This window comes from Azotobacter vinelandii CA (assembly GCF_000380335.1).
Classification (GTDB): Bacteria; Pseudomonadota; Gammaproteobacteria; order Pseudomonadales; family Pseudomonadaceae; genus Azotobacter; species Azotobacter vinelandii.
This window is the reverse complement of the sequence record NC_021149.1, coordinates 4,572,974-4,687,239: the sequence shown is the minus strand read 5'-3', so window position 1 is coordinate 4,687,239 and position 114,266 is coordinate 4,572,974. Positions and strand designations below refer to the sequence as shown.

General features: G+C 65.2%; 94 protein-coding genes, 2 tRNA genes, 3 rRNA genes and 2 pseudogenes (2 of these 101 running past the window's edge). 47 read left to right on the top strand and 54 right to left on the bottom strand.

The window, feature by feature from the left end; genetic code table 11:
• Positions 1 to 660 (bottom strand): IS630 family transposase gene (locus AVCA_RS21030; protein ID WP_085930839.1). Its coding sequence is split into 2 segments (ribosomal slippage): positions 1 to 315 and positions 315 to 660, totalling 948 coding nucleotides (it extends 287 nt beyond the left edge of the window); the frame shifts between segments, so codons are not numbered across the junction.
• 229 nt (positions 661 to 889) lie between these two features.
• Here AVCA_RS21030 and AVCA_RS21020 point away from each other — a divergent pair.
• A complete protein-coding gene (locus AVCA_RS21020; protein WP_012703081.1) occupies positions 890 to 1,312 on the top strand; it encodes an OsmC family protein in 423 nt (140 codons plus the stop codon).
• Between the two features lie 204 nt (positions 1,313 to 1,516).
• Complete coding sequence (gene speD, locus AVCA_RS21015; protein WP_012703080.1) at positions 1,517 to 2,311, top strand: adenosylmethionine decarboxylase; 795 nt, start codon at positions 1,517 to 1,519, stop codon at positions 2,309 to 2,311.
• Between the two features lie 72 nt (positions 2,312 to 2,383).
• Here speD and coq7 read toward each other — a convergent pair whose 3' ends face one another.
• The 3 genes from coq7 to hemJ all read right to left on the bottom strand — a co-directional run bounded on the left by coq7 (position 2,384) and on the right by hemJ (position 4,010).
• Positions 2,384 to 3,031, bottom strand: coding sequence for a 2-polyprenyl-3-methyl-6-methoxy-1,4-benzoquinone monooxygenase (coq7, locus tag AVCA_RS21010; RefSeq protein ID WP_012703079.1), 648 nt, complete (start codon positions 3,029 to 3,031; stop codon positions 2,384 to 2,386).
• A gap of 82 nt (positions 3,032 to 3,113) precedes the next feature.
• On the bottom strand, positions 3,114 to 3,452 hold the full coding sequence (locus tag AVCA_RS21005; protein WP_012703078.1) for a histidine triad nucleotide-binding protein: 339 nt from the start codon (positions 3,450 to 3,452) through the stop codon (positions 3,114 to 3,116).
• Positions 3,453 to 3,581: 129 nt separating this feature from the next.
• Positions 3,582 to 4,010 carry a protoporphyrinogen oxidase HemJ gene (hemJ, locus tag AVCA_RS21000; RefSeq protein ID WP_012703077.1) on the bottom strand — a complete coding sequence of 143 codons (429 nt, stop codon included), beginning with the start codon at positions 4,008 to 4,010 and terminating at the stop codon, positions 3,582 to 3,584.
• 133 nt (positions 4,011 to 4,143) lie between these two features.
• On the opposite strand from hemJ, the gene argC reads away from it, so the two are divergent.
• From argC to ltrA (AVCA_RS20985), 3 genes are all read left to right on the top strand, one after another.
• Positions 4,144 to 5,178 (top strand): N-acetyl-gamma-glutamyl-phosphate reductase, encoded by a 1,035-nt coding sequence (gene argC / locus AVCA_RS20995; protein WP_012703076.1) that lies wholly within the window; start codon positions 4,144 to 4,146, stop codon positions 5,176 to 5,178.
• A gap of 133 nt (positions 5,179 to 5,311) precedes the next feature.
• On the top strand, positions 5,312 to 5,662 hold the full coding sequence (erpA, locus tag AVCA_RS20990) for an iron-sulfur cluster insertion protein ErpA (protein ID WP_012703075.1): 351 nt from the start codon (positions 5,312 to 5,314) through the stop codon (positions 5,660 to 5,662).
• A gap of 450 nt (positions 5,663 to 6,112) precedes the next feature.
• On the top strand, positions 6,113 to 7,480 hold the full coding sequence (gene ltrA / locus AVCA_RS20985; RefSeq protein WP_012703057.1) for a group II intron reverse transcriptase/maturase: 1,368 nt from the start codon (positions 6,113 to 6,115) through the stop codon (positions 7,478 to 7,480).
• A 105-nt stretch (positions 7,481 to 7,585) separates the two neighbouring features.
• On the opposite strand, the gene AVCA_RS20980 is transcribed toward ltrA (AVCA_RS20985), so the two are convergent.
• On the bottom strand, positions 7,586 to 8,680 hold the full coding sequence (locus AVCA_RS20980) for an anhydro-N-acetylmuramic acid kinase (RefSeq protein ID WP_012703074.1): 1,095 nt from the start codon (positions 8,678 to 8,680) through the stop codon (positions 7,586 to 7,588).
• 27 nt (positions 8,681 to 8,707) lie between these two features.
• Positions 8,708 to 10,150 (bottom strand): peptidoglycan DD-metalloendopeptidase family protein, encoded by a 1,443-nt coding sequence (locus AVCA_RS20975; RefSeq protein WP_012703073.1) that lies wholly within the window; start codon positions 10,148 to 10,150, stop codon positions 8,708 to 8,710.
• A gap of 396 nt (positions 10,151 to 10,546) precedes the next feature.
• Between AVCA_RS20975 and tyrS the strand changes: the two genes are divergently transcribed.
• The 6 genes from tyrS (at position 10,547) to rrf (ending at position 17,571) form a co-directional block, all read left to right on the top strand.
• The gene (gene tyrS / locus AVCA_RS20970) at positions 10,547 to 11,746 is read left to right on the top strand and encodes a tyrosine--tRNA ligase (RefSeq protein WP_012703072.1); all 1,200 of its coding nucleotides are present in this window, start codon (positions 10,547 to 10,549) and stop codon (positions 11,744 to 11,746) included.
• Between the two features lie 587 nt (positions 11,747 to 12,333).
• Positions 12,334 to 13,869, top strand: a 16S ribosomal RNA gene (locus AVCA_RS20965).
• 91 nt (positions 13,870 to 13,960) lie between these two features.
• Positions 13,961 to 14,037: transfer RNA gene (locus AVCA_RS20960), tRNA-Ile, on the top strand.
• A 44-nt stretch (positions 14,038 to 14,081) separates the two neighbouring features.
• Positions 14,082 to 14,157, top strand: a tRNA-Ala gene (locus AVCA_RS20955).
• A gap of 245 nt (positions 14,158 to 14,402) precedes the next feature.
• Positions 14,403 to 17,294: ribosomal RNA gene (locus AVCA_RS20950) — 23S ribosomal RNA — on the top strand.
• 161 nt (positions 17,295 to 17,455) lie between these two features.
• Positions 17,456 to 17,571, top strand: a 5S ribosomal RNA gene (gene rrf, locus AVCA_RS20945).
• Together the 16S, 23S and 5S rRNA genes with 2 tRNA genes alongside form the textbook arrangement of a ribosomal RNA operon.
• Before the next feature lie 176 nt (positions 17,572 to 17,747).
• On the opposite strand, the gene AVCA_RS20940 is transcribed toward rrf, so the two are convergent.
• The gene (locus tag AVCA_RS20940; RefSeq protein ID WP_012703070.1) at positions 17,748 to 18,941 is read right to left on the bottom strand and encodes an IS4-like element ISAzvi5 family transposase; all 1,194 of its coding nucleotides are present in this window, start codon (positions 18,939 to 18,941) and stop codon (positions 17,748 to 17,750) included.
• Positions 18,942 to 19,322: 381 nt separating this feature from the next.
• Here AVCA_RS20940 and AVCA_RS20935 point away from each other — a divergent pair, with 381 nt between their 5' ends.
• On the top strand, positions 19,323 to 19,847 hold the full coding sequence (locus tag AVCA_RS20935) for a flavodoxin (protein ID WP_012703069.1): 525 nt from the start codon (positions 19,323 to 19,325) through the stop codon (positions 19,845 to 19,847).
• A 107-nt stretch (positions 19,848 to 19,954) separates the two neighbouring features.
• Here AVCA_RS20935 and AVCA_RS20930 read toward each other — a convergent pair whose 3' ends face one another.
• A complete protein-coding gene (locus AVCA_RS20930; protein ID WP_012703068.1) occupies positions 19,955 to 20,776 on the bottom strand; it encodes a nitroreductase family protein in 822 nt (273 codons plus the stop codon).
• 159 nt (positions 20,777 to 20,935) lie between these two features.
• Here AVCA_RS20930 and bioD point away from each other — a divergent pair, with 159 nt between their 5' ends.
• Positions 20,936 to 21,631, top strand: coding sequence for a dethiobiotin synthase (gene bioD, locus AVCA_RS20925; RefSeq protein ID WP_012703067.1), 696 nt, complete (start codon positions 20,936 to 20,938; stop codon positions 21,629 to 21,631).
• A gap of 221 nt (positions 21,632 to 21,852) precedes the next feature.
• The gene (locus AVCA_RS20920; protein ID WP_012703066.1) at positions 21,853 to 23,658 is read left to right on the top strand and encodes an acyl-CoA dehydrogenase C-terminal domain-containing protein; all 1,806 of its coding nucleotides are present in this window, start codon (positions 21,853 to 21,855) and stop codon (positions 23,656 to 23,658) included.
• Positions 23,659 to 23,787: 129 nt separating this feature from the next.
• On the opposite strand, the gene ahpC is transcribed toward AVCA_RS20920, so the two are convergent.
• The 6 genes from ahpC to glnA form a co-directional block, all read right to left on the bottom strand.
• Complete coding sequence (gene ahpC / locus AVCA_RS20915) at positions 23,788 to 24,351, bottom strand: alkyl hydroperoxide reductase subunit C (RefSeq protein ID WP_012703065.1); 564 nt, start codon at positions 24,349 to 24,351, stop codon at positions 23,788 to 23,790.
• Between the two features lie 278 nt (positions 24,352 to 24,629).
• A complete protein-coding gene (gene ntrC, locus AVCA_RS20910; RefSeq protein ID WP_012703064.1) occupies positions 24,630 to 26,066 on the bottom strand; it encodes a nitrogen regulation protein NR(I) in 1,437 nt (478 codons plus the stop codon).
• Positions 26,063 to 27,148 (bottom strand): nitrogen regulation protein NR(II), encoded by a 1,086-nt coding sequence (glnL, locus tag AVCA_RS20905; protein WP_012703063.1) that lies wholly within the window; start codon positions 27,146 to 27,148, stop codon positions 26,063 to 26,065. Before glnL ends, ntrC begins: the two co-directional genes overlap by 4 nt.
• Before the next feature lie 183 nt (positions 27,149 to 27,331).
• Positions 27,332 to 27,943, bottom strand: a complete 612-nt coding sequence (locus AVCA_RS20900) for a DUF4124 domain-containing protein (RefSeq protein WP_012703062.1) — start codon at positions 27,941 to 27,943, stop codon at positions 27,332 to 27,334.
• 8 nt (positions 27,944 to 27,951) lie between these two features.
• On the bottom strand, positions 27,952 to 28,461 hold the full coding sequence (locus tag AVCA_RS20895) for a DUF4124 domain-containing protein (protein WP_012703061.1): 510 nt from the start codon (positions 28,459 to 28,461) through the stop codon (positions 27,952 to 27,954).
• A 143-nt stretch (positions 28,462 to 28,604) separates the two neighbouring features.
• Positions 28,605 to 30,008, bottom strand: coding sequence for a glutamate--ammonia ligase (gene glnA, locus AVCA_RS20890; protein ID WP_012703060.1), 1,404 nt, complete (start codon positions 30,006 to 30,008; stop codon positions 28,605 to 28,607).
• A 324-nt stretch (positions 30,009 to 30,332) separates the two neighbouring features.
• Here glnA and thiI point away from each other — a divergent pair, with 324 nt between their 5' ends.
• The 3 genes from thiI (at position 30,333) to ltrA (AVCA_RS20875) (ending at position 35,580) form a co-directional block, all read left to right on the top strand.
• On the top strand, positions 30,333 to 31,787 hold the full coding sequence (thiI, locus tag AVCA_RS20885; protein ID WP_012703059.1) for a tRNA uracil 4-sulfurtransferase ThiI: 1,455 nt from the start codon (positions 30,333 to 30,335) through the stop codon (positions 31,785 to 31,787).
• A 142-nt stretch (positions 31,788 to 31,929) separates the two neighbouring features.
• On the top strand, positions 31,930 to 33,750 hold the full coding sequence (gene typA / locus AVCA_RS20880; RefSeq protein WP_012703058.1) for a translational GTPase TypA: 1,821 nt from the start codon (positions 31,930 to 31,932) through the stop codon (positions 33,748 to 33,750).
• A 462-nt stretch (positions 33,751 to 34,212) separates the two neighbouring features.
• Entirely contained in the window at positions 34,213 to 35,580 is a 1,368-nt protein-coding gene (ltrA, locus tag AVCA_RS20875) for a group II intron reverse transcriptase/maturase (RefSeq protein WP_012703057.1), read from the top strand.
• 260 nt (positions 35,581 to 35,840) lie between these two features.
• Here ltrA (AVCA_RS20875) and AVCA_RS20870 read toward each other — a convergent pair whose 3' ends face one another.
• The 3 genes and pseudogenes from AVCA_RS20870 to AVCA_RS20865 all read right to left on the bottom strand — a co-directional run bounded on the left by AVCA_RS20870 (position 35,841) and on the right by AVCA_RS20865 (position 37,785).
• Positions 35,841 to 36,278 carry a cache domain-containing protein gene (locus AVCA_RS20870; protein WP_012703056.1) on the bottom strand — a complete coding sequence of 146 codons (438 nt, stop codon included), beginning with the start codon at positions 36,276 to 36,278 and terminating at the stop codon, positions 35,841 to 35,843.
• 214 nt (positions 36,279 to 36,492) lie between these two features.
• Positions 36,493 to 36,873: pseudogene (locus AVCA_RS25560) on the bottom strand (carbohydrate porin); the annotation flags it as partial.
• A gap of 16 nt (positions 36,874 to 36,889) precedes the next feature.
• Positions 36,890 to 37,785 (bottom strand): IS630 family transposase gene (locus tag AVCA_RS20865; protein WP_236616293.1). Its coding sequence is split into 2 segments (ribosomal slippage): positions 36,890 to 37,491 and positions 37,491 to 37,785, totalling 897 coding nucleotides; the frame shifts between segments, so codons are not numbered across the junction.
• A 115-nt stretch (positions 37,786 to 37,900) separates the two neighbouring features.
• On the opposite strand from AVCA_RS20865, the gene AVCA_RS20860 reads away from it, so the two are divergent.
• The gene (locus tag AVCA_RS20860) at positions 37,901 to 38,917 is read left to right on the top strand and encodes an IS110-like element ISAzvi2 family transposase (protein WP_012700000.1); all 1,017 of its coding nucleotides are present in this window, start codon (positions 37,901 to 37,903) and stop codon (positions 38,915 to 38,917) included.
• Positions 38,918 to 39,568: 651 nt separating this feature from the next.
• Here the strand turns inward: AVCA_RS20860 and AVCA_RS20855 are convergent.
• The 10 genes and pseudogenes from AVCA_RS20855 to AVCA_RS20815 all read right to left on the bottom strand — a co-directional run.
• Positions 39,569 to 40,783 (bottom strand): annotated as a pseudogene (locus AVCA_RS20855) (aldehyde dehydrogenase family protein); the annotation flags it as partial.
• A gap of 82 nt (positions 40,784 to 40,865) precedes the next feature.
• Complete coding sequence (gene tpiA / locus AVCA_RS20850; protein WP_012703054.1) at positions 40,866 to 41,621, bottom strand: triose-phosphate isomerase; 756 nt, start codon at positions 41,619 to 41,621, stop codon at positions 40,866 to 40,868.
• Between the two features lie 2 nt (positions 41,622 to 41,623).
• A complete protein-coding gene (gene eno / locus AVCA_RS20845) occupies positions 41,624 to 42,943 on the bottom strand; it encodes a phosphopyruvate hydratase (protein WP_012703053.1) in 1,320 nt (439 codons plus the stop codon).
• Complete coding sequence (locus AVCA_RS27090) at positions 42,936 to 43,067, bottom strand: hypothetical protein (RefSeq protein ID WP_012700810.1); 132 nt, start codon at positions 43,065 to 43,067, stop codon at positions 42,936 to 42,938. Before AVCA_RS27090 ends, eno begins: the two co-directional genes overlap by 8 nt.
• Positions 43,068 to 43,082: 15 nt before the next feature.
• Positions 43,083 to 43,580 carry a pyruvate kinase gene (locus AVCA_RS20840; protein ID WP_041807424.1) on the bottom strand — a complete coding sequence of 166 codons (498 nt, stop codon included), beginning with the start codon at positions 43,578 to 43,580 and terminating at the stop codon, positions 43,083 to 43,085.
• A gap of 45 nt (positions 43,581 to 43,625) precedes the next feature.
• Positions 43,626 to 45,158: a glycerol-3-phosphate dehydrogenase gene (glpD, locus tag AVCA_RS20835; RefSeq protein ID WP_012703052.1), complete on the bottom strand. Its 1,533-nt coding sequence runs from the start codon at positions 45,156 to 45,158 to the stop codon at positions 43,626 to 43,628.
• Between the two features lie 302 nt (positions 45,159 to 45,460).
• Complete coding sequence (locus AVCA_RS20830) at positions 45,461 to 46,216, bottom strand: DeoR/GlpR family DNA-binding transcription regulator (RefSeq protein WP_012703051.1); 756 nt, start codon at positions 46,214 to 46,216, stop codon at positions 45,461 to 45,463.
• A 93-nt stretch (positions 46,217 to 46,309) separates the two neighbouring features.
• A complete protein-coding gene (gene glpK / locus AVCA_RS20825; protein ID WP_012703050.1) occupies positions 46,310 to 47,827 on the bottom strand; it encodes a glycerol kinase GlpK in 1,518 nt (505 codons plus the stop codon).
• 26 nt (positions 47,828 to 47,853) lie between these two features.
• On the bottom strand, positions 47,854 to 48,693 hold the full coding sequence (locus AVCA_RS20820; RefSeq protein ID WP_012703049.1) for an MIP/aquaporin family protein: 840 nt from the start codon (positions 48,691 to 48,693) through the stop codon (positions 47,854 to 47,856).
• Between the two features lie 565 nt (positions 48,694 to 49,258).
• Positions 49,259 to 49,576, bottom strand: coding sequence for a hypothetical protein (locus tag AVCA_RS20815; protein ID WP_012703048.1), 318 nt, complete (start codon positions 49,574 to 49,576; stop codon positions 49,259 to 49,261).
• A gap of 349 nt (positions 49,577 to 49,925) precedes the next feature.
• Between AVCA_RS20815 and AVCA_RS20810 the strand changes: the two genes are divergently transcribed.
• Together AVCA_RS20810 and AVCA_RS20805 are read left to right on the top strand one after the other, a co-directional pair.
• A complete protein-coding gene (locus tag AVCA_RS20810; protein WP_012703047.1) occupies positions 49,926 to 51,527 on the top strand; it encodes a choice-of-anchor I family protein in 1,602 nt (533 codons plus the stop codon).
• A 161-nt stretch (positions 51,528 to 51,688) separates the two neighbouring features.
• Positions 51,689 to 52,000: a hypothetical protein gene (locus AVCA_RS20805; RefSeq protein ID WP_012703046.1), complete on the top strand. Its 312-nt coding sequence runs from the start codon at positions 51,689 to 51,691 to the stop codon at positions 51,998 to 52,000.
• Between the two features lie 2 nt (positions 52,001 to 52,002).
• Here the strand turns inward: AVCA_RS20805 and AVCA_RS20800 are convergent, their stop codons facing one another.
• Entirely contained in the window at positions 52,003 to 52,407 is a 405-nt protein-coding gene (locus AVCA_RS20800; RefSeq protein ID WP_012703045.1) for a YkgJ family cysteine cluster protein, read from the bottom strand.
• A 172-nt stretch (positions 52,408 to 52,579) separates the two neighbouring features.
• Between AVCA_RS20800 and AVCA_RS20795 the strand changes: the two genes are divergently transcribed.
• The 5 genes from AVCA_RS20795 to AVCA_RS20775 all read left to right on the top strand — a co-directional run bounded on the left by AVCA_RS20795 (position 52,580) and on the right by AVCA_RS20775 (position 57,458).
• Positions 52,580 to 55,027 (top strand): glycogen/starch/alpha-glucan phosphorylase, encoded by a 2,448-nt coding sequence (locus tag AVCA_RS20795; protein ID WP_012703044.1) that lies wholly within the window; start codon positions 52,580 to 52,582, stop codon positions 55,025 to 55,027.
• Between the two features lie 125 nt (positions 55,028 to 55,152).
• Positions 55,153 to 56,166 (top strand): class 1 fructose-bisphosphatase, encoded by a 1,014-nt coding sequence (locus AVCA_RS20790; RefSeq protein WP_012703043.1) that lies wholly within the window; start codon positions 55,153 to 55,155, stop codon positions 56,164 to 56,166.
• A gap of 106 nt (positions 56,167 to 56,272) precedes the next feature.
• On the top strand, positions 56,273 to 56,527 hold the full coding sequence (locus tag AVCA_RS20785; RefSeq protein ID WP_012703042.1) for a hypothetical protein: 255 nt from the start codon (positions 56,273 to 56,275) through the stop codon (positions 56,525 to 56,527).
• A complete protein-coding gene (locus AVCA_RS20780; protein WP_012703041.1) occupies positions 56,524 to 57,078 on the top strand; it encodes a lipocalin family protein in 555 nt (184 codons plus the stop codon). The genes AVCA_RS20785 and AVCA_RS20780 overlap by 4 nt, the downstream gene beginning before the upstream one ends.
• A 35-nt stretch (positions 57,079 to 57,113) precedes the next feature.
• Positions 57,114 to 57,458 carry a cupin domain-containing protein gene (locus AVCA_RS20775; protein WP_012703040.1) on the top strand — a complete coding sequence of 115 codons (345 nt, stop codon included), beginning with the start codon at positions 57,114 to 57,116 and terminating at the stop codon, positions 57,456 to 57,458.
• On the opposite strand, the gene AVCA_RS20770 is transcribed toward AVCA_RS20775, so the two are convergent.
• The 3 genes from AVCA_RS20770 to AVCA_RS20760 all read right to left on the bottom strand — a co-directional run bounded on the left by AVCA_RS20770 (position 57,442) and on the right by AVCA_RS20760 (position 59,604).
• Complete coding sequence (locus AVCA_RS20770) at positions 57,442 to 57,891, bottom strand: thioesterase family protein (protein WP_041807421.1); 450 nt, start codon at positions 57,889 to 57,891, stop codon at positions 57,442 to 57,444. The genes AVCA_RS20775 and AVCA_RS20770 overlap by 17 nt on opposite strands.
• A complete protein-coding gene (locus AVCA_RS20765; protein WP_012703038.1) occupies positions 57,834 to 58,913 on the bottom strand; it encodes a ketopantoate reductase family protein in 1,080 nt (359 codons plus the stop codon). Before AVCA_RS20765 ends, AVCA_RS20770 begins: the two co-directional genes overlap by 58 nt.
• Positions 58,914 to 59,001: 88 nt before the next feature.
• Positions 59,002 to 59,604, bottom strand: a complete 603-nt coding sequence (locus AVCA_RS20760) for a DUF2238 domain-containing protein (protein ID WP_012703037.1) — start codon at positions 59,602 to 59,604, stop codon at positions 59,002 to 59,004.
• A 264-nt stretch (positions 59,605 to 59,868) separates the two neighbouring features.
• Between AVCA_RS20760 and pip the strand changes: the two genes are divergently transcribed.
• The gene (gene pip, locus AVCA_RS20755) at positions 59,869 to 60,834 is read left to right on the top strand and encodes a prolyl aminopeptidase (protein WP_015589521.1); all 966 of its coding nucleotides are present in this window, start codon (positions 59,869 to 59,871) and stop codon (positions 60,832 to 60,834) included.
• Positions 60,834 to 61,271, top strand: coding sequence for a D-aminoacyl-tRNA deacylase (gene dtd, locus AVCA_RS20750; protein ID WP_012703036.1), 438 nt, complete (start codon positions 60,834 to 60,836; stop codon positions 61,269 to 61,271). The genes pip and dtd overlap by 1 nt, the downstream gene beginning before the upstream one ends.
• Here the strand turns inward: dtd and AVCA_RS20745 are convergent.
• The gene (locus AVCA_RS20745; RefSeq protein WP_012703035.1) at positions 61,234 to 61,686 is read right to left on the bottom strand and encodes a UPF0158 family protein; all 453 of its coding nucleotides are present in this window, start codon (positions 61,684 to 61,686) and stop codon (positions 61,234 to 61,236) included. The two genes, dtd and AVCA_RS20745, sit on opposite strands and share 38 nt — an antisense overlap.
• A gap of 500 nt (positions 61,687 to 62,186) precedes the next feature.
• Here AVCA_RS20745 and AVCA_RS20740 point away from each other — a divergent pair, with 500 nt between their 5' ends.
• From AVCA_RS20740 to mdoH (AVCA_RS20725), 4 genes are all read left to right on the top strand, one after another.
• Entirely contained in the window at positions 62,187 to 63,761 is a 1,575-nt protein-coding gene (locus AVCA_RS20740; protein WP_050764405.1) for a glucan biosynthesis protein G, read from the top strand.
• Positions 63,754 to 66,309: a glucans biosynthesis glucosyltransferase MdoH gene (mdoH, locus tag AVCA_RS20735; RefSeq protein ID WP_012703033.1), complete on the top strand. Its 2,556-nt coding sequence runs from the start codon at positions 63,754 to 63,756 to the stop codon at positions 66,307 to 66,309. The genes AVCA_RS20740 and mdoH (AVCA_RS20735) overlap by 8 nt, the downstream gene beginning before the upstream one ends.
• A gap of 423 nt (positions 66,310 to 66,732) precedes the next feature.
• Positions 66,733 to 68,286 carry a glucan biosynthesis protein G gene (locus AVCA_RS20730; RefSeq protein WP_012703032.1) on the top strand — a complete coding sequence of 518 codons (1,554 nt, stop codon included), beginning with the start codon at positions 66,733 to 66,735 and terminating at the stop codon, positions 68,284 to 68,286.
• Positions 68,273 to 70,873, top strand: a complete 2,601-nt coding sequence (gene mdoH / locus AVCA_RS20725) for a glucans biosynthesis glucosyltransferase MdoH (RefSeq protein WP_012703031.1) — start codon at positions 68,273 to 68,275, stop codon at positions 70,871 to 70,873. Before AVCA_RS20730 ends, mdoH (AVCA_RS20725) begins: the two co-directional genes overlap by 14 nt.
• 110 nt (positions 70,874 to 70,983) lie before the next feature.
• On the opposite strand, the gene AVCA_RS20720 is transcribed toward mdoH (AVCA_RS20725), so the two are convergent.
• From AVCA_RS20720 to AVCA_RS20650, 15 genes are all read right to left on the bottom strand, one after another.
• Positions 70,984 to 71,691 (bottom strand): 16S rRNA (uracil(1498)-N(3))-methyltransferase, encoded by a 708-nt coding sequence (locus AVCA_RS20720; protein ID WP_012703030.1) that lies wholly within the window; start codon positions 71,689 to 71,691, stop codon positions 70,984 to 70,986.
• Entirely contained in the window at positions 71,688 to 72,485 is a 798-nt protein-coding gene (tatC, locus tag AVCA_RS20715) for a twin-arginine translocase subunit TatC (RefSeq protein WP_012703029.1), read from the bottom strand. Before tatC ends, AVCA_RS20720 begins: the two co-directional genes overlap by 4 nt.
• Positions 72,482 to 72,841: a Sec-independent protein translocase protein TatB gene (gene tatB / locus AVCA_RS20710; protein WP_012703028.1), complete on the bottom strand. Its 360-nt coding sequence runs from the start codon at positions 72,839 to 72,841 to the stop codon at positions 72,482 to 72,484. Before tatB ends, tatC begins: the two co-directional genes overlap by 4 nt.
• Positions 72,842 to 72,850: 9 nt before the next feature.
• Complete coding sequence (locus tag AVCA_RS20705) at positions 72,851 to 73,108, bottom strand: twin-arginine translocase TatA/TatE family subunit (RefSeq protein WP_012703027.1); 258 nt, start codon at positions 73,106 to 73,108, stop codon at positions 72,851 to 72,853.
• Between the two features lie 24 nt (positions 73,109 to 73,132).
• Positions 73,133 to 73,468, bottom strand: a complete 336-nt coding sequence (locus AVCA_RS20700) for a phosphoribosyl-ATP diphosphatase (protein WP_012703026.1) — start codon at positions 73,466 to 73,468, stop codon at positions 73,133 to 73,135.
• A complete protein-coding gene (gene hisI / locus AVCA_RS20695) occupies positions 73,461 to 73,862 on the bottom strand; it encodes a phosphoribosyl-AMP cyclohydrolase (RefSeq protein WP_012703025.1) in 402 nt (133 codons plus the stop codon). Before hisI ends, AVCA_RS20700 begins: the two co-directional genes overlap by 8 nt.
• A 40-nt stretch (positions 73,863 to 73,902) precedes the next feature.
• The gene (gene ubiB, locus AVCA_RS20690; protein ID WP_012703024.1) at positions 73,903 to 75,516 is read right to left on the bottom strand and encodes a ubiquinone biosynthesis regulatory protein kinase UbiB; all 1,614 of its coding nucleotides are present in this window, start codon (positions 75,514 to 75,516) and stop codon (positions 73,903 to 73,905) included.
• A complete protein-coding gene (locus AVCA_RS20685) occupies positions 75,513 to 76,136 on the bottom strand; it encodes a ubiquinone biosynthesis accessory factor UbiJ (protein ID WP_012703023.1) in 624 nt (207 codons plus the stop codon). Before AVCA_RS20685 ends, ubiB begins: the two co-directional genes overlap by 4 nt.
• Positions 76,136 to 76,897, bottom strand: a complete 762-nt coding sequence (gene ubiE, locus AVCA_RS20680; protein WP_012703022.1) for a bifunctional demethylmenaquinone methyltransferase/2-methoxy-6-polyprenyl-1,4-benzoquinol methylase UbiE — start codon at positions 76,895 to 76,897, stop codon at positions 76,136 to 76,138. The genes AVCA_RS20685 and ubiE overlap by 1 nt, the downstream gene beginning before the upstream one ends.
• 72 nt (positions 76,898 to 76,969) lie before the next feature.
• The gene (locus AVCA_RS20675; RefSeq protein ID WP_012703021.1) at positions 76,970 to 77,344 is read right to left on the bottom strand and encodes a gamma-butyrobetaine hydroxylase family protein; all 375 of its coding nucleotides are present in this window, start codon (positions 77,342 to 77,344) and stop codon (positions 76,970 to 76,972) included.
• 141 nt (positions 77,345 to 77,485) lie between these two features.
• A complete protein-coding gene (hslU, locus tag AVCA_RS20670) occupies positions 77,486 to 78,826 on the bottom strand; it encodes an ATP-dependent protease ATPase subunit HslU (protein WP_012703020.1) in 1,341 nt (446 codons plus the stop codon).
• Positions 78,827 to 78,927: 101 nt separating this feature from the next.
• Positions 78,928 to 79,455, bottom strand: a complete 528-nt coding sequence (hslV, locus tag AVCA_RS20665) for an ATP-dependent protease subunit HslV (protein WP_041807419.1) — start codon at positions 79,453 to 79,455, stop codon at positions 78,928 to 78,930.
• Positions 79,456 to 79,570: 115 nt separating this feature from the next.
• A complete protein-coding gene (locus AVCA_RS20660; protein WP_012703018.1) occupies positions 79,571 to 80,365 on the bottom strand; it encodes an SPOR domain-containing protein in 795 nt (264 codons plus the stop codon).
• A gap of 21 nt (positions 80,366 to 80,386) precedes the next feature.
• On the bottom strand, positions 80,387 to 82,126 hold the full coding sequence (gene argS / locus AVCA_RS20655; protein ID WP_012703017.1) for an arginine--tRNA ligase: 1,740 nt from the start codon (positions 82,124 to 82,126) through the stop codon (positions 80,387 to 80,389).
• A 131-nt stretch (positions 82,127 to 82,257) separates the two neighbouring features.
• Positions 82,258 to 84,477 (bottom strand): primosomal protein N', encoded by a 2,220-nt coding sequence (locus tag AVCA_RS20650; protein WP_012703016.1) that lies wholly within the window; start codon positions 84,475 to 84,477, stop codon positions 82,258 to 82,260.
• Between the two features lie 174 nt (positions 84,478 to 84,651).
• Between AVCA_RS20650 and rpmE the strand changes: the two genes are divergently transcribed.
• Together rpmE and AVCA_RS20640 are read left to right on the top strand one after the other, a co-directional pair.
• Entirely contained in the window at positions 84,652 to 84,864 is a 213-nt protein-coding gene (rpmE, locus tag AVCA_RS20645) for a 50S ribosomal protein L31 (protein WP_012703015.1), read from the top strand.
• A gap of 566 nt (positions 84,865 to 85,430) precedes the next feature.
• Positions 85,431 to 86,699, top strand: a complete 1,269-nt coding sequence (locus AVCA_RS20640) for a malic enzyme-like NAD(P)-binding protein (protein WP_012703014.1) — start codon at positions 85,431 to 85,433, stop codon at positions 86,697 to 86,699.
• A gap of 47 nt (positions 86,700 to 86,746) precedes the next feature.
• Here AVCA_RS20640 and AVCA_RS20635 read toward each other — a convergent pair whose 3' ends face one another.
• The gene (locus AVCA_RS20635; RefSeq protein ID WP_081434910.1) at positions 86,747 to 88,072 is read right to left on the bottom strand and encodes an IS4-like element ISAzvi6 family transposase; all 1,326 of its coding nucleotides are present in this window, start codon (positions 88,070 to 88,072) and stop codon (positions 86,747 to 86,749) included.
• 116 nt (positions 88,073 to 88,188) lie between these two features.
• The gene (locus AVCA_RS20630; RefSeq protein WP_012703012.1) at positions 88,189 to 90,648 is read right to left on the bottom strand and encodes a penicillin-binding protein 1A; all 2,460 of its coding nucleotides are present in this window, start codon (positions 90,646 to 90,648) and stop codon (positions 88,189 to 88,191) included.
• 181 nt (positions 90,649 to 90,829) lie between these two features.
• On the opposite strand from AVCA_RS20630, the gene AVCA_RS20625 reads away from it, so the two are divergent.
• From AVCA_RS20625 to hemE, 11 genes are all read left to right on the top strand, one after another.
• Complete coding sequence (locus tag AVCA_RS20625) at positions 90,830 to 91,894, top strand: pilus assembly protein PilM (protein WP_041807416.1); 1,065 nt, start codon at positions 90,830 to 90,832, stop codon at positions 91,892 to 91,894.
• Positions 91,895 to 92,554 (top strand): PilN domain-containing protein, encoded by a 660-nt coding sequence (locus AVCA_RS20620; RefSeq protein ID WP_012703010.1) that lies wholly within the window; start codon positions 91,895 to 91,897, stop codon positions 92,552 to 92,554. It abuts the gene before it with no gap.
• Positions 92,551 to 93,171 (top strand): type 4a pilus biogenesis protein PilO, encoded by a 621-nt coding sequence (gene pilO, locus AVCA_RS20615; protein WP_012703009.1) that lies wholly within the window; start codon positions 92,551 to 92,553, stop codon positions 93,169 to 93,171. Before AVCA_RS20620 ends, pilO begins: the two co-directional genes overlap by 4 nt.
• Positions 93,168 to 93,692 (top strand): pilus assembly protein PilP, encoded by a 525-nt coding sequence (locus tag AVCA_RS20610; protein ID WP_012703008.1) that lies wholly within the window; start codon positions 93,168 to 93,170, stop codon positions 93,690 to 93,692. Before pilO ends, AVCA_RS20610 begins: the two co-directional genes overlap by 4 nt.
• Before the next feature lie 53 nt (positions 93,693 to 93,745).
• Positions 93,746 to 95,845, top strand: a complete 2,100-nt coding sequence (pilQ, locus tag AVCA_RS20605) for a type IV pilus secretin PilQ (RefSeq protein WP_175555950.1) — start codon at positions 93,746 to 93,748, stop codon at positions 95,843 to 95,845.
• A 4-nt stretch (positions 95,846 to 95,849) separates the two neighbouring features.
• On the top strand, positions 95,850 to 96,368 hold the full coding sequence (aroK, locus tag AVCA_RS20600; RefSeq protein ID WP_012703006.1) for a shikimate kinase AroK: 519 nt from the start codon (positions 95,850 to 95,852) through the stop codon (positions 96,366 to 96,368).
• Positions 96,369 to 96,419: 51 nt separating this feature from the next.
• Complete coding sequence (gene aroB, locus AVCA_RS20595; protein WP_012703005.1) at positions 96,420 to 97,523, top strand: 3-dehydroquinate synthase; 1,104 nt, start codon at positions 96,420 to 96,422, stop codon at positions 97,521 to 97,523.
• A gap of 7 nt (positions 97,524 to 97,530) precedes the next feature.
• On the top strand, positions 97,531 to 99,183 hold the full coding sequence (locus AVCA_RS20590; RefSeq protein WP_012703004.1) for an AAA family ATPase: 1,653 nt from the start codon (positions 97,531 to 97,533) through the stop codon (positions 99,181 to 99,183).
• A 199-nt stretch (positions 99,184 to 99,382) separates the two neighbouring features.
• Positions 99,383 to 103,825, top strand: a complete 4,443-nt coding sequence (gltB, locus tag AVCA_RS20585) for a glutamate synthase large subunit (protein WP_012703003.1) — start codon at positions 99,383 to 99,385, stop codon at positions 103,823 to 103,825.
• A 107-nt stretch (positions 103,826 to 103,932) separates the two neighbouring features.
• The gene (locus AVCA_RS20580; protein ID WP_012703002.1) at positions 103,933 to 105,354 is read left to right on the top strand and encodes an FAD-dependent oxidoreductase; all 1,422 of its coding nucleotides are present in this window, start codon (positions 103,933 to 103,935) and stop codon (positions 105,352 to 105,354) included.
• A 101-nt stretch (positions 105,355 to 105,455) separates the two neighbouring features.
• Positions 105,456 to 106,523, top strand: a complete 1,068-nt coding sequence (gene hemE, locus AVCA_RS20575) for a uroporphyrinogen decarboxylase (RefSeq protein WP_012703001.1) — start codon at positions 105,456 to 105,458, stop codon at positions 106,521 to 106,523.
• A gap of 50 nt (positions 106,524 to 106,573) precedes the next feature.
• Here hemE and AVCA_RS20570 read toward each other — a convergent pair whose 3' ends face one another.
• A complete protein-coding gene (locus AVCA_RS20570; protein WP_236616291.1) occupies positions 106,574 to 107,815 on the bottom strand; it encodes an MFS transporter in 1,242 nt (413 codons plus the stop codon).
• 130 nt (positions 107,816 to 107,945) lie between these two features.
• Here AVCA_RS20570 and AVCA_RS20565 point away from each other — a divergent pair, with 130 nt between their 5' ends.
• Entirely contained in the window at positions 107,946 to 108,872 is a 927-nt protein-coding gene (locus AVCA_RS20565; RefSeq protein WP_012702999.1) for a LysR family transcriptional regulator, read from the top strand.
• A gap of 73 nt (positions 108,873 to 108,945) precedes the next feature.
• Positions 108,946 to 109,716: a ParA family protein gene (locus AVCA_RS20560; RefSeq protein ID WP_012702998.1), complete on the top strand. Its 771-nt coding sequence runs from the start codon at positions 108,946 to 108,948 to the stop codon at positions 109,714 to 109,716.
• A 171-nt stretch (positions 109,717 to 109,887) separates the two neighbouring features.
• Here the strand turns inward: AVCA_RS20560 and AVCA_RS20555 are convergent, their stop codons facing one another.
• From AVCA_RS20555 to AVCA_RS20545, 3 genes are all read right to left on the bottom strand, one after another.
• Positions 109,888 to 110,703 (bottom strand): universal stress protein, encoded by an 816-nt coding sequence (locus AVCA_RS20555; protein ID WP_012702997.1) that lies wholly within the window; start codon positions 110,701 to 110,703, stop codon positions 109,888 to 109,890.
• Positions 110,704 to 110,807: 104 nt separating this feature from the next.
• Complete coding sequence (gene trxC / locus AVCA_RS20550; RefSeq protein ID WP_012702996.1) at positions 110,808 to 111,242, bottom strand: thioredoxin TrxC; 435 nt, start codon at positions 111,240 to 111,242, stop codon at positions 110,808 to 110,810.
• Positions 111,243 to 111,368: 126 nt separating this feature from the next.
• On the bottom strand, positions 111,369 to 112,346 hold the full coding sequence (locus AVCA_RS20545) for a sulfite exporter TauE/SafE family protein (RefSeq protein ID WP_012702995.1): 978 nt from the start codon (positions 112,344 to 112,346) through the stop codon (positions 111,369 to 111,371).
• A gap of 191 nt (positions 112,347 to 112,537) precedes the next feature.
• Here AVCA_RS20545 and AVCA_RS20540 point away from each other — a divergent pair, with 191 nt between their 5' ends.
• Complete coding sequence (locus tag AVCA_RS20540) at positions 112,538 to 112,864, top strand: DnaJ family domain-containing protein (protein ID WP_012702994.1); 327 nt, start codon at positions 112,538 to 112,540, stop codon at positions 112,862 to 112,864.
• A gap of 46 nt (positions 112,865 to 112,910) precedes the next feature.
• On the opposite strand, the gene selO is transcribed toward AVCA_RS20540, so the two are convergent.
• Positions 112,911 to 114,266 carry the 3' portion of a protein adenylyltransferase SelO gene (gene selO / locus AVCA_RS20535; RefSeq protein WP_012702993.1) on the bottom strand. The gene runs 108 nt beyond the window's last position, so the window shows 1,356 of its 1,464 coding nt (coding positions 109-1,464); the start codon falls outside the window, past its right edge; it ends in the stop codon at positions 112,911 to 112,913.

Sequence of the window (114,266 nt, the reverse complement as noted above, 5' to 3'; positions counted from 1 at the left end):
CGGGTACCAGAACCTGCCCGACATAGGCCAGGAAGACCGGGCCGTTCATGGCGCCATCGAGCACCAGCGGCGCGCTCAGGCCATCCACCCGCAGGCCGGCGGTAAAGGTCGTGGTTTTCCAGTGGCCGTGGGGGATCGCGGCCCGGCAGCGCTCGCCGCGAGGGGCCCAGCCCCGCAGGCGGGCCAGGTTCGTCGAAGCGGCGGTTTCGTCGACGAAGATCAGCTTGCGCCAATCGAAACCGGACTGCTCCTCGATCCATCCCTGTCGGGCTGCCTGGACGTCCGGCCGTTGCTGCTCGGCTGCATGCGCGGTCTTTTTTTGAACGTCATGGCGTGCCGGTCGAGAAACGTCCACACCGTCGCCAGGCTGACACGGACGCCACGCTCCCGTTCGAGGGTCGCGGCGAGTTCGGCCAGCGTCAGGTCGGGGGTCTGCTCGAGCAGGCCGAGCAGGTAGTCCGCATGGGGATCGAGCCGCAAGCCCCGGGGCTTGCCCTGTCGGCGGGCGACGAGTTCCCCGCCTTCCCGGAAGCGCCGCACCCAGACGATCGCTGTTGCCGTCCCGACGTCGAATCGCTCGGCGGCCTGCCGAGCCGATAGCCCACCCATGGCCGCGTCGACGACGCGCCGGCGAAGGTCCGCACTGTATGCCCGAGCCATTCTGGTCTCCTTGTCCGAGCGGGAGAGGAGAACCGAAATGACCAGGAAGAGCAACCCCTGCTTGTCGAATTCGTGTTTTCAAAAAATGCTCTAGCAACTTAACAGCGGTAGAGGGCGTGTCGGTTCGGATTTGTGATGGAGCGATCATCTCCCCCGTGTTTTCGGCGGCGGACGGCGAGCCAAGGGCGCTGTGCTAGAATCCGCGGCATTTTCAACAAGGAGTCTGGCGATGAAAGCGCGCATTCAATGGGCCGGTGAAGCCATGTTCATCGGCGAGTCCGGCAGCGGTCATGCGGTCGTCATGGATGGCCCGCCGGAGAATGGCGGGCGCAATCTCGGCATTCGCCCGATGGAAATGGTGTTGATCGGCCTGGGTGGTTGTTCCAGCTTCGATGTGGTGAGCATCCTGAAAAAGTCGCGACAAGCGGTGGAAAGCTGCGAAGCCTTCCTGGAGGCCGAGCGGGCCGGCGAGGATCCCAAGGTATTCACCAGGATCCATCTGCATTTCGTGATCAAGGGCCGGGGCCTGAAGGAAGCGCAGGTCAAGCGGGCGGTGGAACTGTCGGCGGAGAAATACTGCTCCGCTTCCATCATGCTGGGACGGGCCGGCGTGGAGATCAGCCACGACTACGAGATCGTCGATTTGGGTTGAGTCGTCAGGTGTCGCGACGGTGCGCGGCCACTGGCGTCGCGTCGCGCGGCTCTGCATAATTCGCCCCCATTTTCAGGGGCCGTGGGTCCCGATAACACAACCATAATCGCCAACGCGAAGAGGTGTTAACCGCCCTACGCAGATGACTCTGACGGGCATACCCAATCACGCGGCGGGGCCGCATCGACTGAGAGTTTCCAAACGGTGAAAAGCAAACTCAAGCTCCACGGGTTCAACAACCTGACCAAGACCTTGAGCTTCAACATCTACGACATCTGCTACGCGGAAACGCCGGAAGACCAGCAGGCCTACGTCCGGTACATCGACGAAGAATACGATGCCCAGCGGCTGACGCAGATTCTCACCGATGTTGTCGATATCATCGGCGCCAATGTGCTGAATATCGCCCGCCAGGACTATGATCCGCAGGGTGCCAGCGTGACCATCCTGATCTCCGAGCAACCGGTCGAGCCGACCGAGAGCCAGATCGAGGAGTCGCCCGGGCCGCTGCCGGAAACCATTCTGGCGCATCTGGACAAGAGCCACATCACCGTGCATACCTATCCGGAAATTCATCCGGTCGATGGCCTGGCCACCTTCCGGGTGGATATCGATGTGTCCACCTGCGGGGTGATCTCGCCGCTGAAGGCGCTCAACTACCTGATCCATCAGTTCGATTCGGACATCGTCACCGTGGATTACCGGGTACGTGGTTTCACGCGTGACGTGGAAGGGCGCAAGCACTTCATCGATCATGAGATCAACTCGATCCAGAAGTATCTCTCCGCGGATACCCGCGCGGCCTACCAGATGACCGACGTGAACGTATATCAGGAGAACATGTTTCACACCAAGATGCTGCTCAAGGACTTCGACCTGGACAATTACCTGTTCGGCGATGCCACCCTCAACCTGTCCGTCGAGCAGCGCAAGCAGGTGGAGAAACGCCTGCGCCACGAGATGCTGGAGATCTTCTACGCGCGAAACATGCCGCATTGAGTCGCGCCGGCGGCGATCCGTAAGCACGAAGGGCGCCACGGCGCCCTTCTTCTTGTCCGATACACCGTGGTCTCAGATCCGGTAGGTGCTCTTGGTCATGACCTTGGACAGCAGGGTCATGCCGAACTTGACCGGCGCCGGAAAACGCAGGCCGCCGGCCTCGAGGGCGGTTGTGGCGTGCTGCTGTTCGTCGATGCGCATCTGCTCGAGAATGGCGCGGGATTTCCGGTCCTCCTCCGGCAACTGTTTCAAGTGATCGTCCAAGTGCTTGCAGACCTGGTCCTCGGTCGCGGCGACGAAGCCCAGGCTGATCCTGTCGCTGATCAGGCCGGCCGTTGCGCCGATGCCGAAGGACAGGCCGTAGAAGAGGGGGTTGAGCAGGCTGGGCCGGCTGTTCAACTCGCGGATGCGCTGTTCGCACCAGGCCAAGTGATCGATTTCTTCGTTGGCGGCCTGTTCCATGGCGCCGCGTACCCGCGGAAGCCTAGCCGTCAGTGCCTGGCCTTGGTAGAGCGCCTGGGCACAGACTTCGCCGGTGTGGTTGATGCGCATCAGGCCGGCGACATGGCGGGCCTTGCCGGCATCGAGCTGGGTTTCCGGTTCGCCCTGTGCCGGAGAGGGGCGATAGGGTTTGCCGCTGAAGGGCAGCAGGGTGCGCAGCGCTGCATCGGCCTGCAGCAATAGGCGATCGGTGGCCGAGTAGTGGCGTTCGTTGGCCATGGTTCCTCCGGAGGATTCATGCCGGGCAGCCTGCCCAGGCGGAGCGTGTGGCGAGGGCGCCGCGATGGCGATGCCGGGCCGTTCAGCCCGGGGGCCAGTGCATCTGGCGCTGGCCGAGCACGTGCATGTGGATGTGGTAGACGGTTTGTCCACCTTGCTCGTTGCAGTTCATCACCGCGCGGAAGCCTTTCTCGCAGCCCTGTTCCCTGGCCAGGCGCTGGGCGGTGAGAAGGATGTGTCCGGCCAGAAGCCTGTCTTCCTCGCTCAGGTCGTTGAGGGTGGGGATGTGTCGCTTCGGGATGACCAGAAAATGTACCGGCGCCTGGGGGCTGATGTCCTGGAAGGCGACGACCAGGTCGTCTTCGTAGAGCTTGTGCGCAGGGATTTCCCCGGCCGCGATTTTGCAAAATAGACAGTCCACGGACAGTCTCCCTGCCTGTTGTGAGGTCCTTCGAGTTTAACGGGGCCGCTCCACCGCGACCAGAACGGTGTGGCTGGGGCGGAGCGCTCCGGGCGGCGAGGTGGCCGTCTGGCTATGACTCATGCTCCGTCAGAACGGGCGCACCACGACTAGGATCACGATGGCCAGCAGGAAGAGCACGGGAATTTCGTTGAACCAGCGGAAGAATGCATGGCCATGCGGGGTTTCACCGCTGGCGAAGCGTTTGAGCTGAGCACCGCAGACATGATGGTAGCCGATCAGCAGGAGGACGGCTGTGAGTTTCGCGTGCATCCAGCCTTGACTGAAGTAATAGCTCGGGTTCAGGGCGATGAGCCCTGTGCCGAGCAGCAGGGTGGCGATCAGCGAGGGATTCATGATGCCCCGGTAGAGCTTGCGCTCCATGACGCAGAAGCGCTCGCGGCTGGTCTGGTCTTCGCTCATGGCGTGGTAGACGAATAGCCGTGGTAGATAGAAGAGTCCGGCGAACCAGCAGACGACGGCGATGATATGCAGGGCTTTCAGCCAGAGGTAGAGCATGGGGCACTCCCGATAGCGATAAAGCTGGAATACTAGTGGCTGGTGGTAAGGCACGTCATCCGGGCGGTTGGCCGGGCGCTGGCCGGGGCTTTATCATCGGCACCCTTTCAGTGGCTTGATGCGAGGGCGGGTTATGCTCAAGGTCGGTATCGTTGGCGGTACGGGCTACACCGGGGTCGAACTGCTGCGTTTGCTGGCGCAGCATCCGCAGGTGGAGGTGGCGGTGATCACCTCGCGCTCGGAGGCGGGGGTGAAGGTTGCCGATATGTACCCGAATCTGCGCGGCCATTACGACGGGCTGGCCTTCAGTGTGCCGGACAGCGCCGTCCTGGGGAGCTGCGATGTGGTGTTCTTCGCCACGCCGCATGGCGTCGCCCATGCCCTGGCCGGCGAGTTGCTGGCCGCCGGCACCCGGGTGATCGATCTGTCCGCCGACTTCCGCCTGCAGGATGCCGAGGAGTGGGCTCGCTGGTACGGCCAGCCGCACGGCGCTCCGGAGTTGTTGCCGGAGGCGGTCTATGGTCTGCCGGAAGTAAACCGCGAACGGATTCGCAGCGCGCGTCTGATCGCCGTTCCCGGTTGCTATCCGACAGCGACCCAACTGGGTTTCCTGCCGCTGCTGGAGAGCGGCCTGGCCGATAACGCGCGGCTGATTGCCGACTGCAAGTCCGGGGTCAGCGGCGCCGGGCGCGGAGCCAAGGTCGGTTCGCTGTTCTGCGAGGCCAGCGAAAGCATGATGGCCTACGCGGTGAAGGGGCACCGTCACCTGCCGGAGATCAGCCAGGGCCTGCGCCGCGCGGCCGGGGGAGAGGTCGGGCTGACCTTCGTGCCGCATCTGACGCCAATGATCCGTGGCATTCATGCCACCCTGTACGCGAGCGTCGCCGACCGTTCCGTGGATCTGCAGGCGCTCTACGAGAAACGCTATGCCAGCGAGCCCTTCGTCGATGTCATGCCGGCCGGCAGCCACCCGGAAACCCGCAGCGTGCGGGGTGCCAACGTTTGCCGCATCGCCGTGCACCGACCGCAAGGCGGCGATCTGGTGGTGGTGCTGTCGGTAATCGACAATCTGGTCAAGGGAGCTTCCGGTCAGGCCGTACAGAATATGAACATCCTCTTCGGTCTGGATGAGCGGCTCGGCCTGGCCCACGCAGCTCTGCTGCCCTAATCGCCTTTCGGGGCCGGTCGAGTAATTTGGCGAGATCCGCCGGCGGCCCGCAGTCTGTTGACCGGGTTTTTCGGCCAGGGGGATAATCCATTCCAACGTTAGTCAGGGCGCATGGCGCCGGGGAGTCACCAGCATGACCGTCGAAACCTTCACCCCGACTCCGCTGCTCTTTACGCAGGGGGCCGCAAACAAGGTGAAGACTCTGATCAGCGAGGAAGGCAATCCGCGTCTGAAGCTCCGTGTTTTTGTCACGGGCGGGGGATGCTCGGGTTTCCAGTATGGATTCACCTTCGATGAAGATGTCGCCGAAGACGACACCATCGTCGAGCGTGAAGGTGTCAGCTTGGTCGTCGACCCCATGAGTTTCCAGTACCTGGCCGGGGCCGAGGTCGATTATCAGGAAGGGCTGGAAGGTTCACGCTTCGTGATCAAGAACCCGAATGCCGCAACCACTTGTGGCTGCGGCCAGTCTTTCTCGGTCTGAAGTCGGCCAAGTCGAAACGCCACCCTTGAGGTGGCGTTTTGGTCTGGTGCGCCCAGCATGGGCGCACTCCTGCGGGTGCAAGTCCCGCCATGAGCTGGTCACAGCGAATGAAGCGAAGCGCAACTGCGTGAGGGCGACCGAGCGTGGGGAGGAAGCGCGGAGCGTAAATCGTGAGCCGATGAACAAGAACCGCATAGAAGGCGCTGCCGAGCAGGGCAAGCGGGCCAGTAACCGCGAAGCTCTTGTGACCAAGGCGAGGCGGCGTAGATGCGGCGGTTGTGCGGTGAAGGAGTGCGTTCTTACCTGGGGAGATCTCGCCTCATGCCTGAAAGGGCGACGGTGTCGAGCCGGAGCGAGAAGTCAGCAGAGGTCGTAGTAGCCGCAGTAGCGGGGCCGCAGAGGCCAGATGCGAACCGGTGAAGGACCGAACGAGAGGAAGTGTTGGAAACGATGTCGATGTCGGAGGCCATGCACCAGAAGCCCGCGTGCGCGGGGCGGCATGCCGCAGGCCAGGGTGAAGCCCCGGCCAAGGTATCCCGTGGTGAAGCCGAAGGCCCGCGACATGAGATGGAAGGCACAGGGTCGGCGCTGCTGGAAGCGGCGCTGACGCGAGAGAACCTGCGGCAAGCGTTCAAGCGGGTGCGAGCCAACCGGGGATCGGCGGGCGTGGACGGTCTGGACATCGACCAGACGGCGCGCAAGCTGGTGACCGAGTGGCCTGCGATCCGGGAGCAATTGCTGCGGGGGACGTACCGGCCCAGTCCGGTACGGCGGGTGATGATTCCGAAGCCGGATGGGAGCCAACGAGAATTGGGTATTCCGACGGTGACGGATAGACTGATCCAGCAGGCGTTGTTGCAAGTGCTGCAACTGCTGCTTGATCCGAGCTTCAGTGAGCACAGCTACGGGTTCAGGCCCGGAAGACGGGCGCATGACGCGGTGTTGGCCGCGCAATCGTTCGTGCAGTCGGGCCGGCGGATAGTGGTGGACGTGGACCTGGAGAAATTCTTCGACCGGGTCAACCACGACATTCTGATCGACCGCCTACGCAAACGCATCGACGACGCGGGAGTCATCCGGCTGATTCGTGCGTACCTGAGCGCGGGGATCATGGATGGCGGGGTGGTCATCGAGCGGGACCAGGGGACGCCGCAAGGCGGGCCGCTGTCGCCGCTGTTGGCCAACGTCCTGCTCGACGAGGTGGACCGGGCGCTGGAGCGGCGGGGCCATTGCTTCGTGCGCTACGCCGATGACTGCAACGTGTACGTACGCAGTCGGCGGGCGGGCGAGCGGGTGATGAATCTGCTGCGCAAGCTGTACGGCCGGCTCAAGCTGAGGGTCAACGAAGCCAAGAGCGCGGTGGCCAGTGCGTTCGGCCGCAAGTTCCTGGGGTATGCCTTCTGGGCAGCGCCGAAGGGACAGGTCAAGCGCAAAGTGGCGGCCAAGCCGTTGGCGACGTTCAAGCAGCGGATCAGGCAACTGACGCGGCGCAGCGGTGGGCGCAGCATGGCGCAAGTCGTGCAGGAGCTGCGTCCGTATGTGCTGGGCTGGAAGGCTTACTTCGGACTGTCGCAGACACCGAGAGTCTGGCGTTCGCTGGGCGAATGGCTGCGGCATCGGTTGCGTGCCGTCCAGCTCAAACAGTGGAAACGCGGCAAGACCCTGTTTCGGGAACTGCGCGCCCTGGGGGCCAGCCACGAGGTGGCGCAACGGATCGCGGCCAACAGCCGCCGATGGTGGCGCAACAGCGGCAAGCTCCTGAACAGCGTGCTCAACCTGGCGTGGTTCGACCGGCTTGGCCTACCCCGACTCGCCTGACCTCAACCTCTCGAACCGCCCGGTGCGGACCCGCATGCCGGGTGGTGTGGCAGGGGCGCTGCCTTGACGGCAGCCCCCTATGCCGTTCTGCATGGCGCTTGAAATTCAGGCCGGATAGATCGCCCCGAGAATCCTGGGACCCCGCGCACCGGTCACGCTCGGTCGGTTGGCAGGAATACTTTCCAGGCAACAATGTGCCAACCAGGCGAAGGCCATGGCCTCGATCCAGTCCGGGGGGATTCCGTAGGCTTCGGTGCTGGCTACCCTGGTAGCAGGCAATAGCGCGGCCAGTCGTCCCATGAGTGCCAGGTTATGGGCGCCGCCGCCGCAGACGAGCAACTCGTCAGTCTTGTCCTGGATTGCCTGCAAGGCGTTTACGGTGCTGGCGGCGGTGAGCTCAAGCAGCGTGGCCTGTATGTCCACCGGTGCCATGGCTGGCAGTTTGGCCAGTTGCCGGCTCAGCCAGTCCATGTTGAACAGTTCGCGACCCGTGCTTTTCGGGCCATGGGTCAGGAAGAAGGGGTCGCCAAGCAATGTCTGCAGTAATGCCGGCTGCACCTTGCCACTGGCCGCCCAGGCTCCGTCGCGATCGAACTCGGCACCCTGCTGATGTTGTATCCAGGCATCCAGAAGAACGTTGCCGGGGCCGCAGTCGAAACCGTAGACCGGTTTTCCCGGCTCGATCAGGGTCAGGTTGCTGAAACCACCGATATTGAGAATGGCGCGGCGACTGTTGTCGTCTGCGAAGAGCGTCTGATGGAAGGCTGGTACCAGTGGCGCACCTTGGCCGCCAGCGGCCAGGTCGCGTCGCCGGAAATCGCTGACGACGCTGATGCCGGTGCATTCGGCCAGCAGGGCCGGATTGCCGATCTGGATGGTAACGCCTTGAGCGGGGTGGTGGCGGACGGTTTGTCCATGGCTGCCAATGGCGCGAATCCGGGTAGGCTCGATGCCTTGCCGTTCGAGCAGACTGCCGATACCTTGGGCGGCCAGACGCACCCACTGCTGTTCAGCGAGAGCTGCTCGTACCAGTTCATCGGGACCGGGAGAGCATAGGGACAGCAGATCGATGCGAAGACCCGCCGGCATGGGCAAATAGTGGGTGCCGAGTAGCCTGGTGTGGGTACCCTCCTGCGCGACGAGGGCAATGTCTATTCCGTCCAGGCTGGTGCCTGACATTACTCCCAGATAAAGCGTCATGTTAGCACTCCCAGATAAAGCGTCATGTCAGCGCTTGTCCATGGCCAGCATCGTGGCCTTTTCCTTGTTCATTCGGGCCATCAACGGCTGGGTCTGCTGCAGGAAGCGCTGCTTTTCGCCCCGGCTGATCGGGTTGGCCATCGTCAGCTTCTGCGACAAGGGATCGACGTGGGTACCATTGATCTGGAATTCATAGTGCAGATGGGGGCCGGTCGATAGTCCCGTGGTTCCGATGTAGCCAATGATCTGTCCCTGTTTCACGCTGCTGCCCGTGCGAATCCCTTTGGCAAAGCCTTGCATGTGCGCGTACAGGGTCTGCTGGTTGTTGCCGTGCTCGATGATCACGGTATTGCCATAGCCTCCCTTGCGGCCGGCGAGGGTCACCTTTCCATCGCCGGTTGCGCGGATCGGTGTGCCGCGTGGTGCGGCGTAATCCACGCCTTTGTGGGCGCGGATCTTGTTGAGAATCGGGTGGCGGCGGCCATTGGAAAAACGCGAGCTGATGCGGGCAAAGTCCACGGGAGTTCGGATGAAGGCCTTGCGCATGCTGTTGCCGTCAACGGTGTAGTAGTGGGTTGCGCCCTGCTTGTTGGTATAGCGTACGGCCGTGTAGGTTTTGCCTCGATTGGTGAAGCGTGCGGCGAGAATCTTGCCCTGATGCAGGCGCTTGCTGCCGAGACGCTTCTCTTCATAGATCACTTCAAACTCATCGCCACGACGAATGTCCTGAGCGAAATCTATGTCATAGGCGAAGATCTTCGACAGCGACACGGTCTGACCGTGGCTCAGACCGGCCTTCTTGGCCGCCAGGGAAAAGGAGCTGCCGATCACGCCACGGGCGTAGACAGTCCGCATCTCGGGTTTGGCGATCTCGTGCTTGACGGAAAACCCTTGGACAGACTTGCTGATTTCGACGCTTTCCAGTTTGTCCAGATTCGCGCTCAGGGTCTGCAGCTCGCCATCGGCGGAGAAGGTGAATTCGAATTTTTGGCCGGTTTTGATGCGGCCCAAGTATTTGGCCGCCTCCTTGTCATGAAGGATTTCCTGCAGGATGGATGCAGGAACCCCTGCCTTGGCAAAAACTGTGGAAAGGGTATCGCCCTTGCCAGAGGTCACCACTGTGGGCGTTGCAGGCAGGGATGGCGTCGCGGCCACTGCGGCGGGGGCTTCTGCTTCTGCCTGCTGGGCCGGTTGCTCCGCAGGGGGCGGCTGGCTGTCCGTGGAGCTTTCGAGCACGACAAAAGGCGGTTCTGCTTCCTCGTCGATAGGCAGCAGTTCTGGCTTTTGGTCGTCTGTTTCTTCGATCTGAGTTGAGGCATTTTCCATCTTCGGATGGATGAAGGGCTTCTTTGCCTCGACCTCGCGTGACGGAAACACCAGCAGGGCCAGGCTTAACAGCGCTGCTACACCGCCTGCAGCCAGAATATGGCTTTTGGGGTAGAGCAGGGCTTTGGTGTCTTTTGGAGTCATGGCGAAGGGTGTTTAAGTTACAGTAACTGCCTAAAATATAATCAAATCGCCTATGAGGCAACCCTGAGGCGGATGTGCGCCTGTCAGGGGGAAAGGTTGGCACGTTTCTTTGGTTCTTGCTCCGGCGGGAGAGTGCTCGTCGTCGGGATGGTTCGAGTCAGAGGACTCTCTTCAACGGCTTCAACGGGCTTTTCCTCAAGGCGAGAGCAGCTCTCAAAAAATAGGTTACAGGTTATGGCTTGTCCTGCGGGAGCGCATTTTGCGCCATATCCTTGGCTCCGAGCTGCTTGCAAGGGGGACTGCTGCGATGGTGGGACCTGGGCAGGTTGAGCCTTGTAATTCGCAGGCAATCTTGTAATGTTGATACCTTTTCCATTCTTTGTCTGATGGGGTCTCATGAGGTCGATTGAAGAGCAGTTGGCGCTGATCAAGCGTGGTGCGGAGGAAGTCTTGGTCGAGGCTGATCTGGTCGAGAAGCTGAAAAGTGGCCAGCCTCTGCGAGTCAAGGCCGGTTTTGATCCCACTGCTCCAGATCTTCATCTCGGACATACCGTACTCATCAACAAGCTGCGCCAATTTCAGGACTTGGGACACCAAGTGATTTTCCTTGTGGGCGATTTCACCGGCATGATTGGTGATCCCACTGGCAAAAGCGCAACCCGACCTCCTTTAACTCGTGATCAAGTGCTGGAAAACGCTGAAACCTACAAGGCTCAGGTTTTCAAGATCCTCGATCCGGCCAAGACGGAGGTGGTTTTCAACTCTGCTTGGATCGAGCAATTGACACCGGCCGACTTCGTCCGGCTCACCTCCCATTGCACGGTTGCTCGCATGCTCGAGCGCGACGATTTCAGCAAGCGCTATGCTGCTAATCAGTCGATAGCCCTCCATGAGTTTCTCTACCCATTGATGCAAGGATACGACTCGGTTGCCTTGCGGGCCGATGTCGAGCTGGGGGGGACGGACCAGAAGTTCAATCTGTTGATGGGGCGCGAGCTGCAGCGTGTTTATGGCCAGAAATCCCAGTGCATAGTCACCATGCCTCTGCTTGAAGGCTTGGATGGCGTGAAGAAAATGTCCAAGTCACTGGGTAATTATGTTGGCATCCAGGAGCCGCCGGGAGTCATGTACGGCAAGCTGGTGTCCATCCCTGATTCGCTGATGTGGCGATACTTCGAACTCCTGAGCTTCCGTTCGATGGAGGAGATCGATGCTTTCCGGTCCGAGGTCGATCGAGGGGCCAATCCTCGCGACATCAAGATCAAGCTGGCCGAGGAGATCGTGACGCGCTTCCATGGAGAAGTAGCGGCCGCCAATGCGCACCGTTCGGCCGGGAATCGCATGAAGGATGGCGAGTTGCCGGAGAGTTTGCCCGAAATCCAGCTGCTTTCCACAGAAGATATGCCCATCGCTGCCGTTTTGAATAAGGCAGGCTTGGTCAAGAACGCTGCTGCAGCGCGTGATTTGCTCTCCTCTGGAGGGGTTCGAGTGGATGGTGCGGTGGTTGATCGTGGCTTCCTGTTTCAACTTGGTTCAACCCATGTCTGTCAGGCAGGCAAGAAGTCTTTTGCCAAAATTATCTTGAAGGCGGAATAACGGTTATCGGGTTTTTCCATCAACGCGATTCGGCTCGCCTGGGTTTGCCTTTCTCTGGTGGTGGCCTGCTTTATGTGGGCGGGCGCCATCGGTAGATAGGGTGATGCGCTTGTCAGGGAGGGCTTTCCTCGGCATCGGAAGCGAAGATCATTCGATTCAAGATGTCGTTCAGTCCTTGCTATGGATTGATTGCCCGCTCGTGGCTGCCGGCCTGATTTAAAAGAGTTTGAATTAAGTGTTGACGTTCCGTTTTCAGGTCCTATAATGCGCCCCACTTTCCGCCCAGCAGGGCAAGCCCTTGAAAATCAAAGGGTTGGCCGTGAGGCAGGGCAGGAAAGGGTCAGCGAAGCGGATGCGAAACACGTATCGAAACGCTTGACAGGTTCACGGGCTGCGGTAGAATGCGCGGCCTCGGACGGGGAAGCCCGGTCGAAACGCTCTTTAACAAAGTGGAATCAAGCAATTCGTGTGGGCGCTTGTGGCAAGCCTGGCATCGCAAGACAGTCAGCAAGTCCAAGCGACTCGTGAATTCATGAGTTATGGCGATTGCTGAGCCAAGTTTGGGATCTTAGGATCCGAACGAATTGAAACTGAAGAGTTTGATCATGGCTCAGATTGAACGCTGGCGGCAGGCCTAACACATGCAAGTCGAGCGGCAGCGGGACCTTCGGGTTGCCGGCGAGCGGCGGACGGGTGAGTAATGCCTAGGAATCTGCCTGTTAGTGGGGGATAACGCGGGGAAACTCGCGCTAATACCGCATACGTCCTACGGGAGAAAGTGGGGGACCCTCGGGCCTCACGCTAACAGATGAGCCTAGGTCGGATTAGCTAGTTGGTGGGGTAAAGGCCCACCAAGGCGACGATCCGTAACTGGTCTGAGAGGATGATCAGTCACACTGGAACTGAGACACGGTCCAGACTCCTACGGGAGGCAGCAGTGGGGAATATTGGACAATGGGCGAAAGCCTGATCCAGCCATGCCGCGTGTGTGAAGAAGGTCTTCGGATTGTAAAGCACTTTAAGTTGGGAGGAAGGGCGCTCGGTGAATACCCAAGCGTCTTGACGTTACCGACAGAATAAGCACCGGCTAACTTCGTGCCAGCAGCCGCGGTAATACGAAGGGTGCAAGCGTTAATCGGAATTACTGGGCGTAAAGCGCGCGTAGGTGGTTCGGCAAGTTGGATGTGAAAGCCCCGGGCTCAACCTGGGAACCGCATCCAAAACTACTGGGCTAGAGTACGGTAGAGGGTGGTGGAATTTCCTGTGTAGCGGTGAAATGCGTAGATATAGGAAGGAACACCAGTGGCGAAGGCGACCACCTGGACCGATACTGACACTGAGGTGCGAAAGCGTGGGGAGCAAACAGGATTAGATACCCTGGTAGTCCACGCCGTAAACGATGTCGACTAGCCGTTGGGCTCCTTGAGAGCTTAGTGGCGCAGCTAACGCATTAAGTCGACCGCCTGGGGAGTACGGCCGCAAGGTTAAAACTCAAATGAATTGACGGGGGCCCGCACAAGCGGTGGAGCATGTGGTTTAATTCGAAGCAACGCGAAGAACCTTACCTGGCCTTGACATCCTGCGAACTTTCAAGAGATTGATGGGTGCCTTCGGGAGCGCAGAGACAGGTGCTGCATGGCTGTCGTCAGCTCGTGTCGTGAGATGTTGGGTTAAGTCCCGTAACGAGCGCAACCCTTGTCCTTAGTTACCAGCGATTCGGTCGGGCACTCTAAGGAGACTGCCGGTGACAAACCGGAGGAAGGTGGGGATGACGTCAAGTCATCATGGCCCTTACGGCCAGGGCTACACACGTGCTACAATGGTCGGTACAAAGGGTTGCCAAGTCGCGAGGCGGAGCTAATCCCAGAAAACCGATCGTAGTCCGGATCGCAGTCTGCAACTCGACTGCGTGAAGTCGGAATCGCTAGTAATCGCGAATCAGAATGTCGCGGTGAATACGTTCCCGGGCCTTGTACACACCGCCCGTCACACCATGGGAGTGGGTTGCTCCAGAAGTAGCTAGTCTAACCCTCGGGAGGACGGTTACCACGGAGTGATTCATGACTGGGGTGAAGTCGTAACAAGGTAGCCGTAGGGGAACCTGCGGCTGGATCACCTCCTTAATCGAAGATCCGGCTTATCATAAGCACCCACACGAATTGCTTGATTCCCTGGCAAACAGCGATTGGGTCTAGACCCGAGAGTGAGACGATTGGGTCTGTAGCTCAGTTGGTTAGAGCGCACCCCTGATAAGGGTGAGGTCGGCAGTTCGAATCTGCCCAGACCCACCAATTGTCAAGGGTCGTGGCCGGTGTCGACCTCGCGCAAGGCAAGAGGGGCCATAGCTCAGCTGGGAGAGCGCCTGCTTTGCACGCAGGAGGTCAGGAGTTCGATCCTCCTTGGCTCCACCACCCACCACCATCGCTGAAAGCTTAGAAATGAGCATTTCCCATAGGGCGAATGCTGATTTCTGGTCTTTGCGCCAGAACCGTTCTTTAACAATTCGGGTATGTGATAGAAGTACGACGCGTCGATTGTTTCACTGCGATCGGCGTGGTCAAGGCAAATGTGCGAGTTCAAGCGCAAATGTTCGGCAAATGTCGTCTTCACACCAGCCAGGCACGGCCGCGAGGCCACAGATTGCTTGGGGTTATATGGTCAAGTGAAGAAGCGCATACGGTGGATGCCTTGGCAGTCAGAGGCGATGAAAGACGTGGTAGCCTGCGATAAGCGTCGGGGAGGCGGCAAACGGCCCGTGATCCGGCGATCTCTGAATGGGGAAACCCACCCGGCACAAGCCGGGTATCTTGTCCTGAATCCATAGGGGCAAGAGGCGAACCAGGGGAACTGAAACATCTAAGTACCCTGAGGAACAGAAATCAACCGAGATTCCCTTAGTAGTGGCGAGCGAACGGGGAGCAGCCCTTAAGTTGGCTTGGGATTAGTGGAAGGCTCTGGAAAGTGCCGCCGTAGCGGGTGATAGCCCCGTACACGAAAGTCCCTGGTCAATGAAATCGAGTAGGACGGCGCACGTGAAACGTTGTCTGAACATGGGGGGACCATCCTCCAAGGCTAAATACTCCTGACTGACCGATAGTGAACCAGTACCGTGAGGGAAAGGCGAAAAGAACCCCGGAGAGGGGAGTGAAATAGAACCTGAAACCGTATGCGTACAAGCAGTGGGAGCCCACTTCGTTGGGTGACTGCGTACCTTTTGTATAATGGGTCAGCGACTTATATTCAGTGGCAAGCTTAACCGTATAGGGGAGGCGTAGCGAAAGCGAGTCTTAATAGGGCGCCAAGTCGCTGGGTATAGACCCGAAACCGGGCGATCTATCCATGAGCAGGTTGAAGGTTAGGTAACACTGACTGGAGGACCGAACCGACTCCCGTTGAAAAGGTAGCGGATGACTTGTGGATCGGAGTGAAAGGCTAATCAAGCTCGGAGATAGCTGGTTCTCCTCGAAAGCTATTTAGGTAGCGCCTCGTGTATCACTGCCGGGGGTAGAGCACTGTTTCGGCTAGGGGGTCATCCCGACTTACCAAACCGATGCAAACTCCGAATACCGGCAAGTGCCAGCACGGGAGACACACGGCGGGTGCTAACGTCCGTCGTGAAAAGGGAAACAACCCAGACCGTCAGCTAAGGTCCCAAAGTCCTGGTTAAGTGGGAAACGATGTGGGAAGGCTTAGACAGCTAGGAGGTTGGCTTAGAAGCAGCCACCCTTTAAAGAAAGCGTAATAGCTCACTAGTCGAGTCGGCCTGCGCGGAAGATGTAACGGGGCTCAAACCAGGCACCGAAGCTACGGGTGCATCGCAAGATGCGCGGTAGAGGAGCGTTCTGTACGCCTGTGAAGGTGAGTCGAGAGGCTTGCTGGAGGTATCAGAAGTGCGAATGCTGACATGAGTAACGACAATGGGTGTGAAAAACATCCACGCCGAAAGACCAAGGGTTCCTGCGCAACGTTAATCGACGCAGGGTGAGTCGGCCCCTAAGGCGAGGCTGAAAAGCGTAGTCGATGGGAAACGGGTTAATATTCCCGTACTTCTGGTTGCTGCGATGGGGGGACGGAGAAGGCTAGGCCAGCTTGGCGTTGGTTGTCCAAGTTTAAGGCGGTAGGCCGATCACTCAGGCAAATCCGGGTGGTCAAGGTCGAGAACCGATGACGAGCCTTCCTTTACGAAGGCGAAGTGGTTGATGCCCTGCTTCCAAGAAAAGCCTCTAAGCTTCAGGTAACCAGGAACCGTACCCCAAACCGACACAGGTGGTCGGGTAGAGAATACCAAGGCGCTTGAGAGAACTCGGGTGAAGGAACTAGGCAAAATGGCACCGTAACTTCGGGAGAAGGTGCGCCGGTGAGGGTCAAGGATTTACTCCGTAAGCCCATGCCGGTCGAAGATACCAGGCCGCTGCGACTGTTTATTAAAAACACAGCACTCTGCAAACACGAAAGTGGACGTATAGGGTGTGACGCCTGCCCGGTGCCGGAAGGTTAATTGATGGGGTTAGCGCAAGCGAAGCTCTTGATCGAAGCCCCGGTAAACGGCGGCCGTAACTATAACGGTCCTAAGGTAGCGAAATTCCTTGTCGGGTAAGTTCCGACCTGCACGAATGGCGTAACGATGGCGGCGCTGTCTCCACCCGAGACTCAGTGAAATTGAAATCGCTGTGAAGATGCAGTGTATCCGCGGCTAGACGGAAAGACCCCGTGAACCTTTACTGTAGCTTTGCACTGGACTTTGAGCCTGCTTGTGTAGGATAGGTGGGAGGCTTTGAAGTGGGGACGCCAGTTCCCATGGAGCCATCCTTGAAATACCACCCTGGCATGCTTGAGGTTCTAACTCCGGTCCGTCATCCGGATCGAGGACAGTGTATGGTGGGCAGTTTGACTGGGGCGGTCTCCTCCCAAAGCGTAACGGAGGAGTACGAAGGTGCGCTCAGCGTGGTCGGAAATCACGCGCAGAGTATAAAGGCAAAAGCGCGCTTGACTGCGAGACAGACACGTCGAGCAGGTACGAAAGTAGGTCTTAGTGATCCGGTGGTTCTGTATGGAAGGGCCATCGCTCAACGGATAAAAGGTACTCCGGGGATAACAGGCTGATACCGCCCAAGAGTTCATATCGACGGCGGTGTTTGGCACCTCGATGTCGGCTCATCACATCCTGGGGCTGAAGCCGGTCCCAAGGGTATGGCTGTTCGCCATTTAAAGTGGTACGCGAGCTGGGTTTAGAACGTCGTGAGACAGTTCGGTCCCTATCTGCCGTGGACGTTTGAGATTTGAGAGGGGCTGACCTTAGTACGAGAGGACCGGGTTGGACGAACCTCTGGTGTTCCGGTTGTCACGCCAGTGGCACTGCCGGGTAGCTACGTTCGGAAGAGATAACCGCTGAAAGCATCTAAGCGGGAAACTCGCCTCGAGATGAGATCTCACTGGAGCCTCGAGCTCCCTGAAGGGCCGTCGCAGACTACGACGTTGATAGGTGGGGTGTGTAAGCGTTGTGAGGCGTTGAGCTAACCCATACTAATGGCCCGTGAGGCTTGACCATATAACGCCCAAACAATCTGTTGCCAGCCCCAGCGGGGCGGCACGGAGAGGGCGCAGCCGACAGGCCGAAGATTTGGCTGGACCGCACGCTGCCGGAAACAGGCTACCGCTATCACCTACCCGATTGGCTGTCGTGTCATCGACACGGCGGCAACCGAATTGCTTGACGATCATAGAGCGTTGGAACCACCTGATCCCATCCCGAACTCAGCAGTGAAACGACGCATCGCCGATGGTAGTGTGGGGTTTCCCCATGTGAGAGTAGGTCATCGTCAAGCGCCTTTTGCGAACCCCCGGACCGAGTCATCGGTCCGGGGGTTTTTGCTTGGCCCTGGCTCGTAGGTCCGCCCCGGCAAGGGCTCGTCTCTCTCCGCAGGCCCGTCGGGTGGCGCCCCGGCCGTTTTCCTCCGGGCGCGCCGCTGTTCCGTTCGGTCCCTGAGTGATCCCCACAAAATCACCCCAGCTCCAGCGCTTGCCGGTGGACCTCCCGCCGCAGGGCCAGCTCCAGATTCCGTAGCTTCTCCCGGGAAAGGTCTCCCGCGTAACGGCGTGCATACTCCAGCCCCAGCCGCCACAGCGACAACACGTGCCGGTCCTTGAGGCTGTTGCTCTGGAAATGCCGTTCGTGCCCCGCCTCCCGCGCCTGCAGGCCCAGTAGGCACAGCGCGTAGTTGGCCAGCACGGCGATCAGCAGCAGGATCTCGATGCGCCGCGGGCAGCGGCTGCGACGCAGCCCCAGACCGATCCCCAGCCGATGGCTCTTCAGGTCGCGGAAGCCTTCCTCGACCTGCCTGCGCCGCCTGTAGATCGCCACGATCTGCGCGGCACTCCACTGCGCCTCGGGCAGGTTGCTGGCCAGCAGCCAGGGCTCGCTTTCGCGCCGGGCGTTCTGCCGGCTGCGTTTGTCCCGGGCCACGCGTCCGGTGACGCGCCGGTGCTTGCGCCCCCGCGATGGATGCTTCACCGCGCAGAGCTGGGTGGACCAGGGCGCCGAGCGCGTCGTCTCGAGACGACCGAGCCGTTTCGGCGACGCCGAGGCCAGGGCATACAGGCTTTTCACCGGCTGCCACGACTGCTCGCCGAGCCGGCACAGGTCGCGGTTGCGCACGCGGCCGACGTAATGCCAGCCCTGCGCCTCGACGGCCTGGAACCAGGGCCGCCGGAAGCCCGCATCGGTGACCAGGATGGGCGTGCAGTCGGCCGGCAGCATCGCCGCCAGGGCCTCGAGCAGGCGCCGCTGGCAACGCGGGCAGCCTTCGCGCGGGGGGACGACTTCGCAGACCGGCAACGAGCGCCCGGCCAGCGGCATCGACGCTCGCAGCAGGAACAGGTTGCCGGTGGCATCGATCGGCGACCAGTCCACCAGGATCAACGGATGCCTGAGCGAGCCCAGCAGGGCGCGGAGCATGACCCAATAGAACAAGCCACGTTCGGCTTGAAGCTGCCGGTTGCCGAGCAGGCGGTCGATCCGCTTGATCGCCTGCCTGGGCCAGGCAGAGCCGGGCAGAGAGCGCCCCAGTGCGGTCAGGGTCAGGCGGCGGCCCTGCAGCAGGGCGGCTACCGCCGCCATCAAGGCTTCGAGACGGCGGGCATGGATCGTGGGGAGTGCCTCGGCGAAGGCGGCGTGCAAGAATTGGACGGTCTGCATGGGGCGGGGGACGCTGTTTTTGTTTGGCGACAACCAACGTCGCCCACCCATGCAGGCCTGTTCAAGCCCTACCTAACTGATTTTTCTGGGAAATTTCAGGGGATCACTCAGGGTCGGTACCCTTCTCGTGCGACACCTACCCTTGGGACTTGACGAAGCGTGACCGGAAATTTGACAATAATTCTTATTTTTTGCCGCCCGTAGCGGCTCGGTATTTCACTGGCTTGCTTCTCCTTGTCGTCCTACCAGATACATCGTTGGCTGTCTCGTGTAAGAGCCGAGCCCAGCGTTGTATCGTTTGAATAGGATGAGAGTACCGAACTCCTGCTCGATTTTGGTAATACACAAATTCAATCGTTTCATTCAAAAAGGAAACACGGTATGTCACGTATCGGCATCTTCTATGGCAGCTCCTCCGGCGTTACCGGGAAAGTGGCTGAAAAGCTTGCTGAGCTCTTGGGCGAGGAACGCTGCGATCTGTACAACATGGAAGAGGACTTCGTCGATTTCGACGATATGCTGAAATATGACCACCTGCTGTTCGGTTGCTCCACTTGGGGATCTGGCGAGGTGCAGAACGACTGGCGTGATCCGCTGCTCGAACTGGACAACGAGAAGCCCGACTTTTCCGGCAAGACGATCGCCCTGTTCGGTGCCGGCGACTATGTTTCTCACGGTGAGCAGTTCGTCAGTGCATTGGGCGTGCTGTACGATAAATTCAAGGCACGCGGTGCTGCCTTGGTCGGTAGCTTCCCGACTGATGGTTATACCTATGAGTATTCCTTTGCCGTGCGTGACGGCAAGTTTGTAGGCTTGCCGTTCGACAAAATCAACGAGGTGGATAAGACCGACGAGCGTCTTGAGCGCTGGATCGCCGTGCTACAGGAAGAGTTCCTGCCGGCTTGATCGAGTACCCAGGGCCTGCTTTTGATCGCCCAGCCCCCGGAGCTGGGGCATTTTCCCGAATGCCGCAAAACTGCTGCGCTGGTTTTGCGGCATTCGGCTAATGGCTTTCACAGCAGTTCGAACTGCTGCTTTCTTAGGCGTTGGCCGATCTGTTCCCGGCCATTCAGGGTTTCCACTTTCTTCAGCCGCTCTATCGCCTGGCTGCTCCAGTTGGCGCTAGGGAGGCCCTGTTGCCTGTAGAAATCCGCGAGGATGCGGTCGTAGCCCTCGACCGAGCCGGCTTCCGTGGGCGATACCCTGTAGGTTTCCCGGTGCAACACCAGTTCCTGTGGCAAGCGCGGCTTGATGGCCGCCGGGTGGACGGGGTCGGGGTAGCCAACGCAGAGGCCGAAGACCGGATACACCAGAGGTGGTAGGCGCAGTTCTTCAATGACCTCGGAAAGTCGGTTGCGCAAGGCTCCGATATAAACGGTTCCCAGACCCAAGGATTCGGCGGCGACCGCGGCGTTCTGTGCGGCCAGGGCAGCGTCGAGACTGGCGACCAGGAAACTGTCCAGGTAATCCACCGCTTCCAGCTCCGCGCCTTGTAGGTCCGCTTGGCGACGGATGCGGGAGAAGTCCGCCAGCCAGACCAGCAGCAGCGGCGCTTGGAGGATATGCGCTTGATTACCGGCGAGAGCGGCCAGGCGGGCCTTGCGTTCGGGATCGGCGACGGCCAGCAGGCTCCACGCCTGCAGATTGGAGGAGGTCGCGGCCGATTGGGCTGCAGCCAGCAGGGTCTCCAGTGTTCCTGCCGGCAATGGCCGGTCGAGGTAGGCACGGACGCTGCGGTGGGCGAGCAGGGCAGTGATGATAGGATTATCGATCACGGCGGGACTGGCTTCTGAGCCATAGCGTTGTTGCAGGAGGTCGGTGGGGGCTTCGGACATTGATGGATCCTCATCCTGAGTCGATGCAAGGTCTTGTACAAAAGGCTTCTCACCATAAAGCCAGGTGGCAATGCGGTGAAATAGCGGCTCGCTCTATGCTGATAACCTGTGCTTGTCGATGGGCGGATCTGCCTGATTTTCAATCAATTGGAGAATGTCGTGAGTCACGCCTTTTTTGTTGCCGGCACCGACACCGACATCGGCAAGACCACTGTCGCCTGTGGCCTTTTGCATGCTGCCCGGCAGGCAGGTCTGTCTACTGTGGCTGCCAAGCCCGTCGCCTCCGGCTGTGAGGGCACGCCCGCAGGGTTGCGCAATGGCGATGCCTTGGCGCTGCTCGGCGAATGTTCGCTGACGCTGGATTATGCCGAGGTCAACCCGTTCGCCTTCGCTCCTGCCATAGCTCCGCACTTGGCAGCATGCGAGGCCGGTGTCGAACTGACGGTGGCGGCTCTGCTTCCATCGGTGCGACTGATGTTGGCGCGTGGAGCCGACTTTGCCCTGGTCGAGGGTGCCGGTGGCTGGCGGGTACCCTTGTCCGGGCGTGAAAACTTGTCCGACCTGGCTGTGGCCCTCGGTCTACCGGTGATCTTGGTGGTCGGTGTGCGCCTGGGCTGCATCAACCATGCAATGTTGAGCGCCGAGGCGATCGCCCGCGACGGGCTGATGCTGGCTGGCTGGGTGGCCAACATCGTCGATTCGCATGCTTCGCGCCTGGACGAGAATCTCGCGACTCTTGCCGAGCGTCTGCCGGCACCCTGTCTGGGACGGATCCCCCGGTTGCGGGAAGCCACGCCGGCAGCCGTGGCCCGGTATCTCGACCTAGCCCCGCTCGGCCTGAGTTCCAAGGTATGAACAAGAATTGCCCGGCGCCGAATGCATTCCCAGGATTGCCCCGTTTCGTACGGAGCCGGCCGCTTCTTCGCCAAGATGACTGCTGCCTGACAGGCACGGGCTAAAATAGGTATCGGAAACAATACGTGCAATGATGGGGCGAGGCTCTGTGGGGATAGGGGGTTGTCTTCCGTGATCGCAGAGCTGTCCATACCTTTGATCCGAGTCGCCGAGGTATCGCCATGCCCGACTACAAGGCCCCCTTGCGGGATATCCGTTTCGTTCGCGATGAATTGCTCGACTACCCGGCTCACTACCGGAGCTTGCCTGGTGGGGCGGATGCCTCGCCCGATGTGGTGGACGCTATCCTCGAGGAGGGCGCGCGCTTCTGCGAGGAGGTGATCGCGCCGCTCAACCGGGTGGGGGATCTCGAGGGCTGTAGTTGGAGTGAGGCCGGAGTGAAGACCCCGACTGGCTTCAAGGAGGCCTACCGGCGTTTCGTCGAGGGCGGCTGGCCGAGTCTGGCGCATGCCGTCGAGCATGGTGGCCAGGGTTTGCCAGAGTCCCTCGGCGTCGCCATGACCGAAATGATCGGCGAAGCCAACTGGGCCTGGGGCATGTACCCGGGGCTGGCCCAGGGGGCGATGAATACATTGTCGGCCCATGGTACCGGGGAGCAGAAGGCGACCTATCTGGCCAGACTGGTGTCCGGCGAGTGGACCGGTACCATGTGCCTGACCGAGCCGCATTGCGGCACCGACCTGGGGCTTTTGCGCACCCGTGCCGAGCCGCAGGCCGACGGCAGCTATCGGGTCAGCGGCACCAAGATCTTCATTTCCGCCGGCGAACATGACCTGGCGGAGAACATCGTGCATATCGTGCTGGCCCGCCTGCCCGACGCCCCTCCCGGAACCAAGGGCATTTCGTTGTTCATCGTGCCGAAGTTCCTGCCGGCCGACGATGGTGGGCTGGGTGCGCGCAACCAGGTCTCCTGCGGCTCCATCGAGCACAAGATGGGCATCCATGGCAACGCCACCTGCGTGATGAACTTCGACGGCGCTACCGGTTTTCTGATCGGCCCGCCGAACAAGGGCCTCAACTGCATGTTCACCTTCATGAACACCGCCCGCCTGGGAACCGCATTGCAGGGCCTGGCGCATGCCGAGGTGGCTTTCCAGGGGGCGATCCGCTACGCCCGTGAGCGCCTGCAGATGCGTGCCCTGAGCGGTCCGAAGGCACCGGAACTGCCCGCCGACCCGATCATCGTGCACCCCGACGTGCGGCGCATGCTGCTCACCATCAAGGCCTTCGCCGAGGGCAATCGGGCACTGCTGTATTTTTCCGCCAGGCAGGTGGACATTGCCCGTTGCAGCCAGGACGCCGCGGAGCGTGCAGCGGCCGACCTTTTGCTGGGCTTCCTCACGCCGATTGCAAAGGCCTTCATGACCGAGACCGGCTTCGAGGCCTCCAGCCTCGGCCTGCAGGTCTATGGCGGGCACGGTTATATTCGCGAATGGGGCATGGAGCAGAACCTGCGCGACAGCCGCATCGCCATGCTCTACGAAGGGACCACCGGCGTGCAGGCGCTGGATCTGCTCGGGCGCAAGGTGCTTATGACCCAGGGCGAGTCGCTCAAGGTCTTCACCAAGATCGTGCACAAGTTCTGCAAGGCCCACGCCGAAGACGAGGGACTCAGGGTCTTCGTCGAGCCGCTGGCCCGGCTGAACAAGGAGTGGGGCGACATCACCCTGAAGATCGGTATGCAGGCGATGCAGGACCGCGAAGAGGTAGGGGCTGCCGCAGTCGATTACCTGATGTATTCCGGTTATGTCTGTCTGGCCTATTTCTGGGCAGACATGGCACGTGTGGCCCAGCAGAAACTGGCTGCCGGCAGCGGCGAGGCGGCTTTCTATAATGCCAAGCTGCAGACTGCACGCTTCTACTTCGCCCGCATTTTGCCGCGCACCCGTGCGCACGTGGAGGCCATGCTCAGCGGTGCCGGCCCGCTGATGGAAATGGCGGCGGAGGATTTCGATTTGGGCTATTGAGGACCGGCGTCCTGCCCAAGGTTTCAGGACAGGCGGCAATGAAAAACGCCCGGTCGCATCGCGGCCGGGCGTTTTTCATATGCAAAGGGGACTGGTTTTCGGTCCCGCGGTGCGTGGGTCCGTGACGGCTCAGATCTTGCCGACCAGATCCAGGGACGGCTTCAGGGTGCCTTCGCCTTCCTTCCACTTGGCCGGGCAGACTTCGCCCGGGTGGGAGGCGACGTACTGGGCAGCCTTGATCTTGCGCAGCAGTTCATTGGCATCGCGACCGATGTTGCCGGCGTTCAGCTCGATGATCTGGATCTTGCCCTGCGGGTCGACGACGAAGGTGCCACGTTCGGCCAGACCGGCTTCCTCGATCAGCACTTCGAAATTGCGGGAGATGGCCAGAGTCGGGTCACCGACCATCGGGAACTGCAGTTTCTTGATGGTCTCGGAGCTGTCGTGCCAGGCCTTGTGGGTGAAGTGGGTGTCGGTGGACACGGCATAGATTTCCACGCCCAGCTTCTGGAATTCGGCGTAGTTGTCGGCCAGGTCGCCCAGCTCGGTCGGGCAGACGAAAGTGAAGTCGGCCGGGTAGAAGAAGAATACGGACCACTTTCCTTGCAGGTCGGCTTCGGTGACGTCGATGAACTTGCCGTTGTGGTAGGCGGTGGCTTTGAACGGCTTGACTTCAGTGTTGATCAGAGACATCTGCGAACTCCTTTTTGTGGATGGAAAAACAGGGGCGATGTTACGCGATCCAGGGAAAAACCTTCATTGATTGACCGTATGGGGTTCATTGTTCCAATCAATCGAAGGTTTCGGCGATGGCATATGCCGAATGGCCGATATGGGGCTGGCCGCTTCACGATACAAGCCCTGCATGTCGAAAAGATTGTCTCCATGGCCCGTGCTGCGACATGTGCGTCGTGGCCAGTGTGAAAACGGCCCGCGCAGGACGACGGGCCGGATCGATGAGGGGAGAGGGCTCAGCCCTCGTCGCCGTCTTCCTCGTCGCTGCCGCCTACGTTCATGCCGAGTTCCTTGATCTTGCGCGTCAGGGTGTTGCGTCCCCAGCCGAGCAGCAGGGCCGCATCGCGACGGCGTCCGGCGGTGTGCTTGAGTACGCTCTCGATCATCACCCGCTCGAAGGCCGGCACGACGATGTCCAGCAGGTTCGACTGACCGCGGGCCAGGGCCTGATCGGTCCACTGACGCAGGGCCTGTTCCCAGTTGCTGGCCGGCGCGTTCTCCTGGGCATGGCTGAGCAGTTCCGGCGGCAGGTCGTCGATGTGCACCTCGCGGCCCGAGGCCATCACGGTGATCCAGCGGCAGGTGTTCTCCAGTTGGCGCACGTTGCCGGGCCAGGGCAGATTGCTCAGGTACTCCTCGGTTTCCGGCTTGAGCGTCTTGGGCTCGACCGCCAGTTCCACGGCGGCGCGGTTGAGGAAATGCCGGGTCAGTGCGGGGATGTCGGCGCGACGGTCGGAGAGGCGCGGGATGTGGATGCGGATGACGTTCAGGCGATGGAACAGATCCTCGCGAAACTTGCCAGCCTGCACCAGGTTTTCCAGGTTCTGATGGGTGGCGGCGATGATTCGTACGTCGACCTTGACCGGCGTGTGACCGCCGACCCGATAGAACTCGCCGTCGGCCAGCACGCGCAACAGGCGTGTCTGGGTGTCGGCCGGCATGTCGCCGATCTCGTCGAGGAACAGGGTGCCGCCGTCGGCCTGCTCGAAGCGTCCGCGGCGCAGGCTGGCGGCGCCGGTGAAGGCACCCTTCTCATGGCCGAACAGCTCGGACTCCATCAGTTCCTTCGGGATCGCCGCCATGTTCAGCGCGATGAAGGGGGCCTTGGCACGCGGGCTGTGACGGTGCAGGGCATGGGCGACCAGTTCCTTGCCGGTACCGGACTCGCCGTTGATCAGCACGGTGATGTTGGAGTGGGAGAGGCGGCCGATGGCACGGAATACCTCCTGCATCGCCGGCGCCTCGCCGATGATTTCCGGAGTGTTGGCCTGGATGGTTGGCACCTCCAGCCCCTGCTGCTCTTGGGCGTGCAGGTTGGCACGCTTGATCAGCGACACCGCCTCGTCGACGTCGAACGGCTTGGGCAGGTATTCGAAGGCACCGCCCTGGTAGGAGGCCACCGCGCTGTCCAGGTCGGAGTGCGCGGTCATGATGATCACCGGCAGGCGCGGGTAATGCTCGCGGATCTGCGCCAGCAGCTCGAGGCCGCTGGCACCGGGCATGCGGATGTCGGAGATGATCACGTCGGGCCGCTGGCGGGACAGGCGGCTGAGCACGCCGTCCGCGCTGTCGAAGCTCTGGGTGGTCATGCCTTCCTGTTGCAGGGCCTTTTCCAGGACCCAACGGATGGAGCGGTCGTCGTCGACGATCCACACGGTTTCGCTTCGGCTCATGAGGATGAGGCTCCTGGGTCCAGCGGCAGGTAGATCGAGAAGCGGGTATGGCCGGAATGGCTTTCGCATTCGATCAGGCCCTGGTGCTGGCTGATGATGTTCTGGGTGATGGCCAGGCCCAGCCCGGTACCGTCCGGGCGACCGCTGACCATGGGATAGAACATGGTTTCCTGTAGTTCGGCGGGAATGCCGGGGCCGTTGTCGATGATTTCCACCCGGCAGACCAGGCGGTGGCGGACGTGGCCGATGGTGAACTGGCGCAGGGTCCGGGTGCGCAGATGGATTCGACCGAGGCGCAGGTCGCTCTGGCCGGTCAACGCCTGCATGGCGTTGCGTACGATATTGAGCACCGCCTGGATCATCTGTTCGCGGTCGATCATCAATTCCGGGATGCTCGGGTCGTAGTCGCGCACCAGTACGATGCGCCCCTCGCTTTCCGCCATCACCAGGCTGCAGACCCGCTCCAGCACCTCGTGGACGTTGGTCCATACCAGGGACGGCAACTTGTTCGAGCCGAGCATGCGATCCACCAGATTGCGCAGGCGATCGGCCTCTTCGATGATGACGTTGGTGTAGTCCTTCAGGGCCTCGTCCGGCAGTTCGCGGGCCAGCAACTGGGCCGCGCCGCGGATGCCGCCGAGCGGGTTCTTGATCTCGTGGGCCAGGCCGCGTACCAGCAGCTTGGTGGTTTCCTGCTTGGACAACTGGGCCTCTTCCTTGGTGATCCGCAGCAGGCGGTCGCGTGGGTAGACCTCCAGCAACAGCAGGGTCTGGCCACGGCAGATGACCGGTGTCACCGCGTAGTCCACCGTCTGGGTCTTGCCGGTCAGCGACGTCAGCTGGGCTTCGCGCTTGGTGAACGGATGCGCCTCGGCCACGGCCTGGCGCAGGGAAACCAGGGCTTCGGGGGATTCGGTGAAAAGCTCGCTGATGAATTGTCCGTGGCTGCGCTGGCCGCTGATGGCCAGCAGCATTTCCGCGGCGGGATTCATGTATTCCAGACGCAGCTCGCCGTCGAGCAGGATGGTGGCAGTGGTCAGGTTATCCAGCAACAGTCGGTGCAGGTTGTCGTTATCAGGCATTGGCTGGCTCTACCAGGGCTCCGGCATCGGGTCGGCAAATGCAAAAAACGCACCGGAATTTTCGAGGCGATGGAAGAGCGTGCTCCATGCCGGCTTTTGGCGCGCCTTGCGCACGACGGATGGTCCAATATGGAAACATTATAGTAAGGACAGGACGTGAGCCGCCCCAAAACAGGGCGAAACCTACAGGAAAGGGATGTAGGGGATGTCTCGTTTCTGGGCTGGCTTGTCCTTTTGCGGACACTCCGGGCGTACACCGTAATCGGCGAATTGGCAGGGCCTGGCCAGGCGTTTCTGGATCAGCGAGGGGCGCTTCACGTGCACGGCCTGTTCGGGGCTGCTTTCCAGAAGGCGGCCTTCGGCGTCGAGGATGTCCACGGCCAGCGAATGGGTACCGCGTTCCAGGTTGTCCAGGGAAAAGACCGGTCCCGATCCGCCCGGGCCGACTGGCGTGTCGTCGAGCCGCAGCCGGTAGCGATGGCCGGGATGAAGGCCGGGCTCGCTGACGGCGGTCACTGTCAGCGCACCGGCATCGCGCACGGTGGCGTCGGGTTCCGGAGCGAGAATGCGCAGCCAGCGGTAGCCGGGCTTCTTCGTCCGGTCGCTGGGTTTTCCCGGTGCCGGCTCTGCCGTGGCCGGGGCGGGCATGCTGTTGGTCGGACTCAGGTGGATCGCCGATGCGCCGTCCAGTGGCCGGTTGGTGAAGACCCGGTTGCCCTGTTCGTCGAGCTGGCTGTAGATCCCGGCCGTTGCCGGGAAGGCGAGCAGGGCGAGGGAGAAGGGGAGGATTCGCACGAAGACCTCTATCTGCGCCGATGGACCCGCTGGACGGTGAAGCGCAGCGCAGAGCTCCGCTGCAGGGCGTCTTCGCCCGCGAGCACTTCCACCGCCAGGCTGTGTTCGCCACGCTCGACATTGACCAACTCCAGGCGTGTGGCGCGACCGGGCTGGCCGTAGGGCTGGCCATCCAGCAGCAGGCGCAGGCTGTGTCCAGGGCGCAGCCCGGGCTCGATGGCCACCTCGACGGCAAAGCTGCCGTCGTTGGCACGCAGGGACTCGCCGTCCGCAATACCGGTCAGTTCGAGGCGGCTATAGCCGATCTTCTCGGATTGCTCTTCGCGCAGAACCGCTTCCGGTGGACGAGGCGGCGGGATGACGATGCTGGGGGTCGGCAGCTCGACCTTTTCCGCCGCCACTCCCTCGGGCGGTTGGCTGCTGAAGACCGGATTGCCGTTGGCGTCGAGGTATTTGTATATCTGTGCGCCGGCCGGAAGAGCCAGCAGCAGGAGCAGGCTGGGCAATGCACTGCGCATGGGCTGATTTCCGCGAAAGACGTCGGACGAAACCTTGCGCCGCGACTGCAGGGCTGGCAAGTCCGGTCTTCTCGAAGCGTTATGGCGATCACTCAAAAAAGAAAGGCCTCCCGAGGAGGCCTTCCAGAGTATCGCCGGCTGGATCAGACGCTGTAGTACAGGTCGTATTCCAGCGGGTGCACGAAGGTGCGCACCTTGATTTCCTCTTCGCTCTTCAGCTCGAGGTAGGCATCGATGAAGTCGTCGGAGAAGACGCCGCCCTTGGTCAGGAAGGCGCGGCCCTTGTCCAGTTCTTCCAGGGCCTCCTTCAGGCTGCCGCACACCTGCGGGATTTCCTTGGCTTCTTCCGGCGGCAAGTCGTACAGGTTCTTGTCGGCGGCATCGCCGGGATGGATCTTGTTCTGGATGCCGTCCAGGCCGGCCATCAGCAGCGCGGCGAAGGCCAGGTAGGGGTTGGCCGACGGGTCCGGGAAGCGCGCTTCGATGCGGCGGGCTTTCGGGCTGTTGACGTAGGGGATGCGGATGGAGGCGGAACGGTTGCGGGCCGAGTAGGCCAGCATGACCGGAGCTTCGAAACCGGGGACCAGACGCTTGTAGGAGTTGGTCGACGGGTTGGTGAAGCCGTTCAGCGCCTTGCCGTGCTTGATGATGCCGCCGATGAAGTACAGGGCGGTGTCGGACAGGCCGGCATAGCCTTCGCCGGCGAAGGTGTTCTTGCCGTCTTTGGCGATGGACATGTGCACGTGCATGCCCGAGCCGTTGTCGCCGTACAGCGGCTTCGGCATGAAGGTCACGGTCTTGCCGTAGGCGTCGGCGACGTTGTGCACGCAGTACTTCAGGGTCTGCACTTCGTCGGCCTTGGCCACCAGGGTGTTGAAGCTGACGCCGATCTCGTTCTGGCCGGCGGTGGCCACTTCGTGGTGGTGAACCTCGACCTTCAGGCCCATCTCTTCCAGGGCGTTGCACATGGCGGTGCGGATTTCGTGGTCGTGGTCGACCGGCGGAACCGGGAAGTAGCCGCCCTTGACGCCCGGACGATGGCCCTTGTTGCCGCCTTCGAAGTCGGCGTCGGTGTTCCAGGCAGCCTGTTCGGAGAAGATCTTGAACATGGAGCCGGAGATGTCGGACTTGTACTTCACTTCGTCGAAGATGAAGAACTCGGGCTCCGGACCGAAGAAGGCGGTGTCGCCGATGCCGGTGGACTTCAGGTATTCCTCGGCGCGGCGGGCGATGGCGCGCGGGTCGCGATCGTAGCCCTGCATGGTCGAGGGCTCGATGATGTCGCAGACGATGATCAGGGTCGGCTCTTCGGTGAACGGATCCAGCACGGCGGTGCTGTCGTCCGGCATCAGGATCATGTCGGAGGCTTCGATGCCCTTCCAGCCGGCGATGGAGGAGCCGTCGAACATCTTGCCGTATTCGAAGAAGTCGTCGTCCACGTCACGCGCCGGCATGGTTACGTGTTGCTGCTTGCCTTTGGTGTCGGTGAAGCGGAGATCAATCCACTTCACGTCATGTTCTTTGATCAGTTGAAGCGACTTCGACATATTGTCCTCCAGGTGGAGAGAGCCTCGAAAAGACCCTCGGGAATTCGGGTAAAACCGGGCGGCGATCATCCGCCAAGGCAAGCCGCGCCACAAGGGAGCAAGTTTCATGCCACTACCTTGGCGGAGTAGGGGAATTCTTCGCCGGTCGGGCCTGCCCGGTACCGGCTATTCTGGCGAAAATTTCTGCTCTGTTTATGTGCCTGGGTCAGAAGATTTGTTTCATTTTGGTGCGCTGTGGGCGCCTTGCCGATAGTTGGTCAAGTCTTGAACAAGATCCGCTATAATCCCGCCCCCTCTTTTGCCTGACCGGCCCGTGCAGCCTCCATGAAACTCATCGTCAAGGTCTTCCCGGAAATCACCATCAAGAGCCCGCCGGTGCGCAAGCGCTTCATTCGCCAACTGGCGAAGAACATCCGCACCGTGCTGCGCGACCTGGATCCGGAGCTGGCGGTGACGGGCGTGTGGGACAACCTCGAGGTGGAGACCGCGGTCGAGAAGCCGCGCCTGTTGCGCGAGATGATCGAGCGGCTGTGCTGCACGCCCGGTATCGCCCACTTCCTCGAGGTGCACGAGTATCCCCTGGGCGACCTCGACGACATCCTGGAGAAGTGCAAGCGCCACTACGCCGGGCAACTGCCCGGCAAGATCTTCGCCGTGCGCTGCAAGCGCGCCGGCAGGCATCCCTTCACCTCGATGGAGGTGGAGCGCTACGTCGGCGGCTGCCTGCGCCAGCAGTGCGGTGCCGCGGGCGTCTCGCTGAGCGCTCCGGAAGTGGAAGTGCGCATGGAGATCCGCGACCAGCGCCTGTTCGTCGTCCACCGTCAGCACGACAGCATCGGCGGTTACCCGCTGGGCGCCCTGGAGCAGACCCTGGTGCTGATGTCCGGCGGCTTCGACTCCACCGTGGCGGCTTTCCAGACGATGCGCCGCGGGCTGATGACCCATTTCTGCTTCTTCAACCTGGGCGGGCGCGCCCACGAGCTGGGGGTGATGGAAGTCGCCCACTACCTCTGGCAGAAGTACGGCAGCTCGCAGCGCGTGCTGTTCGTCAGCGTGCCCTTCGAGGAGGTGGTCGGCGAGATCCTCGGCAAGGTCGACAACAGCCAGATGGGCGTGATCCTGAAGCGCATGATGCTGCGCGCCGCCACGCGCGTCGCCGAGCGCCTGAAGATCGACGCGCTGGTCACCGGCGAAGCCATCTCCCAGGTGTCCAGCCAGACCCTGCCGAACCTCTCGGTGATCGATTCGGCCACCGACATGCTGGTGCTGCGCCCACTGATCGCCAGCCACAAGCAGGACATCATCGACACCGCGACGCGCATCGGCACCGCCGAGTTCGCCCGGCACATGCCCGAATACTGCGGGGTGATCTCGGTGAATCCGACCACCCGCGCCAGGCGTGACCGCATCGATTACGAGGAGCGCCAGTTCGACATGGCGATCCTCGAGCGCGCGCTGGAGCGCGCCCACCTGGTGCCGATCGACCGGGTGATCGACGAACTGGGCGAGGAGATTTGCGTGGAGGAGGTCCGCGAGGCTCTGGCCGGACAGATCGTCCTCGACATCCGCCATCCGGAGGCGGTCGAGGACGGGCCGCTGGAGTTGCCCGGCATCGAGGTGCGGGCGCTGCCTTTCTATGCGCTGAACAACCGCTTCAAGGAACTGGACAGCAACCGCCAATACCTTCTTTATTGCGACAAGGGTGTCATGAGCCGCCTGCATGCTCATCACCTGCTGAGCGAGGGACATGCCAATGTGCGCGTTTATCGTCCGGCATAGGTTGCCGGGTCTGCTCGGTGGCAGTATTCGCCACCGCCCTCCCGACCGCTGAGCGTCCGAACCGTCGCTGCCGGGGACGCCGGCCAGCCTTCCTTTTTTCAGCGTCCAGCCCTTAGCTGGAGGCTTTCATCGAGATAGAAACGTGATCGAAAAACTGCGCAACATCGCCATCATCGCCCACGTCGACCATGGCAAGACCACCCTCGTCGACAAGCTGCTCAAGCTCTCCGGCACCCTGGATCGCAAGGAGGCCGAGAACGAGCGCGTGATGGACTCCAACGACCAGGAAAAGGAGCGTGGCATCACCATCCTGGCCAAGAACACCGCCATCCAGTGGAACGGCTACCGCATCAACATCGTCGACACCCCCGGCCACGCCGACTTCGGCGGCGAGGTGGAGCGCGTGATGAGCATGGTGGACTCCGTGCTGCTGGTGGTCGACGCCCAGGACGGCCCCATGCCGCAGACCCGTTTCGTGACCCAGAAGGCGTTCAAGGCCGGCCTGCGTCCGATCGTGGTGGTGAACAAGGTCGACCGCCCCGGCGCGCGTCCCGACTGGGTGATCGACCAGATCTTCGACCTGTTCGACAACCTCGGCGCCACCGACGAGCAGCTCGACTTCCCGATCGTCTACGCCAGCGCCCTGAACGGCATCGCCGGGCTCGACCACGAGAAGATGGACGACAACATGGATGCGCTGTTCCAGGCCATCATCGACCACGTGCCGGCCCCGGTGGTGGACGTCGAGGGCCCGTTCCAGATGCAGATCTCCCAACTGGACTACAACAGCTTCCTCGGCGTGATCGGCATCGGCCGCATCGCCCGCGGCACCGTCAAGGCCAACAGTCCGGTAGCCGCCGTCGGCGCCGACGGCAAGAAGCGCAACGGCCGCATCCTGAAGATCATGGGCCACCACGGGCTGCAGCGCGTCGAGGTGCCGGAAGCCACCGCCGGCGATATCGTCTGCGTCAGCGGCATGGAGGAGCTGTACATCTCCGATACCCTGTGCGACCCGCAGAACGTCGAGGCCCTGCCGCCTTTGACCGTCGACCAGCCGACCGTGAGCATGACCTTCCAGGTCAACGACTCGCCGTTCGCCGGCAAGGAAGGCAAGTTCGTCACCAGCCGCAACATCAAGGACCGCCTGGACAAGGAACTGCTGCACAACGTGGCGCTGCGCGTCGAGCAGGGCGACAGCCCGGAGAAGTTCAAGGTCTCCGGCCGTGGCGAGCTGCATCTGTCCGTACTGATCGAGACCATGCGCCGCGAAGGCTTCGAACTGGCCGTGGGCCGCCCGGAAGTGGTGATCATCGAGAACGAGGCCGGCGAGAAGCAGGAGCCCTACGAGAGCGTCACCATCGACATCGAGGAGCAGCACCAGGGCCCGGTGATGGAGCAGATGGGGCTGCGCAAGGGCGACCTGACCAACATGATCCCGGACGGCAAGGGCCGCATCCGTCTCGAGTACACCATCCCGGCGCGAGGCCTGATCGGCTTCCGCAACGCCTTCCTGACCATGACCTCGGGTACCGGCATCCTCACCAGCACCTTCAGCCACTACGGCCCGATCAAGGCCGGCGAAGTGGCCCACCGCCAGAACGGCGTGCTGGTGTCCATGGCCACCGGCACCGCGCTGACCTACTCGCTGGAAACCCTGCAGGACCGCGGCAAGCTGTTCCTGTCGCCCGGCGAGGAGGTCTACGAAGGCCAGTTGGCCGGCATCCACAGCCGCGATAACGACCTGGTGATCAACCCGACCAAGGCCAAGAAGCTCGACAACATGCGCGCTTCCGGCAAGGACGAGACCATCCAGTTGACCCCGGCGCTGAAGTTCACCCTGGAGCAGGCGCTGGAGTTCATCGACGAGGATGAACTGGTGGAGGTGACGCCGAAGTCGATCCGCCTGCGCAAGAAGCTGCTCAACGAGAACGACCGTAAACGCTACGAGCGCAGCAAGGTCTGAGCCGAAACGCTTCGTGCTGAAAAAGCCCTGCCGGCGCCGCCGGCAGGGCTTTTTGCTGGTGCGCCCAGCATGGGCGCACTCCTGCGGGTGCAAGTCCCGCCATGAGCTGGTCACAGCGAATGAAGCGAAGCGCAACTGCGTGAGGGCGACCGAGCGTGGGGAGGAAGCGCGGAGCGTAAATCGTGAGCCGATGAACAAGAACCGCATAGAAGGCGCTGCCGAGCAGGGCAAGCGGGCCAGTAACCGCGAAGCTCTTGTGACCAAGGCGAGGCGGCGTAGATGCGGCGGTTGTGCGGTGAAGGAGTGCGTTCTTACCTGGGGAGATCTCGCCTCATGCCTGAAAGGGCGACGGTGTCGAGCCGGAGCGAGAAGTCAGCAGAGGTCGTAGTAGCCGCAGTAGCGGGGCCGCAGAGGCCAGATGCGAACCGGTGAAGGACCGAACGAGAGGAAGTGTTGGAAACGATGTCGATGTCGGAGGCCATGCACCAGAAGCCCGCGTGCGCGGGGCGGCATGCCGCAGGCCAGGGTGAAGCCCCGGCCAAGGTATCCCGTGGTGAAGCCGAAGGCCCGCGACATGAGATGGAAGGCACAGGGTCGGCGCTGCTGGAAGCGGCGCTGACGCGAGAGAACCTGCGGCAAGCGTTCAAGCGGGTGCGAGCCAACCGGGGATCGGCGGGCGTGGACGGTCTGGACATCGACCAGACGGCGCGCAAGCTGGTGACCGAGTGGCCTGCGATCCGGGAGCAATTGCTGCGGGGGACGTACCGGCCCAGTCCGGTACGGCGGGTGATGATTCCGAAGCCGGATGGGAGCCAACGAGAATTGGGTATTCCGACGGTGACGGATAGACTGATCCAGCAGGCGTTGTTGCAAGTGCTGCAACTGCTGCTTGATCCGAGCTTCAGTGAGCACAGCTACGGGTTCAGGCCCGGAAGACGGGCGCATGACGCGGTGTTGGCCGCGCAATCGTTCGTGCAGTCGGGCCGGCGGATAGTGGTGGACGTGGACCTGGAGAAATTCTTCGACCGGGTCAACCACGACATTCTGATCGACCGCCTACGCAAACGCATCGACGACGCGGGAGTCATCCGGCTGATTCGTGCGTACCTGAGCGCGGGGATCATGGATGGCGGGGTGGTCATCGAGCGGGACCAGGGGACGCCGCAAGGCGGGCCGCTGTCGCCGCTGTTGGCCAACGTCCTGCTCGACGAGGTGGACCGGGCGCTGGAGCGGCGGGGCCATTGCTTCGTGCGCTACGCCGATGACTGCAACGTGTACGTACGCAGTCGGCGGGCGGGCGAGCGGGTGATGAATCTGCTGCGCAAGCTGTACGGCCGGCTCAAGCTGAGGGTCAACGAAGCCAAGAGCGCGGTGGCCAGTGCGTTCGGCCGCAAGTTCCTGGGGTATGCCTTCTGGGCAGCGCCGAAGGGACAGGTCAAGCGCAAAGTGGCGGCCAAGCCGTTGGCGACGTTCAAGCAGCGGATCAGGCAACTGACGCGGCGCAGCGGTGGGCGCAGCATGGCGCAAGTCGTGCAGGAGCTGCGTCCGTATGTGCTGGGCTGGAAGGCTTACTTCGGACTGTCGCAGACACCGAGAGTCTGGCGTTCGCTGGGCGAATGGCTGCGGCATCGGTTGCGTGCCGTCCAGCTCAAACAGTGGAAACGCGGCAAGACCCTGTTTCGGGAACTGCGCGCCCTGGGGGCCAGCCACGAGGTGGCGCAACGGATCGCGGCCAACAGCCGCCGATGGTGGCGCAACAGCGGCAAGCTCCTGAACAGCGTGCTCAACCTGGCGTGGTTCGACCGGCTGGGCCTACCCCGACTCGCCTGACCTCAACCTCTCGAACCGCCCGGTGCGGACCCGCATGCCGGGTGGTGTGGCAGGGGCGCTGCCTTGACGGCAGCCCCCTATGCCGATCCTGGCGTTCGCAATGCCCAGCCTGCGTCCGTTCGGATGCGAGAGGTTCGGCCGGAGCGGTTTTCGGAGGGAAAGGCGGAGGGACTCGGGTTGCCGTGCGCCGAAGTGGGCTGGCGCACGGCAATTGTCGCTTCAGCTACGCGCCTGCGAAGGCCGGGGCTGGGCGAGGGGCCTTACTTGTAATAGCCGACCACGCACACCTGGTCGGCGGCCTTGGTCACGAAGGTGACCTTCTCGACCGGCGTATCGCTGCCCGGACGCGGCCACATGTAGGACACTTCGCTGATCGTGCCGGGCTGGGCCTTGGCGTAGATTTCCTCGCCCAGGGCCTTGCCTTCCTTGTCCTTCAATTCCTTCAGGCTCTTGCCGACCAGCGTGGGATGCGCGGTGAAGGCGCCGTCCGGGCCACCGCAGTAGGGATAGAGGTCGCGATCCTTGAAGCCGTCCTCGCCCTTGGTGAACTTCTCCAGGGCGGAGGCCTTGTCGGCTTCGACCGCCGTCACGGCCTTTTCGAGCATGGCCTTGGCTTCCTCGGCGGTGCCGAACTCGCCGGCTTGAGCGGTCAGGTGGATACCCGCAGTGCACAGCATTACCAGCAGGGTCTTGCGCATGAATGTCTTACGCCTCTTGTTCTTGTTCTTGTTATTTCATGGTCTTCGGGCCGCCGATCGGCGGTCCCGGCTCGATCCTAAGCCAGCCGGATGAGGCCGATAAACTGCGACCATGGTCGTGCTTAACCTGACGGCGGGGTTCTGGCATGGCACCTGATCGACTGAACCGGGGGGAGCAGGTTTTCCAGGACCGTTCTATAACGCTATTTCCACAGTGTTCGATCTGCACGCCGAAGTTGGCGCCGTTGCGATCGGAGCCGAAGGGACCGCTGGCGGACAGCGCGGAGTCGGGAGCCATAGCGGTCGCCGCGCGCTGGGCCGCCTCGTTCCAGGCCGCGTAGGTGTAGTAGAAGCGGATCTCCGGGCGCGTCCAGAAGCCCGGCCCCGACGGCGACCAGGTGGGGGCGATGGTGAACTTGGTCAGCTTGCGGGTACCGCCGGGGGCCTTGATCTGGTCGCGGCCCAGCTCGGCGATCAGCTTGAACTGCTCGCTGAAGGCGTAGACCGGCCGTACGCCGATGGACAGCCAGCGCTGGTCGTCGCCGTCCGGGCGGATGTCCTTCTGGTAGACGATGCCGAACTGGCCGCCGAACCGCTAGAGCATTTTTACCTTATCCCGATTCATATCCGGCTGCCTCGAAGTAGTGCCTGCAGTCCTGCGCCGAGAACTGCGCAATCGCCTCGCCAATGCTCTGCCACAGCTGCGGCACGGTCCGCGCCGCCGCCTTTCTCAGCAGTGCCTTGAGCTTGGAGAAGGCCATCTCGATCAGGTTCAGGTCGGGGCTATAGGGTGGCAAGTAGCGCAGTGTGGCTCCTGCGCCTTCGATGGCCTGGCGTACCCCCGCCACCTTGTGGGCCGGCAGGTTGTCCATCACCACGATATCGCCGGGCGTCAGCTCGGGTACCAGAACCTGCCCGACATAGGCCAGGAAGACCGGGCCGTTCATGGCGCCGTCGAGCACCAGCGGCGCGCTCAGGCCATCCAGCCGCAGGCCGGCGGTAAAGGTCGTGGTTTTCCAGTGGCCGTGGGGGATCGCGGCCCGGCAGCGCTCGCCGCGAGGGGCCCAGCCTCGCAGGCGGGCCAGGTTCGTCGAAGCGGCGGTTTCGTCGACGAAGATCAGCTTGCGCCAATCGAAACCGGACTGCTCCTCGATCCATCCCTGTCGGGCTGCCTGGACGTCCGGCCGTTGCTGCTCGGCTGCATGCGCGGTCTTTTTTTGAACGTCATGGCGTGCCGGTCGAGAAACGTCCACACCGTCGCCAGGCTGACACGGACGCCACGCTCCCGTTCGAGGGTCGCGGCGAGTTCGGCCAGCGTCAGGTCGGGGGTCTGCTCGAGCAGGCCGAGCAGGTAGTCCGCATGGGGATCGAGCCGCAAGCCCCGGGGCTTACCCTGTCGGCGGGCGACGAGTTCCCCGCCTTCCCGGAAGCGCCGTACCCAGACGATCGCTGTTGCCGTCCCGACGTCGAATCGCTCGGCGGCCTGCCGAGCCGATAGCCCACCCATGGCCGCGTCGACGACGCGCCGGCGAAGGTCAATGAAATGGACTCCCCCCTCCTACGGCGTCAATGCACCAGACTGAAGTTGCTGGAAACAGCAGTCACCAGAGGAGAGCGTCCCCATGAAACTCAAGCGGATAGGCGTCGATTTGGCAAAGCAGGTGTTCCAGATTCATGGCGTCGACAGCCACGAGCAGGCGGTCTGTCGCAAACAGCTCAAACGCTCGCAAATGCTGGACTTCTTTCGTCAACTCGAACCCTGCACGGTGGCGATGGAGGCCTGCGGCAGCTCCCATTACTGGGCGCGCGAGCTGAGAGTCCAGGGACATGAGGTGCGACTGATCGCACCGCAGTTCGTCAAACCCTACGTCAAGAGCGGCAAGAACGACGCCAATGACGCCGAAGCGATCTGCGAGGCGGCCAGTCGACCGAACATGCGTTACGTCGAGGTGAAGAGCGCCGAGCAGCAGGCCGGCCAGGCCCTGCACCGGATCAGGAGCCGCCTGATCCGGGCGCGGACGGCGCTGGTCAACGAGATTCGCGGGTTGCTGGGCGAGTTTGGCCTGGTCGAGAGCCGGCACGGCGTGGCGGCTACCCGCCGACTGGCACAGGCGGCCTTGGCGGATGCCGAGAACGGCCTGCCGGGCCAGATGCGCGGGTTACTGGTGGAGTTGCAAGGCGAATTGGTCGAGCATGAAGCGCGCTTGTCTCGTCTCGACGAAACGATCCAGCGCCAGGCTCGCGAGGACGAGCGGGTGGAACGCCTGATGCTGGTCGAGGGCATCGGTCCGATCACGGCCACCGCCCTGGTGTCGGCCGTGGGCGATGCTCGCCAGTTCCGCAGCGCCCGGCAGTTCGCTGCCTGGCTGGGGTTGGTTCCTCGCCAACACTCCAGCGGCGGCAAGGAGCAGCTGGGCCCGATCAACAAGCGAGGCGATACTTACTTGCGCACGCTGCTGGTTCACGGAGCCCGAGCGGTGCTCAGGCACTGCCAGGACAAGGCGGATCGACGCAGCCAGTGGCTCCAGCGCTTGCTGTGTCGACGCAACCCGAACATCGCCACGGTCGCTTTGGCGAACAAGAATGCCCGGATCGTCTGGGCGATCCTCAGTCGGGGAGATTGCTATCAACCTGGCTGAAAATAAAATCGCAGGCTGCACAGCCTGCAAAATGTTGAGCAGTAACCAGTAGATCCACCCCGATTGCACAGTGACATGCAGCGATGACGAACCGGTCGAACCGGCATGTGTAAAGCCTGCACAGTGCGTCGGCCCCCTGCAAGCAAGGCCGCTAGATCAATCAGGCACACATGAGCGGATTTTCATCATGGCTCGGGGCAGCCAATGCCTCATCGGAAGCCGGATATACGCAAGCAGTCGTACCTACGTTCGTCGGCAGGGCAAATCACTGGCAAACCGGGGGGAGTCCATATATGCACTGTATGCCCGAGCCATTCTGGTCTCCTTGTCCGAGCGGGAGAGGAGAACCGAAATGACCAGGAAGAGCAACCCCTGTATGTCGAATTCGTATTTTCTAAAAATGCTCTAGGGCCTGTTAACACTACTCCGCGCGGCCGCGACGGAGCCTGTTTTTGCGCGGGGTTAGGCGCGAGGAGAGAAGTTTGGTCATTCCAAACGAACGACGAGTAACGACGCTCCGCGCAAAAACGGGCCCGTCCCTGCGGGTTGCGCGGCAAATGGCGCCATGCGTCGTTGCGGGACTTGGCAAGGGAATGCCATTCCCTGCGTCCCGCGCCTCGCCTGGCGCCATTTGCCGCAGCAACGCGGCTCGCGGAGAGTAGTGTTAACAGGCCCTAGGTGGTCGCGCACCTCGCCACCGCCGGGGTTGACCACCTTCGCGCCCTTGGCCCGGGCGTCGGCCACCAGGGTGGCGAGGAAGTTGGTCTTGCCCGGCTCCGGCAGCGGGGTCAGCGCCACCCCCGGCTCCCAGGGCATGCCCGGCTTGAGCGCGGCGAGCTTCTGGTTGAATTTCTCGAGGAAGGCGTCGACTACCTGTTCGTGGACGAAGAGGATCTTCAGTGCCGTGCAGCGCTGGCCGTTGAACGACAGCGCGCCGGTGATCGCCTCGCCGACCGCGTTGTCCAGGTCCACCTCGGGCAGCACGATGCCGGGGTTCTTGGCGTCCAGGCCGAGCGCGGCGCGCAGGCGGTGCGGACGCGGGTGCAGCTTCTTCAGGTCGCTGGCGCCCTTGTTGGTGCCGATGAAGGCGAACACGTCCACCTTGCCGCTTTCCATCAGCGCGCTGACGGTCTCGCGGCCGCGCCCGTAGATGACGTTGATCACCCCGGCCGGGAAGCTGTCGCGGAAGGCTTCCAGCAGCGGGCGGATCAACAGCACGCCGAACTTGGCCGGCTTGAACACCACGGTGTTGCCCATGATCAGCGCCGGGATCAGGGTGGTGAAGGTCTCGTTCAGCGGGTAGTTGTAGGGGCCCATGCACAGCGCCACGCCCAGCGGCACGCGGCGGATCTGGCCGAGGGTGCCCTGCTCCAGCTCGAAGCGGCTGGAGCGGCGGTCGAGTTCCTTGAGTTCGTGGATGGTGTCGACGATGTAGTCGCAGGTGCGGTCGAATTCCTTCTCGGCGTCCTTGAGGTTCTTGCCGATCTCCCACATCAGCAGTTTGACCACCGCCTCGCGCTGCTCGCGCATACGCGCCAGGAAGGTCTCGACGTGCTGGATGCGCCCGGCCACCGGCAGGCTCGGCCACAGGCCCTGGCCGTTGTCGTAGGCCCTGACCGCGGCGTCCAGCGCGCTTAGCGCGGCGCCGGCGTCGAGCAGCGGGGTGCTGCCGAGGACGACCTGCTCGTCGCCCTTGGCGGTCTTCAGGTGGATGGGACTGCGCACGGCGGCCAGCGGGCCGTCCCAGCGGCGCAGTTCACCGTCGACCAGGTAGTCGCGCTGTTCGAGGGGCGCGCCCGGGCGGTATTGCTCGGGGATATCGGCGGCGGCGGGGAAAAGGGTGTGCAGACGGCTCTCGGTGCTCATGGTTCCTGTCTCTCTTGTTGGATGGCGGCTCGACGGCCCACGCGGATCGCTCCCCTCTCCCCCGCGGGGGAGAGGGAGGTGGCTAGCGTGCGGCGGCCTGGCAGATCGCGGCGAACGCGGCCGCCTCCAGCGAGGCGCCGCCGATCAGCCCGCCGTCGATGTCCGGCTGGGCGAACAGCGCGGCGGCGTTGTCGGCCTTGACGCTGCCGCCGTAGAGGATCGGCGTGGCCACGCCCCGCGCGGGGTCGTGCTGGGCCAGCAGGTCGCGGATATGCCGGTGCACCGCCTGGGCCTGCTCGGGGCTGGCGGTCTCGCCGTTGCCGATGGCCCACACCGGCTCGTAGGCGATCACCCCGGCGGCGAGGCCCTCGATGCCCGAGCGGCGCAGGACCGCCTGCAACTGCGCGGACACCAGCGCCTCGGTACGCCCCTGGCGGCGCTGCGCCAGGGTCTCGCCGACGCACAGCACCGGCACCAGGCCGGCCCTGAGCGCCACGGCGAACTTCTCCGCCACCGTCTCGTCGCACTCGCCGTACAGGCTGCGCCGCTCGGAATGGCCGACCAGCACGTAGCGGCAGCCCAGCTCCCCGAGCATGCCGGCGCTGACTTCGCCGGTGAAGGCGCCCTTCGCCGCCACGTTGAGGTTCTGCGCGCCCAGCGCCACGCCGGAGCCCTCCAGCAGGGCGGCGACCTGCGCCAGGTAGGGGAAGGGCGGACAGACCGCCAGTTCGACGCCGTCGAGCGCCGCCAGCGACGGCAGCAGTTCGTCCAGCAGGCGCCGGTTGGCGGCCAGGTCGCCGTTCATCTTCCAGTTGCCGATGACCTGTTTGCGCTTCATGTTCATGCCTTCCCTCCGCAGCAGCGCCGCTTCAGCAGCGCCGAGGCGTCATAGGGCGCCTTGCCCTTCAAGGCCTCCTCGATGCGCAGCAACTGGTTGTACTTGCCCACCCGGTCCGAGCGGCACAGCGAGCCGGTCTTGATCTGCCCGGCGCGGGTCGCCACCGCCAGGTCGGCGATGGTGGTGTCCTCGGTCTCCCCCGAACGGTGCGAGATCACCGCCGTGTAGCCGGCCTGCTGCGCCAGGCGGATCGCCTCCAGGGTCTCGCTCAGGCTGCCGATCTGGTTGAACTTGATCAGGATCGAGTTGCCGATGCCCTGCTCGATGCCTTCCCGGAGGATCTTCGGGTTGGTCACGAACAGGTCGTCGCCGACCAGTTGCACCTTCTGCCCGAGTTTTTCGGTCAGGTAGGCCCAGCCCGCCCAGTCGCTCTCGTCCAGGCCGTCCTCGATCGAGACGATCGGGTAGCGCTCGCACAGGCCCGCCAGGTAGTCGGCGAAGCCCCGGGAGTCGAAGGTCTTGCCCTCGCCCGCCAGCCGGTACTGCCCGTCGTGGTAGAACTCCGAGGCCGCGCAGTCCAGCGCCAGGGTGATGTCCTGGCCCAGCACGTAGCCGGCGCGCTCGACCGCCGCCTGGATCACCACCAGCGCTTCCTCGTTGGAGGACAGGGACGGCGCGAAGCCGCCCTCGTCGCCCACCGCGGTGCTCAGCCCACGCTCGGCAAGCACCTGCTTGAGGGTGTGGAACACCTCGGCGCCGATGCGCAGCGCTTCCTTGAAGCTGGCCGCGCCGACCGGCTGGATCATGAACTCCTGGAGGTCGACGTTGTTGTCGGCATGCTCGCCGCCGTTGAGGATGTTCATCATCGGCACCGGCAGGCTGTACTCGCCGGGGCTGCCGTACAGCTCGGCCAGGTGCGCGTAGAGCGGCAGGCCGCGGGCCGCGGCGGCGGCCCTGGCGGTAGCCAGGGACACGGCGAGGATGGCGTTGGCGCCGAGGATCGCCTTGTTGTCGGTGCCGTCCAGTTCGAGCATGGCCTGGTCGACCGCGCGCTGGTCGAGCGCGTCGAGGCCGACCACCCGCTCGCGGATCGCGCCGTTGACGTTGTCCACCGCCTTCATCACGCCCTTGCCTTTATAGCGCAGCGCGCCGTCGCGCAATTCGAGGGCCTCGCGGCTGCCGGTGGAGGCCCCGGAGGGCACGCTGGCCACCCCCGTGGCGCCGCCGGCCAGGGTGACCACCGCCTCGACGGTGGGGTTGCCGCGCGAATCGAGGATCTCGCGGGCGGCGACGTGCTGGATCGAAGTACTCGGCTTACTCATCGTGTGTCGGGTCCTGTGCAGGGGTCGGAACGGCCTCGCCCGCGGCGAGCAGCTCCTGTTGTTCGGCATGCGAGGCGCGGATGTCGAAGTCGCGCGGCCAGTCCTGAGGTTCGCTCGGTTGCATCGAAGCCCCCTCCGCTCAATGGATGACGTCGCCCACGCGCACGATGCGCAGGGTGTCGGTGCCGCCCTGGGCATGGCCGGCGCCCTTGGTGATCAGCACCCGGTCGCCCTCGGCCACCAGGCGGCGCTGCAGCAGCTCCTTGACCGCCCGGGCGTTCAGCTCGGCCTCGGCGATCCGATCGGCCTCGAAGGGGATCGGGTGCACCCCGCGGAACAGCGCCACCCGGCTCTGCGTGCGCGGATGCCGGGAGAAGGCGTAGATCGGCAGGTGCGAGCGGATCCGCGACATCAGCCGCGGGGTGTCGCCGCTCTCGGTCAGGCAGACGATCGCCTTGACCCCTTCCTTGGCGGCCATTTCGCGGACCAGGGTGGCGCGGGCCTGGTGTTCCTCGGCCTTGCCGTGGGAGAAGTTCAGGCGCACCACATCGACCCCGGCCTTGACCAGGCCTTCGATGGCTTCGGGGGTTTCGGTGGCCGAGCCGAGGGTGGCGACGATCTTGGTTCTGCGCTGCATTGGTCTGCATCCTCTTTGGGATTGTCGGTGTTCCCCGTAAAAGCCTCAGGAGGCCAGGACATGGGCTTCGAGATGTCGGGTTGTGGCATCCAAATAGGCGCGCAGCCGCTCCTGCTCTTCCAGGCTCAGGAACAGGCCGAGCTTGCTGCGCCGCCAGAGGATGTCCTCGGCTTCCCGCGCCCACTCCTGCGCGCACAGGTAGTCCACCTCGTGGGCATGCAGGGTGGCGCCGAAGTGTTCGCCGAGATCGGCGGGGCCGTTGACGTTTTCCAGCAGGCGCCAGGCTCGGCTGCCGTAGGTGGTGGCCCAGCGCCGGGCGAGTTCCGGAGCGAGCCAGGCATGACGTTGGCGCAACTGGTCGGCCAGGGTTCGGCTGTCGCTCATTTGCTCGCCGCCCGGCAGCGGCTTTTCGGCGGTCCAGCGCGCTTTCATCTGCGGGAAGAAAGGCGCCAGTTGCTCCAGGGCCGCCTCGGCCAGTTTGCGATAGGTGGTGAGCTTGCCGCCGAACACCGACAGTAGCGGCGGCTCGCCCGGGATGCCCGACAGCGCCAGGGTGTAATCGCGGGTCACCGCCGAAGGGTCGGCCGATTCGTCGTTGCACAGCGGACGCACCCCTGAATAGCTGTGCAGGATGCTGTCCCGGCTCAGTTGGTACTTGAAGTGTCGGTTGACCACCGCGAGCAGGTAGTCGGTTTCCTCCTCGCTGATCCGTACCTGCGCCGGGTCGTCCCGGTACTCGCGGTCGGTCGTGCCGATCAGGGTGAAGCGCTCCAGATAGGGGATGGCGAAGACGATGCGGCGGTCCTCGTTCTGCAGAATGTACGCATGCTCGCCCTCGTACAGCCGCGGCACGATCAGGTGGCTGCCCTGGATCAGGCGGATACCGTAGGGGGCCTTCTGCTGCAGGCCGGTTTCGATGAAGCGCGCCACCCAGGGGCCGGCCGCGTTCACCAGTGCTTTGGCGCGGATCGAGAAGGCGCTGCCGTCGGCGCGCTCCAGTTGCAGGTGCCAGTGATCCCGTTGGCGGCTGGCGGAGAGGCAGCGGGTACGGGTATGCACCTGGGCGCCATGCTCGCGGGCGGCCATGGCGTTGAGTACGACCAGGCGGGCGTCGTCGACCCAGCAGTCGGAGTATTCGAAGCCGCGGCGGATCTCCGCCTTGAGCGGGCTACGGGCGCCGAAGCGCAACCCACGCGAGCCCGGCAGCTTCTTGCGCTTGCCCAGGTGATCGTAGAGGAACAGGCCGGCACGGATCATCCAGGCCGGGCGCAGGTGTGGCCGGTGCGGCAGGACGAAGCGCAGCGGCTTGACGATGTGCGGGGCCTTGGCCAGCAGGACTTCGCGTTCGGCCAGTGCCTCGCGGACCAGGCGGAATTCGTAATGTTCGAGGTAGCGCAGGCCGCCATGGATCAGCTTGCTGCTGGCGGAGGAAGTGTGTCGGGCGAGATCGTCCTGCTCGCAGAGAAACACCGAAAGACCGCGACCGGCAGCATCGGCGGCGATGCCTGCGCCGTTGATACCACCGCCGATCACGGCGATATCGTAGAGTTCGGCATTGGAGGAATTGGAAGGGCTCATGCGAATTACCTTTGCTGAAGCGAAAAATGAATTTTCGTTTTCGAAAATACTATGGCAATAAATCGAACATTGCTACTCCTGTGTGTGAATGTTTTCGAACTTTATTGTGGCAGCCGAATGACGAGGCGACCGGGTAGGAAGGGGGAGCCTGGACGTGCTGAGACGAGAGAGGCAGCAGGCGGGGCCGGCAGGGCGACGGCCTACGGAAGGTAGTGCGTCAGGTGCGATGGTTCAGCGCCTGCGCGCCGGCGAGAAGAGAGGGGCGAAGGAGGTGCCCGTTGCCCGGGCGGAGGCTGGTGCGTTCAGACGACTTCCAGCCTGACCTTGTGCTCGGCCAGCAGTTGGACCAGCCGCGAAGCCGGCTGGGCGTCGGTGAAAACGCGGTCGACCTGGGTGATGGCGCCGAGGCGGACCATCGCGTTGCGCCCGAACTTGCTCGAGTCGGCGGCAAGGAACACCTGGCGCGCGTTGTCGAGGATGGCCCGGGAGACGCGCACTTCGCGGAAGTCGAAATCCAGCAGGCTGCCGTCCTCGTCGATGCCGCTGATGCCGACCAGGGCGTAGTCGACCTTGAATTGCTGGATGAAATCCACCGTGGCCTGGCCGACGATGCCGCCATCGTTGCGCACCTTGCCGCCGGCGACCAGGACCTCGAAGCTCTCCTTGGTGCTGAGAATGCCGGCCACGTGCAGGTCGTTGGTGATCACCTTCAGCGCCTGATGGCCGAGCAGGGCGCGGGCGATCGCCTGGGTGGTGGTGCCGATGTTGATGAACAGCGAGGCGTGATCCGGCACGACCGCGGCGATGGCTTCGGCGATGCGCCGTTTCTCGTCGTGCATCTGGCCGGCACGCATGGCGTAGGCGGTGTTCTCCACGCTGGAGTCGTAGGCGGCCCCGCCGTGATAGCGGCGCAGCAGCCCCTGTTCGGCGAGCTGGTTGATGTCTCGGCGGATGGTCTGCGGCGTGACAGTGAAGGAGTGGGCCAGTTCTTCGATGCTGACGTAGCCGCGTTCGCGGACTAGGTCGAGGATGTTCTGTTGGCGGGGCGCTAGGCTCATGCGGCATTCCTTGTTTGCGCCCGCAGTATACCCTAGCGGGTGCCCGGGCCAACCGCCGCAGCCCGGACGCCCCCCGTCCGCTACGGCGGTGAGCTAGTCGTCCTCGGCCCAGCGCTGGCTGCGCAGCACCGCCTTCTTCCAGCCGGCACTCAGCGAGCGGCGTTTCTCTTCGGAGCAGGCCGGCTCGAACACCCGCTCGATCCGCGCCTTGTCGCGCAGTTCGTCGAGGCCGCTCCAGAATCCGGTGGCCAGGCCTGCCAGGTAAGCGGCGCCGAGCGCGGTGACTTCCTTCACCGCCGGACGCTCGACTGGCGTGCCGAGCAGATCGGCCTGGAACTGCATGAGGAAGTTGTTGCTCACCGCGCCGCCATCCACGCGCAACGCCTTGAGGCGCTCGCCGGCGTCCCGCTGCATGGCGTCGAGCACGTCGCAGGTCTGGTAGGCGATGGATTCGAGCGCGGCGCGGATCAGGTGGTCGGCCTTCACGCCGCGGGTCAGGCCGAACACCGCGCCGCGCGCGTAGGGGTCCCAGTAGGGTGCGCCCAGGCCGGTGAAGGCCGGTACCAGGTAGACGCCGTTGCTGTCCTGGACCTTGGTGGCGAAATATTCGGAATCGAACGAATCGTCGATCAGCTTGAGCTCGTCGCGCAGCCACTGCACCGTGGAGCCGGCATTGAAGATCGCCCCTTCCAGCGCGTAGGCGACCTCCCCGCGCGGCCCGCAGGCGATGGTGGTGAGCAGCCCGTGGCCCGAGCGCACGGCCTTGGCGCCAGTGTTCATCAGCAGGAAGCAGCCGGTGCCGTAGGTGTTCTTGCCCTGGCCGGGCTCCACGCACATGTGGCCGAAGAGCGCGGCCTGCTGGTCCCCGGCGATGCCGGCGATCGGGATGCCGTCGTCCTCGTCGCCGCCGGCGATGCAGGCATGGCCGTAGACCTCGGAGGACGACCTCACCTGCGGCAGCATCTCGCGCGGGATGTCGAGGGCCTCGAGCAGGCGCGCATCCCAGTCCAGCGCGTGGATGTCGAAGAGCATGGTGCGCGCGGCGTTGGTGAAGTCGGTGACGTGCACCCGGCCCTGGGTCATCTTCCAGATCAGCCAGGAGTCGACGGTGCCGAACAGCAATTCGCCGCGCCGCGCACGCTCGCGGCTGCCCTCGACGTGGTCGAGGACCCATTTGATTTTGGTTGCGGAGAAATAGGGATCGATGACCAGGCCGGTACGTTCCCTGACATGTTCCTCCAGGCTGTCGCGTTTGAGTTCCTCGCAGATCGCGGCACTGCGTCGGCATTGCCAGACGATGGCGTTGTGGATCGGCCGGCCGCTCTGTTTGTCCCAGATCACCGTGGTTTCGCGCTGGTTGGTGATGCCGATGGCGGCCACCTGCCGGTGGTCGATGCCGGCCTGGGCCAGGGCCTCCACCAGGGTGGCGCTCTGCGTGGCCCAGATCTCCATGGGATCGTGCTCGACCCAGCCCGATTGCGGATAGATCTGGGTGAACTCGTGCTGAGCCACGCTGACGACGTTGGCGTCGCGGTCGAGCACGATGGCCCGGGAACTGGTGGTGCCTTGGTCCAGGGCGACGATGTAGTGCTTGTTGTTGGTCTGGGTCATGACGGTGGCCTTCTGGAGTGGAGGGATCAGACTCGGGCCTTGCAGGCCGGCGAGGCGGTGTCTTCCGGTCCGGCGCGGCCGGGCAGGTGGCGGGCGATCAGCCCGCGGTAACCCGCCGCGCCCAGGCAGGCGCCGAGCAGTGGCGCGCTCAGGGGGACGAGGAAATAGGGTACTTCGCGTCCGCCGGTCAGGGCGATATCGCCCCATCCGGCCAGGAAAGCCATCAACCTGGGGCCGAGATCGCGGGCCGGATTCATGGCGAAGCCGGTCAGGGGGCCCATCGAGCCGCCGATGACCGCCACCAGCAGGCCGATCAGCAGAGGGGCCAGGGGACCGCGCGGCAGGCCGTTGCCGTCGTCGGCCAGGGCCATGATCACGGCCATCAGGATGGCGGTGATGACCGTTTCCACGGCAAAGGCCTGGCCGACCGAAAGCAGGGGATTGGGGTAAGTGGAGAACACCGAGGCCAGCGCGAGACTGTCCGGGCTGCCGCGTACGATTTGATGGCTTTGTTCGTAATCGAAAAACAGGTTCGAATACAGCCCGTAGACCAGTGCCGCGGCACAGAAGGCGCCCGCGACCTGGGCCAGGATATAGGCGGGCAACTTGCGGCGATCGAAACCGGCGAACAGGCACAGGGCGATACTCACCGCCGGATTGAGATGGGCACCGGAAACGCCGGCGCTGACGTAGATCGCCAGGCTGACGGCCAGACCCCAGATCAGGCTGATCTCCCACAGCCCGAGGCTCGCGCCACCGACCACCAGGGCGGCGACGCAGCCGGTACCGAAGAAGATGAGCAGGGCGGTTCCGATGAATTCGGCCAGGCATTGGCCGAGGAGCGAGGGGGAGCGCATGTCGTGCATGGGGACTTCCTTCGTTTTTGTAGTTGTTATCAGATTTTGCGGTCTTTGTTTTCGATTTCGAAAATCTATATGCGCAAATGAACGGTGTCAACTTGGAAAGCACTTGGGATTAAGACTGGATAAAGGTGGGAGGAGTGACCGAAGGTCAGAGCCTGTGGAGCGAGGTTTCCGGAATAGGCGCAGGAGATCCGCGCTCATGCCTTCAGCCGTGGTAGCGGCATGATCCGCTGACCGCTATCCCACCGCCGCGGCGGCGCTCCGATGGGCATTCGAATCGAGAGCCAGGGGAAGCAGAGCGTGAACGTTTCCGGCAAAGGTCAAGACCCGCGATCGGATGTCTTTCGAGGCGCCTCACGGAATGGCGGATGCGGTCGCCCACCGATTGCGCGGTACTGCATCCGGATGTGGATGGCGTATTGCTGCTCGATACGGACGTTCCGCTGCATTGGCGCGAGCCTCGCCTTCTCCCCGAGGCGGCACCGCTGAGTCCGCGGCCGAGATCAGTGGTTCCCTCGTCCGTTGCGTAGGGGACGCGAATCGTTGCTGGGAAAGGGCGAGGTTCCCGTCACCGAAAATAGCGCTCGAAAAAGCGCGCGCTGCCGATCTTCAGCCTTGCCTGGTAGGCCTCGTCGATCAGATCGCTCGCGAGGTCGCAGTCCGTGATGCCGGAGGTGCGGATTCGCTCGATCTGCTCGGCCAGCCACGGCAGGAGTTCCTCCCGGGTCAGGAGTGTCGGACCGAAGGTTTCCTCCAGCCGATCGACCAGATTGGTGAGCCGGTAGAGTTGATAAACCTCCGCCGCCAGTTCCGCCGTCGCGCCTCGCCTGGTCCGGGGGGCTTGGTGGTCGGTCAGCAGGGCAGCCAGGTCGTTCTTGTCGTCCATTTTCTTGCTCCAGCCTCGCGCGAGGTCATGGCTCCCGGCAGGTCGGGCGGTTTTCGGGTGGGGACTCCACCGTCCCGGCTGCCGGAATAGCCGTATGGCAAGGCACTACCGTGCAGTATGGATGAAAAGGTCTTCATTTTTTCACGAAATTTTCACGAAATATTATGGCCTACTTTTAAGGCATCGCTACCGTTGTCGTCGAAGATTCACACGCGGTATGACGAGCGGAGGCTGTGGGAAGTTGGCCGGATGCGGCCCCCGGGGCGTCCTGGCCGCCGCCCGTCGCCTGTCATGCGCCGGCAACTTCCCCGCCCCATGCTGCGGCTTCCGTCCATACAGGGAGCAGTACATGAAGTCGAAAACGCTTGCCGCCGCGCTGCTGGCGGTCGGGCTGGTCGGACCGGCGCTCGCCGGGGGCCAGCCGCCGTTCAGCCTCAAGTTGTTGCCGCTGGGCAGTTTCCACAGCGGGCTGTTCGATCAGGCGGCGGCCGAGATCGTCGCTCACGATCCGTCCAGCCAGCGCCTGTTCGTGGTCAATGCCGCCAGCGGTCGGGTGGACGTGCTGGACATCCACGACCCGGCGACGCCGGCGCTGCTGTTCAGCATCGATTTGTCGGCCTACGGTTCGGCGGTGAACAGCGTGGCGGTGCATGGCGATCTGATCGCGGCGGCGGTGGAGGCGCGCACCAAGACCGACCCGGGCAAGGCGGTGTTCGTCGATCGCGACGGTCAGGTACTGGCCGCGGTCGAGGTGGGCGCGCTGCCGGACATGCTGACCTTCACCCCGGACGGCCGTCACGTGCTGGTGGCCAACGAGGGCGAGCCGAGCGACGACTACGGGATCGACCCCGAGGGTTCGGTGAGCATCATCGATCTGCCGCGCAAGATCGACCAACTGACCCAGGATCAGGTGCGTACCGCTGATTTCCGGCGTTTCAACGACGCCGAACTGGATTCCTCGATCCGCATCTTCGGGCCCCATGCCGACGTGGCCCAGGACCTGGAGCCGGAGTACATCGCCGTGTCGCAGGATTCGCGGACGGCCTGGGTGAGCCTGCAGGAAGGCAATGCCGTCGCCGTGCTGGATATCCGCCGCGGCACCTTCGGCGCGCTGCACGGCCTGGGCTTCAAGGATCACGGCAAGCCGGGCAACGAGCTGGACGCCAGCGACCGCGACGACAAGATCGACATCCGCAACTGGCCGGTGCTGGGCATGTACCAGCCGGACGCCATCGCCCGTTATGAACATCGCGGGCGCACCTACCTGGTGACCGCCAACGAGGGCGATTCCCGCGACTACGGCGGCTACAGCGAGGTGGTGCGGCTCGGCAGTTCTTCCTATCCGCTGGACCCGGAACGCTTTCCCGACGCCGAAAGCCTCAAGCAGAACGCCAACCTGGGCCGTCTGAACGTGTCCAAGGCCAGCGGCCTGAATCCGCAGACCGGGCGCTACGAGCGCATCCATGTCTTCGGCGGGCGCTCCTTCTCGATCTGGACGCAGGATCTGCAGCAGGTGTGGGACAGCGGCGCCGATTTCGAGCGGATCAGCGCCGAGGCCAATCCCGCGTTCTTCAACTCGAACCACAACGAGAACAGCTTCGACACCCGCAGCGACGACAAGGGACCCGAGCCAGAGGGGCTGACCCTGGCCCGCCTGTGGGGGCAGACCTATGCCTTCGTCGGCCTGGAGCGGGTCAGCGGGGTGATGGTCTACGACATCAGCGATCCGCACGCGCCGTCCTTCGTACAGTACCTCAACCACCGCGACTTCCAGGCCGCGCCGGGCACGCCCGCGGCCGGGGATCTGGGACCGGAGGGGCTGACGGTGATCGAGGCCGCCGACAGCCCGATTCCCGGCGTGCCGCTGCTGGCGGTGGGCAACGAGGTCAGCGGCACCACCACGCTGTTCCGCATCGACCGCGAGCCGCGCCGGGCCGTGGCCGGGCACTGAAGCGGGGCCCGGACGGCATCCGGCCGTCCGGGATACGCGATATCAGGATGGTTTCATTGGCAAAATGCCATTATTTGCGGTAAACGTCCGGTATCTTGTTGTCATTGTACGGTCATCTCGTCTGCGCATGCTGCCGTCCGAATTCATGCAGAGAGCCGTTCATGAAACCGTTCACGCTTGTCGTCGTGCTGGCGTCCGTCCTGGCCATTCGGGCCGTCGCCGGGGATCGGCTGTCTCCGGGCTGCGAAGCGCCGCCCGAGGGAGCGCCTGCGCAAGCTTCGTATGGGACAGGCGGCGAGCCGCGTTGGGCGGATAGCACGGCCGACGAGCCATCGGACCCGCTGTTCAAGGCCATCCACAGCGTCGGCGGGCGGGACTTTCCGGCCTGGAGCCAGGATCATCGGCTGCTCGACGGCAGCCATGCCGGTCCCGTGGAGGGCATCGTCGCGGGCAGGTCGGCCTTCTTCTTCTGAAATCAGCCCGGCTGCTTCGGCCGCCAGGCGCAATGGCCCGGCCTGGGGCCGATGGTCGGGTGGTTGCGGCAGGTGTCCGGCCGCTGCGCGTAGCAGGTGCACAGGCGGCTGCGCTGGTCCAGATAGAGGCAGTCGCCGTTGCTGCGGCGGGCGAGGGTGAAGACTTCCCGCTTATGGTTAAAGCGCTCGACGCTGCCGGCCTTCATCAGCCGGCGGGCGACCTGCTTGGCCGGTTCGTACTGCTCGAAGGCGTCGGCCAGGCCCAGGCGGATCAGGTCGGAGAGACGTACTTCCACCGGCAGGCTGCAGCAGGTGGCCCGACAATCCTGGCACAGGCTTTGGCGATACTTGACCCAGGTTTCCAGGCGCTCGGGGTCGGCGGCGGCGAGGATCGGCGGCTTCTTCATCGGTGGGCGGCAGTGGTGGAGGGCGCGCGATGATAGCGATAAATCCGCTCGTCGGCGCATCCGCCTGGCGGCTTCGCCCGCTTTGTGCATGCTTGATCGGGTGGGTGCATGTTGTTGCGCCGTCGAGGATCGAACCCTTGTCCTGTCATTGCTGCCCAGCGAGGTTGCCGTCATGCCCGAGGTATCGCCCGTTCCCGAGGAGGTCGCCGCATTCCGCGCGCGTATCGTCGACAAGCTGAGGTATGCGGTGGGCAAGGCTCCCGAACACGCCGTCGGCTTCGACTGGTTCGAGGCCGTCGCCCTGGCCACCCGCGACCATCTGGTGGAAACCTGGATGGATCACGCCAGCCGCGCCTACCGCCAGAGCAGCAAGCGTGTCTATTACCTGTCGCTGGAGTTTCTCGTCGGGCGCCTCCTGCAGGCCACCCTGAGCAACCTGGGCCTGCTCGAGGTCGCGCGCGCCGCGCTGGCCGAACTGGGCGTCGACCTGGAGCGCATCCGCGACCTCGAACCGGACGCGGCGCTGGGCAACGGCGGCCTCGGCCGGCTGGCGGCCTGTTTCATGGAAAGCATGGCGACCCTCGGCATTCCCGCCTACGGCTATGGCATCCGCTACGACTACGGGCTGTTCCGCCAGGTCATCGTCGACGGCTGGCAGCAGGAGCAGACCGAGACCTGGCTGGAGTTCGGCAATCCCTGGGAGTTCGAGCGGCCCGAAGTCAGCTACCGGATCAGCTTCGGCGGCAGCGTGGTCTGCACGGAGGGCGAAGGCGGGCGGCAGTGCCATGTCTGGCAGCCGGCCGAGGACATGCGCGCCATCGCCTACGACACGCCGATCGTCGGCTGGCGCCGGCACAGCGTGAACACTCTGCGCCTGTGGCGCGGCCGGCCGGAAACCGACCTGCACCTGGAGCGCTTCAACGCCGGCGACCACCTCGGCGCGGTGGCCGAGTCGGTGCGCGCCGAGAGCATCTCGCGGGTGCTCTATCCGGCCGACGACACCGCCGCCGGCCAGGAGTTGCGCCTGCGCCAGGAATACTTCTTCGTCTCGGCCTCGCTGCAGGATCTGCTGCGCCGCCATCTCAAGCAGCGCGGCAACCTGCTCGACCTGCCCGAGTACGCCGCGATCCAGCTCAACGACACCCATCCGTCGATCGCCGTGGCCGAGCTGATGCGCCTGTTGCTCGACGTCCACGGTCTGGACTGGGACAAGGCTTGGGAGCTGACCGTGGCGACCCTTTCCTACACCAACCACACGCTGCTGCCCGAGGCCCTGGAGAGCTGGCCGGTGGCGCTGATGGAGCGCCTGCTGCCGCGCCACATGCAGATCATCTACCTGATCAACGCCCAGCACATCGACCACCTGCGCGCCCAGGGCATGCACGACTTCGACCTGCTGCGGGCGGTCTCGCTGATCGAGGAGGAGCATGGCCGGCGGGTGCGCATGGGCAACCTGGCGTTTCTCGGTTCGCACTGCGTCAACGGCGTCTCGACGCTGCACACCGAACTGATGCGCAAGACCGTGTTCGCCCAGTTGCATGGCCTCTATCCCGAGCGGATCAGCAACAAGACCAACGGCATCACCTTCCGCCGCTGGCTCTACCAGAGCAACCCGCGGCTCACCGCGCTGTTGGTCGACACCCTCGGCGAATCGCTGCTCGACGATCCCGAGCACCTGCTCGGCGGGCTCGAGGCGCAGGCCGGGCAGACCTCCTTCCACCAGCACTTCCGCACCCTGCGCCGGCAGAACAAGGAGGCGCTGGCCCGGCTGGTGCAGGATCGGCTGGGCGTCGTCCTCGATCCCGAGGCGCTGTTCGACGTGCAGGTCAAGCGCATCCACGAGTACAAGCGCCAGTTGCTCAACCTGCTGCACTGCGTGGCGCTGTACCAGGCGATCCGCGACGAGCCGGGCGTGGACTGGGGGCCGCGGGTGAAGATCCTCGCCGGCAAGGCAGCGGCCAGCTACCACCAGGCCAAGTTGATCATCAAGCTGGCCAACGACATCGCCCGCACGGTGAACGGCGACCCCACGCTGCGCGGCCGGCTCAAGGTGGTGTTCCTGCCCAACTACAATGTCAGTCTGGCGGAGGTCATCATCCCCGCGGCGGATCTTTCCGAACAGATCTCCACCGCCGGCATGGAGGCGTCCGGGACCAGCAACATGAAGTTCGCCCTCAACGGCGCCCTGACCATCGGCACCCTGGACGGCGCCAACGTGGAGATGAGCGAGCGGATCGGCAGCGAGAACCTGTTCATCTTCGGCCTCGGCGCGCAGCAAGTGGAGGCGCGCCGGCGTTCCGGCGAGGTCGGCGGCGCGGCCGCCGTGGCCGCCTCGCCGCGGCTGTCCGAAGTGCTCACGGCGATCCGCAGCGGAGTCTTCTCGCCGGACGATCCGGGGCGCTACGCGGGGCTGGTCGACGGGCTGCTGCAGCATGACAACTTCATGGTCTGCGCCGATTTCGACGCCTACTGGCAGGCCCAGCGCGAAGTCGATGCGCGCTGGCGCGTGCCCAGCCAGTGGTGGCGTTCGGCGGTGCTGAACACCGCGCGGATGGGGTGGTTCTCCTCCGACCGCACCATTCGCGAGTACGCCCGCGAGATCTGGCGGCTGCCGGAGTGAGCCGGCCCCACACCGTATCGATTGTCGCGGTGCTGAACCTGCGCCGGCCGTTCCGGTCTGAGTGAGGCATCGCACACCCTGTCGCGTTAAAATGCGCGAATTTTCCAGCCCCCGGAGTCATTTACATGTCCCGCGTAACCCTGAGCCGCTACCTGATCGAGCAGACTCGCAGTCACAACACCCCGGCCGACCTGCGCTTCCTCATCGAGGTGGTGGCGCGTGCCTGCAAGGAAATCAGCCATGCAGTGTCCAAAGGCGCGCTGGGCGGGGTGCTCGGCAGCATGGGCACCGAGAACGTGCAGGGCGAGGTGCAGAAGAAGCTCGACGTGATGTCCAACGAGATCCTCCTGGAGGCCAACGAGTGGGGCGGCCACCTGGCCGGCATGGCTTCCGAGGAGATGGACTCCGCCTATCAGATCCCCGGCAAGTATCCGAAGGGCGCCTACCTGCTGGTGTTCGATCCGCTGGACGGCTCCAGCAACATCGACGTCAACGTCTCGGTCGGCACCATCTTCTCGGTGCTGCGCTGCCCGGACCAGTACCTGACCCAGAACGACAGCCTCAACGAGCAGGCCTTCCTCCAGCCGGGCACCCAGCAGGTGGCCGCCGGTTACGCCATCTACGGCCCGCAGACCATGCTCATGCTGACCCTCGGCAATGGCGTCAAGGGCTTCACCCTCGACCGCGAGCTGGGCAGCTTCGTGCTCACCCATGACAACCTGTGCGTGCCGGAAACCACCGCCGAGTTCGCTATCAACATGTCCAACCAGCGCCACTGGGAGCCGCCGGTCAAGCGCTACGTGGACGAGTTGCTGGCCGGCAAGACCGGCCCGCTGGACAAGGACTACAACATGCGCTGGATCGCCTCCATGGTGGCCGACGTGCACCGCATCCTCACCCGCGGCGGTATCTTCATGTACCCGCGCGACGCCCGCGAACCGAGCAAGCCCGGCAAGCTGCGGCTGATGTACGAGGCCAACCCGATGTCCTTCATCATCGAGCAGGCCGGCGGCGCCGCCACCAACGGCACCCAGCGCATCCTCGACATCCAGCCCGAGTCCCTGCACCAGCGGGTCGCGGTGTTCCTCGGCTCGAAGGCGGAGGTCGAGCGCATCACCGACTATCATCTGGAAGGGTGACCCCTGGCGCCGCGGCGCGCCGGCCGCGGCTTCCACGAAACGCCGATGTCATCCGGGACGCTATCGTGTCAGGCTTGTCGCTTCACCCTTGCCAGGATGTCCGTCGATGTCGCTTCGTTTCGCCCTGCTGTCCTTCTGTCTCCTGCTGGCCGCCTGCGACGGCGGGCTCAACCAGGAGAACTATTCCCGGCTCAAGCCCGGCATGCTCCGCAGCGAGGTCGAGCAGATGCTCGGCAAGCCCGCCGAGTGCTCCGGGGCCCTCGGTTTCTCCAGTTGCACCTGGGGCGACCAGCGGACCTTCATCAGCATCCAGTTCGGCGGCGACAAGGTGTTGATGTTCTCCGGGCAGGGCCTGCGGTGAATCGCACGGGGCCGTGGCGTGCGCTCGGCCTGGCCGTTCTCGGCCTGCTGCTCGGCGGCTGCGCCTACTGGGGACGGCAGCCGCCGGCCACGGCCGGCGCGGTGGATCTCGAACGCTACCAGGGCACCTGGTACGAACTGGCGCGCCTGCCGGTGTCGTTCCAGAGCCGCTGCCGCCAGGCCGAGGCGCATTACCACTTGCTGTCCCCCGGTGTTCTGGCCGTGCACAACCGCTGCCGCACGGCCGCCGGCGAATGGCTGGAGGCCAGTGGCACGGCCCGCCCGCTCGAGCGGGGGCGCACCGACCGGCTCTGGGTGCGCTTTTACAATGTCTTCGGCTACGGCTTCCCGGTGTTGGCCAAGGGCGACTACTGGGTGCTGCATGTCGACCCGGACTATCGCCTGGCCCTGGTCGGCAGTCCCGATCGCGAATTCCTCTGGATACTTTCCCGCGACACCAGCATCACTCCGCAGGACCGCGAGCGCCTGCTCGGCCTGGCCCGCGAGCGGGGCTACGAAACCGAATTGCTGATCTGGCGCCCCGGGGATTGAACGCTCGCCATTTCCCCTCGGCGCAAGGAGTCTCGATGCCGTTTCCGCGCAACCTCTTCCGGCCGCTGCCCGATGCTTCGGCGGGCGAGCGCTTCGACGATCTGCTCAGCCTGCCCGGCTGCCGGGTCGAACGCATCGTCTCCCAAGGGCAGGCCAGCCCGTCGGGCTTCTGGTACGACCAGGACTGGGACGAGTGGGTATTGTTGCTGGCCGGCAGCGCGGTGCTGCGCCTGGAAAGCCAATCGCAGCCGATCGCCCTGGCGGTCGGCGATCACCTGCTGATCCCGGCGGGCGAACGCCATCGCGTCGAGGCCACCGCCCCGCACGGCCCGACGGTCTGGCTGGCGGTGCACGTGCCGTTGGTCAAGGCAACCGGTTGACCTCCGGAAAGCGCGCGGCGAAGGCTTCGGGAATCGGCACCACCTTGCCGGCCCGATAGTCGAAGAATACGAAGCCGTACTTGGCCAGGGCGATCAGGGCGCCGTCGGCCGGGCGGCTGACGCGGAACAGGATGTCGCCGCCGTAGCGGTTGAAGTCCGCCAGGCCCACCTCGAACAGCAGCCGGTCGCGGGCGTGAGCCTCGGCCTTGTAGAGGGTGGCGAGGTCGGTGACGATGATGCCGGGACCTTCGCTCTCGGCGCCGCTGTCGTCGATGCCCTGGGCGTACAGGAAACGCGAGCGCGCCTCGGACAGCATCGAGACCAGGGCGTCGTTGCCCAGGTGACGGGCGCCATTGATGTCGCTGCCGCGTACGCTCATCTCGGTGCGGTAGAGGAAGGCGTGCGCGGGGAATTCCAGGTGCAGTCGGGCCATGGAGTGCTCTCGGGTGTGGATGAAGGTTCGAATCCGATGGGGCGTTGCCGGCGGCCGCAGAAGCGCGCCAGGGCGATGATCTCGCGACTGCGCGGCAGTGCGATGTCCAGCCCGGCGGCCAGTTCGAGCACGGCCTCGCCGATCGCCGCCAGTTCCAGCGGGCGCCCCCGTGCATGGTCCTGCAGCATCGAGGTGCGTACCGCGCCCATGGCCGCGCCGTGGGCGAGAAAGCCCGGCAGGTCGAGTTCGACCCGCGCGCCGTAGGCGGCGGCGACCCGCAGGCCCTCGTGCAGCAGGTCGCAGACCAGTTCGTGCAGATCGGGGCTGGTGTAGATCTCTTCCAGGGTGGCGCCGCTGATCACCGACAGCGGGTTGGAGCTGAGGTTGGCGATGATCTTGGTCCACAGCGGGTCGCGGATGCGTTCGCTGGCACGGGCCTCGATGCCGGCCGATGCGAGCAGCGCGCACAGGCGTTCCAGGCGCCGGCTCGGGCGGTCGTCCGGTTCGCCGAAGACCATCCGCAGCGGGTTGGTGGTCAGAGCCATGCCCGGGGCCGGCGACTCGGCGGTGACGAAGGCCACGCAGCCGATCAGGCGCGGCGGGGCCAGGCGCGCGGCGAGCCGTCCGCCGGGATCGACAGCCTCGACGTGCCGTCCGGCGAAACGTCCGCCCTCGCCCAGGAAGTACCACCAGGGCACGCCGTTGACCACCGGCACCACCACTGTGCCGGCGCCGAGCATGGGTTCGATGGTCGGCAGCAGGGCCGGCAGGTCGTGGGCCTTGGCGCAGAGGAACAGGAGATCCTGTTCGCCGAGTTCCGTGCCGCTGTCGCTGGCCGCCACCGCCGCACGGTGATGGCCCTGGCGATCGGTCAGACGCACGCCGTCGCGGCGCAGCGCCTGCAGGGCCGCACCGCGGGCCAGCAGGCTGATGGAGTGGCCGCTGCACGCCAGGCGAGTGGCCAGGGTGCAGCCGATGGCGCCGGCACCGACGATACCGATGCGCGGGAAAGATGCCTTCATGTTCCCCTCCTGTGGCGATGGCGCCGCCCGGAGCGGTCGCCTTGCCTCAAGCGTAGCCGTCGGCGCCGTCGCGGGAAAAAGCACTGCTTCAGGTCGGTCCGCGCCGGCTGGACAGCCGGCGCAGCCCCAAGGCGGCGAGCGCACCCAGGGTGGCCAGTCCCGAGTCCTTCTGGGCATCCCACTCGTCGCCCTGGGTGCCGAGGAAGGCCGTACCCAGTTCCGGGCTGACGATCAAGGTCGCGAGCATTTCCAGTTGCTCGTAAAGACCGCTCATGGCCATCACCAGGCACAGGGCGAGGCCGTCCAACCAGAGGCCGTGCAGACCGGCGCGGCGTTCCAGCAGTTCGCGCAACGGGCAGGTCAGCAGCAGACCGAAGGCGCAATGCACCAGTCGGTCATAAGAGTTGCGGCGCAGCCCGAAGGTGTCGCGCAACCAGTCGCCCAGCGGCGTTTCGGCGTAGGTGTAGTGGGAGCCGTAGAGGTGCAGGGCGAGGAACAGGGCGAACAGCCAGTAGGCGCCCAGGGAAAAGGCGAAGCGCCGGCGGGTCGCCAGCAGCAGGCCGCCGAAGAAGAACACCAGCAGATTCTCCAGCAGCCAGTCCGAGCGGCTCAGTGGCTCGATGGCCGCCCACAGCCAGACCAGGGCGAGCAGACCGAACGGCAGGGACAACTGACGCGATGCCGGGATCATGGGAGCGCTCCTGCGGGTGAAGGGGCCGGCGCCGCAGCGGCCGTTCGCGCGGCTCTTCCGGTGCCGGCGGGCCGCTTCCCGGTATGCCGGCACCGGAAGAGGCGCTACGTCCGGAGTCAACATTAGGCAAGGGCGCGGCGTTCCGCAAAGAGCGCAGCGGCAGGTGGGGCGTTCGCCCGATTCGGCGCATGCTCCCGGCTCTTTTCGAGGCTATGATGCCGGCTACCCCAGGACGGATGGTCCTGTTCAGCCTTGGAGCAGAGCATGCAAACCTTGTATCCGGAGATCAAACCCTACGCCCGCCACCAATTGGCGGTGGACCATCCCCATGAACTGTACGTCGACGAGAGCGGTTCGCCGGACGGCCTGCCGGTGGTGTTCATCCACGGCGGGCCGGGGGCGGGCTGCGACAGCATGAGCCGGCGTTTCTTCGACCCCAGCCTGTACCGCATCGTGACCTTCGACCAGCGCGGCTGCGGCCGCTCGACGCCCCACGCGAGCCTGGAGAACAACACCACCTGGGACCTGGTGGCGGACATGGAGCGCATCCGCGAGCATCTGGGCATCGAGCAGTGGGTACTGTTCGGCGGCTCCTGGGGATCGACCCTGGCGCTGGCCTATGCCCAGACCCATCCGGAGCGGGTGAGGGCGCTGATCCTGCGTGGCATCTTCCTGTGCCGGCCGCAGGACTTCCACTGGTTCTACCAGGAAGGCGCCAGCCAACTGTTCCCGGACTTCTGGCAGGATTACCTGGCGCCGATCCCGCCGGAGGAGCGTGGCGACCTGATGCAGGCCTACCACAGGCGCCTCACCGGTACCGACGAGATCGCCAAGATGCACGCGGCCAAGGCCTGGTCCGCCTGGGAAGGGCGCACCGCCACCCTGCGGCCGAACCCCGATGTGGTCGAGCGTTTCCATGAGCACGCCCTGTCCATCGCGCGCATCGAGTGCCACTACTTCGTCAACGATGCCTTCCTGGAGTCCGGCCAGTTGCTGCGCGACATGCCGAGGATCGCCCATCTGCCCGGGGTGATCGTGCATGGCCGCTACGATGTGGTCTGCCCGCTGGACAATGCCTGGGAACTGCACCGCGCCTGGTCGAACAGCGAGCTGCTGATCATCCGCGATGCCGGGCATTCGGCCGGCGAGCCGGGGATCGTCGATGCCTTGGTGCGCGCCACCGATACACTCGCCAAGCGCCTGCTCGGCGTGCCGCCCGAGGAGGCCTGATGAAAGCGCTGATCCAGCGGGTCGCCAAGGCCCAGGTGACGGTCGCGGGCGAGGAGGTCGGCGCCATCGGTCCGGGCCTGCTGGCGCTGGTCGGCATCGAGCCGCAGGACGACCGGGAAAGCATCGGGCGGATGCTGCACCGGCTGCTCAACTACCGGGTGTTCGCCGATGCCGAGGGGCGCATGAACCTGTCCCTGGCCCAGCTCGGCGGCGGCCTGCTGCTGGTCTCGCAATTCACCCTCGCCGCCGACACCCGGAGCGGCCTGCGTCCGAGCTTCTCCAGCGCCGCGCCGCCGGCCCAGGGCCAGGCGCTGTTCGAGGCGCTGCTGGCGCTGGCCCGCGAGCGTCACCCGCAGGTCGCCGGCGGGCGCTTCGGCGCCCACATGCGGGTCGAGCTGGTCAACGACGGTCCGGTGACCTTCCTGCTCGAGGCTTGAGCCGGCCCGCCGGCTCCAGACCGTTGTCCTCCAGCCATTCCAGGGCGTATTCGCGCAGCCGCCGGCGCCGATAGAGGTGCCAGGCCTCGCGCATCCGGGGAAACTGCTCCAGTCCGTAGTCGAAGGTGCGCAGCGGCCGGCGCCCGCTCAGGGCGCGGCTGAGCAGGGGGTGCGCATGCGGATCGGGCTGGGTGTAGAGGAACTCCTCGCGCATCGCCAGGCTCTTGACACCGGGCAGCGGTTCGATGGGCAGGTAGCGTTCGGGTTGCACGTCGTACTTCTCGGCGCTGCCCGGAATCGGTGCCTCGGGGCCGACCACGAGGATCTCGCCGGTATCCAGGTCCAGGTAGTGATCGACGGCTTCGTCGCCTTCCAGGGCGTTTTCCAGTCGTTGCAGGTCGATGGTCAGAAGCATGGCGATCTCCAGCCGAGGGAACGATGCGCCCAGCTTAACGGCTGCCGGGCCGGGTGCGCCAAGGCCCGACGGGCGGCCGTTTCCGTGCGGGGCCAGGGCTGCCAACATGGCCCTGCCCTGTGGCGGGCATTTCCCGAGGTTGTATGGCCGTCCCGTCCCGAAGCGTCGGACCGCTGCCGGCTTTGCCGATGAGGTTCGACAATCCGCCTTCGCCGTGAATGGGCCCGGCCTGTGGAGCCTGTACTGCGTGCCCTCCGTGATGAGCCCCCGCATCCGCGCTGGTGCCGTTGCCGCCTTTACCGACGAGGACGGCCGGTCGATACCGTATCGACGCAGTGCTCTTTCGAGGCGCCAGGGAAGCATGCGTTCGCTTGCCTGACAGACAAACGGGCACATGGAGATGGAACTCCGTTATTAGCACTTTGGTCCCACCCCCTAGTGTCCTGGTGCCGTGCTTTGCAAGCCCGCCTTCGTTCTTGTGTCGGACAACAGGAGGATTCATGTCTTCTCGTTCAGTTCTCTCCGTATCACGCAACCACCCTCTGTATGGATTGTTATTGGCCGGGCTGCTCGTCCTGGCGCTGGAGCCCGCCCCGGCCCAGGCCTTCGATCTGGACGATGTGGCCGAAAAGGCGAAAAGCCTGGCCGCCGAGAAATTCGCCGCTCCAGCCAGTAACCTGCCTGCCGAGTTCAGCGAAATGAAGTTCGCCGACTACCAACAGATCCGCTTCCGTCCGGACAAGGCCTACTGGTCGGACAGGAAGACGCCCTTCAAGCTGAGCTTCTATCACCAGGGCATGCACTTCAACACGCCCGTGAGAATCAACGAGATCGCCGGCGGCAGGGTCGCGGAAATCCCCTATGACCCTGCACGCTTCGATTTCGGCACCCTGAACTTCGACCGCAACGCCACCAGGAATCTGGGCTACGCCGGCTTCCGCGTGCTCTATCCGATCAACGGCGCGAACAAGCGCGACGAGATCACCACCTTCCTCGGCGCCAGCTATTTTCGCGTGGTCGGCAAGGGCCAGGCCTACGGCCTGTCCGCCCGCGGCCTGGCGATCGACACGGCGCAGCCTTCGGGCGAGGAGTTCCCGCGCTTTCGCGAGTTCTGGATCGAACAGCCGAAGCCGCAGGACAAGCATCTGACGATCTTCGCCCTGCTCGACTCGCCACGTGCCACCGGCGCCTATCGCTTCGTGCTGCATCCGGGTCGCGACGCGGTGGTCGATGTCCAGTCCCGGCTGTTCCTGCGCGAAAAGGTCGGCAAGCTGGGCCTGGCGCCGTTGACCAGCATGTTCCTGTTCGGTGGCAACCAGCCTCCGGCGCAGCCCAACTACCGTCCGGAGCTGCACGATTCCAGCGGTCTGCAGATCCATGCCGGCAACGACGAATGGATCTGGCGCCCGCTGAACAACCCGAAGCACCTGTCGGTGAGCAGCTACAGCGTGGAGAATCCGAAAGGCTTCGGCCTGCTCCAGCGCGGCCGCGAATTCTCGCGCTACGAGGACCTGGACGACCGCTACGACCTGCGTCCGAGCGCCTGGATCGAGCCGCAGGGCGACTGGGGCAAGGGCAGCGTGGAGCTGGTCGAGATCCCCACCCCGGACGAAACCAACGACAACATCGTCGCTTTCTGGAGTCCGGCCGGCCAGCCGGAGCCGGGCCAGCCGCTGGACCTGAACTACCGCCTGCACTGGACCCGTGACGAGCCGGGGCTGCACGACCGGGATTCCGCCTGGGTCGAGCAGACCCTGCGTGCGGCGGGCGACGTGAAACAGAAGAACCTGGTCCGCCAGCCGGACGGCAGCACGGCGTTGGTGGTCGACTTCGAAGGCCCCGCGCTGAAAGGGCTGCCGCCGGATGCGCCGCTTCGCCCCCAGCTCGGCGTCGACGGCAATGTCGAGGTGAAGGAGAACAGCCTGCGTTACAACCCGGCTACCAAGGGTTGGCGCCTGATGCTGCGGGTCAGCGTCAAGGATCCGAAGAAGCCGACGGAGATGCGTGTCGCGCTGGTCAACGGCGAGAAGACCCTGACCGAAACCTGGAGCTACCAGTTGCCCGCCAATGAATAATCCGACGCCTCCCGAGACTCCGCTGGCCGAATACCTCGAACATCTGCCGCTGGATGCGCTGGAGCGCGAACGTCTGGCCGATGCCGATTCGCTGGCCGAACTGCATCGCCGGCTGGCCGGAGCGTCTCCGGCGCCGGCCGGCGATCCCGCTTTGGCCTCGGCCGCCAGGCGCCTGGGACTGGGTGACCGCGAGCGGGACGGGATCGACATGGATGACGCCGGCCGTCCCTGCCTCAAGGCCGCACCGCCGATCCGGCGCACCAAGGTCGTTCCCGAGCCCTGGCGAACCAATGTGCTGGTACGTCTCTGGTACCGGCTCACCGGCCGACGGAGTCCGCCCAGGCCGACCCGCGATCTGCCGAAGGCTCGTTGGCGGCGGGTCGGCTCGCTGCGCCGGCTCATCCTGCTGGTGCTGATGCTGGGCCAGACCGCCCTGGCCACTTGGTACATGAAGGGCATCCTGCCCTATCAGGGCTGGGCCTTCGTCGATCTCGCCGAGATCAGCCGGCAGAGCTGGCAACAGAGCCTGCAACAGGTCTTGCCGTATATCCTCCAGTTCGGCGTGCTGTTTCTCTTCACCATCCTGTTCTGCTGGGTTTCGGCCGGCTTCTGGACGGCCTTGATGGGCTTCTGGGAACTGCTCAGCGGGCGTGACCGTTACCGCATTTCCGGCAGCAGCGCGGGCGACGAGCCAATCGCCGCCGAGGCACGCACGGCCATCGTCATGCCGATCTGCAACGAAGACGTGGCGCGCGTGTTCGCCGGCCTGCGGGCGACTTACGAGTCGCTGGCCGCCACTGGCGAGCTGGCGCGCTTCGACTTTTTCGTGCTCAGCGACAGCAGTTCGGCCGACATCGCCGTCGCCGAGCAGCAGGCCTGGCTCGAAGTGTGCCGCGAGACCGGCGGCTCCGGGCGCATCTTCTATCGCCGGCGCCGGCGCCGGGTGAAGCGCAAGAGCGGCAACATCGACGACTTCTGCCGGCGCTGGGGCAGTCAGTACCGCTACATGGTGGTGATGGATGCCGACAGCGTGATGAGCGGAGACTGCCTGGCCAAGCTGGTCCGACTGATGGAGGCCAATCCCGAGGCCGGGATCATCCAGACCGCGCCGAAGGCCTCGGGCATGGACACGCTCTACGCGCGCTTGCAGCAGTTCGCCACCAGTGTCTACGGCCCGCTGTTCACCGCCGGCCTGCATTTCTGGCAGCTCGGCGAGTCGCACTACTGGGGACACAACGCGATCATCCGCGTCAAGCCGTTCATCGAGCACTGCGCGTTGGCTCCGCTGTCGGGCAGGGGGGCGTTCGCCGGGGCGATCCTCTCCCACGACTTCGTCGAGGCCGCCCTGATGCGGCGCGCCGGCTGGGGGGTGTGGATCGCCTACGACCTGCCGGGCAGCTACGAGGAACTGCCGCCGAACCTGCTCGACGAGCTCAAGCGCGACCGCCGCTGGTGCCACGGCAACCTGATGAATTTCCGCCTGTTCCTGGTCAAGGGCATGCACCCGGTGCACCGCGCGGTGTTCCTCACCGGGGTGATGTCCTATCTGTCGGCGCCGCTGTGGTTCGCTTTCCTGGTGCTCTCCACCGCGCTACTGGCGGTACATCAATTGATGGAGCCGCAGTACTTCCTGGCGCCCAGGCAACTCTTCCCGATCTGGCCGCAATGGCACCCGGAGCGTGCCATCGCGCTGTTCTCCACCACCCTGACGCTGCTGTTCCTGCCCAAGCTGCTCAGCGTGATTCTGGTCTGGGCGAAAGGGGCCAAGGCCTACGGCGGAGCGTTCAAGGTGGCCTTGAGCATGTTGCTGGAGATGCTCTTCTCGATGCTGGTGGCACCGGTACGCATGCTTTTCCACACCCGCTTCGTGATCGCTGCGTTTCTCGGCTGGTCGGTGCAGTGGAAGTCCCCGCAGCGCGACGACGACGCCACCACCTGGGGCGAGGCCGTGCGCCGGCATGGTGGGCAGACCCTGCTCGGCATCGCCTGGGCGCTGCTGGTGGCCTGGCTGAACCCGCGCTTCCTCTGGTGGCTGTCGCCCATTCTGGGGTCGCTGATACTCTCCATTCCGGTTTCGGTGGTCACGAGCTGGGTCGGATGGGGCCTGCGCGCGCGTCGCGGCAGGTTATTCCTCATTCCCGAGGAGTACGATACGCCGCCCGAGTTGCGCGCCACCGAGCGCTACACCGGGGAGAACCGGCAGCGGGCGTTCGGGGACGGGTTCATCCGGGCGGCCGTCGACCCGTGGCTCAATGCCCTGGCCTGCGCCATGGGCACGGCGCGGCACGGCACGGCCGAGGCCATCGAGAGGCGGCGTCGCGAGCGCGTGGAACAGGCGCTGGCCGCCGGACCGGAAGGACTGGACGGCGAGAGCCGCCTGGCCCTGCTGAGTGACCCGGTGGCCCTGGCGCGCCTGCATCTGCGCTTGTGGGAGGAGGGCCGAGAGAATTGGCTGGCGCCCTGGCGCCAGCCGTTGGCCGGTGCCTGCCGAAGCGGCGTGGCGGCCGGGAGCACGCCGGAGGCGGCGGGATTGCTGCTGGCGAGATAGGGGCGGATGGCTGCCGCGCGCGCCCGAGGTCGCTGGGCCTGGCGCCGGCCCCGAGCCGCCGCTCCACGGCTTCTGCGGTACGGGTGAGTCCGGACCGCTGCCTGGCGGCGGCTGATTTCCCGGGCCATGGAGGCGGTGGGAGTCCGGCCGGGGGCGCCGGCTTTCCCTCATCCCTTTGCGCCAGGTCGGTCCTGCGAAAGGCCGGCGGCTGCTATCCTGCCCGACCGGAAACCGCTCGTCGTCTTTCCCGTCGTTTTTCGAAGGATTTGGTTAAGAATATTTAAGCATATGAATTTAAAAGAAAAATCAATCACTTGCGGCTTTCCGCACATCTCTGGTTTTCTCTATTTTTTTCAATAGGTTAGAGTGGCTGGCCGACAGTCCCGTCCATCCCTTCCTTCAGCTATGCCCGAGCCTTGCGCAATGACGTCGATGATCGCTTCATGCCGCGGCCTGCTGCTGGCCGGTTTCGCCTTTCTGGCGCAAGGCGTCGCTCCGGCCTGGGGCTTCGACTTCGGCGAAGTGGCCGAACGGGCCAGGCGCCTGGCCGGCGAGCCCTACGTCGTTCCGGCCAGCAACCTGCCGGCCGAATTCGCCAGAATGGCCTTCGCCGATTACCAGCAGATCCGCTTCCGGGCCGAAAAGGCCTACTGGACCAACGAGAAGACCCGTTTCAAGCTGGGCTTCCACCATCAGGGCATGCACTTCGCCACTCCGGTGCGCATCAACGAAGTGGTGGCCGGCCATGCCAGGGAGATCGAATACGACCCCTCGCGTTTCGATTTCGGCTCGCTGCGTGTCGATCCCGGGGTGGTCGGGAAGCTCGGCTATGCCGGCTTTCGCGTGCTCTATCCGATCAACCGCGCGGACAAGCAGGACGAGGTCGCCACCTTCCTCGGCGCCAGCTATTTCCGCGTGGTCGGCCAGGGGCAGGTGTTCGGCCTCTCCGCCCGCGGCCTGGCGCTCGACACCGCGCTGCCCTCCGGCGAGGAGTTTCCACGTTTTCGCGAATTCTGGATCGAGCGTCCGAAGCCCCAGGATCGTCATCTGACTATTTTCGCCCTGCTCGACTCGCCGCGCGCCACCGGCGCCTACCGGATGGTCCTGCATCCGGGCCGGGACACATGGGTGGATGTCGAGGCGCGGCTCTTCCTGCGCGGGCCGGTCGGCCGGCTGGGCCTGGCGCCGTTGACCAGCATGTTCCTGTTCGGCGACAACCAGCCGTCGCCGCAGGCTAACTTCCGTCCGCAGATCCACGATTCCAGCGGCCTGTTGATCCATGACGGCAACGGCGACCGGATCTGGCGCCCGCTACAGAATCCGCAGCAGTTGACGGTCACCCCCTACAGCCTGGAGAACCCGCGTGGCTTTGGCCTACTGCAGCGTGGCCGCGAGTTCTCCGATTACGAAGACCTGGACGACCGCTACGACTTGCGCCCGAGCGCCTGGATCGAGCCGCTGGGCCAGTGGGGGGCGGGCAGCGTGGAACTGGTCGAGATCCCCACCCCGGACGAAACCAACGACAATATCGTCGCCTTCTGGCGGCCGAAGAGCGCGCCCGCGCCCGGGCGGCCGCTGGACTTCGCCTACCGTCTGCACTGGATCCGCGACGAGGCGGCGCTGTATGCCGGCAGCTCGGCCTGGGTCAGGCAGACCCTGCGTTCGCGGGGCGAACTGAAGCAGCGCAACCTGATTCGCCAGGCCGACGGCAGCACGCTGCTGCTGGTGGACTTCGAGGGGCCGGCGCTGCAGGCGCTGGCGCCGGACACGCCGCTGGCCAGTCAGGTCAATGTCGATAACAACGGCGAATTGCTGGAAAACAGCCTGCGCTACCACCCGGCCATCCGGGGCTGGCGCCTTACCCTGCGTTTGAAAGTCAAGGACCCACAGCGGCCGGTGGAGATGTACGCCGCATTGGTCAAGGGCGACCGACGCCTGACCGAAATCTGGAGCTACCAGTTGCATGCCAAAGAATAATCCGACCTTTCCTCAGGCTCCGCTGGATGAGTATTTGCGCCATCTGTCCCTGGCCGCGGCGGAGCGCGGGCGTCTGACCGATGCCGACTCGCTCGCCGAACTGCACTGCCGACTGGCCGGCGGCGCCCGGGCGGGGCTCGGCGATGCCGCCCTGGCCTCGGCCTCCCGGCGCCTGAGCGAAGGCTACGGCGACGAACCGGCCGCCACCGGGCGGCTTGCCAGCGATGCCGCCGGCCGTGCCTGCCTGGCGGCCGCGCCGCCGATCCGCCGTACCCCGGTCGTCCCCGAGCCTTGGGACTGCAATCCGCTGCTACGCCTCTGGCGCCGCTTCACCGGCCGCCGCAACCCGTCGCCGCCGCGCGATCTGCCGCCGGTGAGCTGGCAGCGGGGCGCCTCGCGGCGCAGGTTGCTTCTGTTGCTGCTGATGCTGGGACCGACCGCGCTGGCCACCTGGTACATGCGCGACATCCTGCCATGCTGCGACTGGTCCTATTCCACGATCGCCCAGTTCGTCGAAGGTACCCCGCCGAGCCCTTGGCAGAGCCTGGGCACGGCGCTGCCGTACCTGCTCGAGGGCAGCGTGCTCGGTCTCTTCGCGCTGCTCTTCGGCTGGGTCTCGGCCGGTTTCTGGACGGCGGTGATGGGCTTCTGGGAGTTGTTGCGCGGGAGTGGGGGCCGGCACATTTCCGCCGCCGAGGCGGGGAGCGGGCCGATTCCCGCCGAGGTACGCACGGCCATCGTCATGCCGATCTGCAACGAGGACGTGGCGCGGGCCTTCGCCGGCCTGCGGGCGACCTACGAGTCGCTGGCCGCCGGCAGCGAGCTGGCGCGCTTCGACTTCTTCATCCTCAGCGACAGCAACTCGGCCGAAATCGCCGCCGCCGAGCAGCAGGCCTGGTTCGACCTGTGCCGCGAGACCGGCGGCTCCGGGCGCATCTTCTATCGCCGGCGCCGGCGCCGGGTGAAACGCAAGAGCGGCAACATCGACGACTTCTGCCGGCGCTGGGGCAGTCAGTACCGCTACATGGTGGTGATGGATGCCGACAGCGTGATGAGCGGCGACTGCCTGGCCACGCTGGTACGGCTGATGGAGGCCAATCCCGAGGCCGGGATCATCCAGACCGCGCCCAAGGCTTCCGGCCGCGACACCCTCTATGCGCGCATGCAGCAGTTCGCCACCCGCGTCTACGGCCCGCTGCTGACCGCCGGCATGCATTTCTGGCAGCTCGGCGAGTCGCACTACTGGGGGCACAACGCGATCATCCGCATCGAGCCGTTCATCGCGCACTGCGCGCTGGCTCCGTTGCCGGGGCGCGGGGTGTTCGCCGGGGCGATCCTTTCCCACGACTTCGTCGAGGCCGCCCTGATGCGGCGCGCCGGCTGGGGCGTGTGGGTCGCCCACGACCTGCCGGGCAGCTACGAGGAGCTGCCGCCGAACCTGCTCGACGAGCTCAAGCGCGACCGCCGCTGGTGCCACGGCAACCTGATGAACTTCCGCCTGTTCCTGGTCCGCGGCATACATCCGGTACACCGCGCGGTGTTCCTCACCGGGGTGATGTCCTATCTGTCGGCGCCGCTGTGGTTCGCCTTCCTGCTGCTCTCCACCGCGCTGATGGCCGCGCACCAGTTGCTGATGCCCCAGGATGCCGCCAGCGCGGCAGGGCCGTTCCCGGCCTGGATGCCCTGGTATCCCCGGGAGGCGATGCTGCTGTTCTACAGCACCCTGACCATGCTGGTGCTGCCCAAGCTGCTCAGCCTGGTACTGGTCTGGATCAAGGGTGTCGGCCCCTATGGCGGGACGCTCCGGGTGACCTTGAGCGTACTGCTGGAGATGTTCTGCTCCGTCCTGCTGACGCCGGTGCGGATGTTCTTCCATAGCTGCTTCGTGATCGGCGCCTTCCTCGGCCGTTCGATCCAGTGGAAGTCGCCGCGCCGCGACGACGGCTCCACCTCCTGGGGCGAGGCGCTGCGCCGCCACGGCGTGCAGACCCTGATCGGCATCGTCTGGGCCCTGCTGGTGGCCTGGCTGAGCCCGCACTTTCTCTGGTGGCTGGCGCCGATCGTCGGTTCCCTGATGCTGTCCATCCCGGTGTCGGTGCTTTCCAGCCGGGTCGACCTGGGCCGGCGCCTGCGCGCGCTGAAGCTGTTCCTCATCCCCGAGGAGCACGATGCTCCGCCCGAGCTGCGCGCCACCGAGCGCTATACCCGGGAAAACCGCCAGCGGGCGCTGGGCGGCGCCTTCGTCCGGGCGGTGGTCGATCCGCTGGACAACGCCCTGGCCTGCGCCATGGCCACGGCACGCCATGGCCGGTCGCTGGCGATCGAACGGCTGCGCGCGGAACGCGTGACCCATGCGCTGGCCGTCGGTCCCGAGCGGCTCGACGACCGGGCGCGACTGGCCCTGCTCGGCGACCCGGTGGTCCTGGCGCGTCTGCACCTGCAGCTCTGGGAGGAGGGCTGGGAGAACTGGCTGGCGCCCTGGCGGCGCTCGCTGGGCAGCCTGTACCGGAGCAGCGACCGCCCGCTGGTCGTTCCTCCGGGCAGCCAGACGAAGCCGGCGGTCGACGGGGTGCGGATGGCCGGGTGAGGAATGGCGGGTGTCCGCTCGCCGGGCGCCCGCCACGTAGAACACCCATGACCGTCATTCCCGGCGCCGGAGACAGCCGGGGGATCGGGGCCAGTCGCGCTGCCCGGTGCTCAGAACAGGCGGGCGAGCAGGGCGGTCACGGCGGTTTCCACGCGCAGGATGCGCTCGCCCAGTTGCACTGGGGCGAGGCCCGCGGCCTGCAGCTTGTCCACTTCGTAGGGAATCCAGCCGCCTTCCGGGCCGATGGCCAGGGTCACCGGCCGCTCGACGGCGCGCGGGCAGGGCGGGTAGTCGCCGGGATGGCCGAGCAGGCCGAGGGTGCCGGCGGCGAGCTGCGGCAGGTGGTCCTCGACGAAGGGCTTGAAGCGCTTTTCGACCAGCACTTCCGGCAGCACGGTGTCGCGCGCCTGTTCCAGGCCGAGGAGCAGTTGTTCGCGGATCGCCTGCGCTTCGAGGAAGGGGGTCTGCCAGAAGCTTTTCTCCACCCGATAGCTGTTGAGCAGCACCAGGCGCGGCACACCCATGGCGGCGACCGTCTGCAGCACGCGCTTGAGCATCTTCGGTCGGGGCAGGGCGAGCAGCAGGGTCAGGGGCAGCTTGGCCGGCGGCGGGCGGTCGAAGACCACCTGCAATTCGGCCTCGGCGGCCTCGAGGCGCAGCAGGCGACCTTCGCCCATGGCGCCGCCCAGGCGGCCGACGCGCAGGCTGTCGCCGGCCTCTGCACGGTGCACCTCGCGCAGGTGGCGCAGGCGGCGGTCGCGCAGGATCGCCCGGTCGGCGCCGACGAAGTCGGCGTCATCGAGCAGCAGCAGGTTCATGCCCGGGGCGGCTGGTCGTCGTGCCCACGGCCGGCCAGGGCGGTGCCGTCGCCGGTTTCCCCGGCGTCGCGGCGGACCATGGCGCCGAACAGGATGCCGACCTCGAACAGCAGCCACATCGGCACCGCCAGCAGGGTCTGGGAGAAGACATCCGGCGGCGTGAGGATCATGCCGACCACGAAGCAGCCGACGATCACGTAAGGGCGGCTTTTCTTCAGCGCCTCCACGTCGACCAGGCCGATCCAGACGATCAGGAAGGTCGCCACCGGAATCTCGAAGGCCACGCCGAAGGCGAAGAACAGGGTGAGGACGAAGTCCAGGTATTCGTTGATGTCGGTCATCATCGCCACGCCTTCGGGGGTGACGCTGGCGAAGAAGTGGAACATCAGCGGGAAGACCAGGAAATAGACGAAGGACATGCCGATGTAGAACAGGGCGATGCTGGAAGCCAGCAACGGCAGGGCGATGCGCTTTTCCTGCCGGTAAAGCCCCGGCGCGATGAAGCCCCAGGCCTGATGCAGGATCACCGGAACGCTGAGAAACAGCGCCACCCAGGCGGTCAGCTTGAACGGGGTCAGGAACGGCGAGGCCACGCCGGTGGCGATCATGGTCGCGCCCTCCGGCAGATAGGCGCGCAGCGGCGCCGAGACCAGGGTGTAGATTTCCTGGGCGAAGGGAACGAGTGCGATGAAGATCAGCAACACTGCCAGTACGCAGCGCAGCAGGCGTGTGCGCAGTTCGGTCAGGTGCGCGACCAGGGGCATGTCCTGGTCGCCTTCCGGTCGGGCTGTCATGGGTTGGGCGTCTTGTCGGAAGGGGCGGCGGGAGGTTCGCTACCGGCCGGGGCGGCATGCTGCGGGGCGGACGCGGAGCTGTCGTCCGGCGCGTTCGGCGCCGGCGGGGTCGGAGGCTGCAGGCTCTGCCGCATTTCCCGTTCCAGCTCGAGGATTCGTTCGTTATGCAGTTGGCGGCGGATCTCGTCGGCGCCGATCTCGCGTTCCACTTCGCTCTTGAGCGTGTTGAAGCTGCGCCGCAATCGACCGACCCACAGGCCGGCCGTGCGCGCGGCGCCCGGCAGACGATCGGGGCCGAGCACCAGCAGGGCAACCAGGCCAACCAGCAGCAACTCGGAAAAACCGATATCGAACATGCCGCAGACTCAGTCCTTGCGCACCGGAGTGTCGACCTTCTGGGCCTGGCCCTCGATGGTCTGCGTCTTGTTCAGCGTGTCGCCGGCGCTGGTGCCGGTCTGCGGCTCGGCGGGCCTGTTCTCGCCTTCCTCGGTGTTCACTGCCTTGCGAAAGCCCTTGATCGCTTCGCCGATATCGGAGCCGAGCGTCTTCAGGCGCTTGGTGCCGAACACCAGGACGACGACGATGAGGATGATCAGCCAGTGTTTCCAGTCGAAGATACCCATGAAATTCCTCTTGCAGCTAAAGGGTTAGGCAGACGGTTGACGGGCGGCCTTTTCCGCATGCCCGGACAGGCCGAAGCGCCGGTCCAGTTCGTCGAGCACCGCCTGGGGGTGTTGGCCGAGAGCGGCGAGCATGACCAGGCTATGGAACCAGAGGTCGGCCGTCTCGTGGATCAGCTCGCTGCAGTCGCCACTGGCCGCGGCGTCCTTGGCCGCGAGGATGGTTTCCACCGATTCCTCGCCGACCTTCTCCAGGATCTTGTTCAGGCCCTTGTGATACAGGCTGGCCACGTAGGAGCTGTCCGGCGTGGCGTTCTTGCGCGCCTCAAGCACTTCGGCCAGTTGGTTGAGGGTGTCACTCATGAGGGTGTCCTGCACGGTAGATGGCGTCGGGGTCCTTGAGGATCGGATCGACGACCTTCCAGGCGCCGTCTTCGAAAACGCGGTAGAAACAGCTCTCGCGGCCGGTGTGGCAGGCGATCCCGCCGAGTTGCTCGACCTGCAGGATGATCACGTCGGCGTCGCAGTCCAGGCGCAGTTCATGCACTTTCTGCACATGGCCGGACTCCTCGCCCTTGCGCCAGAGCTTACCACGCGAGCGTGACCAGTAGATGGCGCGATTTTCCCGAACGGTCAGGGCCAGGGACTCGCGGTTCATCCAGGCCATCATCAGGATGCGCCCGGTCCGGTGGTCCTGGGCGATGGCCGGCACCAGGCCGTCGGCGTTCCAGTGAATTTCGTCCAACCAGTCTTTCATATCCACTCCGTTGCGACGCACGGGCGTCGCGACAACCGGGTCAATCGGAAAGGCGCCGGCGACCTACCAGCAGGTAGAGGCCGCTGGCGAGCATCAGCCAGCTCGGCCAGGCATTCGCACTGGTCGGCGGCGTCTGGAGGGCGAGCAGCACGCCGCCGGCCAGCAGGGCGGCGCCGAGCAGGCGCAGGAGGTGGTGGTCGTGCCGCTCGCGCTTGCGCGTGTCCCACGCCGGACGGGAAATGTCTTCCAGCGCCGTGCGGGTCATCTGCGCCAGATGCGGCAACTGTTCGAGCTGGCCCTGCAGATTGTCGAGCATGGCCTTCGGGCTCATGCGCTTGCGCATCCAGCGTTCGAGGAAGGGCTTTGCGGTGGTCCACAGGTCCAGCTCCGGATAGAGCTGGCGGCCGAGCCCCTCGATGTTGAGCAGGGTCTTCTGCAGCAGCACCAGTTGCGGCTGGACCTCCATGTTGAAGCGCCGGGCGGTCTGGAACAGGCGCAGCAGCAACTGGCCGAAGGAGATGTCCTTCAGCGGCTTCTCGAAGATCGGCTCGCAGACGGTACGGATCGCCGCCTCGAATTCGTTGACCTGGGTGTCGGCCGGCACCCAGCCGGAGTCGATGTGCAACTGCGCGACCTTGCGGTAGTCGCGCTTGAAGAAGGCCAGCAGGTTGCGCGCCAGATAGTCCTGGTCCTGCGGCGTCAGGCTGCCGACGATGCCGCAGTCGATGGCGATGTACTGCGGGTCCCAGGGCTGGCGGGTGCTGACGAAGATGTTGCCGGGGTGCATGTCGGCATGGAAGAAGCTGTCGCGGAACACCTGGGTGAAGAAGATTTCCACGCCGCGCTCGGCGAGCAGCTTGAGATCGGTGCCCTGGTCGACGAGGGCGGCCAGGTCGGTCACCGGCACGCCGTAGATGCGTTCCATCACCAGCACTTTGGGGCGGCACCAGTCCCAGTAGATCTGCGGCACGTAGAGCAGCGGCGAGCCTTCGAAGTTGCGCTTGAGCTGGCTGGCGTTGGCTGCCTCGCGAAGCAGGTCGAGTTCGTCGTAGATGGTCTTCTCGTAGTCGCTGACCACGTCCACCAGATGCAGGCGGCGGGCCTCGGTGGAGGCCCGCTCGGCCAGTCGGGCGAACAGGTAGAGCCAGGCCAGGTCCTGGCGGATCACCGCCTTGAGGCCGGGGCGGACGACCTTGACCACCACTTCCTCACCGGTCTTCAGTTGCGCCGCGTGCACCTGGGCGACCGAGGCCGAGGCCAGCGGCTCGCTGTCGAAGCGGGCGAACGCCTCGTCGACCCTGGCACCCAACTGCTCCTCGATCAGCGCCACGGACTGTTGCGGATTGAAGGGCGGCACGCGGTCCTGCAGCCAGGTCAGCTCGTCGGCGATGTCCTCCGGCAGCAGGTCGCGGCGGGTCGAGAGGATCTGCCCGAACTTGATGAAGATCGGCCCGAGATCCTGCAGGGCCAGGCGCAACCGGACGGCGCGCGGCTGCTCGCTCCGCCGGCGCGGGAGCCAGCGCCAGGGCAAGAGGTAGCCCAGTGCGCGCAGCCACCAGGGCAGCAGCGGCTGGTCGAACAGCAGGTCGTCGAGGCGATAGCGGACGACGACGCTCTGGATGCGCAGCAGACGGCGGACGGCGAGAAGCTTCATGCGTTGTCGCTGGATTCCTGTGGGTGGGTGAGGCGGGCGATGCGCGCCTCGAGGCGGTCCGTGGCCAGGCGGAGGTCGTCGACTTCGGCGAAACGGGCCTCGGCTTCGTGGCGGCCGACCAGGGTATTCGACTCTTCGCCGAGGTAGTCGGCCAGGTTCTGGCGCAGGCTGGCGAGGCTCTGTCCGCCCCAGTGCGCGCTGTGCCGCAGGCTGCCGGCGAGCAACTGGGTGACCACCGGGCCGAGCCAGCGCGACAGCTCGTATTCCCAGTCCAGCTCGAGATCCTGGAGGATTCCGGCGAGTGCCAGCAGGCTGCTGCTGTCGCCTTCCAGGCTGACTTCGGGGCTGTGCAGGACGGCGGTTTTCTGCCGGCTGGCGGCCAGGCGCAGCAGGCTCGCGGCGGGCGCGTGCAGGGTGCAGTCGGCCTCGCCCTGCCAGTTGCCGGCCAGGCGTAGGCCGTCGGCATTCGGCAGGATATGGAAATGCAGCTCGGGCGCCGTGCAGTGTACGGCGAGCACACACCCGGCCAGCCGGGCCAGGCGCGGCAGGGCGGTGGCGTCCAGGCGCAGCAGGCGGTTGAGGCCGTGTTCCGCGCCCGCGAGCAGGGCTGTGCCGAGCATCAAGGCTTGAGACCGCGGTGCAGGGCGACGATGCCGCCGGTCATGTTGTGGTAGGTGACGCGCTCGAAGCCGGCGCCGGCCATCATGCTCTTGAGGGTTTCCTGGTCCGGGTGCATGCGGATCGACTCGGCCAGGTAGCGGTAGCTGTCGGCGTCGTTGGTGATCAGCTTGCCGGCCAGCGGCATGAAGGCGAAGGAGTAAGCGTCGTAGACCTTGCCGAGCAGGGCGTTGGAGGGCTTGGAGAATTCCAGCACCAGCAGACGGCCGCCCGGCTTCAGCACCCGCAGCATGGAACGCAGGGCGTCTTCCTTGCGGGTGACGTTGCGCAGGCCGAAGGCGATGGTGATCACATCGAAGTGGTTGTCGGGGAACGGCAGCTTCTCGGCGTCGGCCTGGACGAAGCGCACGTTGCCGGCCACGCCCCTGTCGAGCAGGCGGTCGCGGCCGACCTTGAGCATGGAGTCGTTGATGTCGGCCAGCAGCACCTCGCCGCTCTCGCCGACCAGGCGGGAGAACTGCAGGGTCAGGTCGCCGGTGCCGCCGGCGATGTCCAGCACCCGGTTGCCCCGGCGCACGCCGGACAGCTCGATGGTGAATCGTTTCCACAGGCGGTGCAGGCCGCCGGAGAGCACGTCGTTCATCAGGTCGTACTTGGCCGCCACCGAGTGGAACACTTCGGCGACCTTCCGCGCCTTCTGGCTTTCCGGGACGCTCTGGTAGCCGAAATGGGTGGTGGATTCGGTCTTGCGCGGATCGTTCATGTCGCTGGCACCGGAAAAATGTGCCGGCCATTCTAATGCTGGCGGTCGGGTTTGTCTTGCGGAGTACCCGGCTCAGAGCATCAGGCGGACCACCGATTCGTGGGGGTCGCGGGACTTGCCGGCGCGCTCCAGTTCGGCCAGGTACTCGGCCCACAGGCGGTCGTGGTCGCAGGCCAGCCGGTAGAGGTAGTCCCAGCTGTAGAGGCCGCTGTCGTGGCCGTCGTCGAAGATCAGCTTGAGTGCGTACTGGCCGACCGGCTCGACGCCGCTCAGGCCGACGCCGAGCTTGCCGTGCTGCAGCACGGGATTGCCGTGGCCGCGCACTTCCGCCGAGGGCGAATGCACGCGGAGGAATTCGGCGTCGAGGCAGTAGCGCTCGTCGGGGGCGTAGTGCAGTTCGAGGGTCTTCGAGGCTTTGTGCAGCTTGATGGCGGTGGGCATGCGCATCGTCGGGGCTCCGCTGGAGAAGGCGGCGGCAAGGTCGTGGGCTGGGTAACGGCTCGGCCTTGCCCACGCGATGGGCCCGTGGAAAACGCTGCGCGGTTTTCCACGGGCTGGCCATCCACCCTGCGGCCACGGGAAGATCATCTACAAAATGTAGCGCGACAGATCCTCGTCCTGGGCCAGTTCGCCGAGGTGGTTGTTGACGTAGGCGGCGTCGATCACGATCGGCTGGCCGCTGTGGTCGGCGGCCAGGTCGCCGGCGCTGAACGAGACTTCCTCCAGCAGGCGCTCGAGCAGGGTGTGCAGGCGGCGGGCGCCGATGTTCTCGGTCTTCTCGTTGACCTGCCAGGCGATTTCGGCGATGCGCTTGATGCCGTCGGCGGCGAACTGGATGTTCAGTCCTTCGGTCTTCAGCAGCTCGCGGTACTGTTCGGTCAGCGAGGCGTGGGGTTCGGTGAGGATGCGTTCGAAGTCCTCGGGCGTCAACGCCTTGAGTTCGACGCGGATCGGCAGGCGGCCCTGCAGTTCCGGCACCAGATCGCTGGGCTTGGCGAGATGGAAGGCGCCAGAGGCGATGAACAGGATGTGGTCGGTCTTGACCATGCCCAGCTTGGTGTTCACCGTGCAGCCCTCGATCAGCGGTAGCAGGTCGCGCTGCACGCCCTCGCGAGAGACGTCGGCGCCGCCGACGTTGGCACGCTTGGCCACCTTGTCGATCTCGTCGATGAAGACGATGCCGTTCTGCTCGACCGATTCCAGGGCACGGGCCTTCAGTTCCTCCTCGTTGACCAGGCGGGCGGCTTCCTCGTCGCGGACCAGTTTGAGCGCATCCTTGACCTTCAGCTTGTGGGTCTTCTTGCGGCCCTTGCCCATGCTGGAGAACAGGTTCTGCAACTGGCTGGTCATTTCCTCCATGCCGGGTGGAGCCATGATCTCCACGCCGCTGGGCGTTTCGGTGATCTCGATGTCGATTTCCTTGTCGTCCAACTGGCCCTCGCGCAGGCGCTTGCGGAACAACTGGCGGGTGTTCGAGTCCTCGCGGGCGATCGGTTCGTCGCCGAAGCCCTGACGCGCCGGCGGCAGCAGGGCGTCGAGGATGCGGTCCTCGGCGGCGTCCTCGGCGCGGTGGCGCACCCGCTGGATCTCCTGCTCGCGCATCATCTTCACCGCCGCGTCGGCCAGGTCGCGGATGATGGATTCCACGTCACGGCCGACATAGCCCACCTCGGTGAACTTGGTCGCCTCTACCTTGATGAACGGGGCGTTCGCCAAGCGTGCCAGGCGGCGGGCGATCTCGGTCTTGCCGACGCCGGTCGGGCCGATCATCAGGATGTTCTTCGGCGTGACCTCGGCGCGCAGCTCGGCCGGCAGTTGCATGCGCCGCCAGCGGTTGCGCAGGGCGATGGCGACGGCGCGCTTGGCATCTTCCTGGCCGACGATGTGGCGGTTGAGTTCGTGGACGATTTCGCGGGGCGTCATGGACATGGGTAAGACTCGCTTCATGCGGTGGGGCATCGGGTCTGGGACCGTCCGCCGCGGCGTTCTGTTCGCCGGCCACGGAGCTGCGGCCGGATGCATCGGGGGCCTCAGTCGAGGTCCAATTCCTCGATGGTCAGGTTCTGGTTGGTGAAGACGCAGATGCTGCCGGCGATGTTCAGGGCGGTTTCGGCGACCTCGCGGGCCGACAGACCGGTATGCAGCAGCAGCGCTTTCGCCGCGGCCTGCGCGTAGGGGCCGCCCGAGCCCATGGCGATCAGGCCTTCCTCGGGTTCGACCACGTCGCCGTTGCCGGTGATGATCAGCGAGGCGTCCTTGTTGGCCACCGCCAGCATGGCCTCCAGGCGGCTCAGCGAGCGCTCGGTACGCCAGTCCTTGGCCAGTTCGACGGCGGCGCGGACCAGGTGGCCCTGGTGTTTCTCCAACTGGCCCTCGAAACGTTCGAAGAGGGTGAAGGCGTCCGCCGTGGCGCCGGCGAAGCCGGCCAGCACCTGGCCGTGATAGAGGCGGCGGACTTTCTTCGCGTTGCCCTTCATCACGGTGTTGCCGAGGGAAACCTGGCCGTCGCCGCCCATGACGACTTTGCCTTGGCGGCGGACTGAAACGATGGTGGTCAAGGGAGTGGTCTCCACGCTGCGGGGCGGAAATGCCCGGTGGGACCTATATATGGGGCAGGGACGGCGGAATTTCAACGGGGAGGCGGCAGGCCGCGGTGGACGGCCTGCCGGGAGCTCAGGGCGTCTGGCGCTGCCGGGCCATCACGTTGCGGAAGCCGTCGCCGGCCAGTTGCTTCTGGGCCTGCTCCAGTTGCTGGCGGCTGCTGAAGGGACCGGTCACCACGCGGTGCCAGGTCTCGCCGCGCACGGTACCTACCTCGACGCGCACGCTCTGGCCGAGCAGGGCGATGCGCGCCCGGGCATCCTCGGCATCGGCCTTGTTGCGGAAGGAGCCGGCCTGCAGGTAGTACTGGGTGGTCGGTGCGGACTTGGCCAGGGCCGGCGGCTTGGCGGTGACGACCGGAGGCGTGCGGCCGTTGAGCAGGGCTTCCGCGCGGGCGGCGTCCTGGGCCGGCGTCAGCTTCGGCTGCTGGGGCGGCGGAGCCGGGCGCTGGGGCGGGGCTTGCGTCTGTGCGGTCTGTTGCGCAGGCGGCACCTGCTGCGCTGGCTGCGGCTGTTGCGCTGGCTGTACCGGCGGTTGCTGTTGTGCCGTCTGCGGCGGTTGTGCCGGTTTCGGCGGCGGCACCTGCACCTGCTGTTGCTGTGCGGTCGGCGGTACCACGACCTCCGACTCGGGTAGCAGGGTATAGAAGTCGTACTTGGGTTTGCTCGGCGGCTGCTGCACCGACTTGGCTGGCTGCTCGGCGGTGCTGCGCTTGATGGCATCGCTGCCCGGCTCGAGCTTGGTCAGAAACATCGCGAAGCCGCCGACGGCCAGGCCGCAGGCGAGCCAGAGCCAGCTCGGTATTTCCCGCTGGCGCGGCGGCGGGGTGCGGCTGGCGCCGCGCTTGGGGGCGTTGTTCTTTGCCATGCTGGGGGTAAGTCCCTTTACTTACATGCGTTCCAGGGGTTCCAGGCCGAGCAGTTCCAGGCCCTGCCGGAGGGTGCGGCCGGTCAGCGCGGCCAGCAGCAGGCGGCTCTGCTGGCGGGCCGGCGTATCGGCGGTGAGGATCGGGCAATTTTCGTAGAAGCTGGAGAACAAGCCGGCCAGATCGTAAAGGTAGGCGCAGAGCAGGTGTGGCAGGCCCTTCTCGGCGACGTTGCCGAGCACCTCGCCGAACTGCGCCAGCCGGGCGGCCAGCGCCAGCTCCTGCCCGGCTTCGGGAGCCGGGCTGCCGTCGATCTCGTCGATTTCCCTGCCCAGCTTGCGGAACACGCTGGCCACGCGGGTGTAGGCATAGAGCAGATAGGGCGCGGTGTTGCCCTCGAAGCTCAGCATCAGTTCGAAGTTGAAGCTGTAGTCGCTGGTGCGGTGCTTGGACAGGTCGGCGTACTTCACCGCGCCGATGCCCACGGCGCGGGCGATGTGGCGCAGTTCTTCCTCGGGCAGCTCCGGATTCTTGCCCTTGACCAGGGCGTAGGCGCGCTGCTCGGCCTCGTCGAGCAGGTCGATCAGCTTCACCGTGCCGCCATCGCGGGTCTTGAAGGGACGGCCGTCGGCGCCGTTCATGGTACCGAAGCCCATGTGCTCGAGCGCCGTGTCGTCGCGCACGAAGCCGGCGCGGCGGGCCACCGCGAAGGTCATCTGGAAGTGCAGGGCCTGGCGCTGGTCGACGAAATAGAGCACGCGGTCGGCCTTGAGCACTTGGCTGCGGTAGCGCATCGAGGCCAGGTCGGTGGTGGCGTAGAGATAGCCGCCGCCGGCCTTCTGCACGATCACCGGCAGCGGATTGCCTTCGGCATTCCTGAATTCGTCGAGGAACACGCACTGGGCGCCCTCGCTCTCGGTCAGCAGGCCCTTGTCGCGCAGGGCCTGGACGATGCCCGGCAACTCGTCGTTGTAGGCGCTCTCGCCACGAATATCGTCCGGGGTCAGGCGTACGCCGAGGCGTTCGTAGACTTCCTGGCAGTGCGACAGGGATATCGCGTTGAAGCGCTGCCACAGGCGCAGGCATTCCGGCTCGCCGGCCTGCAGCCGGACCACCAGTTCGCGGGCGCGGTCGGCGAAGGCCTCGGATTCGTCGAAGCGCTTCTTCGCGGCACGATAGAACTGTTCGAGGTCGGCCAGTTCGCTCTCGGCGGAGGCGGGCTTTTCCTCCAGGTGGGCCAGCAGCATGCCGAACTGGGTGCCCCAGTCGCCGACGTGGTTCTGGCGGATCACGACGTCGCCGAGGAATTCCAGCACCCGCGCCACGGCGTCGCCGATGATGGTCGAACGCAAGTGGCCGACGTGCATCTCCTTGGCCAGGTTGGGCGAGGACAGGTCGACCACCACCCGCTGCAGGTCGCCATGCTTGCGCACGCCGAGACGCTCGTCGGCCAGCGCGACCTCCAGGCGCCGGGCCAGGGCGTCGCTGTTCTGAAAGAAGTTGAGAAAGCCGGGACCGGCGATTTCCACCTTGCTGACCGAGGCGTCGGCCGGCAGTGCGGCGACCAGCTTTTCGGCCAGTTGGCGTGGCTTCAGGCCGGCCGGCTTGGCCAGCATCATGGCGATGTTGCTGGCGAAGTCGCCGTGGCTCTTGTCCTTGGTGTTTTCCACCTGGATCGCCGGCGTCAGACCCGCGGGGAGCACGCCGTCGTCGGTCAGGCGGGTCAGGGCTTGCTGGATCAGCTGGCGAATCGTGTCTTTCATGGTCTGCTCTTGGCCGCGGAGGGGCAGTGCGCCGGGCGGGTCGTGAAAACCGAGCATTATCCGCAGCGGGGGTGGGCTTGCCAACCGCCACGAGTTGGGGGGCGGCCTCCGCCATCGACAGGTGCTGGCGCTCAGTACAGGTCGATCGGGTCGACGTCCAGCGACCAGCGCACCGTGCGGGCGCCCGGCAGTCGTTCGAGGGCCGCCAGCCAGGGCCCGAGCAGGCGGTGAAGTGGTGCGCGGCCGGAGGCCTGCAGCAGTAACTGGGCGCGATGGCGGCCGGCGCGTCGCTCCATCGGCGCCGGCACCGGACCGAGCAGTTCGAGGCTAGAGAGTTGCAGGGCGGCGAGCAGTTGCCGGGCCTCGTCGGCGGCCTGTTCGAGAAAGCCCTCGGCCTGACCCGGCCGGTGCGCTTCGGCACGCAGCAGGGCCAGGTGGGCGAAGGGCGGCAGGCCGGCGGCGCGGCGCTCCGCGAGGGCCTGCTCGGCGAAGGCGAGGTAGCCCTGTTCGGCGAGCTGGACCAGCAGCGGGTGGTCGGCCAGGTGGGTCTGGATGATCACCGTGCCCGGCTCTTCGGCGCGCCCGGCGCGCCCTGCGACCTGCACGATCAGTTGGGCCATGCGTTCGCTGGCGCGAAAGTCGGCGGAGAACAGGCCGCCGTCGGCATCGAGGATCGCCACCAGGGTGACGCGCGGAAAATGATGGCCCTTGGCGATCATCTGGGTGCCGACCAGCAGGCAGGGCTCGCCGCGGTGGATGGTGGCGAGCAGCCTGGGCAGCGCCTCCTTGCGTGCGGTGCTGTCGCGGTCGATGCGCAGCACCGGATAATCCGGGAAGAGGATGGCCAGACGTTCTTCCGCGCGTTCGGTGCCGGCGCCGACCGGCCGCAGGTCGACCTGGGCGCATTGCGGGCAGGCGGTCGGCTGGCGTTCGGCGTGGCCGCAATGGTGGCAGCGCAGTTCGCGCTGGCGCTGGTGCAGGGTCATGCGCGCATCGCAACGCGGGCACAGGGCGATCCAGCCGCAGTCGTGGCACAGCAGGGTCGGCGCGAAACCACGGCGGTTGAGGAACACCAGTACCTGCTGGCCGGCGGCGAGCGTGCGGGCGATGGCCTGTTGCAAGGGCGGAGAGATCCCGGCGTCGAGCGGTCGGCTTTTCACGTCCAGGCGCAGGAAGCGCGGCGGACGGGCCTGGCCGGCGCGCTGGCGGAGCCGGAGCAGGGCGTAGCGTCCGGCATGGGCGTTGTGCAGGCTTTCCAGGGAGGGTGTGGCGGAGCCGAGCAGGACCGGGATCTCCTCCTGCCGGGCGCGTACCACGGCCAGGTCGCGAGCGTGGTAACGCAGGCCTTCCTGCTGTTTGTAGGAGGCATCGTGCTCCTCGTCGACGATGATCAGGCCGGGATGCTTGAGCGGGGTGAAGAGTGCCGAGCGGGTGCCGATGACGATGTCTGCCTCGCCGTCGCGGGCCGCCAGCCAGGCGTCCAGGCGTTCGCGGTCGCCGATGCCGGAGTGGAGCAGGGCAACCCGGGCATTGAAGCGGCGGGTGAATCGTTCCAGTGTCTGTGGGCCGAGGTTGATTTCCGGGATCAGCACCAGCGCCTGCCGGCCGGCCTCTAGTACCTGGTGGATCAGTTGCAGGTAGACCTCGGTCTTGCCGCTGCCGGTGACGCCGGCGAGCAGAAAGGCGTTGAAGCCGCCGAAGCCGGCGCGCACTGCCTCGACGGCCTCGCGCTGTTCGTCGTTCAGCGGCAGTTCGGCCTGGAGCAGCCAGCTACCGTGCCGTTCGCGCGGGGCGTGGTGGCGTATTTCGGTGCGCAGCAGCCCCTTGGCCAGCAGCAGGTCGAGACTGGCCTTGTTTAGTCGCAGCTTGCCGAGCAGGGCCTGGGGCACGCCATGGGGATGTTGGGCGAGGGTCTGCAGTGCCTCGCGCTGGCGCGGTGCGCGGGCCAGGCGCGGATCGTCCGGACGTGCGTCTGCGGCCAGGTGCCACCAGCGTTCCTGGCGCCGCTCGGCCGGTTCGCCCTGGCGCAGCAGCGCCGGCAAAGCCCAGCCGAAGGTGTCGCCGAGGCTGTGCTGGTAGTAGTGGGCCGTCCACCGGCACAGCCTGAGCAGGCTCGGCGGCAGTGGCGAACAGGGATCGAGCAGTTCGAGGGCGGCCTTCAGCTTGTCGGGCGGCACTTCGCTGTGCTCGCTCAGTTCGACCAGTACGCCGACCACTTCGCGCCGGCCGAACGGCACGCGCAGGCGTACCCCCGGCCGCAGGCGAGCGGTCGGCACGCCGGGCGGGGCGCGGTAGTCGAACAGGCGACGCAGCGGCGAGGGCAGGGCGAGGCGGAGGATCGGGGCGGGCACGCGGGCAGTCCTTGGCGGAGAGCGATGATCTTAACAGGTGGTGGGGGCGGGGCCGCGACCTCCCGGTCCCGCGTGCTTGCATCGTCGTAGTGCTCTGGTATCATCCGCCGCCTGTTTCCGTACGGTGCCCGGCATTGGGTCGGGTGGCGGTACGCCAGAGTCGAGGACTTTTCCATGAAAGCCGATATCCATCCGAATTACGTCGAGATCGAGGCGACCTGCAGCTGCGGGAACGTGATCAAGACCCGTTCCACCCTGGGCAAGAACATCAGCATCGATGTGTGCTCCGAGTGCCACCCGTTCTATACCGGCAAGCAGAAGGTGCTCGACACCGGCGGCCGTATCGACCGCTTCAAGCAGCGTTTCGGTGTGTTCGGCTCCAAGTGAGCACCGATGGCCGGGGCGGTCCGATGGACTGTTCCGTACTGCCGAAGAAGGCGCCCCTCGTGGGCGCCTTCTTCGTTTCCGTCGCCTGGAATTGCCCGCGCGAGCGGGTGATCGGCGGCGACTTCCCACGCCTTGCCGATGTTCTGGGGGCTCTCGTGCGCCCGGCCCGTTGTCGGACCATCGGAGACCGGGACAGGCACTGAGCCAGCCGCTCGTGCCCGATGGGCTTCCGGATCTCGGTCCTTCCTTCGTGCCCATACCGACGGGGGGCTGTAAAGCCGGGGCGAGCGCGCATACCGTTCGCTTTGCCTGTCTCGGCCAGGGACATCTTTTCGCGTGCGGTCCGCCGGCGCTGGTTGCCGTGTCGGGGGTATCGCTATGCTCAGAGTTCCGATAGTCGATCCGGGCAAGTGCCCATGCTCTCCTTAGATGCGTGTCCGGAATTGGCCAAAAGTCGGATGACAGGGGCCTTGACATGCGGCGTTGAGTGCTATTGTTGGTGCTCGTTGTCTTGCCGTATGCTCATTTGGCAAGTCGCAACACTATAAAAACGGAAACTAATAACTATGTCTGATCTCAAGACCGCCGCCCTCGAATATCACGCTCAGCCGCGTCCCGGGAAGCTGAGCGTGGAACTGACCAAACCCACGCAAACCGCCCGCGACCTGTCGCTGGCCTACAGCCCCGGCGTCGCCGAGCCGGTACGGGAAATCGCCCGCGATCCCGAACTGGCCTACCGCTATACCGGCAAGTCGAACCTGGTCGCCGTCATTTCCGACGGTACCGCGATCCTCGGCCTCGGCAACCTCGGCCCGCTGGCCTCCAAGCCGGTCATGGAGGGCAAGGGGGTGCTGTTCAAGCGCTTCGCCGGCGTCGACGTGTTCGACATCGAGGTGGATGCCGAGAGCCCGCAAGCCTTCATCGACACCGTCAAGCGCATTTCCGTGACCTTCGGCGGCATCAATCTGGAGGACATCAAGGCGCCGGAGTGCTTCGAGATCGAGCGCGCCCTGATCGAGCAATGCAATATCCCGGTGTTTCATGACGATCAGCACGGTACCGCCATCGTCACCGCCGCCGGTATGCTCAATGCCCTGGAGATCGCCGGCAAGAGCTTGCCGACCGCCAGGATCGCCTGCCTTGGCGCCGGCGCCGCGGCCATCTCCTGCATGCGCCTGCTGGTCAGCCTGGGCGCCAGGGTCGAGAACATCCACATGATCGACCGCCAGGGAGTCATCCATGCCGGACGCGACGACCTGAACCAGTACAAGGCGGTGTTCGCCCACGAGACCGACAAGCGCACCCTGGCCGATGCCCTCGACGGTGCCGACGTATTCGTCGGCCTGTCCGGAGCCAACCTGCTGAGTGCGGAGAACCTGCTGCGCATGGCGCCGAACCCGATCGTCTTCGCCTGCTCCAACCCGGACCCGGAGATCAGCCCGGAACTGGCCCATGCCACCCGCGGCGACGTGATCATGGCCACCGGTCGTTCCGACTATCCGAACCAGGTCAACAACGTGCTGGGCTTCCCCTTCATCTTCCGTGGCGCCCTGGATGTACGTGCGACCCGCATCAACGAAGAGATGAAGATCGCCGCGGCTCATGCCCTGCGCGAACTGGCCAAGCTGCCGGTGCCGAAGGCGGTCTGCGAGGCCTACGGGGTGTCGGGCCTGGAGTTCGGTCGCGAGTACATCATTCCGAAGCCCATGGACCCGCGGCTGATCACCGTGGTATCCGACGCCGTGGCCCGTGCCGCCATCGAGAGTGGCGTGGCCTCCCTGCCGTATCCGCGACACTACCCGCTGCAGTCGGTGGAAGAGGTGTTCAACAGCTGATCGCAGCGCCTGCGCAAAAGAAAACCCCGCTTCGAGCGTAATGCTGTTCACTTAAGCGGAGCGGCCTTACGATCCACTGGATATCGGGTTTTGGAAATCTTCACCGTCCTTGGCCTTCCTGGCCTTGGACGGTGATCCAGAAACAGTCCCCCGATACCTCCTCGCAGCTCAGCCAACCTCCTGCCCGTTGCCGATACCGGATTGGCCGCCGCCATGACGATCAATTGCACGGCGATGTACTGACAGGCGGGTTTGAAGCGTATGTCCGAGGGCGCCCGCCCAAAGGCCACAGCGGCTTGGCTGGCCTCGCGGCGAATGATGTTGTAAGCCAGCAAGAGCCCCCAGACTTCCTGATAAATCAGCTCGACCTTCTTGCTACGCAGCGTCACCGCGTTCTGTTGCATCGAGCTTTTGATGTCCCGGAAGCCCAACTCGATCTCCCAGCGTTCCAGGTACAACGCGGCGACAGCGCCTGCGCTGTAGCTTTCTACGGGTAGTGAAGTGAGCAGCGATCTGGCGTGCCCTTGGCTTTCATAACTGACCTCACGCACATCCCAATGCGTGGGCAGATTCGGGTTTCGTTTGCGTGCCTGGGGCGAGACCTTCATCCGAACACGGCGATCGTGCTCGCCACAACGCTCGATTTCCTCTATGACCAGATTCTTGCGAGCCGGCGTCAACCCGTGACGACTGCTCCCACCCTCGGCGACGCTTGACAGCAGATCAGCGCCCCAAAAGCCTTTGTCGAACAACGTGATCGAATTGTCCGGGATCTGGCCGAGGAAGGTTTCGGCCAAGCGCATCTCGCTGCCGCGATAGGGGCTGAGCTGGGCATCGGGGATCACGTGAGAACGCACATTCATCAGGGCAACGAGACGCCGCATTGGAAAAGGCGTCTGGCGCTCGGTCCCCGTGTTACCAGAGCCAAAATGCTCTCGCAGCTCAGGTGAATCAGGGGTTCGCAGCAATGCGCCATCCACCGCAAACACTTGCAAACCGTTCCAATCATCGCCTTCGTATCGCTCGCCACCCCATTGTTTACCTGTCTGGCGGAACAAGGATTCGACTGGATCGGCTCCTAGTCGCTTACGCGCTTCAGTCACGCCGCTGCGCGCCAGCAGTTGATCGGAGGCCAGGCCTTGAGCACAGATATTCAGGCGTCTGGCCACCTCATGCACAGGCTCATCGCGGAACAAGGCCATGCCCAGCACCAACCAAAGTACCTGATCGCTCGGCAGGCGGCGACGCCGTATGGTGGCTTGTGCAGAGAGATTGAGCGCACTGGCGACCCATTCAACAGGAATGTTCCGGGTGAAGGTGCTGAGGTCGGAGAAATTGAAGAGATCGCCGAGGTCGAGCAACTGCTGCTGAATGGGTATAAAAAATCCGATACCAGAGGGCCGGTATCGGATTTTCTAGAAAGCCCGGCCTGGACTCAAATGCTTAAGTGAACAGCATTACGGCCTGGTGTCGGGGTTTTCTTTTGCGATCAGAACAGATCGATCGGTGGGGCGGCGTCTTTCGCCAGCGTGCCCTGACCGGACTCCCCTTCGCTGGCCATGGGCGGCGGCGCTTCGTTCTTGAACAGCTCGAAGATGGCGCCGGAGGTGCCGGGCGAGGCGATGCGACCACTGCCGGGGTTGATGCGCAGGGTCAGCAATCCTTCGGGCTCGCTCTGCAGGTGGGGTGGTTTGTCCTTCAGGGCGACGTTCATGAAATTCATCCAGATCGGCAAGGCCACGGTGCCGCCATATTCGTGGCTGCCCAGGCTTTCCGGCTGGTCGAAACCGGCCCAGACGGTGGTGATGTAGTCGGCGTTATAACCGGAGAACCAACTGTCCTTGGATTCGTTGGTGGTGCCGGTCTTGCCGGCCAGGTCGCTCCGCCCCATCTCCAGGGCGCGGCGCGCGGTACCGCGCTTGATCACGTCCTGCAGCATGTTGGTCATGATGTAGGTGGTGCGGGCATCGACGATACGCTCCGCGACGATCGGCTCGGGCGCCTCCGGGAGCGGAGAAGCCGGGGGCGGGGTGTCTTCGGAGGCAGTGGCGTCGGGCTGGGGGGCTTCGGCGGTGGTCGGCGCTTCGGGTGCGTCGACGGGCTCGACAGGCGCCGCCTCTTCCGCCGGGACACGGGGCGGGTTGGCCTGATACAGAAGCTTGCCGTCGCGGTTCTCGATGCGCTCGATCAGATAGGGCTGGATGCGATAGCCGCCATTGGCGAAGGTGCTCCAGCCGGCGGCGATTTCCAGCGGAGTCAGGTTGGCCGTGCCGAGTGCCAGGGACAGGTTGCGGGGCAGGTCGCGCTTGTCGAAGCCGAAGCGGCTGATGTAGTCCAGGGCATAGTCGATGCCCATGTTTTGCAGCAGGCGGATCGATACCAGGTTGCGCGACTTGTACAGGGCCTCGCGCATGCGAATCGGGCCGAGGAAGGTGTTGGTATCGTTCTTGGGGCGCCAGACCGTATCCAGGTATGGATCGACGAAGACGATCGGGGCGTCGTTGATCAGGCTGGCGGCGGTAAAGCCTCGGTCCAGGGCCGCGCTGTAGATGAAGGGCTTGAAGCTCGAGCCGGGTTGCCGCTTGGCCTGGGCGGCACGATTGTAGTTGCTCTGCTCGAAGGAGAAGCCGCCCACCAGGGCGCGGATCGCGCCGTCCCGAGGGTCCAGGGAAACCAGGGCGCTCTGGGCCGCGGGAACCTGGCCGAAGGCCAGGCTGCCATCCTCCTGGCGCAGGACGCGGATCAGATCCCCGGGCTTGACCACCTGGCCCGGACGCTGCGGTCTGGGCCCCATGCTGTCGGCACTGATGAAGGGCCGGGCCCAGGCCATGCTCTCCCAGTTCACCGTTTCCTCGTCGCCGTTGCGCATCAGGACCCGGATGGAGTTGCCGCCGACCTGGGTGACGACGGCGGGCTCGAGGCCGTTGATGTTCCGCCGCTTGTCCAGCTCTTCCAGCCAGGCGCTTCTGTCCGCGCCGGGCAGGCGGGCTTCGGGGCCGCGGTAGCCGTGACGTCGATCGTAGTCGAACAACCCCTGGCGCACGGCGCCGTTGGCCGCCTCTTGCAAATCGCTGGGCGTCGTGGTGATGACCCGGAAACCCTCGGTATAGGCGTCGCTGCCGTAGCGGCCGACCAGTTCGGCGCGGGCCAGTTCGGCGATGTAGGGGGCGTTCAGCTCCGGGGTCTGCACGTGGTAGCTGGCGTCCGCCGGTTCGGCCAGGGCCTGCTGGTAACGCGCCTCGTCGATATGCCCGAGCCTGTACATGCGCCCGAGGATCCAGTCGCGCCGTTCCTTGCTGCGCGCCGGGTTGGCCAGGGGGTTGAAGCGCGACGGGGCTTTCGGCAGGCCGGCGATCATCGCCATCTGCGCCAGGCTCAATTCGCGAATGGACTTGCCGTAGTAGACCTGGGCTGCCGCCTCGATGCCGTAGGCGCGATTGCCGAGGTAGATCTTGTTGACGTAGAGCTCGAGGATTTCCTCCTTGCTGAGCTCGCGCTCGATCTGCAGGGCGAGAAGGATCTCGTTGACCTTGCGCGAGAAGCTCCGCTCGCTGGTCAGGAAGAAATTCTTCGCCACCTGCATGGTGATGGTGCTGCCCCCCGTCTGAATATGTCCGCTGCTCAATAATTGCGTGGCAGCGCGCATCAGGCTCGCAAGGTCGACGCCATAATGGCTGGCGAAATTATCGTCCTCCGCGGCCAGCAGGGCATGGATGAAGTCCGGGGGAATGTCCGCGTAGCGGATGGGAGTCCGGCGCATCTCGCCGAATTCCGCGATCAGCTTGGCATCGCTGCTGTATATCCGCAGAGGGATCTGCAACTGGATGGTGCGCAACGATTCGACCGACGGAAGGCCGGGCCCCAGGTAAAGGAAGGCTCCGCTCAGGCCGAGCAGCAGGCTGCTGAAGATGGCGATGAGGGTCCAGCCGAAGAATTTAAGCAAACGCATCGAGGCCGCGGGGTTTCCAGATGAAAAAGGACAGAAATTCGGGCGAGGCGAAAAGCGAAAAGCCGGTCGCATTATAGGCGGTTTTCCCGCTGGATAGCCATTTGCGCTTCTGTCAATCCTACTGCTGATGCGCTGTTATACAAGTTGTCCATAAGTTACGGATATGCCAAGGAAATTTGTTGTGCTAAGGCTCTTCAACAAGCAGGCGGGTTCATTGCTGGGAATCGATATCGGTTCGACCATGGTCAAACTTCTCGAATTGAGTCGTTCGGGGGGCGGCTATCGGGTCGAGGCCTATGCTGTCGAACCGCTGCCGGCCAATGCCGTCGTCGAGAAGAATATCGTCGATATCGATGGTGTCGGTCAGGCCTTGGGCAAGGTGCTGGCCAGGATCGGGACCGGAGCCCGGCGTGCCGCGGTGGCCGTGGCCGGTTCCGTGGTGATCACCAAGGTCATGGAGATGGATGCCGGGCTTTCCGAAGAGGAAATGGAAACCCAGTTGACGCTCGAGGCCGAACAATACATTCCCTACCCCCTCGAGGAGGTGGCGATCGATTTCGAGGTCCTGGGGCCGCTGTCGCGCAGTCCGGGCCGGGTCGAAGTGCTGCTCGTCGCTTGCCGCAGGGAGAGCGTCGAGGCCCGCGAGGCGGTGCTGGCGCTGGCAGGCCTGACAGCCGGGGTCGTCGATATCGAGGCCTATGCCATGGAGCGTGTCTGCGGGCTGCTGATCGATCGGTTGGGGGGCGACCCGTCGGAGTTGACCGTGGCCGTCGTCGATATCGGCGCGACCATGATGACGCTCAGCGTGTTGCATGATGGACGCATCCTCTATACCCGCGAGCAATCGTTCGGCGGCAAGCAGCTCACCGACGAGATCCAGCGCCGTTACGGACTGTCCGTGGCCGAAGCCGGCTTGGCCCGGCAAAAGGGTGGACTCCCGGCCGACTGCGACAGCGTGGTCCTGCAACCTTTCAAGGAGGCCGTCGTACAGCAGATATCCCGCTCGCTGCAGTTCTTCTTCGCGGCGGGCCGGTACGACCAGGTCGACTGCATCCTGCTGGCCGGCGGGACCTCCTCCCTGCCGGGCCTCGACCAACTGGTCCAGCAGAAGATCGGCACCAGGACCCTGGTGGCCAATCCGTTCGCCGGGATGACGCTGAGCCCCAAGGTGAATGCCGCGGCCTTGGCCAGCGACGCTCCGGCCATGATGGTCGCCTGCGGCCTGGCGATGAGGCGCTTCGATTAGATGGCGCGGGTCAATCTTCTGCCCTGGCGCGAGCGACTTCGCGAGGAGCGCCGCCAACGCTTCCTGGGCATGCTGGGGGTGATGCTGCTGGCTGCCGCTGGCCTGGTTTTCCTGGGCGACCGATACCTGAACGCGAGCATCGACACGCAGCGTGCGCGCAACGATTTCGTCCGACGGGAGAACGCCGTGCTCGATGCGCGAATCGAGGAGATCGGCGAACTCAAGACCCGCCGCCAGCAGCTTCTGGAGCGGATGAAGATCATTCAGGACCTGCAGGGCAATCGACCGATCATCGGCCGGGTGTTCGATCAGTTGGCCCGTACCCTGCCTGACGGCGTGTATTTCACCTCGCTGAGCATGACCGGGCAGAGCATCGTCATCGAGGGGGCGGCCGAATCCAACAACCGCGTCTCGAACCTGATGCGCAACCTGGATGGTTCGGAGTGGCTCGAAGCGCCCAACCTGACCGCCGTGAAGGCAGTGACGGCCGGAGCCCTCGATCAGGCCAACGTGTTCCGGTTGTCGGTACGGCAGGTGCAGCCGGGAGAGATCGATGTTACGCAGATCGCCGGGCATGTGCTGGCCGGGGCCGCCGCTCCCGGCGCGGATGGGAAGCTCGCTTCGAAAAATGCGCAGAAGAAAGAAGGAGCGCGGAAATGAGCCTGTCCGGGTCCCTGGAGAGTCTGCGCAAGATCGATCTGGCCGATCTGGATCTGGACAACCTCGGCTCGTGGCCGGCTCCGCTGAGGACCGCCACCTGCCTGCTGATGCTGATCGTTGTTCTGGCGCTGGGCTACAACTTCCATCTCAAGGATCTGCAGGCGCAGCTCGAGCGGGAGCGGGGCGAAGAGGGGGCCTTGAAGCAGCAGTTCTCCACCAAGGCTTTCCAGGCCGCGAACCTGGAAGCCTACAGGCAGCAGATGGCGGAAATGGAGGCCTCTTTCGGCGCCTTGTTGCGGCAATTGCCGAGCGATACCGAGGTGCCCGCTCTGCTCGATGACATCACCCGTACCGGACTGGGCAGCGGCCTGGAGTTCGAGGAAATCAAACTTCTCGACGAAGTTGTCCGGCAGTTCTATATCGAATTGCCGATCCAAATATCCGTAATGGGTGCTTATCACGATCTGGCTACTTTCGTAAGTGGCGCCGCCAGTCTTCCACGCATCGTCACATTGCATGATTTCGAAATAAAACCAGTGGCTTCGGGAAATACGAAGTTGCGCATGAAGATATTGGCCAAGACCTATCGCTATAACGACAAGGGACCGCAGAAATGAAGTCTGCCCACCTGGTCTGCATTGTGGCCCTTGTCGGACTTTCCGGTTGCGATGTCGATAATGGATTTCAGGATTTGCAGACTTACATGGATGAAGTGCGCGCACGACCCAGGGGCGCGATCGAGCCGTTGCCGGCGTTCCGGCCCTACGAGGCTTTTACCTACGGTGCGGCCGCCATGCGCAGCCCGTTCCAAGCGCCGGTGAAGATCGACCCGGCCAGCCAGCGTAGAGGCTCGAGGGATATCCGTCCGGACGAAAGCCGCTCCAGGCAGTATCTCGAAAGATTCAACATCGAGGTCTTCGAGATGGTCGGCACGCTCTCCAACGGAACGGGCATGCAGGCCCTGGTGCGCGGGGCGGGCGGTGTCCATCGGGTGAGGGTGGGCGACTACCTGGGTCGCAATCATGGCCGCGTCGTCGAGATCGACGGGGCTTCCGTCGAGGTCGTGGAAATCGTTCCCGACGGCGATGGCGGCTGGCTGGAGCGCCCGCGCAGTCTCGCCTTGAAGGAGCGCTCGTGATGGGCGGTTCCGGCATGAAGAAAAGTTCCCGTTCCGCATTACGGCATCCGTCGATGGACAGCACCCTTTCGCGTCTCGGTATTTTGGTCCTGACCGCCCTGCTGTCGCCGGAATTGATGGCGGCCGATCTCGAGTCCCTGGACGTGGCGGCCCTGCCTGGCGATCGGGTCGAACTCAAGCTGTCATTCGACGAGGCCGTGCCGGCGCCACGTGGCTACACCATCGACCAGCCGGCCCGGATTGCCCTGGATCTTCCCGGCGTGACCAACAAGCTGAGGACCAAGTACCGCGAGTTGGGCGTCGGCAACGCCCGCAGTGTCACCCTGGTCGAGGCGAGCGGGCGCACCCGGATGATCGTCAACCTGGCCGCGATGTCGCCCTACAGCACGCGGAGCGAGGGCCATGACCTTTATGTGCTGATCGGCGAGTCGGCCACCGTGACCCGGCAGTCCCGCAGTGCCTCGCTCGCGGTCGCGCAGGCCAAGCCCTACGTAACGCCAGGCAAGGCGGTTCGGGGCATCGACTTCCAGCGTGGCGAGCAGGGCGAAGGCAACGTCATCATCGACCTGTCGAGCCCGGGCATGAATCCCGACCTCCAGGAGCAGGGTGGCAAGATCCGCCTGGACTTTCCGGGAACGCAGTTGCCGGAGTCCCTGCGGGCACGCCTGGACGTCAAGGATTTCGCCACCCCCGTGCACTTCGTGAGTGCCTCGAGCCAGGCCGGCAAGGCCAGCATCCTCATCGAGCCGGCCGGCATGTATGACTATCTGGTCTACCAGGCCGACAAGCGACTGACCGTCAGTGTCAAGGCGAAGCCCCAGGACAGCGGAGCCGGGCGTGATGCCGGTCGCTTCGCGTATACCGGCGAGAGGCTGTCGCTGAATTTCCAGGATATCGATGTCCGTTCGGTCCTGCAGTTGATCGCCGATTTCACCGATCTCAACCTGGTGGCCAGCGACACGGTACAGGGCAATATCACCCTGCGCCTGCAGAATGTGCCCTGGGATCAGGCGCTCGACCTGGTGCTCAGGACCAAGGGATTGGACAAGCGCAAGATCGGCAACGTGCTGTTGGTGGCGCCGGCCGACGAAATCGCGGCACGCGAGCGCCAAGAGCTGGAGGCACAGCAGCAGATCGCCGAACTGGCCCCCCTGCGTCGCGAATTGCTCCAGGTGAACTACGCCAAGGCGACGGACATCGCCAAACTGTTCCAGTCGGTCACCAGCAGCGATGAGGTGGAAGAGCAGCGCGGCTCCATCACCGTCGACGAGCGGACCAACAATATCATCGCCTACCAGACCCAGGACCGTCTGGACGAGCTGCGGCGGATCGTCGCCCAACTGGACGTCCCGGTGCGTCAGGTGATGATCGAGGCGCGCATCGTCGAGGCCAACGTCGATTACGACAAGAGCCTGGGGGTGCGCTGGGGCGGAAGCTTCGTCAACGACCAGTGGAGCCTGTACGGCAAGGATGGCGCGCAATCCGTCGATGACGGACAGGTATTCCTGCCGGGAACCGGCCAGGTCGGCAACTTCACCCTGGAAGATGGCATGGCTCCCGTTCCCTTCGTCGACATGGGGGTTGCGAACAGTACTTCGGGTCTCGGCATCGGCTTCATTTCCGATCACCTGATCCTCGACCTCCAACTGTCGGCCATGGAAAAGACCGGCAATGGAGAAGTCATTTCCCAGCCCAAGGTTCTCACCTCGGACAAGGAGACGGCGAAGATCCTGACCGGCGAGGAGATTCCCTACCAGGAGGCCAGCTCCAGCGGCGCGACCAGCACTTCCTTCAAGGAGGCGGCTCTGTCGCTGGAGGTGACGCCGCAAATCACTCCCGACAACCGCATCATCATGGAGGTGAAGGTGACCAAGGATCAGGCGGACTTCGCCAAGGCCCTGAACGGTGTGCCGCCGATCAACAAGAACGAGGTCAACGCCAAGGTGCTGATCGGCGACGGCGAAACCATCGTGATCGGCGGAGTCTTCTCCAATATCCAGGCCAAGTCCGTGGACAAGGTGCCGTTCCTCGGCGACCTGCCGTTCATCGGGCGCCTGTTCCGCCGCGACGTGGTCGCCGACAGCAAATCCGAGCTGCTTGTTTTCCTGACTCCGCGTATTCTTAACAGCCAGGCTATCGCTGTGAGTCGTTGAGTCAGTGCGAAATGTAATCCTCGTGGGCCCGATGGGCTCGGGCAAGAGCACCATCGGGCGTTTGCTTGCCAAAGAATTGCGGTTGGCGTTCAAGGATTCCGACAAGGAAATCGAGCAGCGTACCGGCGCCGACATTCCCTGGATCTTCGACGTGGAAGGCGAGGCGGGCTTCCGCGAGCGCGAGCAGGCGATGATCGGTGAGCTTTGCGCCAGCGACGGCATCGTGCTCGCCACCGGGGGCGGCGCCGTGCTGCGCTCCGAGAATCGCGCCGCCCTGCGTTCGGGCGGGCGGATCGTTTACCTGCACGCCTCGGTCGCCCAGCAACTGGAGCGCACTTCCCGCGACCGCAATCGTCCGTTGCTGCATTCCGCCGATCCGGGACGGGTCCTGAGCGACCTGATGCTCGTCCGGGACCCCCTGTACCGAGAGATCGCCGACCTGGTGGTGGAAACCGACGAACGCCCGCCACGCATGGTCGTGGAGGAAATCCTCGACCGCCTGCACACGTTGCCGCCACGGTGACGCTGCAGGCAACTGCGTTATCCTAGCGCTCTTTCCAATGCGGGGGCTTTCATGCAGACGTTACAGGTTGATCTCGGCGAGCGCAGCTATCCCATCTATATTGGAGCCGGCCTGCTGGACCGGGCGGAATGCATGGTTCCGCACCTGGCCGGTCGCCAAGTGGCGGTGGTCACCAACGAGACCGTCGCGCCGCTCTATCTGGAGCGGTTGTCCCAAACCCTGGCCGGCCATGAGCTGACGCCCATCGTGCTGCCGGACGGCGAGGCCTTCAAGCACTGGGAAACCCTGCAGAAGATTTTCGACGGCCTGCTCGAGGCCCGGCACGACCGGCGCACCACCCTCATCGCCCTTGGCGGGGGCGTCGTCGGCGACATGGCGGGGTTTGCCGCCGCCTGCTACCAGCGCGGGGTCGACTTCATCCAGATTCCGACCACCTTGCTGTCCCAGGTGGACTCCTCGGTCGGCGGCAAGACCGGCATCAATCACCCGCTGGGCAAGAACATGATCGGCGCTTTCTATCAGCCGAAGGCCGTGGTGATCGATACCGCCACGCTGGCGACCCTGCCGGAGCGGGAACTGTCCGCCGGCCTGGCCGAGGTGATCAAGTACGGCCTGATCTGCGACGAGCCCTTCCTCGGCTGGCTGGAAACCCACATGGCGGCGCTTCGCGCCCTGGATGCGGCGGCCCTGACCGAGGCCATCGCCCGCTCCTGCGCGGCCAAGGCGCGGGTGGTCGGTGTCGACGAACGCGAGTCGGGCGTGCGCGCCACCCTGAACCTGGGGCACACCTTCGGTCATGCCATCGAAACCCACATGGGCTATGGTGCATGGCTGCACGGCGAGGCGGTGGCCGCGGGGTCCGTCATGGCCCTGGAGATGTCCCGGCGCCTCGGCTGGCTCGGCGAGGCCGAGCGCGATCGCGGCATCCGCCTGCTGCAGCGCGCGGGACTGCCCGTGGTGCCGCCGGCGCAGATGTCGGCGGACGACTTCCTCGGGCACATGGCCGTCGACAAGAAGGTTCTGGGCGGCCGCCTGCGGCTGGTGCTGCTCAGGCGCCTGGGCGAGGCGGTGGTGACTGGAGACTTCCCGCACGAGGCCTTGCAGGCCACCCTGGATACCGATTACCGGACTCTGATGGAACAGATCAGTCACTGAGAAAGCCATGACCAGTTTGCATGCAGACGATGCCCTCCTGATCCACTACCAACTGAACCACGACCCCTTCGCGCCGCGAACGCCGGGCTTCAAGTTCTTCCCGGCGCAGCGCAAGCAGGTGCTCGGCCAGTTGCACCACCTCGCCCGTTACAGCCGCCTGCTGTTGGTGGTCAGCGGGCCGTCGGGCAGCGGCAAGACACTTCTCCGGCAGGCGCTGGTGGCCAGCAGCAACAAGCAGACGGTGCAGTGCGTCGTGGTTTCCGCGCGGGCCTCGGCGCGTGTCGACGGCCTGTTGCGGCAGATCGCCCTCGGTCTGGGGCTGGATCGTGCGGACGAGCGAGCGATCCTGGATCAGGTGGAGCGGCTGGCCTCCGCGGGCCAGGGCCTCTACCTGCTGGTGGACGATGCGGAGCTTCTGGAAACGGCCGCCCTCGATGCGCTGCTGGCTCTGGCGGCGGGGACCGATATAGGGCGGCCGCATGTGTTCCTGTTCGGCGAGCCGGAACTGGTGGCGCGCCTGCAGGCTCTGGCCGACGGCGAGGAACGTTTCCATGTGCTGCGGCTGAATCCCTATACGCTGGATGACACGCGCGAATACCTGGCGCAGCGCCTGGAGGGAGCGGGAGGCGACATCGGCCTGTTCAGCGACGAACAGATCGAGGCGATTCACCGTGGGGCCGGCGGCTGGCCGGGAGAGATCAACCGGCTCGCCCGCGAACTGCTGCACGAGGAAATGCTGGCCGGACACGAGGAAGAGGACGAGCGCGCGCCGGGCGCGATGCTGCCGAAGAAGCACCTGCTCGCTCTGGCCGGGGTCGTCCTGGCCGTGGCGGTGGCCTGGTTCATGCGCGGTGGGACGGGAGACGAGGAGCCTGTGGCGCAGCAACCGCAGGCGGAGGCACCGGCCGCCCCGCCCGAGCCGACTGGCGCCGCGCCCGCGCCGTCCGTGGCGGGCGGCGCCCAGCCGGTGCTGCGCGAGCCTCTGGCCCAGGCCGCGGGCGAGGCGGATGCCGAGGATATCGGGATCGCCGGTCCGGCGGCGGTCGTGGCCGCCACCGCCAGTTCCGCACTCGCGCCGACCGTGCAGGCGCCCGTCGTGCCATCGGTACCTGCGCCGAAGCCCGAGGTCAGGGCGCCGGCGGCGGTGCAGCCGACGACTCCCAAGCCCAAGCCCGCCTCTCAAACCCCAGCCCCAGCTCCAGCCGTCGCGAAGCCGGCCGCGCCACCCGCGCCGGCTCCTGCGCCGCGGGTCGTGGCGAAGCCTGCGGCTTCAGCCCCGGCTCCGTCCGCCCCCGCTGCGCCGGTCGCCGCGAAGCCGGCCCCGGCGGCTCCCGTCTCCCGGCCGGCGGCTGCCGCGTCGTCCGCCGCGCCGGCCGGAAGCGACTGGTATCGCTCCCAGGCGGCCACGCGCTACGCCCTGCAGGTGCTGGGCACGCGCTCGGAGGGCAGCGCCCAGGCCTTCGTGCGTGCCCAGGGGGCGGGCTACCGTTATTTCCGGAAATTGCATCAGGGGAAGCCGCTGTTCGTGGTGACCTACGGCAGTTTTGCCAGCCGCGCCGAAGCGCAGGCGGCGGTCAGGACCCTTCCGGCATCGGTGCAGGCCAGCAAGCCCTGGCCGCGTACCTTCGCCAGCATTCAGCAGGAGGCCGGCGTGCGCTGATATCGCTCTAACACGACGGATTCGATTTATCTTTCAAGATCGCGACACCCTGCTACGAGAAAACGACCTGGGCGTTTGTGGTGAGTGGGCGGGGTATGCGACAATAGTCGCCCTTTTTGTCTGTCCGACGTCGAGGATGGTCCCGGTCGCGCAGGCGAGCACGTTTTGAAAGTAAAGAATCTGCCCGGTGAGAGTGTCTATGAAAGCAGGTCTGTACCATCCTGAAGAATTCAAGGATAACTGCGGCTTCGGTCTGATTGCCCATATGCGCGGCGAGGCGAGTCATCACCTGCTGCAAACCGCCATTGAAGCGCTGACCTGCATGACCCACCGCGGCGGCATCAATGCCGACGGCAAGACCGGCGACGGTTGCGGCCTGCTGATGCAGAAGCCGGACGCCTTCCTGCGCGCCAAGGCCAAGGAGCATTTCGGCGCCGAACTGCCCGGGCAGTACGCGGTCGGCATGGTCTTTCTCAGCCAGGACGCCGCCGGGGCCGAGATCGCGCGTGCGCGCCTGAGCGAGGAAATCGCCGCGCAGGGACTGGGCCTGGTGGGCTGGCGTGAAGTGCCGGTGGACACCTCCGTGCTCGGTCCGCTGGCCCTCGAGCGCCTGCCGCGCATCGAGCAGGTGTTCGTCGCCGGCGAGGGCCTTTCCGACCAGGACTTCGCCATCAAGCTGTTCTTCGCCCGGCGGCGCGCCGAGGTGGCGCTGGCGGACCAGGACTTCTACGTCTGCAGCCTGTCGCACAAGGACATCATCTACAAGGGCCTGATGATGCCCGCCGATCTGGCGCGCTTCTACCCGGACCTCGGCGACGAGCGCTTGGCCACGGCGATCTGCGTGTTCCACCAGCGCTTCTCCACCAACACCCTGCCGAGATGGCCGCTGGCCCAGCCGTTCCGCTTCCTCGCCCACAACGGCGAGATCAACACCATCACCGGCAACCGCAACTGGGCCCAGGCGCGCCGCCTGAAGTTCGCCAATGAACTGCTGCCCGATCTGGAAAGCTTGGCGCCGCTGGTCAACCGGACCGGCTCCGACTCCTCGAGCATGGACAACATGCTCGAACTGCTGGTCACCGGCGGCATGGACCTGTTCCGCGGCCTGCGCATGATCATTCCGCCGGCCTGGCAGAACGTCGAGACCATGGACGCCGACCTGCGCGCCTTCTACGAGTACAACTCCATGCACATGGAGCCCTGGGACGGTCCGGCCGGCGTGGTGCTGACCGACGGCCGCTACGCCGTCTGTCTGCTCGACCGCAACGGCCTGCGCCCGGCGCGCTGGGTGACCACCGGGAACGGCTACATCACCCTGGCCTCGGAAATCGGCGTGTGGAACTACGCGCCGGAAGACGTCATCGCCAAGGGGCGGGTCGGCCCGGGGCAGATCCTCGCCGTGGATACCGAAACCGGCGAGGTCCTGCACACCGACGACATCGACAGCCGCCTGAAGTCGCGCCATCCCTACAAGAAATGGCTGCGCCAGAATGCCCTGCGCATCCAGGCCAACCTGGACGAGAGCGAAGGTACCTCGGCCTATGACGCCGAGCAGCTCAAGCAGTACATGAAGATGTTCCAGGTCACCTTCGAGGAGCGTGACCAGGTGCTGCGTCCGCTCGCCGAGCAGGGCCAGGAAGCGGTCGGTTCGATGGGCGACGACACCCCGATGGCCGTACTGTCCAAACGCGTGCGCTCGCCCTACGACTATTTCCGCCAGCAGTTCGCCCAGGTCACCAACCCGCCGATCGACCCGCTGCGCGAGTCCATCGTCATGTCCCTGGAAACCTGCCTGGGCGCCGAGCGCAACGTGTTCGAGGAAACCGCCGAGCACGCCAACCGGGCGATCCTGACCACGCCGGTGATCTCCCCGGCCAAGTGGCGCAGCCTCATGAACCTCGAGCGCGAGGGCTTCGAACGGCATTTCATCGATCTCAACTACGACGAGTCGCTGGGCCTCGAAGCCGCGGTGCGCAACATCGCCGACCAGGCCGAGGAGGCCGTGCGCGGCGGCAAGGTGATTCTGGTGCTGTCCGACCGCCATATCGTCCCCGGCAAGCTGCCGGCGCACGCTTCCCTGGCCGTCGGCGCGGTGCACCACCGCCTGGTCGAGAAGGGCCTGCGCTGCGACTGCAACATCCTGGTGGAGAGCGCCACCGCACGCGATCCGCACCACTTCGCCGTGCTGCTGGGCTTCGGCGCCACCGCGATCTACCCCTTCCTCGCCTACGAGGTGCTGGCCGACCTGATTCGGACCGGCGAAGTGCTGGGCGACATGGACGATGTGTTCAAGTACTACCGCAAGGGCATTTCCAAGGGCCTTCTGAAGATCCTCTCGAAGATGGGCATTTCCACCGTGGCTTCCTATCGCGGCGCCCAATTGTTCGAGGCGGTCGGCCTGGCCGACGAGGTGGTGGAGCTGAGCTTCCGTGGCGTAGCCTCGCGCATCAAGGGCGCGCGCTTCGTCGACCTGGAGGCCGAGCAGAAGCTGCTGGCCGCCGAGGCCTGGAGCAAGCGCAAGCCGATCCAGCAGGGCGGCCTGCTGAAGTTCGTCTTCGGCGGCGAATACCATGCCTATAACCCGGATGTGGTGAGCACCCTGCAGGCCGCCGTGCAGCAGGGCGACTACGCCAAGTTCAAGGAATACAGCGCGCTGGTCGACCAGCGGCCGGTGTCGATGCTGCGCGACCTGCTCAAGGTCAAGGAGGTCGCCCAGCCATTGGCATTGGACGAGGTCGAGCCGCTGGGGGCGATTCTCAAGCGCTTCGACTCCGCCGGCATCTCCCTCGGTGCCCTGTCGCCGGAGGCCCACGAGGCCCTGGCCGAGGCGATGAACAGCCTGGGCGCGCGCTCCAACTCCGGCGAGGGCGGTGAGGACCCGGCGCGCTACGGCACCATCAGGAGTTCGAAGATCAAGCAGGTGGCCACCGGGCGCTTCGGGGTCACTCCCGAGTACCTGGTCAACGCCGAGGTGTTGCAGATCAAGGTGGCGCAGGGCGCCAAGCCCGGCGAGGGCGGCCAGTTGCCGGGCGGCAAGGTCAACGGCCTGATCGCCCGCCTGCGCTACGCGGTACCCGGCGTGACCCTGATCTCGCCGCCGCCGCACCACGACATCTATTCCATCGAGGACCTGGCGCAACTGATCTACGATCTCAAGCAGGTCAACCCGCAGGCACTGGTTTCGGTGAAACTGGTGGCCGAGCCGGGCGTCGGCACCATCGCCGCCGGCGTGGCCAAGGCCTATGCCGATCTGATCACCATCTCCGGCTACGACGGCGGCACCGGCGCATCGCCGCTGACCTCCATCCGCTACGCCGGCAGTCCCTGGGAACTGGGCCTGGCCGAAGCGCACCAGACCCTGCGCGGCAACGACCTGCGCGGCAAGGTGCGGGTACAGACCGACGGCGGCCTGAAGACCGGCCTCGACGTGATCAAGGCGGCCATCCTCGGCGCCGAGAGCTTCGGCTTCGGCACCGCGCCGATGATCGCCCTGGGCTGCAAGTACCTGCGCATCTGCCATCTGAACAACTGCGCCACCGGCGTGGCCACCCAGAACGACAAGTTGCGCAAGGAACACTTCATCGGCACCGTGGACATGGTGACCAACTTCTTCACCTACGTCGCCCAGGAAACCCGCGAATGGCTGGCCAGGCTGGGCGTGCGCAGCCTCGGCGAACTGATCGGCCGCACCGATCTGCTCGAGCTGCTGCCTGGCGAGACCGCCAAGCAGGCCCACCTGGACCTGAGTCCGCTGCTCGGCAGCGCCCATGTCCCGGACGGCAAGCCGCAGTTCTGCGAGGTGGAGAAGAACCCGCCGTTCGATCCAGGCCTGCTGGCCGAGAAGATGGTCGAGATGGCCCGGCCGGCGATCGAGGCCAGGAGCGGCGGCGAGTTCGCGCTGGACATCTGCAACTGCGACCGCTCCATCGGTGCCCGGGTTTCCGGTGAGATCGCCAAGGTCCACGGCAACCAGGGCATGGTCGACGCGCCGATCACCTTCCGCTTCAAGGGCACCGCGGGGCAGAGCTTCGGCGTATGGAACGCCGGCGGCCTGAACCTCTACCTGGAAGGCGATGCCAACGACTACGTGGGCAAGGGCATGACCGGCGGCAAGCTGGTGATAGTCCCGCCCCAGGGCAGCGTCTTCAAGACCCAGGACTCGGCCATTCTCGGCAACACCTGCCTGTACGGCGCCACCGGCGGCCGGCTGTTCGCCGCCGGCACCGCCGGCGAGCGCTTCGCCGTGCGCAACTCCGGCGCCCATGCGGTGGTGGAGGGCACCGGCGACCACTGCTGCGAGTACATGACCGGCGGCTTCGTCTGCGTGCTGGGCCGGACCGGCTACAACTTCGGCTCCGGCATGACCGGCGGCTTCGCCTATGTGCTCGATCTGGACAACGGCTTCGTCGACCGGGTGAACCACGAACTGGTGGAAATGCAGCGGATCAGCGGGGAGTCCATGGAGGCTCATCGCAGCCACCTGCAGCAGGTGCTGGCCGAGTACGTGGACGAGACCGGCAGCCAGTGGGGTGCCCACCTGCTGGAAAACCTGGACGACTACCTGCGCATGTTCTGGCTGGTCAAGCCGAAGGCGGCGAGCCTGCAGTCGCTGCTTTCCAGCACCCGCGCCAACCCGCAGTAAGCAGCTTCGGCCGCGGTCCCGCGCCGGGCGCGGGACCTCTCCGGCCCATCCCGATGTGTCTTGCAGCCGCAGCCGGGGGCTCGCCGCTGCTGTATAGAGGTTTTGAAATGACTGAACGTCTGAACAACGATTTCCAGTTCATCGAAGTCGGGCGCAAGGATCCGAAGAAGAAGCTGCTGCGCCAGCGCAAGAAGGAATTCGTCGAGATCTACGACCTGTTCAAGCCACAGCAGGCCCAAGAGCAGGCGCATCGCTGCCTTGGCTGCGGCAACCCCTACTGCGAGTGGAAATGCCCGGTGCACAACTTCGTGCCGAACTGGCTGAAGCTGGTATCCGAGGGTAACATCCTGGCCGCCGCCGAGCTGTCGCACCAGACCAACACCCTGCCGGAGGTCTGCGGCCGGGTCTGCCCGCAGGACCGTCTCTGCGAGGGTGCCTGCACCCTGAACGACGGCTTCGGCGCGGTGACCATAGGTTCGGTGGAGAAGTACATCACCGACACCGCCTTCGCCATGGGCTGGCGTCCCGACATGTCCAAGGTCACCCCGACCGGCAAGCGCGTCGCGGTGGTCGGTGCCGGTCCCGCCGGCCTCGGCTGCGCCGATATCCTGGCGCGTAACGGCGTGACCCCGGTGGTGTTCGATCGCAACCCGGAAATCGGTGGCCTGCTGACCTTCGGCATTCCCGAGTTCAAGCTGGAGAAGAGCGTGATGAGCCGGCGCCGCGAGGTGTTCGCCGGCATGGGCGTCGAGTTCCGCCTGAACACCGAGGTGGGCAAGGACGTGACCATGCAGCAACTGCTCGACGAGTTCGACGCCGTGTTCCTCGGCATGGGTACCTATACCTACATGAAGGGCGGCTTCCCCGGCGAGGACCTGCCGGGCGTGTACGACGCGCTGGATTTTCTGATCGCCAACGTCAACCGCAACCTCGGCTTCGAGAAGTCCCCGGAAGACTTCATCGACATGAAAGGCAAGAAGGTTGTGGTGCTGGGCGGCGGCGACACAGCCATGGACTGCAACCGCACCTCGATCCGCCAGGGCGCCAAGAGCGTGACCTGCGCCTACCGCCGCGACGAGGAGAACATGCCGGGCTCCCGCCGCGAGGTGAAGAACGCCAAGGACGAGGGGGTGAAGTTCCTCTACAACCGCCAGCCCATCGCCATCGTCGGCGAGGACAGGGTGGAGGGCGTCAAGGTGGTGGAAACCCGCCTCGGCGAGCCGGATGCCCGCGGCCGGCGCAGCCCCGAGCCGATTCCCGGTTCCGAGGAGATCCTCCCGGCCGATGCCGTGGTGATCGCCTTCGGCTTCCGTCCGAGCCCGGCGCCCTGGTTCGAGGCGCTGCAGATCAAGACCGACAGCCAGGGCCGGGTGATCGCGCCGCTGCACGACAACCCGTTCAAGCACCAGACCAGCAACCCGAAGGTCTTCGCCGGCGGCGACATGGTGCGCGGCTCCGATCTGGTGGTCACGGCGATCTACGAAGGCCGCCAGGCGGCCGAGGGCATCCTCGACTACCTGGGCCTCTGAGACGACCGCAGGCCTCGCTCGGCCAGGAGGCACGGCGCTCGCCGTGCCTTTTGCGTCGGGCTTTGCGAAAATGTCCGGCATTCTCCCGCTGGAACCCTGCCATGACCGTCCTGAAGAACGACCGCTTTCTCCGCGCCCTGCTCAAGCAACCCGTCGATGTCACTCCGGTGTGGATGATGCGCCAGGCCGGCCGCTACCTGCCGGAATACCGGGCGACCCGGGCGAAGGCGGGCGATTTCATGAGTCTGTGCATGAATCCCGAGCTGGCCTGCGAGGTGACCCTGCAGCCGCTGGACCGCTATCCGCAACTGGACGCGGCGATCCTCTTCTCCGACATCCTCACCGTTCCCGACGCCATGGGGCTGGGTCTGTATTTCGAGACCGGGGAGGGGCCGCGCTTTCGCAAAGTGGTTTCCAGCCCGGCGGACATCGAGGCCCTGCCGGTGCCCGATCCCGAGCGGGACCTGGGCTACGTGATGGCGGCGGTACGCACCATCCGCCGCGAGCTGAACGGCCGCGTGCCGTTGATCGGCTTCTCCGGCAGTCCCTGGACCCTGGCCACCTACATGGTCGAGGGCGGCTCCAGCAAGGACTTCCGCAAGTCCAAGGCGATGCTCTACGACAATCCGCAGGCCATGCACGCCCTGCTCGACAAGCTGGCCCGGGCGGTCACCGCCTACCTCAACGGGCAGATCCTGGCCGGCGCCCAGGCGGTGCAGATCTTCGACTCCTGGGGCGGCAGCCTGTCGTCGGCGGCCTACCAGGAGTTTTCCCTGGCCTACATGAAGAGGATCGTCGACGGCCTGATCCGCGAGCACGAAGGCCGGCGCGTGCCGGTGATCCTCTTCACCAAGGGCGGCGGCCTGTGGCTGGAGGCCATGGCCGGGAGCGGCGCCGAGGCCCTGGGCCTGGACTGGACCTGCGACATCGGCGATGCCCGTGCCCGCGTCGGCGGCAAGGTGGCTCTGCAGGGCAACATGGACCCGAGCGTCCTCTACGCCAACCCGGCGGCGATCCGCGCCGAGGTGGCGCGCATCCTCGCCCGTTACGGCGCGGGCTCCGGGCATGTCTTCAACCTCGGCCACGGCATCACCCCCGAGGTCGATCCGGCCCATGCCGGCGCCTTCTTCGAGGCGGTGCACGAACTGTCGGCGCAATATCACCGCTGAACGTCCGCGCATGACGCAAAAGCCCGATCGGGCTTTTGCGTTTCGCGGATTCAGGCCAGTGCCTGCTTCGGCGGCAGGCGCGACAGGCGCAGGGCCACGATCAGGGCGAGGCCGAGCAGGGCGGCGATGAACAGGCCGACGCCGGTCCAGCCGCCGTGCTGCCAGAAGAAGCCGCCCGCCGTGCCGGCCACGCTGGAGCCGGCGTAGAAGCTGAACAGGTACAGCGACGAAGCCTGGCCGCGGGCCTGCAGGGCGCGGCGGCCGACCCAACTGCTGGCCAGCGAGTGGGCGGCGAAGAAACCGAAGGCGAACAGCAGCATGCCGGCGAGCACCAGCCCCAGCGGGGCGCACAGGGTCAGCAGGACGCCGCCGAGCATCAGCAGGATCGACGGCCAGAACACCCAGTGCCGGCCCAGGCGGTCGGCCAGCGCGCCGGCCTGGGTCGAACTGTAGGTGCCCGACAGGTAGACCACCGAAAGCAGGCCGACCAGGCTCATGCTCAGTCCGTAGGGCGGCTCGAGCAGACGGAAGCTCATGTAGTTGAACAGGGCGACGAAGCTGCCGACCAGCAGGAAGGCTTCGAGGAACAGCCAGGGCAGGCCCTGGTCGGAAAAGTGCAGGCGCAGGCCGTGGGCCAGGTTGGCGAAGCTCAGTGGGGTCGCCTGGAAGTGCCGCGAATCCGGCAGCAGGCGCCAGAACGTCAGTGCCGCGAGCAGCGCCAGAAGGCCGAGGGCGGCCAGCGCCGCCTGCCAGGAGAAGAAGTCCAGCAGCACGCCGCCGATCAGCCGGCCGCCCATGCCGCCCAGGGAGTTGCCGGAGATGTACAGGCCCATGGCCAGGCCCAGATGGCGCGGATCTATCTCTTCGCTGAGATAGGACATCGCCACCGCCACCTGGCCGCTCAGGACCAGGCCGAGCAGCGCACGAAGCAGCAGAAAGGCATGCCAGCCGGGCACCAGCGGGCTGAGCAGGGTGAGCAGCGCCGCCGCACACAGCGCAGTGACCATCACCGGCTTGCGGCCGATGGCGTCCGACAGCGGACCGGTGAGCAGCAGGCCCATGGCCAGGGCGATGGTCGAGATCGACAACGCCAGGCTGCTCTGCGCCGCGTTCAGGGCGAAGGCCGCGGAGAATGCCGGCATCATCGGCTGCACGCAGTAGAGCAGGGCGAAGCTGGCGAAGCCGGCGGCGAACAGCGCCCAGCAGGCACGGCGGAATTGCGTCGTGCCCTTTTCGATCCGGGGAGCGGCTGCGGCGCTGGCGGGCGCGGGTTGGGCGGCAAGGCTATTCATCTCGACCTCGGTACGGGCGATCGTCGGCTGGTAGCCGATGGGATGCCGACCAGCATAGGGGAGGCGATATTCCCGGTTCCAATATATTGTTCGACTGATTTGATATGTTCTACGAATCAATGGGGCTGTCATGGAGCTGCGTCATCTGCGCTATTTCATCGCCGTCGCCGAGGAGCTGCACTTCGGCCGCGCCGCCGGGCAACTGGGGATTTCCCAGCCGCCGCTGAGCCAGCAGATCCAGGCGCTGGAAGAGGAACTCGGCGTGCGCCTGTTCGAGCGCACCAATCGCCGAGTCGTGCTCAGCGAGGTCGGCCGGCTGTTCCTGCCCGAGGCGCGCCAGGTGCTGGCCCAACTGGAGCAGGCGGTCGCCGTGGCCCGGCGCGCCCAGCGTGGCGAACTGGGCGAGTTGAAGGTCGGCTTCACTTCCTCGGCGCCCTTCACCTCGAGCATTCCGCGGGCGATCCGCGCCTTCCGCCAGGCCTGCCCGGAGGTACATCTGGACCTGCGCGAGCTGAGCAGCCGCGGAGTCGCCGAGGCGATCCACGAGGGACGGCTGCAGGTCGGGGTGCTGCGCCCGCTGTTTCCCCTGCCGGCGGAGCTGGTGGCCTTGGAGCTGTTCGCCGAGCCGCTGGTGGTGGTCCTGCCGGTCGGGCATCCGCTGGCCGGCGGCAGCGCCGACGGCGTGCATCTGGCGGAGCTGGGCGAAGAACCCTTCGTGTTCTTCCCGCGCAGTTTCGGCACCGGGCTCTACGACCAGTTGCTCGGTCTGGCCCGGGCCGCCGGCTTCATCCCGCGCATCGTGCAGGAGGCCAGCGAGGCCATGACCCTGATCGGCCTGGTTGCCACCGGCCTGGGCGTCACCGTGCTGCCGGCCTCGTTCAGCCGCATGCGCATCGATGGTGTGGTCTGCCGCATCCTGCTCGATCCGGGCGCCAGCACCGCGGTCTGGCTGGTGCGTCGGCGCGACGAGAGTTCGCCGCTGGTGCGGCGCTTCGCCGAGTTGCTCGAACGGGAGGCGCGCGAGGCGCAGCCGCCGCAGGCGATCACCAAGGGATAAGCGCACGCGCCGGCGGAAATGGGGTTAAATGCTTGCGGAATCTTCGGTAGATCGGGCGGAAGGAGGCGATGGCATGCGGCGTGTGGTGTTCAATCAGAAGGGCGGGGTCGGTAAGTCGAGCATCGCCTGCAATCTGGCGGCGGTGAGCGCGGCGGAGGGCTATCGCACCCTGCTGGTCGATCTCGACAGCCAGGCCAACTCCACCCACTATCTCAGCGGTTTCTGCGGCGAGGACATCCCGCTGGGGATCGCCGACTTCTTCAAGCAGGTGCTCACCGGTGGGGTGGGCAGGCGGCCGAAGGTCAAGGTGATCGAAACGCCTTTCGCCAACCTCGACCTGGTCACCGCCTCGACCGAGCTGGCCGACCTGCAGCCCAAGCTGGAGACCAAGCACAAGATCACCCGGCTGCGCAGGCTGCTCGACGAACTGGGCGAGGATTACGAGCGGATCTACCTAGATACGCCGCCGGCGTTGAATTTCTATACGGTTTCCGCACTGATCGCCGCCGATCGCGTGCTGATTCCCTTCGACTGCGACAGCTTCTCGCGCCAGGCGCTGTATGCCCTGCTCGCCGAGATCGACGAACTGCGCGAGGACCACAACGAGCACCTGCAGGTCGAGGGCATAGTGGTCAATCAGTTCCTGCCCCAGGCCGTGCTGCCGCAGCGCATGCTCGACGAACTGATCGCCGAGTCGCTGCCGGTGCTGCCGGTGTACCTCGGCAGCTCGGTGAAGATGCGCGAGTCGCACCAGGCCTGCAAGCCGCTGATCCATCTGGAGCCCAAGCACCGGCTGACCCGCCAGTTCGTCGCGCTGCACGACCTGCTGGAGTCGGCCGACTGAGCGGGCCCGTCATCGATTCCATGAAGGCGTGGAGTCCGTCGTGACCTGCCGCGGCCCGTGGGCTGGACGACGCCGCGGGTTTGTCTACCGTGGTGGATGGCTCCGGCCATCCACCCTACGGTTTCCGATCCCCCAGACTTCCGCCCCGCCGGCCGCAAATCGGTGGCACGTCTAGCGCATCACCAGCAGATCGCAGGGCGGGTTGTCCAGGTAGTAGCGGGTCAGGCTGCCGAGCAGCCGCTCGCTCAGGGCGTCGCGGCTGTGCCCGCCGAGGGCGAGCAGTTGCGGGCGCTGGCTGGCGATCGCGGCATCCAGGCAGGTCTGCCGCTCGCCGCTCTGGAAGCCGTGGCTGAACTGCACGGCGCGCGGCGGCAAGGCGGTGAATTCGGCACCGATGAAGCGCTCGAAGAGCGACTGCTGGAAAGCCTGCTCGTCCGGATTGTCCGCGGCATGGATGGCGGCGACCTCCTGCACGTGCAGGGCCCTGAGCTGCGCGCCGGGCGGCAGCAGTTGCCAGGCCGCGCGCAGGGCGCGGCTGGCGCAGGGGGAGAAGTCGATGGCGGCGAGGGCGCGCTCGTAGGGCGTATCGGCCGGATCGATGGCGATCAGCGCGGGAACCGGGCTGGCCTGCAGGACGCGTTCCTGCACGCTGCCGGCGAAGCCCTGCGCCGGCTGCCGATGATGGCTGCCGAGCACCAGCAGGTCGCAGTTGCCGAGACTGATGTATTGCAGGATGAGTTCGGCGGGATGGGCCCCCACCTCCAGGCGCAGTTGCACGTCGAGGGCCGGCCGGCCCTGCAGGTGGTTGGCCAGGGTCTGCTCCTCGGCGCTGCGCAGCCGGGCGAGCAGCGCCGGCGAGGGCTGGCTGGCGGCCACGTGCAGCAGGGTCAGGCGTGCCTGCGACTGGGCGGCGAGCTGAATGGCGCGACGCAGGGCGATATCGCCTTCCGGGCTGAGATCGTGGGCGATCAGAATATGCTTGGCCATGGCGCTCTTCCTCCTTGAGGGAGCCTCAGTCTGGCGGCAAGCCAGGGATGGGGCCTTGACCTGCGGCAAGCCCGCCGTCGCCGCGATGTGGCGCCAGCGGCGCTTCAGACACCCTGCTGGCGCAACCAGGCGAGCAGTTGCGGCAGCGGTAGGGCGCCGCTCTGGCGGGCCACTTCGCGACCGGCCCTGAACAGGATCAGATTGGGAATCGAGCGGATACCCAACTGCCCGGCCAGCGGCGCTTCGGCCTCGCTGTCCAGCTTGGCCAGGCGCACCCGCCCGGCCAGTTCCCGGGCGGCCTGGTCGAAGACCGGCGCGAAGGCCTTGCACGGCCCGCACCAGTCGGCCCAGACGTCCAGCAGCAATGGCAGGTCGCCCTTGAGCTGGGCGGCGAAACCGGCGGCGTCGACGGCGAAGGGCTTGCCGGGCAGCACGGGGCTCTTGCAGCGCCCGCAGCGCGGCGCCTCGCCCAGGCGCGCGGCGGGAATGCGGTTGAGGCTGTGGCAGTGCGGGCAGGGGATCAGCAGGGCGTCGGTCATGGCGGGCTCCACGAGGGCTGTCCGTTTCCTATCTGGAGGCGCGCGCAGGGAAATCAAGCGTCCGTGCCGGCTCGCCCTTGCCGGCCGCTCGCGGCGGGCTCGGCGACGAGCCTTCGAGGCCTTGGTTCAGGCCAGTCCGGTATAGATGTTGTAAGCGCTGATCAATGTGATCAGGCAGCCGACGATGGTCAGCAGGGTCCTGGCCGACAGTTTCTTGCACAGCAGGGCGGCGAACGGGGAGGCGAACAGACCGCCGAACACCAGGCCGGCGACCAGCTTCCAGGTATCCGGCTGTCCGGCCAGCAGGATGAACGACGCGGCGCTGGAAAGGGTCAGGAAGAACTCGGCGAAATTGACCGAGCCGATCGTGGTGCGCGGGTCGCTGCCGGAGCCGAGCAGGCTGCTGGTGACCACCGGGCCCCAGCCGCCGCCACCGGCGGCATCGACGAATCCGCCGAACAGGGCCAGCTTGGCCACATGCCTGGGCGCCTTGCGCTGGAGCGCATGGCGATACGCCTTGCCCAGGATGTACAGGCCCATCAGTAGCAGATACGCGGAAATGAAGGGCTTGAGTACCTTGCCGTCGAACTGGGTGATCAGCACGGCGCCGAGCACCGCGCCGACGATTCCCGGCAGCAGCAGGCGCAGGAACAGCGACTTGTCGACGTTGCCCAGCTTGACGTGGGCGATACCGGACAGCCCGGTGGTGAACACCTCGGCGATGTGCACGCTGGCGCTGGCCGCGGCCGGCGAGGCGCCGGCGCCGAGCAGGAAAGTGGTGGCCGTGACGCCGTAGGCCATGCCCAATGCGCCATCGATCATCTGCGCGAAGAAACCGACGGCGACGGCGTTCCAGAAGGCCTGGCTGGCCAGGGCCCGCTCGATGATCTGCAGCCCGGTGCTGCCACCGTTGTCGCCGAAGAACAGGCGCCAGGAAAGGAACAGCAGCAATCCTGCGAGGATCAGCACGGCTGCCCACATGGCGGCGCGCAGGACGGGATGGTTGTCCGGGTGGGAGACGAAGTCCTCTACGGGGGGCAATCCCAGCGCCTGATGCTCCGCGTTGAGCGGGTTCTGGCTGAGATCGAGATCGCGGATTTTCATGCAGTCGCGCCTGACAGTGGGTGGTAGAACAGGCAAAAGTGAAGCCGCCGCAAAGATAAGCGGCTTTTTTTAGAGAGTCTAAGAATGTTTGAGAAGGTTTATATGCCTTATTGGATTAAGAGCATCCGATTGCCTGCCGTGTCCGGCCTGCGGCATCCTGAGTCCCCGCGTCGCGATCGACAGGAGGCGTCATGAAAGCGCTGGATGACGAAATCGGCCGCCAACTGGCCCGGGCGATAGCCGCCGGTCAGTTGCGCGCCGGCGCGGGCAAGCCGCTGGAGATCGACGAGGCCTGGCTGCAGACCCCGCCCGGATTGCGCATGGCCTTCCAGGTACTGAAGAGCGCCGGGATACCGCCTGCCGAGGTGGAGCTGTTCCAGCAGCGCGCCAGCCTGCAAGCCAGCCTGGCGGCAGCCGACGATGAGCCCGGCCGATTGCGCCTGCGGCGCCAACTGGCCGACCTGGAGCAGGACATCGCCTTTCGCCTGGAGGCGCTGCGCAAACTGGGGCAGGGCTGAGAGGCCGTGACCGATGCCGATGACAGGGTTGGCGTGACGGCGCCGGTCAGGACGAGCAACTGATTTCCAGGTGCTTGCCCCATTCCGGCGGGCGTTCGGCGTAGCGCTCCATGCCGGGCTGTTCGTCGAAGGGGCGGGAAAGCACCGCGTGCAGTTCGCGGACCGGGCTGTAATCGCCCCGTTCCGCCGCTTCGATGGCCTGCTGGGCCAGGTAGTTGCGCAGGATGTACTTCGGGTTGACGGCGTGCATGCGCGCGCGTCGTGCGGCCTCGTCCGCCTCGTTCTCGCGGGCCAGGCGCGCCAGGTGGTCGCCGGCCCAGGCATCGAAGCCGGCCAGGTCGACGAAATCCTCGCGCAGGCGCCGCAGGGCGGCCGCCGCCGGGCGGTCGCCCAGTTCGCGGAAGAAGCGGCTGTAGTCCACCGCGCTACCCTGCATCAGTTGCAGGAGGCGCTGTATCCGCTCGCGGTCGTCCGCCTCCGCCGTGGTGAAGCCGAGGCGGCGGCGCATCAGCTCCAGCCAGGCGCCGCGAAACAGCGGCAGGAAGCGCTTGAGGCTGCCCAGCAGGGCGTCCTTGTCGACGAAGGGGGTCAGCGCCTGGCCCAGCGCGGAAAGGTTCCAGTGGGCGATGGGCACCTGATTGTCGAAGGAGTAGCGACCGGTGTCGTCGGAGTGGTTGCAGACGAAGCCCGGATCGAAGTCGTCGAGGAAGGCGTAGGGCCCGAAATCGAAGGTGATGCCGAGGATCGACATGTTGTCGGTGTTCATCACCCCGTGGCAGAAGCCGTAGGCCTGCCAGCGGGCGAGCAGCGCCGCGGTGCGTTCCAGCACCCGGTCGAAGAAGGCCCGGTAGGGATCGGGCTGGGCGAGGCAGTCGGCGAAATATTCGCCGATGACGTAGTCCAGCAACTGGCGCAGGGCCTCGTGCTGGCGGCTGTAGTAGAAGAACTCGAAATGGCCGAAGCGCACATGGCTGGGGGCCAGGCGCAGCAGGGTCGCGGCACGCTCCTCGGTTTCGCGCCAGACCGGGGTGTCCGAGGCGGTCACGCAGAGCGCCCGTGAAGTGGGAATGCCGAGGGCGTGCAGATGCTCGCTGGCGAGAAATTCGCGGATCGACGAGCGCAGCACGGCGCGGCCGTCGCCCATCCGCGAATAGGGGGTCTTGCCGGCGCCCTTCAGGTGCAGGTCCCAGCGCTCGCCCGCCGCGTTGATCACTTCGCCGAGCAGCAGGCCCCGGCCATCGCCGAGTTGGGGGTTGTAGAAGCCGAACTGGTGACCGGAATAGGCCATGGCGCGTGGTTCGGCGCCCGGCCAGGGGCACTGTCCTGCGCAGTATTCGACGAGTTGCGGGTCGTCGGCCACGGCCGGTTCGAGATCGAGCAGCGCGAGCGCCGCGGGACTCGC

Coding starts and splice junctions, on each gene's coding strand:
- AVCA_RS21020 (WP_012703081.1), top strand. CDS start 890: ATGAAAGCGCGCATTCAATGGGCCGGTGAAGCCATGTTCATCGGCGAG.
- coq7 (WP_012703079.1), bottom strand. CDS start 3,031: ATGGCCAACGAACGCCACTACTCGGCCACCGATCGCCTATTGCTGCAG.
- hemJ (WP_012703077.1), bottom strand. CDS start 4,010: ATGCTCTACCTCTGGCTGAAAGCCCTGCATATCATCGCCGTCGTCTGC.
- argC (WP_012703076.1), top strand. CDS start 4,144: ATGCTCAAGGTCGGTATCGTTGGCGGTACGGGCTACACCGGGGTCGAA.
- erpA (WP_012703075.1), top strand. CDS start 5,312: ATGACCGTCGAAACCTTCACCCCGACTCCGCTGCTCTTTACGCAGGGG.
- ltrA (WP_012703057.1), top strand. CDS start 6,113: ATGTCGATGTCGGAGGCCATGCACCAGAAGCCCGCGTGCGCGGGGCGG.
- AVCA_RS20980 (WP_012703074.1), bottom strand. CDS start 8,680: ATGACGCTTTATCTGGGAGTAATGTCAGGCACCAGCCTGGACGGAATA.
- AVCA_RS20975 (WP_012703073.1), bottom strand. CDS start 10,150: ATGACTCCAAAAGACACCAAAGCCCTGCTCTACCCCAAAAGCCATATT.
- tyrS (WP_012703072.1), top strand. CDS start 10,547: ATGAGGTCGATTGAAGAGCAGTTGGCGCTGATCAAGCGTGGTGCGGAG.
- AVCA_RS20940 (WP_012703070.1), bottom strand. CDS start 18,941: ATGCAGACCGTCCAATTCTTGCACGCCGCCTTCGCCGAGGCACTCCCC.
- AVCA_RS20935 (WP_012703069.1), top strand. CDS start 19,323: ATGTCACGTATCGGCATCTTCTATGGCAGCTCCTCCGGCGTTACCGGG.
- AVCA_RS20930 (WP_012703068.1), bottom strand. CDS start 20,776: ATGTCCGAAGCCCCCACCGACCTCCTGCAACAACGCTATGGCTCAGAA.
- AVCA_RS20920 (WP_012703066.1), top strand. CDS start 21,853: ATGCCCGACTACAAGGCCCCCTTGCGGGATATCCGTTTCGTTCGCGAT.
- ahpC (WP_012703065.1), bottom strand. CDS start 24,351: ATGTCTCTGATCAACACTGAAGTCAAGCCGTTCAAAGCCACCGCCTAC.
- ntrC (WP_012703064.1), bottom strand. CDS start 26,066: ATGAGCCGAAGCGAAACCGTGTGGATCGTCGACGACGACCGCTCCATC.
- glnL (WP_012703063.1), bottom strand. CDS start 27,148: ATGCCTGATAACGACAACCTGCACCGACTGTTGCTGGATAACCTGACC.
- AVCA_RS20895 (WP_012703061.1), bottom strand. CDS start 28,461: ATGCGCAGTGCATTGCCCAGCCTGCTCCTGCTGCTGGCTCTTCCGGCC.
- glnA (WP_012703060.1), bottom strand. CDS start 30,008: ATGTCGAAGTCGCTTCAACTGATCAAAGAACATGACGTGAAGTGGATT.
- thiI (WP_012703059.1), top strand. CDS start 30,333: ATGAAACTCATCGTCAAGGTCTTCCCGGAAATCACCATCAAGAGCCCG.
- ltrA (WP_012703057.1), top strand. CDS start 34,213: ATGTCGATGTCGGAGGCCATGCACCAGAAGCCCGCGTGCGCGGGGCGG.
- AVCA_RS20870 (WP_012703056.1), bottom strand. CDS start 36,278: ATGCGCAAGACCCTGCTGGTAATGCTGTGCACTGCGGGTATCCACCTG.
- AVCA_RS20860 (WP_012700000.1), top strand. CDS start 37,901: ATGAAACTCAAGCGGATAGGCGTCGATTTGGCAAAGCAGGTGTTCCAG.
- tpiA (WP_012703054.1), bottom strand. CDS start 41,621: ATGAAGCGCAAACAGGTCATCGGCAACTGGAAGATGAACGGCGACCTG.
- eno (WP_012703053.1), bottom strand. CDS start 42,943: ATGAGTAAGCCGAGTACTTCGATCCAGCACGTCGCCGCCCGCGAGATC.
- AVCA_RS27090 (WP_012700810.1), bottom strand. CDS start 43,067: ATGCAACCGAGCGAACCTCAGGACTGGCCGCGCGACTTCGACATCCGC.
- AVCA_RS20840 (WP_041807424.1), bottom strand. CDS start 43,580: ATGCAGCGCAGAACCAAGATCGTCGCCACCCTCGGCTCGGCCACCGAA.
- glpD (WP_012703052.1), bottom strand. CDS start 45,158: ATGAGCCCTTCCAATTCCTCCAATGCCGAACTCTACGATATCGCCGTG.
- AVCA_RS20830 (WP_012703051.1), bottom strand. CDS start 46,216: ATGAGCCTAGCGCCCCGCCAACAGAACATCCTCGACCTAGTCCGCGAA.
- glpK (WP_012703050.1), bottom strand. CDS start 47,827: ATGACCCAGACCAACAACAAGCACTACATCGTCGCCCTGGACCAAGGC.
- AVCA_RS20820 (WP_012703049.1), bottom strand. CDS start 48,693: ATGCACGACATGCGCTCCCCCTCGCTCCTCGGCCAATGCCTGGCCGAA.
- AVCA_RS20815 (WP_012703048.1), bottom strand. CDS start 49,576: ATGGACGACAAGAACGACCTGGCTGCCCTGCTGACCGACCACCAAGCC.
- AVCA_RS20810 (WP_012703047.1), top strand. CDS start 49,926: ATGAAGTCGAAAACGCTTGCCGCCGCGCTGCTGGCGGTCGGGCTGGTC.
- AVCA_RS20805 (WP_012703046.1), top strand. CDS start 51,689: ATGAAACCGTTCACGCTTGTCGTCGTGCTGGCGTCCGTCCTGGCCATT.
- AVCA_RS20800 (WP_012703045.1), bottom strand. CDS start 52,407: ATGAAGAAGCCGCCGATCCTCGCCGCCGCCGACCCCGAGCGCCTGGAA.
- AVCA_RS20795 (WP_012703044.1), top strand. CDS start 52,580: ATGCCCGAGGTATCGCCCGTTCCCGAGGAGGTCGCCGCATTCCGCGCG.
- AVCA_RS20790 (WP_012703043.1), top strand. CDS start 55,153: ATGTCCCGCGTAACCCTGAGCCGCTACCTGATCGAGCAGACTCGCAGT.
- AVCA_RS20785 (WP_012703042.1), top strand. CDS start 56,273: ATGTCGCTTCGTTTCGCCCTGCTGTCCTTCTGTCTCCTGCTGGCCGCC.
- AVCA_RS20775 (WP_012703040.1), top strand. CDS start 57,114: ATGCCGTTTCCGCGCAACCTCTTCCGGCCGCTGCCCGATGCTTCGGCG.
- AVCA_RS20770 (WP_041807421.1), bottom strand. CDS start 57,891: ATGGCCCGACTGCACCTGGAATTCCCCGCGCACGCCTTCCTCTACCGC.
- AVCA_RS20765 (WP_012703038.1), bottom strand. CDS start 58,913: ATGAAGGCATCTTTCCCGCGCATCGGTATCGTCGGTGCCGGCGCCATC.
- AVCA_RS20760 (WP_012703037.1), bottom strand. CDS start 59,604: ATGATCCCGGCATCGCGTCAGTTGTCCCTGCCGTTCGGTCTGCTCGCC.
- pip (WP_015589521.1), top strand. CDS start 59,869: ATGCAAACCTTGTATCCGGAGATCAAACCCTACGCCCGCCACCAATTG.
- dtd (WP_012703036.1), top strand. CDS start 60,834: ATGAAAGCGCTGATCCAGCGGGTCGCCAAGGCCCAGGTGACGGTCGCG.
- AVCA_RS20745 (WP_012703035.1), bottom strand. CDS start 61,686: ATGCTTCTGACCATCGACCTGCAACGACTGGAAAACGCCCTGGAAGGC.
- AVCA_RS20740 (WP_050764405.1), top strand. CDS start 62,187: ATGTCTTCTCGTTCAGTTCTCTCCGTATCACGCAACCACCCTCTGTAT.
- mdoH (WP_012703033.1), top strand. CDS start 63,754: ATGAATAATCCGACGCCTCCCGAGACTCCGCTGGCCGAATACCTCGAA.
- AVCA_RS20730 (WP_012703032.1), top strand. CDS start 66,733: ATGACGTCGATGATCGCTTCATGCCGCGGCCTGCTGCTGGCCGGTTTC.
- mdoH (WP_012703031.1), top strand. CDS start 68,273: ATGCCAAAGAATAATCCGACCTTTCCTCAGGCTCCGCTGGATGAGTAT.
- AVCA_RS20720 (WP_012703030.1), bottom strand. CDS start 71,691: ATGAACCTGCTGCTGCTCGATGACGCCGACTTCGTCGGCGCCGACCGG.
- tatC (WP_012703029.1), bottom strand. CDS start 72,485: ATGACAGCCCGACCGGAAGGCGACCAGGACATGCCCCTGGTCGCGCAC.
- tatB (WP_012703028.1), bottom strand. CDS start 72,841: ATGTTCGATATCGGTTTTTCCGAGTTGCTGCTGGTTGGCCTGGTTGCC.
- AVCA_RS20705 (WP_012703027.1), bottom strand. CDS start 73,108: ATGGGTATCTTCGACTGGAAACACTGGCTGATCATCCTCATCGTCGTC.
- AVCA_RS20700 (WP_012703026.1), bottom strand. CDS start 73,468: ATGAGTGACACCCTCAACCAACTGGCCGAAGTGCTTGAGGCGCGCAAG.
- hisI (WP_012703025.1), bottom strand. CDS start 73,862: ATGAAAGACTGGTTGGACGAAATTCACTGGAACGCCGACGGCCTGGTG.
- ubiB (WP_012703024.1), bottom strand. CDS start 75,516: ATGAAGCTTCTCGCCGTCCGCCGTCTGCTGCGCATCCAGAGCGTCGTC.
- AVCA_RS20685 (WP_012703023.1), bottom strand. CDS start 76,136: ATGCTCGGCACAGCCCTGCTCGCGGGCGCGGAACACGGCCTCAACCGC.
- ubiE (WP_012703022.1), bottom strand. CDS start 76,897: ATGAACGATCCGCGCAAGACCGAATCCACCACCCATTTCGGCTACCAG.
- AVCA_RS20675 (WP_012703021.1), bottom strand. CDS start 77,344: ATGCGCATGCCCACCGCCATCAAGCTGCACAAAGCCTCGAAGACCCTC.
- hslU (WP_012703020.1), bottom strand. CDS start 78,826: ATGTCCATGACGCCCCGCGAAATCGTCCACGAACTCAACCGCCACATC.
- AVCA_RS20660 (WP_012703018.1), bottom strand. CDS start 80,365: ATGGCAAAGAACAACGCCCCCAAGCGCGGCGCCAGCCGCACCCCGCCG.
- argS (WP_012703017.1), bottom strand. CDS start 82,126: ATGAAAGACACGATTCGCCAGCTGATCCAGCAAGCCCTGACCCGCCTG.
- rpmE (WP_012703015.1), top strand. CDS start 84,652: ATGAAAGCCGATATCCATCCGAATTACGTCGAGATCGAGGCGACCTGC.
- AVCA_RS20640 (WP_012703014.1), top strand. CDS start 85,431: ATGTCTGATCTCAAGACCGCCGCCCTCGAATATCACGCTCAGCCGCGT.
- AVCA_RS20630 (WP_012703012.1), bottom strand. CDS start 90,648: ATGCGTTTGCTTAAATTCTTCGGCTGGACCCTCATCGCCATCTTCAGC.
- AVCA_RS20620 (WP_012703010.1), top strand. CDS start 91,895: ATGGCGCGGGTCAATCTTCTGCCCTGGCGCGAGCGACTTCGCGAGGAG.
- pilO (WP_012703009.1), top strand. CDS start 92,551: ATGAGCCTGTCCGGGTCCCTGGAGAGTCTGCGCAAGATCGATCTGGCC.
- AVCA_RS20610 (WP_012703008.1), top strand. CDS start 93,168: ATGAAGTCTGCCCACCTGGTCTGCATTGTGGCCCTTGTCGGACTTTCC.
- pilQ (WP_175555950.1), top strand. CDS start 93,746: ATGGACAGCACCCTTTCGCGTCTCGGTATTTTGGTCCTGACCGCCCTG.
- aroB (WP_012703005.1), top strand. CDS start 96,420: ATGCAGACGTTACAGGTTGATCTCGGCGAGCGCAGCTATCCCATCTAT.
- AVCA_RS20590 (WP_012703004.1), top strand. CDS start 97,531: ATGACCAGTTTGCATGCAGACGATGCCCTCCTGATCCACTACCAACTG.
- gltB (WP_012703003.1), top strand. CDS start 99,383: ATGAAAGCAGGTCTGTACCATCCTGAAGAATTCAAGGATAACTGCGGC.
- AVCA_RS20580 (WP_012703002.1), top strand. CDS start 103,933: ATGACTGAACGTCTGAACAACGATTTCCAGTTCATCGAAGTCGGGCGC.
- hemE (WP_012703001.1), top strand. CDS start 105,456: ATGACCGTCCTGAAGAACGACCGCTTTCTCCGCGCCCTGCTCAAGCAA.
- AVCA_RS20570 (WP_236616291.1), bottom strand. CDS start 107,815: ATGAATAGCCTTGCCGCCCAACCCGCGCCCGCCAGCGCCGCAGCCGCT.
- AVCA_RS20565 (WP_012702999.1), top strand. CDS start 107,946: ATGGAGCTGCGTCATCTGCGCTATTTCATCGCCGTCGCCGAGGAGCTG.
- AVCA_RS20560 (WP_012702998.1), top strand. CDS start 108,946: ATGCGGCGTGTGGTGTTCAATCAGAAGGGCGGGGTCGGTAAGTCGAGC.
- AVCA_RS20555 (WP_012702997.1), bottom strand. CDS start 110,703: ATGGCCAAGCATATTCTGATCGCCCACGATCTCAGCCCGGAAGGCGAT.
- trxC (WP_012702996.1), bottom strand. CDS start 111,242: ATGACCGACGCCCTGCTGATCCCCTGCCCGCACTGCCACAGCCTCAAC.
- AVCA_RS20545 (WP_012702995.1), bottom strand. CDS start 112,346: ATGAAAATCCGCGATCTCGATCTCAGCCAGAACCCGCTCAACGCGGAG.
- AVCA_RS20540 (WP_012702994.1), top strand. CDS start 112,538: ATGAAAGCGCTGGATGACGAAATCGGCCGCCAACTGGCCCGGGCGATA.